This window comes from Escherichia sp. Marseille-Q3837 (assembly GCF_916618735.1).
Lineage (GTDB): Bacteria > Pseudomonadota > Gammaproteobacteria > Enterobacterales > Enterobacteriaceae > Escherichia > Escherichia ruysiae.
In genome coordinates this window covers 1,956,292-2,071,634 of record NZ_CAKAKC010000001.1, presented here as the reverse complement: position 1 = coordinate 2,071,634, position 115,343 = coordinate 1,956,292, and the positions used below count along the sequence as shown (strand labels likewise).

103 protein-coding genes and 7 tRNA genes (2 of these 110 only partly in view) are annotated in these 115,343 nt (G+C 51.8%); 45 read left to right on the top strand and 65 right to left on the bottom strand.

What is annotated here, in order from left to right:
- The 14 genes from nrdE to LG381_RS09605 form a co-directional block, all read left to right on the top strand.
- A protein-coding gene (gene nrdE, locus LG381_RS09670) for a class 1b ribonucleoside-diphosphate reductase subunit alpha (RefSeq protein ID WP_225762346.1) crosses the window boundary here: on the top strand, nucleotides 1-1,464 show its 3' portion. The gene continues 681 nt to the left of window position 1, outside the view; the window shows 1,464 of its 2,145 coding nt (coding positions 682-2,145); its start codon lies off the left edge, out of view; it ends in the stop codon at nucleotides 1,462-1,464.
- Nucleotides 1,465-1,473: 9 nt separating this feature from the next.
- Entirely contained in the window at nucleotides 1,474-2,433 is a 960-nt protein-coding gene (gene nrdF / locus LG381_RS09665; RefSeq protein ID WP_225762345.1) for a class 1b ribonucleoside-diphosphate reductase subunit beta, read from the top strand.
- A gap of 354 nt (nucleotides 2,434-2,787) precedes the next feature.
- Nucleotides 2,788-3,990, top strand: coding sequence for a glycine betaine/L-proline ABC transporter ATP-binding protein ProV (proV, locus tag LG381_RS09660; RefSeq protein WP_000985478.1), 1,203 nt, complete (start codon nucleotides 2,788-2,790; stop codon nucleotides 3,988-3,990).
- Nucleotides 3,983-5,047 (top strand): glycine betaine/L-proline ABC transporter permease ProW, encoded by a 1,065-nt coding sequence (gene proW / locus LG381_RS09655; protein WP_000774961.1) that lies wholly within the window; start codon nucleotides 3,983-3,985, stop codon nucleotides 5,045-5,047. The genes proV and proW overlap by 8 nt, the downstream gene beginning before the upstream one ends.
- A gap of 57 nt (nucleotides 5,048-5,104) precedes the next feature.
- The gene (gene proX, locus LG381_RS09650; RefSeq protein WP_001216525.1) at nucleotides 5,105-6,097 is read left to right on the top strand and encodes a glycine betaine/L-proline ABC transporter substrate-binding protein ProX; all 993 of its coding nucleotides are present in this window, start codon (nucleotides 5,105-5,107) and stop codon (nucleotides 6,095-6,097) included.
- Between the two features lie 188 nt (nucleotides 6,098-6,285).
- On the top strand, nucleotides 6,286-7,470 hold the full coding sequence (locus tag LG381_RS09645; protein WP_225762344.1) for an MFS transporter: 1,185 nt from the start codon (nucleotides 6,286-6,288) through the stop codon (nucleotides 7,468-7,470).
- 123 nt (nucleotides 7,471-7,593) lie between these two features.
- Nucleotides 7,594-8,331 (top strand): L-valine exporter subunit YgaZ, encoded by a 738-nt coding sequence (gene ygaZ / locus LG381_RS09640; RefSeq protein ID WP_000254578.1) that lies wholly within the window; start codon nucleotides 7,594-7,596, stop codon nucleotides 8,329-8,331.
- On the top strand, nucleotides 8,321-8,677 hold the full coding sequence (ygaH, locus tag LG381_RS09635) for an L-valine transporter subunit YgaH (protein ID WP_225762343.1): 357 nt from the start codon (nucleotides 8,321-8,323) through the stop codon (nucleotides 8,675-8,677). The genes ygaZ and ygaH overlap by 11 nt, the downstream gene beginning before the upstream one ends.
- Nucleotides 8,678-8,745: 68 nt before the next feature.
- On the top strand, nucleotides 8,746-9,276 hold the full coding sequence (gene emrR / locus LG381_RS09630; RefSeq protein ID WP_000378436.1) for a multidrug efflux transporter EmrAB transcriptional repressor EmrR: 531 nt from the start codon (nucleotides 8,746-8,748) through the stop codon (nucleotides 9,274-9,276).
- A gap of 126 nt (nucleotides 9,277-9,402) precedes the next feature.
- Complete coding sequence (emrA, locus tag LG381_RS09625; RefSeq protein WP_032226033.1) at nucleotides 9,403-10,575, top strand: multidrug efflux MFS transporter periplasmic adaptor subunit EmrA; 1,173 nt, start codon at nucleotides 9,403-9,405, stop codon at nucleotides 10,573-10,575.
- A 16-nt stretch (nucleotides 10,576-10,591) separates the two neighbouring features.
- Nucleotides 10,592-12,130 carry a multidrug efflux MFS transporter permease subunit EmrB gene (emrB, locus tag LG381_RS09620; protein ID WP_225762342.1) on the top strand — a complete coding sequence of 513 codons (1,539 nt, stop codon included), beginning with the start codon at nucleotides 10,592-10,594 and terminating at the stop codon, nucleotides 12,128-12,130.
- A 257-nt stretch (nucleotides 12,131-12,387) separates the two neighbouring features.
- Nucleotides 12,388-13,095 (top strand): RNA ligase family protein, encoded by a 708-nt coding sequence (locus LG381_RS09615; protein ID WP_225762341.1) that lies wholly within the window; start codon nucleotides 12,388-12,390, stop codon nucleotides 13,093-13,095.
- Nucleotides 13,092-14,204: an AAA family ATPase gene (locus LG381_RS09610; RefSeq protein ID WP_225762340.1), complete on the top strand. Its 1,113-nt coding sequence runs from the start codon at nucleotides 13,092-13,094 to the stop codon at nucleotides 14,202-14,204. The genes LG381_RS09615 and LG381_RS09610 overlap by 4 nt, the downstream gene beginning before the upstream one ends.
- Nucleotides 14,205-14,763: 559 nt before the next feature.
- Nucleotides 14,764-17,367, top strand: a complete 2,604-nt coding sequence (locus LG381_RS09605) for an autotransporter outer membrane beta-barrel domain-containing protein (protein ID WP_225762339.1) — start codon at nucleotides 14,764-14,766, stop codon at nucleotides 17,365-17,367.
- Nucleotides 17,368-17,485: 118 nt separating this feature from the next.
- Here LG381_RS09605 and luxS read toward each other — a convergent pair whose 3' ends face one another.
- The 17 genes from luxS to mltB form a co-directional block, all read right to left on the bottom strand.
- Entirely contained in the window at nucleotides 17,486-18,001 is a 516-nt protein-coding gene (gene luxS / locus LG381_RS09600) for an S-ribosylhomocysteine lyase (protein ID WP_032226039.1), read from the bottom strand.
- Between the two features lie 149 nt (nucleotides 18,002-18,150).
- A complete protein-coding gene (gene gshA, locus LG381_RS09595) occupies nucleotides 18,151-19,707 on the bottom strand; it encodes a glutamate--cysteine ligase (RefSeq protein ID WP_222680464.1) in 1,557 nt (518 codons plus the stop codon).
- A gap of 72 nt (nucleotides 19,708-19,779) precedes the next feature.
- The gene (locus tag LG381_RS09590) at nucleotides 19,780-20,208 is read right to left on the bottom strand and encodes a YqaA family protein (protein ID WP_000004484.1); all 429 of its coding nucleotides are present in this window, start codon (nucleotides 20,206-20,208) and stop codon (nucleotides 19,780-19,782) included.
- The gene (gene yqaB, locus LG381_RS09585; protein ID WP_225762338.1) at nucleotides 20,205-20,771 is read right to left on the bottom strand and encodes a fructose-1-phosphate/6-phosphogluconate phosphatase; all 567 of its coding nucleotides are present in this window, start codon (nucleotides 20,769-20,771) and stop codon (nucleotides 20,205-20,207) included. The genes LG381_RS09590 and yqaB overlap by 4 nt, the downstream gene beginning before the upstream one ends.
- Nucleotides 20,772-21,047: 276 nt before the next feature.
- Nucleotides 21,048-21,124, bottom strand: a tRNA-Arg gene (locus tag LG381_RS09580).
- Nucleotides 21,125-21,321: 197 nt separating this feature from the next.
- Nucleotides 21,322-21,398: transfer RNA gene (locus tag LG381_RS09575), tRNA-Arg, on the bottom strand.
- A 63-nt stretch (nucleotides 21,399-21,461) separates the two neighbouring features.
- Nucleotides 21,462-21,538: transfer RNA gene (locus LG381_RS09570), tRNA-Arg, on the bottom strand.
- A gap of 62 nt (nucleotides 21,539-21,600) precedes the next feature.
- Nucleotides 21,601-21,677: transfer RNA gene (locus LG381_RS09565), tRNA-Arg, on the bottom strand.
- A gap of 62 nt (nucleotides 21,678-21,739) precedes the next feature.
- Nucleotides 21,740-21,816, bottom strand: a tRNA-Arg gene (locus tag LG381_RS09560).
- 64 nt (nucleotides 21,817-21,880) lie between these two features.
- A tRNA-Arg gene (locus LG381_RS09555) sits at nucleotides 21,881-21,957 on the bottom strand.
- Nucleotides 21,958-21,960: 3 nt separating this feature from the next.
- Nucleotides 21,961-22,053: transfer RNA gene (locus LG381_RS09550), tRNA-Ser, on the bottom strand.
- A 315-nt stretch (nucleotides 22,054-22,368) separates the two neighbouring features.
- On the bottom strand, nucleotides 22,369-22,554 hold the full coding sequence (gene csrA, locus LG381_RS09545) for a carbon storage regulator CsrA (protein WP_000906486.1): 186 nt from the start codon (nucleotides 22,552-22,554) through the stop codon (nucleotides 22,369-22,371).
- 234 nt (nucleotides 22,555-22,788) lie between these two features.
- The gene (gene alaS, locus LG381_RS09540; protein WP_000047190.1) at nucleotides 22,789-25,419 is read right to left on the bottom strand and encodes an alanine--tRNA ligase; all 2,631 of its coding nucleotides are present in this window, start codon (nucleotides 25,417-25,419) and stop codon (nucleotides 22,789-22,791) included.
- A gap of 128 nt (nucleotides 25,420-25,547) precedes the next feature.
- A complete protein-coding gene (recX, locus tag LG381_RS09535; protein WP_000140508.1) occupies nucleotides 25,548-26,048 on the bottom strand; it encodes a recombination regulator RecX in 501 nt (166 codons plus the stop codon).
- Nucleotides 26,049-26,287: 239 nt separating this feature from the next.
- Complete coding sequence (gene recA, locus LG381_RS09530; RefSeq protein ID WP_000963143.1) at nucleotides 26,288-27,349, bottom strand: recombinase RecA; 1,062 nt, start codon at nucleotides 27,347-27,349, stop codon at nucleotides 26,288-26,290.
- A gap of 79 nt (nucleotides 27,350-27,428) precedes the next feature.
- On the bottom strand, nucleotides 27,429-27,926 hold the full coding sequence (gene pncC, locus LG381_RS09525) for a nicotinamide-nucleotide amidase (protein WP_225762337.1): 498 nt from the start codon (nucleotides 27,924-27,926) through the stop codon (nucleotides 27,429-27,431).
- A 144-nt stretch (nucleotides 27,927-28,070) separates the two neighbouring features.
- Nucleotides 28,071-29,156 (bottom strand): lytic murein transglycosylase B, encoded by a 1,086-nt coding sequence (gene mltB / locus LG381_RS09520; RefSeq protein WP_000240845.1) that lies wholly within the window; start codon nucleotides 29,154-29,156, stop codon nucleotides 28,071-28,073.
- A 255-nt stretch (nucleotides 29,157-29,411) separates the two neighbouring features.
- Here mltB and srlA point away from each other — a divergent pair, with 255 nt between their 5' ends.
- The 7 genes from srlA (at nucleotide 29,412) to gutQ (ending at nucleotide 34,360) form a co-directional block, all read left to right on the top strand.
- A complete protein-coding gene (gene srlA / locus LG381_RS09515; protein ID WP_000573313.1) occupies nucleotides 29,412-29,975 on the top strand; it encodes a PTS glucitol/sorbitol transporter subunit IIC in 564 nt (187 codons plus the stop codon).
- Nucleotides 29,972-30,931, top strand: a complete 960-nt coding sequence (srlE, locus tag LG381_RS09510) for a PTS glucitol/sorbitol transporter subunit IIB (RefSeq protein ID WP_000196924.1) — start codon at nucleotides 29,972-29,974, stop codon at nucleotides 30,929-30,931. The genes srlA and srlE overlap by 4 nt, the downstream gene beginning before the upstream one ends.
- A 10-nt stretch (nucleotides 30,932-30,941) precedes the next feature.
- Nucleotides 30,942-31,313, top strand: a complete 372-nt coding sequence (srlB, locus tag LG381_RS09505) for a PTS glucitol/sorbitol transporter subunit IIA (RefSeq protein ID WP_000216196.1) — start codon at nucleotides 30,942-30,944, stop codon at nucleotides 31,311-31,313.
- A 4-nt stretch (nucleotides 31,314-31,317) separates the two neighbouring features.
- On the top strand, nucleotides 31,318-32,097 hold the full coding sequence (gene srlD / locus LG381_RS09500) for a sorbitol-6-phosphate dehydrogenase (protein ID WP_032226046.1): 780 nt from the start codon (nucleotides 31,318-31,320) through the stop codon (nucleotides 32,095-32,097).
- Nucleotides 32,098-32,202: 105 nt separating this feature from the next.
- Complete coding sequence (gutM, locus tag LG381_RS09495) at nucleotides 32,203-32,562, top strand: transcriptional regulator GutM (protein WP_000252899.1); 360 nt, start codon at nucleotides 32,203-32,205, stop codon at nucleotides 32,560-32,562.
- A gap of 66 nt (nucleotides 32,563-32,628) precedes the next feature.
- The gene (srlR, locus tag LG381_RS09490; protein ID WP_000804555.1) at nucleotides 32,629-33,402 is read left to right on the top strand and encodes a glucitol operon DNA-binding transcriptional repressor SrlR; all 774 of its coding nucleotides are present in this window, start codon (nucleotides 32,629-32,631) and stop codon (nucleotides 33,400-33,402) included.
- Nucleotides 33,395-34,360, top strand: coding sequence for an arabinose-5-phosphate isomerase GutQ (gene gutQ / locus LG381_RS09485; RefSeq protein WP_225762336.1), 966 nt, complete (start codon nucleotides 33,395-33,397; stop codon nucleotides 34,358-34,360). Before srlR ends, gutQ begins: the two co-directional genes overlap by 8 nt.
- Here gutQ and norR read toward each other — a convergent pair.
- Nucleotides 34,357-35,871, bottom strand: coding sequence for a nitric oxide reductase transcriptional regulator NorR (gene norR / locus LG381_RS09480; protein ID WP_225762335.1), 1,515 nt, complete (start codon nucleotides 35,869-35,871; stop codon nucleotides 34,357-34,359). The genes gutQ and norR overlap by 4 nt on opposite strands.
- Before the next feature lie 186 nt (nucleotides 35,872-36,057).
- Here norR and norV point away from each other — a divergent pair, with 186 nt between their 5' ends.
- Together norV and norW are read left to right on the top strand one after the other, a co-directional pair.
- Nucleotides 36,058-37,497 (top strand): anaerobic nitric oxide reductase flavorubredoxin, encoded by a 1,440-nt coding sequence (gene norV, locus LG381_RS09475; protein ID WP_000029630.1) that lies wholly within the window; start codon nucleotides 36,058-36,060, stop codon nucleotides 37,495-37,497.
- Complete coding sequence (norW, locus tag LG381_RS09470) at nucleotides 37,494-38,627, top strand: NADH:flavorubredoxin reductase NorW (protein ID WP_225762334.1); 1,134 nt, start codon at nucleotides 37,494-37,496, stop codon at nucleotides 38,625-38,627. Before norV ends, norW begins: the two co-directional genes overlap by 4 nt.
- Before the next feature lie 79 nt (nucleotides 38,628-38,706).
- On the opposite strand, the gene hypF is transcribed toward norW, so the two are convergent.
- The 3 genes from hypF to ascG all read right to left on the bottom strand — a co-directional run bounded on the left by hypF (nucleotide 38,707) and on the right by ascG (nucleotide 42,786).
- On the bottom strand, nucleotides 38,707-40,947 hold the full coding sequence (hypF, locus tag LG381_RS09465; RefSeq protein WP_225762333.1) for a carbamoyltransferase HypF: 2,241 nt from the start codon (nucleotides 40,945-40,947) through the stop codon (nucleotides 38,707-38,709).
- Between the two features lie 152 nt (nucleotides 40,948-41,099).
- Complete coding sequence (hydN, locus tag LG381_RS09460) at nucleotides 41,100-41,627, bottom strand: electron transport protein HydN (protein WP_001078777.1); 528 nt, start codon at nucleotides 41,625-41,627, stop codon at nucleotides 41,100-41,102.
- Between the two features lie 148 nt (nucleotides 41,628-41,775).
- A complete protein-coding gene (gene ascG, locus LG381_RS09455; RefSeq protein WP_225762332.1) occupies nucleotides 41,776-42,786 on the bottom strand; it encodes a DNA-binding transcriptional regulator AscG in 1,011 nt (336 codons plus the stop codon).
- Nucleotides 42,787-43,045: 259 nt separating this feature from the next.
- Between ascG and ascF the strand changes: the two genes are divergently transcribed.
- Nucleotides 43,046-44,503: a PTS cellobiose/arbutin/salicin transporter subunit IIBC gene (gene ascF, locus LG381_RS09450; RefSeq protein WP_225762331.1), complete on the top strand. Its 1,458-nt coding sequence runs from the start codon at nucleotides 43,046-43,048 to the stop codon at nucleotides 44,501-44,503.
- Nucleotides 44,504-44,511: 8 nt separating this feature from the next.
- Nucleotides 44,512-45,936, top strand: a complete 1,425-nt coding sequence (ascB, locus tag LG381_RS09445) for a 6-phospho-beta-glucosidase AscB (RefSeq protein WP_225762330.1) — start codon at nucleotides 44,512-44,514, stop codon at nucleotides 45,934-45,936.
- Nucleotides 45,937-46,039: 103 nt separating this feature from the next.
- Here ascB and LG381_RS09440 read toward each other — a convergent pair whose 3' ends face one another.
- From LG381_RS09440 to hycA, 10 genes are all read right to left on the bottom strand, one after another.
- Nucleotides 46,040-46,795, bottom strand: a complete 756-nt coding sequence (locus tag LG381_RS09440; protein WP_222680457.1) for a hypothetical protein — start codon at nucleotides 46,793-46,795, stop codon at nucleotides 46,040-46,042.
- A 42-nt stretch (nucleotides 46,796-46,837) separates the two neighbouring features.
- On the bottom strand, nucleotides 46,838-47,308 hold the full coding sequence (gene hycI / locus LG381_RS09435) for a hydrogenase maturation peptidase HycI (protein WP_032226059.1): 471 nt from the start codon (nucleotides 47,306-47,308) through the stop codon (nucleotides 46,838-46,840).
- Nucleotides 47,301-47,711, bottom strand: coding sequence for a formate hydrogenlyase assembly protein HycH (gene hycH / locus LG381_RS09430; RefSeq protein WP_001291922.1), 411 nt, complete (start codon nucleotides 47,709-47,711; stop codon nucleotides 47,301-47,303). The genes hycI and hycH overlap by 8 nt, the downstream gene beginning before the upstream one ends.
- Nucleotides 47,708-48,475, bottom strand: coding sequence for a formate hydrogenlyase subunit HycG (gene hycG, locus LG381_RS09425; RefSeq protein ID WP_000067387.1), 768 nt, complete (start codon nucleotides 48,473-48,475; stop codon nucleotides 47,708-47,710). Before hycG ends, hycH begins: the two co-directional genes overlap by 4 nt.
- Complete coding sequence (gene hycF / locus LG381_RS09420; RefSeq protein WP_000493799.1) at nucleotides 48,475-49,017, bottom strand: formate hydrogenlyase subunit HycF; 543 nt, start codon at nucleotides 49,015-49,017, stop codon at nucleotides 48,475-48,477. The genes hycG and hycF overlap by 1 nt, the downstream gene beginning before the upstream one ends.
- A gap of 9 nt (nucleotides 49,018-49,026) precedes the next feature.
- Nucleotides 49,027-50,736 (bottom strand): formate hydrogenlyase subunit HycE, encoded by a 1,710-nt coding sequence (hycE, locus tag LG381_RS09415; protein WP_001288118.1) that lies wholly within the window; start codon nucleotides 50,734-50,736, stop codon nucleotides 49,027-49,029.
- A gap of 17 nt (nucleotides 50,737-50,753) precedes the next feature.
- Nucleotides 50,754-51,677: a formate hydrogenlyase subunit HycD gene (gene hycD / locus LG381_RS09410; RefSeq protein WP_000115224.1), complete on the bottom strand. Its 924-nt coding sequence runs from the start codon at nucleotides 51,675-51,677 to the stop codon at nucleotides 50,754-50,756.
- Nucleotides 51,678-51,679: 2 nt separating this feature from the next.
- Entirely contained in the window at nucleotides 51,680-53,506 is a 1,827-nt protein-coding gene (gene hycC / locus LG381_RS09405; RefSeq protein ID WP_225762329.1) for a formate hydrogenlyase subunit 3, read from the bottom strand.
- Nucleotides 53,503-54,114: a formate hydrogenlyase subunit HycB gene (hycB, locus tag LG381_RS09400; protein WP_001079186.1), complete on the bottom strand. Its 612-nt coding sequence runs from the start codon at nucleotides 54,112-54,114 to the stop codon at nucleotides 53,503-53,505. Before hycB ends, hycC begins: the two co-directional genes overlap by 4 nt.
- A 124-nt stretch (nucleotides 54,115-54,238) precedes the next feature.
- On the bottom strand, nucleotides 54,239-54,700 hold the full coding sequence (gene hycA / locus LG381_RS09395; RefSeq protein ID WP_000158052.1) for a formate hydrogenlyase regulator HycA: 462 nt from the start codon (nucleotides 54,698-54,700) through the stop codon (nucleotides 54,239-54,241).
- A 212-nt stretch (nucleotides 54,701-54,912) separates the two neighbouring features.
- Between hycA and hypA the strand changes: the two genes are divergently transcribed.
- From hypA to flhA, 6 genes are all read left to right on the top strand, one after another.
- Nucleotides 54,913-55,263: a hydrogenase maturation nickel metallochaperone HypA gene (hypA, locus tag LG381_RS09390; protein ID WP_001516945.1), complete on the top strand. Its 351-nt coding sequence runs from the start codon at nucleotides 54,913-54,915 to the stop codon at nucleotides 55,261-55,263.
- A gap of 3 nt (nucleotides 55,264-55,266) precedes the next feature.
- A complete protein-coding gene (gene hypB / locus LG381_RS09385; RefSeq protein ID WP_000337678.1) occupies nucleotides 55,267-56,139 on the top strand; it encodes a hydrogenase nickel incorporation protein HypB in 873 nt (290 codons plus the stop codon).
- A complete protein-coding gene (gene hypC, locus LG381_RS09380; RefSeq protein WP_000334881.1) occupies nucleotides 56,130-56,402 on the top strand; it encodes a hydrogenase 3 maturation protein HypC in 273 nt (90 codons plus the stop codon). Before hypB ends, hypC begins: the two co-directional genes overlap by 10 nt.
- Entirely contained in the window at nucleotides 56,402-57,523 is a 1,122-nt protein-coding gene (gene hypD, locus LG381_RS09375; protein WP_105289916.1) for a hydrogenase formation protein HypD, read from the top strand. Before hypC ends, hypD begins: the two co-directional genes overlap by 1 nt.
- Nucleotides 57,520-58,530 (top strand): hydrogenase maturation carbamoyl dehydratase HypE, encoded by a 1,011-nt coding sequence (gene hypE, locus LG381_RS09370; RefSeq protein ID WP_001059917.1) that lies wholly within the window; start codon nucleotides 57,520-57,522, stop codon nucleotides 58,528-58,530. Before hypD ends, hypE begins: the two co-directional genes overlap by 4 nt.
- Nucleotides 58,531-58,603: 73 nt before the next feature.
- Nucleotides 58,604-60,682, top strand: coding sequence for a formate hydrogenlyase transcriptional activator FlhA (gene flhA, locus LG381_RS09365; protein WP_024212650.1), 2,079 nt, complete (start codon nucleotides 58,604-58,606; stop codon nucleotides 60,680-60,682).
- Between the two features lie 38 nt (nucleotides 60,683-60,720).
- Here flhA and LG381_RS09360 read toward each other — a convergent pair whose 3' ends face one another.
- Nucleotides 60,721-61,074 carry a nitrous oxide-stimulated promoter family protein gene (locus tag LG381_RS09360; protein ID WP_000015504.1) on the bottom strand — a complete coding sequence of 118 codons (354 nt, stop codon included), beginning with the start codon at nucleotides 61,072-61,074 and terminating at the stop codon, nucleotides 60,721-60,723.
- A 285-nt stretch (nucleotides 61,075-61,359) separates the two neighbouring features.
- Here LG381_RS09360 and mutS point away from each other — a divergent pair, with 285 nt between their 5' ends.
- Nucleotides 61,360-63,921, top strand: a complete 2,562-nt coding sequence (mutS, locus tag LG381_RS09355; protein WP_225762328.1) for a DNA mismatch repair protein MutS — start codon at nucleotides 61,360-61,362, stop codon at nucleotides 63,919-63,921.
- A 105-nt stretch (nucleotides 63,922-64,026) separates the two neighbouring features.
- Nucleotides 64,027-64,683 (top strand): protein-serine/threonine phosphatase, encoded by a 657-nt coding sequence (pphB, locus tag LG381_RS09350; protein WP_225762327.1) that lies wholly within the window; start codon nucleotides 64,027-64,029, stop codon nucleotides 64,681-64,683.
- Between the two features lie 202 nt (nucleotides 64,684-64,885).
- Here pphB and rpoS read toward each other — a convergent pair whose 3' ends face one another.
- The 12 genes from rpoS to cysD form a co-directional block, all read right to left on the bottom strand.
- Entirely contained in the window at nucleotides 64,886-65,878 is a 993-nt protein-coding gene (gene rpoS, locus LG381_RS09345; protein WP_000081550.1) for an RNA polymerase sigma factor RpoS, read from the bottom strand.
- Between the two features lie 62 nt (nucleotides 65,879-65,940).
- The gene (gene nlpD / locus LG381_RS09340) at nucleotides 65,941-67,080 is read right to left on the bottom strand and encodes a murein hydrolase activator NlpD (protein ID WP_175118829.1); all 1,140 of its coding nucleotides are present in this window, start codon (nucleotides 67,078-67,080) and stop codon (nucleotides 65,941-65,943) included.
- Between the two features lie 140 nt (nucleotides 67,081-67,220).
- Nucleotides 67,221-67,847: a protein-L-isoaspartate O-methyltransferase gene (pcm, locus tag LG381_RS09335; RefSeq protein ID WP_000254703.1), complete on the bottom strand. Its 627-nt coding sequence runs from the start codon at nucleotides 67,845-67,847 to the stop codon at nucleotides 67,221-67,223.
- Nucleotides 67,841-68,602, bottom strand: coding sequence for a 5'/3'-nucleotidase SurE (surE, locus tag LG381_RS09330; protein WP_032226071.1), 762 nt, complete (start codon nucleotides 68,600-68,602; stop codon nucleotides 67,841-67,843). Before surE ends, pcm begins: the two co-directional genes overlap by 7 nt.
- Nucleotides 68,583-69,632: a tRNA pseudouridine(13) synthase TruD gene (gene truD / locus LG381_RS09325; protein WP_225762326.1), complete on the bottom strand. Its 1,050-nt coding sequence runs from the start codon at nucleotides 69,630-69,632 to the stop codon at nucleotides 68,583-68,585. Before truD ends, surE begins: the two co-directional genes overlap by 20 nt.
- Nucleotides 69,629-70,108, bottom strand: a complete 480-nt coding sequence (ispF, locus tag LG381_RS09320) for a 2-C-methyl-D-erythritol 2,4-cyclodiphosphate synthase (RefSeq protein WP_001219242.1) — start codon at nucleotides 70,106-70,108, stop codon at nucleotides 69,629-69,631. Before ispF ends, truD begins: the two co-directional genes overlap by 4 nt.
- Complete coding sequence (ispD, locus tag LG381_RS09315; RefSeq protein WP_225762325.1) at nucleotides 70,108-70,818, bottom strand: 2-C-methyl-D-erythritol 4-phosphate cytidylyltransferase; 711 nt, start codon at nucleotides 70,816-70,818, stop codon at nucleotides 70,108-70,110. The genes ispF and ispD overlap by 1 nt, the downstream gene beginning before the upstream one ends.
- An 18-nt stretch (nucleotides 70,819-70,836) precedes the next feature.
- Nucleotides 70,837-71,148, bottom strand: coding sequence for a cell division protein FtsB (gene ftsB / locus LG381_RS09310; protein WP_000517479.1), 312 nt, complete (start codon nucleotides 71,146-71,148; stop codon nucleotides 70,837-70,839).
- Between the two features lie 193 nt (nucleotides 71,149-71,341).
- Nucleotides 71,342-71,665, bottom strand: a complete 324-nt coding sequence (locus tag LG381_RS09305) for a DUF3561 family protein (protein ID WP_001246115.1) — start codon at nucleotides 71,663-71,665, stop codon at nucleotides 71,342-71,344.
- Nucleotides 71,666-71,714: 49 nt separating this feature from the next.
- Nucleotides 71,715-72,320, bottom strand: coding sequence for an adenylyl-sulfate kinase (cysC, locus tag LG381_RS09300; RefSeq protein WP_001173681.1), 606 nt, complete (start codon nucleotides 72,318-72,320; stop codon nucleotides 71,715-71,717).
- Entirely contained in the window at nucleotides 72,320-73,747 is a 1,428-nt protein-coding gene (gene cysN / locus LG381_RS09295) for a sulfate adenylyltransferase subunit CysN (RefSeq protein WP_001090350.1), read from the bottom strand. Before cysN ends, cysC begins: the two co-directional genes overlap by 1 nt.
- Nucleotide 73,748: 1 nt before the next feature.
- A complete protein-coding gene (cysD, locus tag LG381_RS09290) occupies nucleotides 73,749-74,657 on the bottom strand; it encodes a sulfate adenylyltransferase subunit CysD (RefSeq protein WP_000372392.1) in 909 nt (302 codons plus the stop codon).
- A 251-nt stretch (nucleotides 74,658-74,908) separates the two neighbouring features.
- Between cysD and iap the strand changes: the two genes are divergently transcribed.
- Nucleotides 74,909-75,946, top strand: coding sequence for an alkaline phosphatase isozyme conversion aminopeptidase (gene iap, locus LG381_RS09285; RefSeq protein ID WP_085461085.1), 1,038 nt, complete (start codon nucleotides 74,909-74,911; stop codon nucleotides 75,944-75,946).
- Between the two features lie 123 nt (nucleotides 75,947-76,069).
- Here the strand turns inward: iap and LG381_RS09280 are convergent, their stop codons facing one another.
- The 4 genes from LG381_RS09280 to cysJ all read right to left on the bottom strand — a co-directional run bounded on the left by LG381_RS09280 (nucleotide 76,070) and on the right by cysJ (nucleotide 80,806).
- Nucleotides 76,070-76,222, bottom strand: a complete 153-nt coding sequence (locus LG381_RS09280) for a Hok/Gef family protein (RefSeq protein WP_225762324.1) — start codon at nucleotides 76,220-76,222, stop codon at nucleotides 76,070-76,072.
- 264 nt (nucleotides 76,223-76,486) lie between these two features.
- On the bottom strand, nucleotides 76,487-77,221 hold the full coding sequence (gene cysH, locus LG381_RS09275) for a phosphoadenosine phosphosulfate reductase (RefSeq protein ID WP_032226081.1): 735 nt from the start codon (nucleotides 77,219-77,221) through the stop codon (nucleotides 76,487-76,489).
- Nucleotides 77,222-77,294: 73 nt separating this feature from the next.
- Nucleotides 77,295-79,007 carry an assimilatory sulfite reductase (NADPH) hemoprotein subunit gene (gene cysI / locus LG381_RS09270; protein ID WP_001290645.1) on the bottom strand — a complete coding sequence of 571 codons (1,713 nt, stop codon included), beginning with the start codon at nucleotides 79,005-79,007 and terminating at the stop codon, nucleotides 77,295-77,297.
- On the bottom strand, nucleotides 79,007-80,806 hold the full coding sequence (cysJ, locus tag LG381_RS09265) for an NADPH-dependent assimilatory sulfite reductase flavoprotein subunit (protein ID WP_225762323.1): 1,800 nt from the start codon (nucleotides 80,804-80,806) through the stop codon (nucleotides 79,007-79,009). Before cysJ ends, cysI begins: the two co-directional genes overlap by 1 nt.
- A 315-nt stretch (nucleotides 80,807-81,121) precedes the next feature.
- Between cysJ and queD the strand changes: the two genes are divergently transcribed.
- The 4 genes from queD to LG381_RS09245 all read left to right on the top strand — a co-directional run bounded on the left by queD (nucleotide 81,122) and on the right by LG381_RS09245 (nucleotide 83,679).
- A complete protein-coding gene (gene queD, locus LG381_RS09260; protein WP_016159619.1) occupies nucleotides 81,122-81,487 on the top strand; it encodes a 6-carboxytetrahydropterin synthase QueD in 366 nt (121 codons plus the stop codon).
- Nucleotides 81,488-81,564: 77 nt separating this feature from the next.
- Nucleotides 81,565-82,836: an FAD-dependent oxidoreductase gene (locus tag LG381_RS09255; RefSeq protein ID WP_225762322.1), complete on the top strand. Its 1,272-nt coding sequence runs from the start codon at nucleotides 81,565-81,567 to the stop codon at nucleotides 82,834-82,836.
- Entirely contained in the window at nucleotides 82,827-83,087 is a 261-nt protein-coding gene (locus tag LG381_RS09250; protein ID WP_225762321.1) for a ferredoxin family protein, read from the top strand. The genes LG381_RS09255 and LG381_RS09250 overlap by 10 nt, the downstream gene beginning before the upstream one ends.
- A 16-nt stretch (nucleotides 83,088-83,103) precedes the next feature.
- Nucleotides 83,104-83,679: a glycerol-3-phosphate responsive antiterminator gene (locus tag LG381_RS09245; protein WP_001130277.1), complete on the top strand. Its 576-nt coding sequence runs from the start codon at nucleotides 83,104-83,106 to the stop codon at nucleotides 83,677-83,679.
- Nucleotides 83,680-83,893: 214 nt separating this feature from the next.
- Here LG381_RS09245 and LG381_RS09240 read toward each other — a convergent pair whose 3' ends face one another.
- From LG381_RS09240 to LG381_RS09220, 5 genes are all read right to left on the bottom strand, one after another.
- Nucleotides 83,894-84,754: an electron transfer flavoprotein subunit alpha/FixB family protein gene (locus LG381_RS09240; RefSeq protein ID WP_225762320.1), complete on the bottom strand. Its 861-nt coding sequence runs from the start codon at nucleotides 84,752-84,754 to the stop codon at nucleotides 83,894-83,896.
- Nucleotides 84,751-85,530: an electron transfer flavoprotein subunit beta/FixA family protein gene (locus LG381_RS09235; RefSeq protein WP_225762319.1), complete on the bottom strand. Its 780-nt coding sequence runs from the start codon at nucleotides 85,528-85,530 to the stop codon at nucleotides 84,751-84,753. Before LG381_RS09235 ends, LG381_RS09240 begins: the two co-directional genes overlap by 4 nt.
- Nucleotides 85,508-86,845, bottom strand: a complete 1,338-nt coding sequence (locus LG381_RS09230; protein ID WP_001098115.1) for an MFS transporter — start codon at nucleotides 86,843-86,845, stop codon at nucleotides 85,508-85,510. Before LG381_RS09230 ends, LG381_RS09235 begins: the two co-directional genes overlap by 23 nt.
- A 93-nt stretch (nucleotides 86,846-86,938) precedes the next feature.
- Entirely contained in the window at nucleotides 86,939-88,393 is a 1,455-nt protein-coding gene (locus LG381_RS09225) for an FAD-binding oxidoreductase (protein WP_225762318.1), read from the bottom strand.
- A gap of 67 nt (nucleotides 88,394-88,460) precedes the next feature.
- The gene (locus LG381_RS09220; protein WP_000021316.1) at nucleotides 88,461-89,246 is read right to left on the bottom strand and encodes an SDR family oxidoreductase; all 786 of its coding nucleotides are present in this window, start codon (nucleotides 89,244-89,246) and stop codon (nucleotides 88,461-88,463) included.
- Between the two features lie 318 nt (nucleotides 89,247-89,564).
- Here LG381_RS09220 and LG381_RS09215 point away from each other — a divergent pair, with 318 nt between their 5' ends.
- Complete coding sequence (locus LG381_RS09215; protein ID WP_225762317.1) at nucleotides 89,565-90,842, top strand: nitrate/nitrite transporter; 1,278 nt, start codon at nucleotides 89,565-89,567, stop codon at nucleotides 90,840-90,842.
- A gap of 26 nt (nucleotides 90,843-90,868) precedes the next feature.
- Entirely contained in the window at nucleotides 90,869-92,347 is a 1,479-nt protein-coding gene (locus tag LG381_RS09210; RefSeq protein ID WP_225762316.1) for an FGGY-family carbohydrate kinase, read from the top strand.
- A 1,025-nt stretch (nucleotides 92,348-93,372) separates the two neighbouring features.
- Here LG381_RS09210 and queE read toward each other — a convergent pair.
- The 6 genes from queE to rlmD all read right to left on the bottom strand — a co-directional run bounded on the left by queE (nucleotide 93,373) and on the right by rlmD (nucleotide 101,899).
- On the bottom strand, nucleotides 93,373-94,044 hold the full coding sequence (gene queE / locus LG381_RS09205; protein ID WP_001199980.1) for a 7-carboxy-7-deazaguanine synthase QueE: 672 nt from the start codon (nucleotides 94,042-94,044) through the stop codon (nucleotides 93,373-93,375).
- A gap of 133 nt (nucleotides 94,045-94,177) precedes the next feature.
- A complete protein-coding gene (gene eno / locus LG381_RS09200) occupies nucleotides 94,178-95,476 on the bottom strand; it encodes a phosphopyruvate hydratase (protein ID WP_000036723.1) in 1,299 nt (432 codons plus the stop codon).
- An 87-nt stretch (nucleotides 95,477-95,563) separates the two neighbouring features.
- A complete protein-coding gene (gene pyrG, locus LG381_RS09195) occupies nucleotides 95,564-97,201 on the bottom strand; it encodes a glutamine hydrolyzing CTP synthase (RefSeq protein ID WP_000210857.1) in 1,638 nt (545 codons plus the stop codon).
- A gap of 227 nt (nucleotides 97,202-97,428) precedes the next feature.
- Nucleotides 97,429-98,220, bottom strand: a complete 792-nt coding sequence (gene mazG / locus LG381_RS09190) for a nucleoside triphosphate pyrophosphohydrolase (RefSeq protein WP_225762315.1) — start codon at nucleotides 98,218-98,220, stop codon at nucleotides 97,429-97,431.
- A gap of 95 nt (nucleotides 98,221-98,315) precedes the next feature.
- Nucleotides 98,316-100,550 (bottom strand): GTP diphosphokinase, encoded by a 2,235-nt coding sequence (gene relA / locus LG381_RS09185; RefSeq protein ID WP_225762314.1) that lies wholly within the window; start codon nucleotides 100,548-100,550, stop codon nucleotides 98,316-98,318.
- A gap of 47 nt (nucleotides 100,551-100,597) precedes the next feature.
- Complete coding sequence (gene rlmD, locus LG381_RS09180) at nucleotides 100,598-101,899, bottom strand: 23S rRNA (uracil(1939)-C(5))-methyltransferase RlmD (RefSeq protein WP_225762313.1); 1,302 nt, start codon at nucleotides 101,897-101,899, stop codon at nucleotides 100,598-100,600.
- Nucleotides 101,900-101,955: 56 nt separating this feature from the next.
- Here rlmD and barA point away from each other — a divergent pair, with 56 nt between their 5' ends.
- On the top strand, nucleotides 101,956-104,712 hold the full coding sequence (barA, locus tag LG381_RS09175) for a two-component sensor histidine kinase BarA (protein ID WP_225762312.1): 2,757 nt from the start codon (nucleotides 101,956-101,958) through the stop codon (nucleotides 104,710-104,712).
- A 234-nt stretch (nucleotides 104,713-104,946) separates the two neighbouring features.
- On the opposite strand, the gene gudD is transcribed toward barA, so the two are convergent.
- The 6 genes from gudD to syd form a co-directional block, all read right to left on the bottom strand.
- Nucleotides 104,947-106,287: a glucarate dehydratase gene (gene gudD / locus LG381_RS09170; protein WP_222680440.1), complete on the bottom strand. Its 1,341-nt coding sequence runs from the start codon at nucleotides 106,285-106,287 to the stop codon at nucleotides 104,947-104,949.
- A 95-nt stretch (nucleotides 106,288-106,382) separates the two neighbouring features.
- Nucleotides 106,383-107,735, bottom strand: a complete 1,353-nt coding sequence (gene gudP, locus LG381_RS09165) for a galactarate/glucarate/glycerate transporter GudP (protein ID WP_000097076.1) — start codon at nucleotides 107,733-107,735, stop codon at nucleotides 106,383-106,385.
- A 419-nt stretch (nucleotides 107,736-108,154) separates the two neighbouring features.
- Nucleotides 108,155-108,604, bottom strand: a complete 450-nt coding sequence (locus LG381_RS09160; protein WP_000807742.1) for a flavodoxin — start codon at nucleotides 108,602-108,604, stop codon at nucleotides 108,155-108,157.
- A gap of 17 nt (nucleotides 108,605-108,621) precedes the next feature.
- Entirely contained in the window at nucleotides 108,622-109,404 is a 783-nt protein-coding gene (gene truC / locus LG381_RS09155; RefSeq protein WP_000890001.1) for a tRNA pseudouridine(65) synthase TruC, read from the bottom strand.
- Nucleotides 109,404-109,733 carry a YqcC family protein gene (locus LG381_RS09150; protein ID WP_225762311.1) on the bottom strand — a complete coding sequence of 110 codons (330 nt, stop codon included), beginning with the start codon at nucleotides 109,731-109,733 and terminating at the stop codon, nucleotides 109,404-109,406. The genes truC and LG381_RS09150 overlap by 1 nt, the downstream gene beginning before the upstream one ends.
- Before the next feature lie 622 nt (nucleotides 109,734-110,355).
- A complete protein-coding gene (gene syd / locus LG381_RS09145; RefSeq protein WP_105289897.1) occupies nucleotides 110,356-110,901 on the bottom strand; it encodes a SecY-interacting protein in 546 nt (181 codons plus the stop codon).
- Nucleotides 110,902-110,967: 66 nt separating this feature from the next.
- Here syd and queF point away from each other — a divergent pair, with 66 nt between their 5' ends.
- From queF to sdaB, 4 genes are all read left to right on the top strand, one after another.
- Nucleotides 110,968-111,816, top strand: a complete 849-nt coding sequence (queF, locus tag LG381_RS09140; RefSeq protein ID WP_225762310.1) for an NADPH-dependent 7-cyano-7-deazaguanine reductase QueF — start codon at nucleotides 110,968-110,970, stop codon at nucleotides 111,814-111,816.
- A gap of 111 nt (nucleotides 111,817-111,927) precedes the next feature.
- Nucleotides 111,928-113,292, top strand: coding sequence for a nucleotide 5'-monophosphate nucleosidase PpnN (ppnN, locus tag LG381_RS09135; protein ID WP_000627995.1), 1,365 nt, complete (start codon nucleotides 111,928-111,930; stop codon nucleotides 113,290-113,292).
- 557 nt (nucleotides 113,293-113,849) lie between these two features.
- Nucleotides 113,850-115,139: an HAAAP family serine/threonine permease SdaC gene (sdaC, locus tag LG381_RS09130; RefSeq protein WP_000450473.1), complete on the top strand. Its 1,290-nt coding sequence runs from the start codon at nucleotides 113,850-113,852 to the stop codon at nucleotides 115,137-115,139.
- A gap of 57 nt (nucleotides 115,140-115,196) precedes the next feature.
- Nucleotides 115,197-115,343 carry the beginning of an L-serine ammonia-lyase II gene (gene sdaB / locus LG381_RS09125; protein WP_000626400.1) on the top strand. It continues 1,221 nt past the right edge of the window, so 147 of the gene's 1,368 nt are visible here — the first part of the coding sequence; its start codon is at nucleotides 115,197-115,199; its stop codon lies beyond the right edge, outside the window.

The following is a 115,343-nucleotide window of genomic DNA, read 5'->3' as shown; positions in this document are numbered from 1 at the left end:
TCTTCTGGCGTAATTCCGGTGATGAAAATGCTGGAAGACGCATTTTCCTATGCCAATCAGCTCGGCGCTCGTCAGGGGGCGGGTGCAGTCTATTTACATGCCCATCATCCTGATATTCTGCGTTTTCTCGACACAAAGCGGGAAAATGCCGACGAGAAAATCCGCATTAAAACGCTGTCGCTGGGCGTGGTGATCCCGGATATCACCTTCCATCTGGCGAAAAAGAATGCGCAGATGGCACTGTTTTCGCCCTATGACGTTGAGCGGGTTTACGGCAAGCCGTTTGCCGATATCGCCATCAGCGAACACTATGACGAACTGGTTGCCGATAAACGCATCCGCAAAAAATACATCAACGCGCGTGATTTCTTCCAGCGGCTGGCGGAGATCCAGTTTGAGTCCGGCTATCCGTACATCATGTATGAAGACACGGTAAACCGTGCTAACCCTATCGCCGGGCGCATAAATATGAGCAATCTTTGCTCAGAGATTTTGCAGGTAAACAGCGCCTCAGAGTATGACGAGAATCTCAACTATGCTCGCACAGGCCATGATATTTCCTGCAATTTAGGTTCGTTGAATATTGCCCACACCATGGATTCCCCCGACTTTGCCCGCACGGTAGAAACAGCCGTGCGCGGTCTGACGGCGGTGTCGGATATGAGTCATATCCGCAGCGTGCCGTCCATCGAAGCCGGAAATACCGCCTCGCACGCCATCGGGCTGGGGCAGATGAATTTACACGGTTATCTGGCGCGGGAAGGCATCGCCTATGGTTCACCGGAAGCTCTGGATTTCACCAATCTCTATTTCTATACCATCACCTGGCACGCGCTGCGCACCTCGATGTTGCTGGCGCGCGAACACGGTGAAACCTTCGCCGGGTTCAAACAGTCGCGCTATGCCAGCGGTGAATATTTTAGCCAATATCTGCAAGGTAACTGGCAGCCGAAAACGGCGAAAGTTGGCGAACTGTTTGCCCGTAGCGGTATTACGCTACCTACCCGTGAGATGTGGGCGCGACTGCGCGACGACGTGATGCGCTATGGCATCTACAACCAGAATCTCCAGGCGGTGCCACCAACCGGTTCCATCTCTTACATCAACCATGCCACGTCGAGTATTCATCCGATTGTGGCGAAAGTAGAGATCCGCAAAGAGGGTAAAACCGGGCGCGTTTACTACCCTGCCCCGTTTATGACTAATGAGAATCTGGCGCTGTATCAGGACGCTTACGAAATTGGCGCGGAAAAGATTATCGACACCTACGCCGAAGCGACACGCCATGTCGATCAGGGGCTGTCGCTGACGCTGTTTTTCCCAGATACCGCCACCACCCGCGATATCAACAAAGCGCAGATTTACGCCTGGCGTAAGGGTATCAAAACGCTCTATTACATTCGCCTGCGTCAGATGGCGCTGGAAGGTACTGAAATTGAAGGCTGCGTCTCCTGCGCGCTTTAAGGATTGCTTATGAAACTCTCACGTATCAGCGCCATCAACTGGAACAAGATTACTGACGATAAAGATCTGGAGGTGTGGAATCGCCTGACCAGTAATTTCTGGCTACCGGAAAAAGTGCCACTGTCGAACGATATCCCCGCCTGGCAGACATTAAGCGCCGTAGAGCAACAACTGACGATGCGTGTTTTTACTGGCCTGACGCTACTCGACACGCTACAAAATGTTATCGGCGCACCTTCGCTGATGCCCGATGCGATCACGCCCCATGAAGAGGCGGTATTATCAAATATCAGCTTTATGGAAGCGGTTCATGCCCGCTCTTACAGTTCGATTTTCTCGACGCTGTGCCAGAGAAAAGATGTCGATGCCGCCTACGCCTGGAGTGAAGAAAACGCGCCGTTGCAGCGAAAAGCACAGATTATTCAGCAACATTATCGCGGCGATAATCCGCTGAAAAAGAAAATCGCCAGTGTCTTTCTGGAATCATTTTTGTTCTACTCTGGCTTCTGGCTGCCGATGTATTTTTCCAGTCGCGGTAAGCTGACTAATACCGCCGACCTGATCCGTCTGATTATCCGCGATGAAGCAGTGCACGGTTATTACATCGGTTATAAATATCAGAAAAACCTGGAAAAAACCTCCCAGGCACAACGCGAAGAGTTAAAGAATTTTGCCTTCGATTTGTTGCTGGAACTCTACGACAACGAACTGCAATACACCGATGAGCTGTACGCCGAAACCTCGTGGGCTGACGATGTAAAAGCGTTTCTCTGCTACAACGCTAATAAAGCATTAATGAATCTGGGGTACGAACCGCTTTTCCCGGCAGAAATGGCGGAAGTGAATCCGGCAATCCTCGCCGCGCTTTCGCCGAATGCCGATGAAAATCACGATTTCTTTTCCGGTTCTGGCTCCTCTTATGTGGTAGGAAAAGCGGTCGAAACAGAAGACGAAGACTGGAATTTCTGACACGGTTATTTAAAAAATATCACCAACCTCAGCAGGGAAATAATTTTCATTAAATGGCTTTTTATCACACAGATATTTTGTGGTGATCTACACTGATACTCTGTTGCATTATTCGCCTGAAACTACAATATTCAGGCGTTTTTCCGCTATCTATAACAAAAAATATCAACTTTTCTCGATTTGCTCTCAGCCCTTATATCACGGGAAATTCCGGCAATTTGCTCACATCAATATTCATGCCACATTTGCCATCAGGGGTTGCCTCAGATTCTCAGTATGTTAGGGTAGAAAAAAGTGACTATTTCCATCGGGTAATATATCGACATAAACAAATAACAGGAATCTTTCTATTGCATGGCAATTAAATTAGAAATTAAAAATCTCTATAAAATATTTGGCGAGCATCCACAACGGGCTTTCAAATATATCGAAAAAGGACTTTCAAAAGAACAAATTCTGGAAAAAACAGGTCTATCGCTTGGCGTAAAAGACGCCAGTCTGGCCATTGAAGAAGGCGAGATATTTGTCATCATGGGATTATCCGGTTCGGGTAAATCCACAATGGTACGCCTTCTCAATCGCCTGATTGAACCCACCCGTGGACAAGTACTGATTGACGGTGTGGATATTGCCAAAATATCCGATGCCGAACTCCGTGAGGTGCGCAGAAAAAAGATTGCGATGGTCTTCCAGTCCTTTGCCTTAATGCCACATATGACCGTGCTGGACAATACTGCCTTCGGCATGGAATTAGCTGGAATTAACGCCGAAGAACGCCGGGAAAAAGCTATTGATGCACTGCGTCAGGTCGGGCTGGAAAATTATGCCCACAGTTACCCGGACGAACTTTCTGGCGGGATGCGCCAACGTGTCGGATTGGCTCGCGCATTAGCCATCAATCCGGATATTTTATTAATGGATGAAGCCTTCTCGGCGCTCGACCCACTAATTCGCACCGAGATGCAGGATGAGCTGGTAAAATTACAGGCGAAACATCAGCGCACCATTGTATTTATTTCCCACGATCTCGATGAAGCTATGCGTATTGGCGACAGAATTGCCATTATGCAAAATGGTGAAGTCGTTCAGGTCGGTACACCGGATGAAATTCTCAATAATCCGGCGAATGATTATGTCCGTACCTTCTTCCGTGGCGTCGATATTAGCCAGGTGTTCAGCGCAAAAGATATTGCCCGCCGCAGCCCTAATGGCTTAATTCGTAAAACACCCGGCTTCGGCCCGCGTTCGGCGCTGAAATTATTGCAGGATGAAGACCGCGAATATGGTTACGTCATCGAACGCGGTAATAAATTTGTCGGCGCAGTGTCTATCGATTCGTTAAAAGCAGCATTAACGCAGCAGCAAGGTCTTGATGCGGCGCTGATTGATGCGCCGTTAGCGGTCGATGCTCAGACACCTCTTAGCGAGTTGCTCTCTCATGTCGGACAGGCGCCCTGTGCGGTGCCAGTGGTCGACGAGGACCAACAGTATGTCGGCATCATTTCGAAAGGAATGCTGCTGCGCGCTTTAGATCGTGAGGGGGTAAACAATGGCTGATCAAAATAATCCGTGGGATACCACACCAGCGGCGGACAGCGCCGCACAATCCGCAGACGCCTGGGGTACACCGGCTGCTGCACCGACTGACGGCGGTGGCGCTGACTGGCTGTCCAGTACGCCTGCGCCAAACGTCGAGCATTTTAATATTCTCGATCCATTCCACAAGACGCTGATCCCACTCGACAGTTGGGTAACTGAAGGGATCGACTGGGTCGTTACCCATTTCCGTCCCGTCTTTCAGGGTGTGCGCGTTCCGGTGGATTATATTCTCAACGGTTTCCAGCAATTGCTACTGGGTATGCCTGCACCTGTGGCGATTATCGTTTTCGCTCTCATCGCCTGGCAGATTTCCGGCGTCGGTATGGGCGTTGCGACATTGGTTTCACTGATTGCTATCGGCGCGATTGGCGCATGGTCGCAAGCAATGGTCACCCTGGCGCTGGTATTAACCGCCCTGCTGTTCTGTATCGTCATCGGTTTGCCGCTGGGGATCTGGCTGGCGAGAAGTCCGCGAGCAGCGAAAATAATCCGTCCACTGCTTGATGCCATGCAGACCACGCCCGCGTTTGTTTATCTGGTGCCAATCGTCATGCTGTTTGGTATCGGTAACGTGCCGGGCGTGGTGGTGACGATCATCTTTGCTCTGCCGCCGATTATCCGTCTGACCATTCTGGGGATTAACCAGGTTCCGGCGGATCTGATTGAAGCCTCGCGCTCATTCGGTGCCAGCCCGCGCCAGATGCTGTTCAAAGTTCAGTTACCGCTGGCGATGCCGACCATTATGGCGGGCGTTAACCAGACGCTGATGCTGGCTCTTTCTATGGTGGTCATTGCCTCGATGATTGCTGTCGGCGGGCTTGGTCAGATGGTTCTGCGCGGTATCGGTCGTCTGGATATGGGGCTTGCCACCGTTGGCGGCGTCGGGATTGTGATCCTCGCCATTATCCTCGATCGCCTGACGCAGGCCGTTGGGCGCGACTCACGCAGTCGCGGCAACCGTCGCTGGTACACCACTGGCCCTGTTGGTCTGCTGACCCGCCCATTCATTAAGTAACTCTGCACTTGCCCGGTGACGCCGGGCATTATCACCCTGCCAAAAAAAGGAATAACAATGCGACATAGCGTACTTTTTGCGACAGCGTTTGCCACGCTTATCTCTACACAAACTTTTGCTGCCGATCTGCCGGGCAAAGGCATTACTGTTAATCCAGTTCAGAGCACCATCACTGAAGAAACCTTCCAGACGCTGCTGGTCAGTCGTGCGCTGGAGAAATTAGGTTATACCGTCAATAAACCCAGCGAAGTGGATTACAACGTTGGCTACACCTCGCTTGCTTCTGGCGATGCAACCTTCACCGCAGTGAACTGGACGCCACTCCATGACAACATGTACGAAGCTGCCGGTGGCGATAAGAAATTTTATCGTGAAGGGGTATTTGTTAACGGCGCGGCACAGGGTTACCTGATCGATAAGAAAACCGCCGACCAATACAAAATCACCAACATCGCACAACTGAAAGATCCGAAGATCGCCAAACTGTTCGATACCAACGGCGACGGTAAAGCGGATTTAACCGGCTGTAACCCAGGCTGGGGCTGCGAAGGTGCGATCAACCACCAGCTTGCCGCGTATGAACTGACCAACACCGTGACGCATAATCAGGGGAACTACGCAGCGATGATGGCCGACACCATCAGTCGCTACAAAGAGGGCAAACCGGTGTTTTACTACACCTGGACGCCGTACTGGGTGAGTAACGAACTGAAGCCGGGCAAAGATGTCGTCTGGTTGCAGGTGCCGTTCTCCGCACTGCCGGGTGATAAAAACGCCGATACCAAACTACCGAATGGCGCAAATTACGGCTTCCCGGTCAGCACCATGCATATCGTTGCCAACAAAGCCTGGGCTGAGAAAAACCCGGCGGCAGCGAAACTGTTTGCCATTATGCAGTTACCAGTGGCAGATATTAACGCCCAGAACGCCATTATGCATGACGGCAAAGCCTCAGAAGGCGATATTCAGGGTCACGTTGATGGCTGGATCAAAGCCCACCAGCAACAGTTCGATGGCTGGGTAAATGAGGCGCTGGCAGCGCAGAAGTAATTTTTATTCGGGCGGATAAGGCGTTTTTGCCGCATCCGCCATTCTGTACACAATGCCTGATGCGACGCTGACGCGTCTTATCATGCCTACAAACCACACCGCACATTTCAACAATCTATCTTTCACCCCACATTCATAAACATCCGCTATTATTGGTTTTCAGACTCATCATCACCTGATAAACAATAATGACGAAACCCAATCACGAGCTTAGCCCGGCGCTGATCGTGCTAATGTCGATCGCCACCGGTCTGGCGGTCGCCAGCAACTATTACGCTCAGCCATTGCTCGACACTATCGCGCGTAACTTTTCCCTTTCTGCCAGTTCAGCGGGCTTTATTGTCACCGCCGCGCAGCTAGGTTATGCCGCCGGTCTGCTATTTCTTGTTCCCCTCGGTGATATGTTTGAACGCCGCCGCCTGATTGTCTCGATGACCTTACTGGCAGCGGGCGGTATGTTGATTACCGCCAGCAGTCAGTCACTGGCGATGATGATCCTCGGTACGGCATTAACGGGTTTATTCTCGGTCGTGGCACAAATTCTGGTTCCGCTGGCGGCAACGCTGGCCTCGCCGGAAAAACGCGGCAAGGTGGTTGGCACAATTATGAGCGGCCTGCTACTGGGCATTTTGCTGGCGCGTACCGTTGCCGGGTTGCTGGCAAATCTCGGCGGCTGGCGCACCGTTTTCTGGGTCGCAGCAGTATTAATGGCGCTAATGGCGCTGGCGTTGTGGCGCGGCCTGCCGCAGATGAAATCTGAGACGCACCTCAACTACCCACAGTTGTTAGGTTCCGTTTTCAGCATGTTTATCAGCGATAAGATCCTGCGCACCCGCGCGGTGCTGGGCTGCCTGACCTTTGCTAACTTCAGCATTCTGTGGACATCAATGGCCTTTTTGCTTGCCGCGCCGCCTTTTAACTACAGCGATGGAACGATTGGTCTGTTTGGCCTTGCAGGAGCCGCTGGGGCGCTGGGCGCACGTCCGGCAGGTGGTTTTGCCGATAAGGGTCAATCGCACCTGACAACGACTTTCGGTTTGCTGCTGCTGTTGCTTTCATGGCTGGCGATCTGGTTTGGTCACACTTCCGTGCTGGCGCTGATTATCGGCATCCTGGTGCTGGATCTCACCGTACAGGGCGTGCATATCACCAATCAAACCGTGATTTATCGTATTCATCCTGATGCGCGTAATCGCCTGACCGCAGGCTATATGACCAGTTACTTTATTGGCGGTGCCGCCGGTTCACTGATTTCGGCCTCAGCCTGGCAACATGCCGGTTGGGCAGGCGTTTGCCTGGCTGGTGCGACGATTGCCCTGGTTAATCTGTTGGTCTGGTGGCGAGGTTTTCATCGTCAGGAAGCCGCTATTTAGACAATCAGCAACCGTTTTCGTGGCTTTACACTTATAAGGGTGTTAAGAAGCCCATCAGTCTGATAAGGTTAAGATATTCATTCAGTCCATTTATAATTTTAACAGTCGTTAAGCGTACACTCTATGGTAAGCCCTACTCCTCTGCCTGCTTCAGGTTCGGCGACCTTCATGGAAGGATGCAAAGACAGTTTACCGATTGTTATTAGTTATATTCCGGTGGCCTTTGCTTTCGGTCTGAATGCGACCCGTCTGGGATTTTCTCCTCTCGAAAGCGTTTTTTTCTCCTGCATCATTTATGCAGGCGCGAGTCAGTTCGTCATTACCACGATGCTGGCAGCCGGGAGTAGTTTGTGGGTCGCTGCGCTGACCGTCATGGCAATGGATGTTCGCCATATCCTGTATGGTCCATCGTTGCGTAGCCGCATTGTTCAGCGTTTGCAAAAATCGAAAACTGCATTGTGGGCGTTTGGCCTGACGGATGAAGTTTTTGCCGCAGCAACGGCAAAGCTGGTACGCAATAATCGCCGCTGGAGCGAGAACTGGATGATTGGCATTGCCTTCAGTTCATGGTCATCGTGGGTATTTGGTACGGTTATAGGGGCATTCTCTGGCAGCGGATTGCTGCAAGGTTATCCAGCCGTTGAAGCAGCATTAGGCTTTATGCTACCGGCGCTCTTTATGAGTTTTCTGCTCGCCTCTTTCCAGCGCAAACAATCCCTTTGCGTTACCGCAGCGTTAATCGGCGCCCTTGCGGGCGTAACGCTATTTTCTATTCCCGTCGCCATTCTGGCAGGCATTGTCTGTGGCTGCCTCACTGCGCTAATTCAGGCATTCTGGCAAGGAGCGCCCGATGAGCTATGAGGTTCTGCTGCTTGGGTTACTGGTTGGCGCGGTTAATTACTGCTTTCGCTATTTGCCGCTGCGCCTGCGTGTGGGTAATGCCCGCCCGACCAAACGTGGTGCGGTGGGTATTTTGCTCGACACCATTGGCATAGCCTCGATTTGTGCTCTGCTGGTTGTCTCTACCGCACCAGAAGTGATGCACGATACACGCCGTTTCGTGCCCACACTGGTTGGCTTCGCGGTACTGGGTGCCAGTTTCTATAAAACACGCAGCATTATCGTCCCTACACTGCTAAGTGCGCTGGCCTACGGGCTCGCCTGGAAAGTGATGCGATTATATAACCCACAAGAATCAATTTTCTAAAACAATACATTTACTTTATTTGTCACTGTCGTTACTATATCGGCTGAAATTAATGAGGTCATACCCAAATGGATAGTTCGTTTACGCCCATTGAACAAATGCTAAAATTTCGCGCCAGCCGCCACGAAGATTTTCCTTACCAGGAAATCCTTCTGACCCGTCTTTGTATGCATATGCAGAGCAAGCTGCTGGAGAACCGCAATAAAATGCTGAAGGCTCAGGGGATTAACGAGACGTTGTTTATGGCGTTGATTACGCTGGAGTCTCAGGAAAACCACAGTATTCAGCCTTCTGAATTAAGTTGTGCTCTTGGATCATCCCGTACCAATGCGACGCGTATTGCCGATGAACTGGAAAAACGCGGTTGGATCGAGCGTCGTGAAAGCGACAACGATCGCCGCTGCCTGCATCTGCAATTAACGGAAAAAGGTCACGAGTTTTTGCGCGAGGTTTTACCGCCGCAGCATAACTGCCTGCATCAACTCTGGTCCGCGCTCAGCACTAGCGAAAAAGATCAGCTCGAGCAAATCACCCGCAAGTTGCTCTCCCGTCTCGACCAGATGGAACAAGACGGCATGGTCCTCGAAGCGATGAGCTAACGCGTCATCTCGCTCAAAAATCCAGATTTATAAAAGAAAAACTGACCGGCCAGCATCGCAACGTGCTGGCCTTTTTGGCAAGCAGGTCGGCTCAGCCGATGAGTTAAGAAGATCGTGGAGAACAATATGAGCGCAAATGCGGAGACTCAAAACCCGCAGCAACCGGTAAAGAAGAGCGGCAAACGTAAGAGTCTGCTCCTCCTTCTCACCTTGCTCTTTATCATTATTGCCGTAGCGATAGGAATTTATTGGTTTTTGGTACTGCGTCATTTTGAAGAGACCGATGACGCATACGTGGCAGGGAATCAGATTCAAATTATGTCTCAGGTGTCTGGCAGCGTGACGAAAGTCTGGGCCGATAACACCGATTTTGTAAAAGAAGGCGATGTGCTGGTCACTCTCGACCCGACAGATGCTCGCCAGGCGTTTGAAAAAGCCAAAACTGCGCTGGCTTCCAGCGTTCGTCAAACCCACCAACTGATGATTAACAGCAAGCAGTTGCAGGCGAATATTGAGGTGCAGAAAATCGCCCTCGCTAAAGCACAGAGCGACTACAACCGCCGTGTGCCGCTGGGCAATGCCAACCTGATTGGTCGCGAAGAACTGCAACACGCCCGCGACGCCGTCACCAGCGCCCAGGCGCAACTGGATGTCGCCATTCAACAATACAATGCCAATCAGGCGATGATTCTGGGAACTAAACTGGAAGATCAGCCTGCCGTGCAACAGGCCGCTACTGAAGTACGTAACGCCTGGCTGGCGCTGGAACGTACCCGAATTGTCAGCCCAATGACCGGCTATGTCTCCCGCCGAGCCGTTCAGCCTGGTGCGCAAATTAGCCCAACGACGCCGCTGATGGCGGTCGTTCCGGCTACCAATATGTGGGTGGATGCCAACTTTAAAGAGACGCAGATTGCCAATATGCGCATCGGTCAGCCGGTCACCATCACCACTGATATTTACGGCGATGATGTGAAATACACCGGTAAAGTGGTCGGTCTGGATATGGGTACAGGTAGCGCGTTCTCGCTGCTTCCGGCGCAAAATGCCACCGGTAACTGGATCAAAGTCGTTCAGCGTCTGCCTGTTCGTATTGAACTGGACCAAAAACAGCTTGAGCAATACCCACTGCGTATCGGCTTGTCCACGCTGGTGAGCGTCAATACCACTAACCGTGACGGTCAGGTACTGGCAAACAAAGTACGTTCTACGCCGGTCGCGGTAAGTACCGCGCGTGAAATCAGCCTGGCACCTGTCAATAAACTGATCGACGATATCGTAAAAGCTAACGCTGGCTAATCCAGAGGTGCGTGTGATGCAACAGCAAAAACCGCTGGAAGGCGCGCAACTGGTCATTATGACGATTGCGCTGTCACTGGCGACATTCATGCAGGTGCTGGACTCCACCATTGCTAACGTGGCGATCCCCACTATCGCCGGGAATCTGGGCTCATCGCTCAGCCAGGGAACGTGGGTGATCACCTCCTTCGGGGTGGCAAACGCCATCTCGATCCCCCTTACCGGCTGGCTGGCAAAACGCGTCGGGGAAGTGAAGCTGTTCCTCTGGTCAACCATTGCCTTCGCCATTGCGTCGTGGGCGTGTGGTGTTTCCAGTAGTCTGAATATGCTGATCTTCTTCCGCGTGATTCAGGGGATTGTCGCCGGGCCGTTGATCCCACTTTCGCAAAGTCTGTTACTGAATAACTACCCGCCAGCTAAACGCTCGATCGCGCTGGCGTTGTGGTCGATGACGGTGATTGTCGCGCCAATTTGCGGCCCAATCCTCGGCGGTTATATCAGTGATAATTACCACTGGGGCTGGATATTCTTCATCAACGTGCCAATTGGCGTGGCGGTGGTGTTGATGACACTGCAAACCCTGCGCGGACGCGAAACCCGTACAGAAAGGCGGCGAATTGATGCCGTGGGGCTGGCGCTGCTGGTGATTGGTATCGGTAGCCTGCAAATTATGCTCGACCGGGGTAAAGAGCTGGACTGGTTCTCATCGCAAGAAATTATCATCCTCACCGTGGTGGCGGTGGTGGCTATCAGCTTCCTGATTGTCTGGGAGTTGACCGACGATAACCCGATAGTCGACCTGTCACTGTTTAAATCGCGCAACTTCACAATTGGCTGCTTGTGTATCAGCCTCGCCTACATGCTCTACTTCGGCGCAATTGTTCTGTTGCCGCAATTATTGCAGGAAGTCTACGGCTACACGGCAACCTGGGCAGGGCTGGCATCTGCGCCGGTAGGGATTATTCCGGTGATCCTGTCGCCAATTATCGGCCGTTTTGCGCATAAACTGGATATGCGTCGGCTGGTAACCTTCAGCTTTATTATGTATGCCGTTTGCTTTTACTGGCGTGCTTATACCTTTGAACCGGGTATGGATTTTGGTGCATCGGCCTGGCCGCAGTTTATCCAGGGCTTCGCGGTGGCCTGCTTCTTTATGCCGCTGACCACCATTACGCTCTCTGGTTTGCCGCCGGAACGACTGGCGGCGGCGTCGAGTCTCTCCAACTTTACGCGAACGCTGGCGGGGTCTATCGGTACGTCCATAACGACGACTATGTGGACCAACCGCGAGTCGATGCACCATGCGCAGTTGACCGAGTCGGTGAACCCGTATAACCCGAACGCCCAGGCGATGTACAGTCAACTGGAAGGGCTGGGGATGACGCAACAGCAGGCATCTGGCTGGATTGCCCAGCAAATCACCAATCAGGGGCTGATTATTTCCGCCAATGAGATCTTCTGGATGTCAGCCGGGATATTTCTCGTCCTGCTGGGGCTGGTGTGGTTTGCTAAACCGCCATTTGGCGCAGGTGGCGGCGGAGGCGGTGCGCACTAAGGTTGTCAAAGGGAGCTGCGGCTCCCTTTTTATTTGCTCATTCTGCAAACGGTTGTTTTATCCACTCATTCGGTGTATCTTTTCGCCGCCCCAAACTCTTCCATTCACCATTAACCGGTTCTGAGCATTCGCTCAGGTTGTTAATTCTCTTTTTCCTTCGCCCTTGCTTTTGCGGGTGATACTCACATTTTTCTTTTAACCCCCTAACTCGCACCCTCGCGGGCGTACATTTATTACACACAAAATAATGGATTATTATGAATACCCAACGGAAATACGGGAGAACCTGGCATTATCCTTTCTCCCCTGGCACCACCAGCGATGACCGCATTAACGCCGATTACTGGCAGGATTTACAGGCCATCACGCAATTGGTGCACACAGAAAAACTCGACGGCGAAAATAACTGCCTTAACCGCTACGGCGTGTTTGCCCGTTCCCATGCCGCGCCTACGCAGTCGGCATGGACTTATAAAATTCGCCAGCGTTGGCAACTGCTGAAAAACGATCTCGGCGACCTGGAGTTGTTTGGTGAAAATCTTTACGCCGTCCATTCCATTGAATACCGCGCCCTGGAGCAGGATTTTTATCTGTTTGCCGTTCGCTGCCAGGATATGTGGCTGAGCTGGGAAGAGGTGCAGTTTTACGCCGCCCTGTTTGATTTCCCCTGCGTACCCGAAATCTCCGGCCCGCAGCCGGGGAATGATGAAAAAAGCTGGCAACATGATTTTCTGGCGCTGACCTGTGAGCGCGGCGCGTTCGATCCCTGGGATACGCACACCGGGCAACCCTGTACGCTGGAAGGCATTGTCAGCCGAAATCGCGACGCATTTTCCGTTGCCGATTTTCCCCATAATGTATTCAAGTACGTGCGCAAAAATCATGTCAAAACCAGCGAACACTGGAAGCGCCACTGGCGTCGGGCGCGGATGACCCATGAGTTCGCTTATGGAGAACAGTCATGATTTGGCGACTTACCGACGATAAACGCTGGTCGACACTTCGCCAGCGTTTTAGCTGGGTTGAGGAGATGCATCACACGCCACAAGACCCGGAGCATCATGGCGAAGGTGACGTTGGCGTGCATACCGAAATGGTGCTTAACGCCCTCGTTACTCTGCCAGAATTCCAGCAACTCCCCGCTCAACAGCAGGAAGTTTTATGGGCGGCGGCGTTATTGCATGATGTTGAAAAGCGCAGCACTACCGTGCAGGAAAACGGGCGTATTCAGTCGCCTGGCCACGCTCGTCGGGGCGAACTGACGGCCCGACAAATTTTATGGCGCGATATCCCCACACCATTTGTGCTGCGCGAGCAAATCGTTGCACTGGTGCGTCTGCATGGGTTACCGCTATGGTTACTGGAACGTCCGGAACCGGAGCGTTTACTGCTCACTGCTGCGATGCGCGTCGACACGCGTCTGCTCGCCCTGCTTGCCCGTGCCGATCTGCTTGGTCGTCATTGCCCTGATAAGCAGTCAATGCTGGAACGCATCGATCTGTTCGAGCTGTTTTGCCATGAGCAACAATGCTGGGGAAAAGCGCGCCCATTCGTTTCTGATTCCGCACGCTGGCATTACCTGACCCATGAACAAAGTTCTCCCGATTTTGTTCCCTGGGAGGCTGAACATTTTGAAGTTACTTTGCTGTGTGGCTTACCGGGAATGGGCAAAGATCGCTATATCAGTGAACAGTGCCAGGGAATGGATGTTATCAGCCTTGATGACATGCGGCGGCGAATCAATGCCAGCCCGGACGACAAAACCGCCACCGGGCGTATTGTGCAACAGGCAAAAGAAGAGGCGCGCGTGCGACTTCGGCAAAAGAAGTCGTTTGTCTGGAATGCAACGAACATTACCCGCCAGCTGCGTAGCCAGCTTATCAGTCTGTTTACGGCTTACGGCGCACGAGTAAAAATCGTTTATCTGGAAGTGCCGTGGTCGCAATGGAAGCAGCAAAATGCCAGACGCGAGTATGCCGTTCCTGAAGCGGTGGTGATGCGGATGGCCTCAAGGCTGGAAGTTCCACAACCTGATGAAGCGCATAGCGTGGAATATCGGGTGACTGACAGGTAGAAAGCCGGAGAATTAAACACCTGCCCGATACGTTTATCGTATCGGGCAGATTTACATTGCCTGAGAAGAGAATACTTTTGCACTTTTCTTAATGAGGAAATATTTAATCTTATTGTTTACGTGCATATAACCCATGTCTGGAAACCAGACTTACATTATTTTTTGATAATAATCCTGGTGTTTTTTATATCTAAAAAGATGTGCAAACAATAAACATGCAATTAATCAGTTACTGTTACTAACCCCGCAAAATTCCGAAAAAACATCTTATTGATTTCCTTTGCTTTTTCTTTGCTCATTTTTTATGCCTTAAGACATTTAAAAATTTCCGCTAAGTAAAATTATGCACCTTATTTTCACCCTAATGCCTAAACCATCAAAACAAATTAATATCAAATTAATCACAAATTAAACTGATTTATAATTATTGGCCTCACACACTACCCTTCATTTACAGAACAGCAACCTGGTTCAGCGGCCTTAAAATCTAATTTTTTACGTAGTTACTGTGGATTCGCTATTTATCTTAAAATAAATCATAAGGATGAAAATTAACTTTATGAATATCAGACAGCATCCCTTGTCCACGCTGGCAATAGCTATTTCAACTGTGCTATCAATACCAATTTCTCAGGCATGGACACCACCAGCCACTATCAACAGCGATGTGACAATCAATAATAATGATGTCGTAACCTTATCTTCATCAGAAAATAACTCACCAGTATGGGACCAGTTTCGGTATCTTAATGTTGGAGCAACAAGTGCAGGAACGTTGAATATAGACGGGCGGGATCTGACTACTGCTAAAATCGTAATCGGTAATGCGACGTCAGGGACAATAAAATTAGAAAATAACACTCATCTGACGCTTAGTCATGCATCGCCTAATGAACGCGATATTTACCTGGGAACTAATGGCGGTTCAGGAACTTTAATGGTACTCAGCGGTAGTACTATCACCGATTTAAATGAATTCAGAATCGGTGAATTTAATTACCAGGCACAGGGGCAAGTCGTTATTGATGGTGAGGGATCATCCGTTGCCGCACGGTATGTGATGGTAGGCGATCAGGGGACGGGTAAACTCGAAATCACTCATGGCGGTCATCTTACAGCGTCAAAAGATATGATCATTGGCTTTAATGGAAATATGGAGAATTTTCAGGGAACGGGATACGGTGAAACGCTGGTTGATGGTGACAATTCTTCATTAGCCGTGAATGAGTTTATCTCCCTTGGGGGATTGGGCTCATTGCTGAACGAAGCAAAGGGTATTCTTACCGTGAGTAATAATGCCACGGTCAGCGCGAATCAATTTATCTGGCTTGGAATGGACGAAACCAGCACCGGTATTCTAAACATTGGTGGAGCGCAGGGAGAAGCCGAGCAAAAAGCGGGGGCAATTAAGACGCCGATTATCCATATGGGAAGCGAGGTCGGGGACAGTACTGCCCAGATTAATTTCAACCATTCCAGCGAAGATTTTATCCTGGCAGCAGATATCGTTGGCAAAGGCGAGGTTAACCAGGTAGGTTCCGGAGTCACGACGTTGGCTGGCGCAAATACCTATTCTGGCCAAACGAATATTAGTAAAGGCACCCTGCGCGCCGGTATCAACGATACCTTTAGTCCAAACTCCAGTTATGTCGTCTCCAGTGGAGGGAATATTGATTTAGCTGGTTTTTCACAAACCTTAAATGCGCTGGATTTGGCGGGTACGGCAACACTGTCGTCCTCAAAAAATGGCGACAAATTCACGCCTGCCACACTCACCATCAATGGCAATTACAGTGCTAATAACGGTTTGTTAGTTATGCGTACCGCACTCGGCGATGATAATTCTGCGACCGATAAATTAATTGTAAAAGGCAACACGTCTGGTCATACCCGTGTGAGTGTTCATAATGCCGGTGGTCAGGGCGCCGATACGCTTGAAGGTATCCGCATTGTTGAAATAACGGGGGCATCAGAGGGTACGTTTAGTAAAGAAGGCCGTATTGTTGCCGGAGCCTATGATTATAACGTGACGAAAAGTGACGATCAGAACTGGTACTTAACCAGTGAAACCCCACTTATACCACCTGTTGACCCTGTAATACCTGATTCACCAGAGCCACCTGATACACCGACACCGGCTTCTCCTTATACCCCCGTTTCACCAGAACCACTGCCAGAAAGAAAGCATCAGTATCGCCCGGAGATTAGTAGCTATCTGGCCAATATTCAGGCTGCAAATACGCTGTTTAATACCCGACTGCATGACCGTCTGGGGGAAACACAGTACACCGACCTGCTAACCGGCGAGCAGAAAGTGACCAGTCTGTGGTTACGTAACATTGGCGGACATAACCGCTTTAAGGATCGCTCAGATGAACTGAGCACTCAGAGCAACCGTTATGTTCTGCAACTTGGCGGCGATCTTGCGCAATGGAGCAGTAACGCACTCGATCGCTGGCATCTCGGCCTGATGGCTGGCTATGCCAACAGCAAGAGCCACACACATTCCAGCCTGACCGGCTACAACTCACGCGGGCAAATCGACGGCTACAGTGTGGGCATGTATGGCACCTGGTACGCTAACGAAGCAGATAAAACAGGGACTTATGTTGATAGCTGGTTGCTCTATAACTGGTTTGATAACACCGTCTCCGGCGAGTATCTGCCCAGTGAAAAATATCACTCTGACGGTATCACCGCCGCCATTGAAGCGGGTTATACCTTCCGTCTTGGTGAAAGCGCAGATGCCCGCACCAGCTACTGGTTGCAGCCTAAAATGCAACTGACGTGGATGGATGTGAAGGCAGACAATCATACTGAAGACAATGGCACTCTGGTTGAGGACAGCACCGAAGGCAACCTGCAAACGCGTCTGGGGGTGAAAGCGTACCTGCAGGGTCACAATGCTATTGATGATCATAAAGCGCGTTCCTTCCAGCCTTTCGTGGAAGCCAACTGGATTTATAACTCCCGCAATTACAGCGTGAAGATGGATGGCATCAGCGATGAAATCATCGGTACACGTAACATCGGTGAGCTAAAAGTTGGGGTGGAAGGTCAGCTTAATCCACGTCTGCAACTGTGGGGCAACGTCGCCCAGCAGTTGGGGGACAACGGTTACAGCGATACCCAGGGAATGCTGGGCATGAAATATCTCTTTTAATACCACTTTGCCGCCCGTCACGTACGGGTGGCGCGCTCCCCGCATCAACCTGATAAGCGTAGCACATCAGGCAAGCCGGACAGTGATATCACCGCCCGGCTTCTTCTTCTTAAACGGGCTAGATGTGCAGTTCCTGCAACTTCTCTTTCGGCAGCGCCAGTTCCTCATTGCTGTTGATACGCACGTCGCGCTCCAGAATGCTACGTGCAATATCCTGTGCTTCCTGCAACGAGTGCATCTGGAAAGTACCGCACTGGTAGACATTCAGTTCAGGGATCTGATTCTGATCCTTCACTTTCAGCACATCTTCCATTGCCGCCTTCCAGGCATCAGCAACACGCTGCTCATCTGGCGTACCAATCAGACTCATATAGAAACCGGTGCGGCAACCCATTGGCGAGATATCAATAATCTCAACGCCGTTACCGTTAAGATGGTTGCGCATAAAACCAGCAAACAGATGCTCCAGGGTATGGATACCTTTTTCTGGCATTACTTCTTTGTTCGGCACGCAGAAACGCAGATCGAACACGGTGATTGCGTCGCCATGCGGGGTGTTCATTGTTTTCGCCACCCGAACTGCAGGCGCTTCCATCCGGGTATGATCGACTGTGAAGCTATCTAACAACGGCATTTAGCCACCTCCGGTAATTTTTTTTAAAATATTCTGAACTCTTTGTTCCCAGGCGAGTCTGAGTATATGAAAGACGCGCATTTGTTATCATCATCCCTGAATTCAGAGATGAAATTTTGGCCACTCACGAGTGGCCTTTTTCTTTTCTATCAGCTGTGTTTTTCCAGCCACACCTTGAACGACTCGGTGTCTGCGGCTTCCATTTCCTGCTGACGGCGTTTAGACGCTTCGCGCTCGGCAATAAAATCGTCTTCACGCAGAATTTCCAGCGGCTCTTCACGCAACAAATTGCGATAAGCCTCACCAAACGCTTTCCCGGTTCCGCCAATACCAGTATCAATCATAGACCGTAAGATGCGGGCGGAGAAAGTCAGATCGGGATTATCAAAGCAGGCCACCAGTTCATCACACACTTTCTGGTATGCTTCGCCGCCGTTAATGCTGTCCAGCGTTTGCGCGACGCGTTTCAGATCCCGGAACAGATCTTTGCCCACCTGCGGCAACGGGAATTGCGCAGTTTCACAGCCAATTCCCAGTGTCAGCCCCGGCTTACGTCCTTCGAGGATCACCCGGTTCCAGTTGACGCGTGTACAGACAAGTTCACTACTGCTCATTTCCGGTGCATCAGCCAGCGCACACCAGACCATAAACAGGTCGAGGAATCGCACCTGCTGCTCATCAACACCAATCGGCGAGAATGGGTTGATATCCAGCGAACGCACTTCGATATATTCAATGCCACCGCGTAACAGCGCATCTGAAGGCGACTCGCCGCTGCGAGTAACGCGTTTCGGACGAATCGGCGCATACAGCTCGTTTTCAATCTGCAGCACGTTGCTGTTGATTTGCAGCCGCTTGCCGTCTTTCTCAAGACCAATCGTCGCGTACTCTTCCGACGGCGTTTTAATTGCCCGCTTCAGACCCGCTACATACTCGTAGAGATCATTAAAGGTAATACCAAGATTACTTTGCGATTTATTGGTATAGCCCAGATCGCTCAAACGTAGCGATGTTGCATACGGCAGGTAATACATGCCGCACTCGGTTTTCTCAAACGGCAGCGACGTCGGTTTACCTTGCAGGAAAGAAGAACAAATTGCCGGAGATGCGCCAAACAGGTACGGGATCACCCAACCGAAGCGATAGTAGTTACGAATAGCGCGGAAGTAGCCCGCAGAGATTTTCTCTTTGGCGTCAACGCCCGAGATATCACCACACTTCGCCTGCCAGAATGCCATTGGTAAAGAGAAGTTGTAGTGTACGCCGGAGATGGTTTGCATCAGCGCGCCATAGCGATTTTTCAGCCCTTCACGGTACAGCGTTTTAAAGCGCCCTGTATTGGACGTTCCATACTGCGCCAGTTCGATATCCTGACCTTCCGCGATGTAACATGGCATACTTAACGGCCACATCCGCTCATCGCCAATATTACGCGCGGTATAGCGATGCAAATCGCGCATAAAGGTCAACATATGCTCAATATCGCCATCGACCGGCGTAATGAACTCCAGCAACGCTTCGGCAAAATCGGTGGTGATCCATTTATGCGTCAGTGCGGAACCTAATGCTTCAGGATGACCGGTTGTTGCCAGAGTGCCATCTGGGTTAACACGCAAAGTTTCGCGCTCAAGACCACGCTGTATCCCCTTTAATGCCTGAGGATGTTTTTCCAGCCAGGCCAGCGCCTGTGATACGTCCGGGATCAAATTGACCTCCCGCCTGTCAAAATCGTTTTAATTAGCATAACTGTAATGGTGGCCATGTGTGCAGGCCTACAATTAGTGCCACCACATCATGCCCTGAACGGTGGCTGCTGCAACCGCAACATAGCGCAACGCTTTACCAAGGCACAAAAAAAAGATTACTGGTCCCCACGAGATGCGCATCCATCCCGCTAACAGACACAGTAAGTCGCCAATCACTGGCATCCAGCTTAATAAGAGTGTGACTGCGCCATAGCGTTTCAGCCAGCCAATGGCTTTTTCTTGCCAGCGCGATGTTTTGCGCAATGGAAAGAAACGCCCAAGGATAACGTTAGTTAACCCTCCAAGGCTATTACCCATTGTTGCTGTTAATACTAAAACCCAGGGATGACTCACCCCAGAAAGTAACATTGCGACCAGCACAACTTCCGAATTGCCGGGTAGTAGTGTAGCGCTGAGAAAACTACTGGCAAACAACGAGAAGAGCGACAGCGACTCACTCACAGCAAGCGAACATCCACGGCGTCCATGCCTGCGGCGCGAGCGGCCTGTATGCCAAAATCGGCATCTTCAAAGACAACGCACTGTGTTGGTTGCACGCCCATACGCTGCGCACACAGCAAAAACGTGTCTGGTGCAGGTTTATGGTGTTTGACGTGATCGGCAGCGACAACCGCGTCAAAATAACGACGTAATCCCAGATGCGTTAGCAGCGCCTCAGCGATGGCGCTTTCACTCCCCGTACCGACAGCCATTGGGCGACGACCGTGCCAGCTTTTCACCACTTCAACAAGAGGAAGCGGTTCGACGCTATCGAGCAACATGCTTCTTACGGTATCGGTTTTCTCGCGGGCTAATGCATGGGGATCGAGATCGGCCTGATTCAGCTCAATAATCGCCTGGGCTATACGCCAGGTGGGCGAGCCATTAAGCGCAATCATGGCCTGTACATCGTACTGAAGACCGTAGCGTCCTAATACTTCACGCCACGCTTTACGGTGCGTGGGTTCTGTATCCAGGATTGTGCCATCCATATCAAAAATTAAACCTGCATAACGCTCGTACATTGTCTTCTCGCAAGTCGAAAAATATGACGCTACTTTAGCGTAATTGCTTGATTTTGTCGCCGATGCGAAGGGGAAGATTATTCAGGATATGGATAAAATAGTTATTTAGAAATGAGATGTTTTTGGAGGAAATTGTTGGAGAAGATGGTGCATCCGGGAGGATGACTCACTGGCGTTCGCCCTTCGGGCCGTTGCTGGCGCAACGTTATCCTCCCTGGTGCATACATCAATATTGCAGACCATGAGGATCATCAATCGCGGATAATACGGAGAAGATGGTGCATCCGGGAGGATTCGAACCTCCGACCGCTCGGTTCGTAGCCGAGTACTCTATCCAGCTGAGCTACGGATGCATCGGGAAAATTTATTTTACTGCTGATATTGATATCGCTACGAAAACCATATCAAGTAAGGATGGTGCATCCGGGAGGATTACTCGCCTTGCGGCTCGCCCTTCGGGCCGTTGCTAAAGCAACGTTATCCTCCCTGGTGCCTGCGGTTAATACCGCTACCTCTTCGATACCTTCATTGCTGAAGATTTCGGAGAATATGGTGCATCCGGGAGGATTCGAACCTCCGACCGCTCGGTTCGTAGCCGAGTACTCTATCCAGCTGAGCTACGGATGCATCGGGAAAATTTATTTTACTGCTGATATTGATATCGCTACGAAAGCTATATCAAGTAAGAGATGGTGCATCCGGGAGGATTCGAACCTCCGACCGCTCGGTTCGTAGCCGAGTACTCTATCCAGCTGAGCTACGGATGCATCGGGAAAATTATTTTACTGCTGATATTGATATCGCTACGAAAGCTATATCAAGTAAGAGATGGTGCATCCGGGAGGATTCGAACCTCCGACCGCTCGGTTCGTAGCCGAGTACTCTATCCAGCTGAGCTACGGATGCATCGGGAAAATTATTTTACTGCTGATATTGATATCGCTACGAAAGCTATATCAAGTAAGAGATGGTGCATCCGGGAGGATTCGAACCTCCGACCGCTCGGTTCGTAGCCGAGTACTCTATCCAGCTGAGCTACGGATGCATCGGAAAACTTACTTTACTGCAGAATTTTTGATACCGCTACTAAAGCCATATCAAGCAAGAGATGGTGCATCCGGGAGGATTCGAACCTCCGACCGCTCGGTTCGTAGCCGAGTACTCTATCCAGCTGAGCTACGGATGCAAATGGCGGTGAGGCGGGGATTCGAACCCCGGATGCAGCTTTTGACCGCATACTCCCTTAGCAGGGGAGCGCCTTCAGCCTCTCGGCCACCTCACCACACGCCTCTTACGAGTGCTTCGAAGAACTTGTTTATCGCTCATCGTCGCTGCGTGGCGCACATATTACTTTCTGAGACTTATAAGTCAAACAATTTTTCCCACACTTTTATCGTTTGCACACTTCACGCTCAATTAGACTGTAAAAACGTCAAAAAGAGTGTTTTATCAACAGAAAAAATGGCCTATGACAGGCAGGAATGATGTTGAAAAATGGATGTTAACGTTGAATGAACGGGAGTAACGCGAAAAGAAATTGAAGTGAAGGAGAGATTTTGAGGGTGCGTCTCACCGTTAAAGATGAGACGCGGAAAGATTAGTAACTGGACTGCTGGGATTTTTCAGCCTGGATACGCTGGTAGATCTCTTCACGGTGAACAGAAACTTCCTTCGGGGCATTTACGCCAATACGTACCTGGTTGCCCTTTACCCCTAAAACTGTCACGGTGACCTCATCCCCAATCATGAGGGTCTCACCAACTCGACGAGTCAGAATCAGCATTCTTTGCTCCTTGAAAGATTAAAAGAGTCGGGTCTCTCTGTATCCCGGCATTATCCATCATATAACGCCAAAAAGTAAGCAATGACAAACACATTACATGTAAGCAGTCATGGCATTACATTCTGTTAAACCTAAGTTTAGCCGATATACACAACTTCAACCTGACTTTATCGTTGTCGATAGCGTTGATGCGAATGCCGTGGAGCAAGTCCACGGCATTGCCTGACGCTAATATTATTGCAATTTCGCGCTGACCCAGCCTTTCACACTGGCTAACGCTGCAGGTAAGGCCGCAGCATCCGTACCACCGGCTTGCGCCATGTCAGGACGTCCACCACCCTTGCCGCCCACCTGCTGAGCGACCATACCAATCAGTTCCCCTGCTTTCACACGATCTGTGACGTCCTTAGATACGCCTGCAATCAGAGAAACCTTACCTTCGGCTACCGTTGCCAGCACGATAATTGTCGACCCCAGCTGATTTTTTAAATCGTCAACCATGGTACGCAACATCTTCGGCTCAACACCGTTAAGCTCGCTAACCAACAGCTTAACACCATTAACATCAATTGCCTTACTGGAAAGATTTGCACTCTCCTGCGCGGCAGCCTGTTCTTTAAGCTGTTGTAGCTCTTTTTCCAACTGACGCGTACGTTCCAGTACTGAACGAACTTTATCAGCCAGATTATTGCTATCGCCTTTCAGCAGATGCGCAACTTCGCTTAAGCGATCGCTGTCTGCATGAACGGTGGCAATAGCACCTTCTCCGGTTACAGCTTCGATACGACGAACGCCCGCAGCAGTACCCGATTCAGAGATAATACGGAACAGACCGATATCACCGGTGCGGCTGGCGTGAGTACCGCCACACAGCTCTGTGGAGAAATCGCCCATGCTCAGTACACGTACACGTTCATCATACTTCTCGCCAAATAGCGCCATCGCGCCTTTCGCTTTCGCAGCCTCGAGATCCATGATGTTGGTTTCGATCGGCAAGTTACGACGAATCTGTGCGTTAACCAGATCCTCTACGGCACGAATTTCCTCTGGCTTCATCGCTTCATTATGTGAGAAGTCGAAACGCAGCACTTTGTCGTTAACCAGAGAACCTTTCTGCGATACATGAGTCCCCAGAATCTGGCGCAGCGCGGCGTGCATCAAGTGCGTTGCGGAGTGATTCAGACGAATACGAGCGCGACGAGCCTCATCAACATCAGCCTGCACCGCGTCGCCCACTGTCAGAGAACCCGCAGCAAGTTTACCGATGTGGCCAATCGCCTGGCCGTATTTCTGAGTATCTTCTACCGCAAAGGAGAAGTTTGCGCCTTTCAGTTCGCCTTTATCGCCAACCTGACCGCCAGATTCTGCATAGAATGGCGTTTGATCCAGCACAACTACCGCTTCCTGGCCTGCATTGATGGCATCAACCGCTTTACCATCAACAAACAGCGCGGTCACTTTGCCGTTCAGTTCCAGATGGTCATAGCCTTTAAATTCAGATGCACTGTCAACACGGATCATTGCGTTGTAATCGGCACCAAAGCCGCTGGCTTCGCGCGCACGACGACGCTGCTCTTCCATTGCTGCTTCAAAACCAGCTTCGTCAACTTTGATATTGCGCTCACGACAAACGTCAGCCGTCAGGTCAACCGGGAAGCCGTAGGTGTCGTACAGGCGGAAAGCTGTTTCGCCATCCAGCGTATCACCGGAAAGCTTCGCCAGCTCTTCGTCCAGCAGCGCCAGACCGCGTTCCAGAGTACGAGCAAACTGCTCTTCTTCAGTCTTCAGCACCTGCTCAACCTGCGCCTGCTGGCGTTTCAGGTCTTCACCCGCAGAGCCCATAACGTCGATCAGTGGCCCCACCAGCTTGTAGAAGAAGGTTTCTTTCGCGCCCAGCATATTGCCGTGACGCACCGCGCGACGAATGATACGACGCAGTACATAACCACGGTTTTCGTTGGACGGCATAACGCCATCAGCGATCAGGAACGCACAAGAACGAATGTGGTCAGCGATTACGCGCAGCGATTTGTTGCTTAGATCGGTCGCGCCAGTGACTTTCGCTACTGCCTGGATCAGCGTGCGGAACAGATCGATGTCATAGTTAGAGTTAACGTGTTGCAGCACCGCAGCAATACGCTCCAGCCCCATACCGGTATCTACAGACGGCTTCGGCAGCGGTTCCATCGTGCCATCTGCCTGGCGGTTGAACTGCATGAAGACGATGTTCCAGATCTCAATGTAGCGGTCGCCGTCTTCTTCCGGGCTTCCCGGAGGGCCACCCCAAATGTGGTCGCCGTGATCGTAGAAGATTTCGGTGCACGGGCCGCACGGACCAGTGTCACCCATCTGCCAGAAGTTGTCAGATGCGTATGGCGCACCTTTGTTATCGCCGATGCGAATAATACGTTCGCGCGGGATCCCTACTTCTTTTTCCCAGATTTCGTAGGCTTCGTCGTCGCTTTCATAGACGGTAACCCACAGACGCTCTTTCGGCAGGGCAAACCATTTTTCGCTGGTCAGCAGTTCCCATGCAAACTGAATGGCATCGTGTTTGAAATAGTCGCCGAAGCTGAAGTTGCCCAGCATCTCGAAGAAGGTATGGTGACGCGCGGTGTAACCGACGTTTTCCAGGTCGTTGTGTTTACCACCCGCACGCACGCAGCGTTGGGAGGTGGTAGCGCGGGAATAATTACGCTTGTCGAGCCCAAGGAACACATCCTTGAACTGGTTCATCCCGGCGTTGGTAAACAACAAAGTTGGGTCGTTATGGGGGACCAGGGAGCTGCTGGCAACTACCTGATGTCCCTTACTATGGAAAAAGTCGAGAAACGCCTGACGGATCTCAGCGGTGCTCTTGCTCATAATTATCCTGAAATCAAGCTAACGAAATATCGCCACCAGCAGCAGCAAGTTAATAACCGCTGGGCTGGTAACTGAAAAGTGGGAATAAGATAAGTTTTCTTGACTGGGAAGTAAAATACCGTATGCGTTCAGTCGGCAAAATTTCGCCAAATCTCCTGGATATCTTCCATCAGATAGCCACGATAGAGCAGAAAACGTTGGATCTTAACTTTTTCTGAAAAGACTGTTGGCAGTGGTTCGCCATATTTTCGCGTCGCCTGATCGCGCGCCAGTGCGCACCAGTCGATGTCACATTCACGCATCGCTTTTTCTGTCGCTTCGCGGGAAATACCTTTCTGATTCAGTTCCTGGCGAATACGCGCTGGTCCATAACCTTTGCGGCTACGGCTGGCGATAAAGCGCGCAACAAATCGGCTGTCATCGAGATAGCCATGTTCATGGCACCAGGCAATAACACGCTCGTAATCTTCCGCCGTGGCATCAATCTCTTCCGGGCCATTTTTGCCCATTATCGGTGCTGCGAGTTTACGTCGCAATTCTTGCTCACTGTGATCGCGTACCGCCAGAATGCGTACCGCGCGATCCAACAAGCGAGCATATGCCGGACGACGGGATGTTGATTCTGTCATGGCATATCCTTAAAACTTAAAAAGCAAAAGGGCCGCAGATGCGGCCCAGAGATTGCTAACAAATTAGCTCACTTATAAATGTAGACACGATCTTCCTCCTCGCCCTTCCAGTTAGCGGGCCAGAGTGAGAATCACTCTTCACGCCAGTGCTGGCCTGTTCCCCTCACCCTAACCCTCTCCCCAAAGGGGCGAGGGGACCGTCCGTGCACACATTATCTATTATCATCAATAACTAATGATTAAAAATCTTCGTTAGTTTCTGCTACGCCTTCGCTGTCATCTACAGAGAAATCCGGCGTTGAGTTCGGGTTGCTCAGCAGCAACTCACGTACTTTCTTCTCGATCTCTTTCGCGGTTTCCGGGTTGTCTTTCAGCCAGGCAGTCGCATTCGCTTTACCCTGACCGATCTTCTCACCTTTGTAGCTGTACCATGCACCCGCTTTCTCGATCAGCTTCTCTTTCACGCCCAGGTCAACCAGCTCGCCGTAGAAGTTAATACCTTCGCCGTAGAGGATCTGGAATTCAGCCTGTTTAAATGGTGCAGCGATTTTGTTCTTCACCACTTTCACGCGGGTTTCACTACCCACCACGTTTTCGCCCTCTTTCACCGCGCCGATACGACGGATGTCGAGACGAACAGAGGCGTAGAATTTCAGCGCGTTACCACCGGTAGTGGTTTCCGGGTTACCGAACATCACACCAATTTTCATACGGATCTGGTTGATGAAGATCAGCAGCGTGTTGGACTGCTTCAGGTTACCCGCCAGCTTACGCATCGCCTGGCTCATCATACGTGCCGCAAGGCCCATGTGAGAGTCGCCGATTTCGCCTTCGATTTCCGCTTTCGGCGTCAGTGCCGCAACGGAGTCAACAACGATAACGTCTACGGCGCCAGAACGCGCCAGGGCGTCACAGATTTCCAGTGCCTGCTCGCCGGTGTCCGGCTGGGAGCACAGCAGGTTGTCGATATCGACGCCCAGTTTACGTGCATAGATTGGGTCCAGTGCGTGTTCAGCATCGATAAACGCACAGGTTTTACCTTCACGCTGCGCTGCGGCGATCACCTGCAGCGTCAGCGTGGTTTTACCGGAAGATTCCGGTCCGTAGATTTCGACGATACGCCCCATCGGCAGACCACCTGCCCCAAGCGCGATATCCAGTGAAAGCGAACCGGTAGAGATGGTTTCCACATCCATAGAACGGTCTTCACCCAGGCGCATGATGGAGCCTTTACCAAATTGTTTCTCAATCTGGCCCAGTGCTGCCGCCAACGCTTTCTGTTTGTTTTCGTCGATAGCCATTTTTACTCCTGTCATGCCGGGTATTACCGGATAGTCAATATATTCTGTTGAAGCAATTATACTGTATGCTCATACAGTATCAAGTATTTTGTAGAAATTGTTGCCACAGCGTCTGCAAGGCATACGCCGTCGCCTGACGACGCACGGCTTCGCGGTCGCCACTGAAGCATTCCCGGCGGGTAACACCTTCGCCGCTGGCTGAGGCAAAAGCAAACCAGACGGTGCCAACAGGTTTCTCTTCGCTGCCGCCGTCTGGCCCAGCGATACCACTAATAGAAACGGCATAATCAGCACGAGCCGCTTTCAGGGCGCCAATTGCCATTTCCACCACGACGGGTTCACTCACCGCGCCATGCAGCGCCAGCGTCTCTTCTCGCACGCCGATCATTTGCGCTTTGGCTTCGTTACTGTAGGTGACAAATCCGCGTTCAAACCAGGCGGAACTACCGGCAATATCGGTAATCACTTTCGCTACCCAGCCGCCGGTACAAGACTCAGCGGTTGTTACGATTGCGCCACGGGCTTTCAGCGCCTGCCCTACCTGCTCGCTTAATTGCATCAGTTCACTGTCAGTCATCACAACCTCTGTCAGTCAGATATTTATGCCGGACAAGATAGCACTTTCGTCAGGAAGATGGTGTTGGCGTTGCAATTTTACGAGGAGGATTCAGAAAAAAGCTGATTAGCCAGAGGGAAGCTCACGCCCCCCTCTTGCAAAGAGTTACTGTACGCGCGCCAGCGCCACGGCTTGTCCTAACTGCCAGACCGCCATTGCGTAATGGGTGCTGTGGTTGTAACGGGTGATGGTGTAGAAGTTCGGCAAACCGTACCAGTACTGATACCCCGTCCCGACATCCAGACGCAGCAAGCTGGCCTGCTGATGATTGCCCAGTGGCTGCTGTGGCGTCAGCCCTGCCGCTGCAAGTTGTGAAATGCTGTACTTGGTTTTGAAGCCATTTGGCAAGCCCGGAGCCTGACCATTTGCCATTACAGCGACCTGATCGCCTTTCACCCAGCCATGCGCTTTGAAATAGTTCGCCACGCTGCCAATGGCATCAACCGGATCCCACAGGTTGATATGTCCGTCGCCGCTGAAATCCACGGCGTATTGTTTGTAAGACGACGGCATAAACTGACCGTAGCCCATTGCCCCGGCAAAGGAACCTTTCAGATTGAGCGGATCGTCCTGCTCATCGCGCGCCATCAGCAGGAAAGTTTCCAGCTCGCCAGAGAAATACTCCGCGCGGCGTGGGTAGTTAAATGACAGCGTCGCCAACGCATCGAGGATGCGGGTTTTACCCATCACGCGTCCCCAGCGGGTTTCGACGCCGATAATCCCGACAATAATTTCCGGCGGTACGCCATACACCTGCCACGCGCGATTCAGCGCATCTTCATACTGGTTCCAGAAAACCACGCCGTTCTGCACGTTATCCGGCGTAATAAATTTTTTGCGATAACGCAACCATGCGCCATTCGGGCCTGATGGCGGCTTCACTGATGTGGTTGGTGCCTGGTTATCCATCAGCCGCAGTACCGAATCCAGACGTTTCGCCTGAGAGAGGATTTCCTGCAACTGCTGACGATTGAAGCCGTGTTTGTTCACCATTTTGTCGATGAACTGCTGCGCATTCGGGTTGTTAGCGAAGTCACCGCCCATCTGCATCACATTGTGCTGCGGCTCAAGCAGGAAGCCGCCGGACGGCGTTCCGGTGGTCGTTTCAGTCTCAGTAGGTTTTGGCTTGCTGCTACAGGCGGCAAGCAACACAAAAAGGGGAAGTAATGTTACATAACGACGCTTGACCATGAGGAGTCCATTTAACAGATTCAACCAGGGGCAAGTATGGTAAAGCATCCCGCCCCGCACAAGGAAGCGGTAGTCACTGCCCAATACGGACTTTACATAACACAAATCACCTTCATCGCCATTCTCTTAACTAAACTTTCAAATTAAAATATTTATCTTTCATTTTGCGATCAAAATAACACTTTTAAATCTTTCAATCTGATTAGATTGTGTTGCCGTTTGGTAATAAAACAATAAATTTCAAAGGAGAGAACAATGATAGAAACCATTACTCATGGCGCAGAGTGGTTCATCGGGCTGTTCCAGAAAGGTGGAGAGGTGTTTACCGGGATGGTGACCGGCATTCTTCCGCTGTTGATAAGCCTGCTGGTAATCATGAACGCGCTGATTAATTTTATCGGGCAGCACCGCATTGAACGATTTGCTCAACGTTGCGCCGGCAATCCTGTTTCTCGTTACCTGCTATTACCGTGCATTGGCACGTTTGTCTTTTGTAACCCGATGACCTTAAGTCTGGGTCGTTTTATGCCGGAAAAGTTCAAACCCAGCTATTACGCGGCGGCCTCTTATAGCTGCCACTCAATGAACGGTCTCTTCCCTCATATCAACCCCGGCGAACTGTTTGTTTATCTGGGAATTGCCAGCGGTCTGACGACGCTGAATCTGCCACTTGGCCCACTGGCAGTGAGCTACCTGCTGGTTGGTCTGGTCACCAACTTCTTCCGTGGCTGGGTGACCGACCTGACCACCGCCATTTTTGAGAAAAAGATGGGCATTCAACTTGAACAGAAAGTTCACCTGGCAGGAGCGGCATCATGACGCGTATTCGGATCGAAAAAGGCAATGGTGGCTGGGGTGGCCCGCTTGAACTGGAAGCCACGCCAGGTAAAAAAATCGTCTATATCACCGCCGGAACCCGGCCTGCAATTGTCGACAAACTGGCACAGCTTACTGGCTGGCAGGCTATCGACGGCTTTAAAGAAGGTGAACCTGCGGAAGCGGAAATCGGCGTTGCGGTAATCGACTGCGGCGGCACACTGCGCTGCGGCATCTATCCAAAACGGCATATTCCCACCATTAATATCCACTCGACGGGCAAGTCCGGTCCGCTGGCGCAGTACATAGTGGAAGATATTTATGTCTCTGGCGTGAAAGAAGAAAACATCACTGTAGTGGGTGATGCAACACCGCAACCCTCTTCCGTTGGCCGTGACTATGATGCCAGCAAGAAAATCACCGAACAAAGCGATGGTTTACTGGCGAAGGTGGGAATGGGCATGGGGTCTGCCGTTGCCGTGTTGTTCCAGTCCGGGCGCGACACTATCGATACCGTATTAAAAACCATTCTGCCGTTTATGGCGTTCGTCTCGGCGCTCATCGGCATCATTATGGCTTCCGGCCTTGGTGACTGGATTGCTCACGGTCTTGCTCCGCTGGCGAGCCATCCACTGGGGCTGGTTATGCTGGCGCTCATCTGCTCCTTCCCGCTGCTTTCGCCTTTCCTTGGGCCTGGCGCCGTTATCGCGCAGGTTATCGGCGTATTGATTGGTGTGCAGATTGGTCTCGGCAATATTCCGCCGCATCTGGCTTTACCGGCGCTGTTTGCCATCAACGCGCAGGCGGCCTGCGACTTTATCCCGGTCGGTTTATCGCTGGCGGAAGCCCGTCAGGACACGGTTCGCGTCGGGGTTCCTTCTGTACTGGTGAGCCGCTTTTTGACCGGCGCACCGACTGTACTGATCGCCTGGTTTGTCTCCGGTTTTATCTATCAATAGAGGCTGAAACATGACCGTTATTTATCAGACCACCATCACCCGTATCGGCGCGAGCGCCACTGACGCCTTCAGCGACCAGATGCTCATCACCTTTCGTGAAGGCGCACCTGCGGATCTCGAAGAGTATTGCTTCATCCATTGCCACGGCGAATTGAAAGGTGAACTCCATCCCGGTTTGCAATTTTCTCTCGGCCAGCATCGTTATCCGGTGACCGCCGTTGGCAGCGTGGCGGAAGACAATCTTCGCGAACTGGGTCATGTCACCCTGCGCTTCGATGGTTTAAGCGAAGCGGAATTTCCGGGCACTGTCCATGTGGCAGGCCCTGTACCCGACGATATCGTACCGGGATCGGTTTTGAAGTTTGAATCTGTTAAGGAGTAAAAAAATGAATCAGGTTGCCGTTGTCATCGGTGGTGGGCAAACCCTGGGCGCGTTCCTGTGCCACGGTCTGGCTGGCGAGGGGTATCGCGTAGCGGTTGTCGATATTCAGAGCGACAAAGCCGCAAATGTGGCGCAAGAAATTAACGCCGAATATGGTGAGGGAACGGCGTACGGTTTTGGTGCTGACGCCACCAGCGAGCAGAGCGTTCTGGCGCTCTCTCGTGGGATAGATGAAATCTTTGGTCGCGTCGATTTACTGGTCTACAGCGCCGGAATTGCAAAAGCAGCGTTTATCAGCGATTTTCAGCTTGGCGATTTTGACCGCTCGCTACAGGTGAATCTGGTGGGTTATTTCCTGTGCGCGCGTGAATTTTCGCGTTTGATGATCCGCGACGGGATTCAGGGACGCATTATTCAGATCAACTCGAAATCCGGCAAAGTGGGCAGCAAACACAACTCTGGCTATAGCGCAGCGAAATTTGGTGGCGTCGGGCTGACTCAATCACTGGCGCTGGATCTGGCGGAGTACGGCATTACGGTGCATTCACTGATGCTCGGTAACCTGCTGAAATCGCCGATGTTCCAGTCACTGTTGCCACAATACGCGACCAAGCTGGGTATCAAACCGGATCAAGTCGAGCAGTATTACATCGATAAAGTACCGCTCAAACGCGGCTGCGATTATCAGGATGTGCTGAATATGCTGCTGTTCTACGCCAGTCCAAAGGCGTCGTACTGCACCGGACAGTCGATCAATGTCACCGGTGGTCAGGTGATGTTCTGATCAACAGCGGAGATCCGTTAAGGATCTCCGCGAGACTAATAGAATGCCTGATGCGCTACGCTTCTCAGGCCTACAGGACTTCCGCCACTACATTAAGGAGAAGTTATGGTATCCGCACTCATCACCGTCGCCGTTATCGCCTGGTGCGCGCAACTGGCCTTAGGCGGTTGGCAAATTTCTCGTTTTAATCGAGCCTTCGACGCGCTCTGCCAGCAAGGGCGCGTCGGTGTAGGCCGTTCCAGTGGGCGCTTTAAGCCACGGGTCGTGGTCGCCATCGCCCTGGACGATCAGCAGCGCGTCACCGACACCTTGTTTATGAAAGGACTGACCGTTTTCGCCCGACCACAAAAAATTCCCGCAATTAAGGGTATGTATTCTGGTGATTTGAGGCCCGATGTGATCTTTCCCCGTGATCCACTATCACAGAATGCTCTATCATTGGCACTTAAACTGAAACGTGGATAATTTCGTTGTGAATGTTACTTGCTTGCGAAGTTATCATTTTGAAACCTAAATCAGGTAATCACGCCCATGAAACCTCGTCAGCGTCAGGCCGCCATTCTGGAGTATCTGCAAAAGCAGGGTAAATGCTCGGTTGAAGAATTGGCGCAATACTTTGACACCACAGGCACCACCATTCGCAAAGATCTGGTTATTCTGGAACATGCAGGAACCGTCATCCGTACCTATGGCGGCGTGGTGTTAAATAAAGAGGAATCCGATCCGCCTATCGATCATAAAACGCTCATCAACACCCACAAGAAAGAGCTGATTGCGGAAGCCGCCGTCAGTTTTATTCATGATGGCGATTCGATCATTCTTGATGCTGGCAGTACCGTGTTGCAGATGGTTCCCATGCTCTCGCGCTTTAATAACATCACGGTGATGACCAACAGCCTGCATATCGTCAACGCGCTATCCGAACTGGATAACGAACAAACCATCCTGATGCCAGGCGGAACATTTCGCAAAAAATCGGCCTCATTTCACGGGCAACTGGCAGAGAATGCCTTCGAGCATTTCACCTTCGATAAATTATTTATGGGCACCGACGGCATCGATCTCAATGCGGGCGTAACCACGTTCAACGAGGTCTATACCGTCAGTAAGGCAATGTGCAATGCCGCGCGCGAAGTGATTTTGATGGCTGACTCATCGAAGTTTGGCCGTAAAAGCCCCAACGTAGTTTGCAGTCTTGAAAGCGTCGATAAGCTGATTACCGACGCAGGTATCGATCCGGCGTTTCGTCAGGCGCTGGAAGAGAAAGGGATCGACGTGATCATTACCGGAGAAAGCAATGAGTGAAGCACTACTAAACGCAGGGCGTCAGACGTTAACCCTGGAGTTGCAGGAAGCAAGCCGTTTACCGGAACGTCTGGGCGATGATTTTGTTCGCGCCGCCAATATCATCCTGCACTGCGAAGGCAAAGTGGTGGTTTCGGGAATTGGCAAATCGGGCCACATTGGCAAAAAGATCGCCGCAACGCTTGCCAGTACCGGCACACCGGCTTTTTTTGTCCATCCCGCAGAAGCACTGCACGGCGATCTGGGGATGATTGAAAGCCGCGATGTGATGCTGTTTATCTCTTACTCCGGTGGCGCGAAGGAACTGGATCTGATTATTCCGCGTCTGGAAGACAAATCTATCGCGCTGCTGGCGATGACCGGCAAACCGACGTCACCGCTGGGCCTGGCGGCAAAAGCGGTGCTGGATATTTCCGTCGAACGCGAAGCCTGCCCGATGCACCTTGCGCCGACCTCCAGCACTGTGAATACCCTGATGATGGGTGACGCACTGGCGATGGCAGTCATGCAGGCGCGCGGTTTTAATGAAGAAGATTTTGCCCGCTCCCACCCTGCCGGCGCGCTGGGCGCTCGCTTGCTGAATAAAGTACATCATCTGATGCGCCGTGATGACGCCATCCCGCAGGTGGCGTTAACCGCCAGCGTGATGGATGCAATGCTGGAACTCAGCCGCACCGGTCTGGGGCTGGTGGCAGTATGTGACGCTCAACAACAGGTACAAGGCGTCTTTACCGACGGTGATTTACGTCGCTGGCTGGTTGGCGGCGGCGCACTCACCACGCCGGTTAATGAAGCGATGACGGCAGGCGGCACCACATTACAGGCGCAAAGTCGCGCCATCGACGCTAAAGAGATCCTGATGAAGCGCAAAATCACCGCCGCACCGGTGGTGGATGAAAACGGCAAACTCACCGGCGCGATTAACCTGCAGGATTTCTATCAGGCCGGGATTATTTAATCCTTCAACCCCAGACGTTTCGCCAGCCGATGCAGGTTGGCGACGTCGGTTTCCAGCATCCGCGCGCAGGCGGCCCAGTTGTGATGATTTTGTGCCAGTACCTGGCGAATGGTTTCACGCTGGAACGCTTCTGTCGCTTCACGCAGGTTTTGCTTAACAACGGGCACCGCTGCCACTTCTGGCGGCGGCACCGTCACTTCTGGAAAAGCAAAATGTTGCGCCTCGAGAATCACTTCATCGCCGCTGCGGGTCGCTCTCGCCAGCACTACCGCCCGATGAATAGCATGTTCCAGTTCGCGCACGTTCCCCGGAAAACTGTAGTGTTGCAGTAAATTTCGCGCACTGGCGCTTAATACCACGCGGGAAAGCCCCAGCCGCAGGCGGCACTGCTCGCAGAAATACCCCGCCAGCAGAATGACGTCATCGCCCCGCTCACGCAGCGGCGGCACCGCAAGCGGAAACACGCTCAGGCGATGGAACAAATCGGCGCGGAATCGCCCTGCCAGCACCTCTTCACGCAAGTCGCGATTAGTCGCCGCCAGCACGCGCACATCGACCCGCAAACTGCGGTCATCGCCAACGCGCTGAATATCGCCATACTGCAACACCCGCAGCAGCTTGGCCTGCAATGCCAACGACAACTCGCCGATCTCATCCAGAAACAGCGTGCCGTTATCCGCCATTTCAAACTTCCCGCTGCGGTTACTGATAGCGCCAGTAAACGCCCCTTTCACATGCCCGAACAGTTCACTTTCCGCCACACTTTCCGGCAGTGCGGCACAGTTGAGATAGACCAGCGGATTCACCGCCCGTGGCGAGGCTTCATGAATCGCTTTCGCCACCAGCTCCTTACCGGTTCCCGTCTCACCGCTGATCAGGACGTTGAGATCGGACGCCGCCACAATCTCAATCTCTTTTTTCAATTGCGTCATGCCTGGGGACAAGCCAATCATCTGCGTCTGTTTCACCGCTTCAAACGGCGCGGCATCGCCCGGCAGCATATTCTGGCTTTCCAGTTGTTCAATCAGCAACGCATTACTTAACGCCCCAGCCGCCAGCGCAGCAATCAGCCGTAGCTCTTCATCGCTGAAAACATCGAACTGATCGGGCTGCATCCCGTCGAGCGTCAGTGCGCCGATCAGGTTTTGCCCGGCAAACAACGGCAGACCAACGCAGGCGTGAACCTTCAGTCTCTCCTGCCCGGGAATCAAACCGTCATAGGGATCGGGCAATTCGCTGTCTGCGGGAAAGCGCACCACGTCCCCAGCGCGGGCAATCGCTTCCAGCCGAGGATGCCCTTCCAGCGCAAAGCGTCTACCGAGTACATCCTTCGCCAGCCCGTCGATGGCAAGCGGAATAAACTGCCGCGAGTCGTAACGTAGCAACGCAGACGCATCGCACTCCAGCACCTGACGCAGCGTGGTGATCAGGCGCTGAAAACGATCCTGATGACCAATCCCACGCTGCAATTCGATGGCGATATTCGCCAGCACATCAACGGAAAAACTCATCTTTGCCTCACTGTCAATTTGACTATTGATATTGTCATATTGACCATTTTATTGATAGTCATTTTGACTACTCACTAATGAGCATAAATTAATTTATACATTAAAAACAATCAGATAAAAAACTGGCACGCAATCTGCAATTAACAAGGCATCTTTTTAGAACACGCTGAATAAATTGAGGTTGCTATGTCTATTGTGGTGAAAAATAACATTCATTGGGTGGGTCAACGTGACTGGGAAGTACGTGATTTTCACGGCACGGAATATAAAACGCTGCGCGGCAGCAGCTACAACAGCTACCTCATCCGCGAAGAAAAAAACGTGCTGATCGACACCGTCGACCATAAATTCAGCCGCGAATTTGTGCAGAACCTACGTAATGAAATCGATCTGGCGGATATCGATTACATCGTGATTAACCATGCAGAAGAGGACCACGCCGGGGCGCTGACTGAACTGATGGCGCAAATTCCCGATACGCCGATCTACTGTACAGCCAACGCTATCGACTCGATAAATGGTCATCACCATCATCCGGAGTGGAATTTTAATGTGGTGAAAACTGGCGACACGCTGGATATCGGCAACGGCAAACAGCTCATTTTTGTCGAAACGCCAATGCTGCACTGGCCGGACAGCATGATGACTTACCTGACTGGCGACGCGGTGCTGTTCAGTAACGATGCTTTCGGTCAGCACTACTGCGACGAGCATCTGTTCAACGATGAAGTGGATCAGACGGAGCTTTTCGAGCAGTGCCAGCGTTACTACGCCAATATCCTGACGCCGTTCAGCCGCCTGGTAACGCCGAAAATTACCGAGATCCTGGGCTTTAACTTACCAGTCGATATGATAGCGACCTCTCACGGCGTGGTATGGCGCGATAACCCGACGCAAATTGTCGAGCTGTACCTGAAATGGGCGGCGGATTATCAGGAAGACAGAATCACCATTTTCTACGACACCATGTCGAATAATACCCGCATGATGGCTGACGCTATCGCCCAAGGGATCGCGGAAACCGACCCGCGCGTAGCGGTGAAAATTTTCAACGTCGCCCGAAGCGATAAAAACGAAATCCTGACCAATGTCTTCCGCTCAAAAGGCGTGCTGGTCGGCACTTCGACGATGAATAACGTGATGATGCCGAAAATCGCCGGGCTGGTGGAGGAGATGACCGGATTACGCTTCCGTAACAAACGCGCCAGTGCTTTCGGCTCTCACGGCTGGAGCGGCGGTGCGGTGGATCGTCTTTCCACGCGCCTGCAGGATGCAGGTTTCGAAATGTCGCTTAGCCTGAAAGCCAAATGGCGACCGGATCAGGACGCTCTGGAGTTATGCCGTGAACACGGTCGTGAAATCGCCCGTCAATGGGCGCTTTCGCCGCTGCCGCAGAACACGGTGAATACGGTGGTTAAAGAAGAAACCTGTGCCACCACGACGGCTGACCTCGGCCCACGGATGCAATGCAGCGTCTGCCAGTGGATTTACGATCCGGCAAAAGGCGAGCCAATGCAGGACGTTGCGCCAGGAACGCCGTGGAGTGAAGTCCCGGATAACTTCCTGTGCCCGGAATGTTCACTCGGCAAAGACGTCTTTGACGAACTGGCATCGGAGGCAAAATGAGCAACGGCATTGTGATCATTGGTTCGGGCTTCGCCGCCCGCCAACTGGTGAAAAATATTCGCAAACAGGACGCCAGTATTCCATTAACCCTGATTGCCGCCGACAGCATGGATGAGTACAACAAACCTGACCTCAGCCATGTGATCAGTCAGGGGCAACGTGCCGACGACCTTACCCGCCAGACGGCAGGTGAATTTGCCGAGCAGTTTAATCTGCGCCTGTTTCCGCACACCTGGGTGACGGATATCGATGCCGAAGCCCATGTGGTGAAAAGTCAGAATAATCAGTGGCAATACGACAAGTTAGTGCTGGCAACCGGTGCCAGCGCCTTTGTCCCGCCAGTGCCCGGGCGTGAGTTAATGCTGACGTTAAATAGTCAGCAAGAGTATCGCGCCTGTGAAACGCAACTGCGGGATGCCCGACGCGTGTTGATTGTCGGCGGTGGTTTGATTGGTAGCGAACTGGCGATGGATTTTTGTCGTGCAGGCAAAGCGGTCACGCTAATCGACAACGCTGCCAGTATTCTGGCATCGTTAATGCCACCGGAAGTAAGCAGCCGCTTGCAGCATCGGTTGACGGAGATGGGCGTCCATCTGCTGTTGAAATCTCAGTTGCAGGGGCTGGAAAAAACGGATTCTGGCATTCGGGCAACGCTGGATCGCCAACGCAGCATCGAAGTAGATGCAGTAATTGCCGCCACCGGACTGCGCCCGGAAACCGCCCTGGCACGACGTGCCGGACTGACGATTAATCGCGGCGTTTGCGTCGATAGTTATCTGCAAACCAGTAATGCCGATATTTACGCGCTGGGCGATTGCGCAGAAATTAACGGTCAGGTACTGCCGTTCCTCCAGCCGATTCAACTTAGCGCGATGGTGCTGGCAAAAAATCTTCTCGGCAATAACACGCCGCTGAAACTACCGGCGATGCTGGTGAAAATCAAAACGCCGGAATTACCGCTGCATCTGGCAGGCGAAACCCAGCGTCAGGATTTACGCTGGCAGATTAATACCGAACGCCAGGGAATTGTGGCGCGCGGCGTTGACGATGCCGACCAGCTTCGCGCCTTTGTGGTCAGTGAGGATCGGATGAAAGAGGCGTTCGGATTGTTGAAAACGTTGCCGATGTAGGGATGATTTTCTCCCTCGCCCAAAGGGGCGAGGGGACTGTTCGTGCTCCTTTTAAGGTTCAGTTACGCCACATCCGCCACTATGCAGCATGCATGATGCGAGCCGCAGCAATAACCCCCTGCCCCAGAGACAACCCGCCATCACCTGCCGGTAAACTCTGTGGAAAGAGCAATGTGAAATCAGCGAGATAATGCGCCAGACGTGCACGCAGCAAACGGTTATGAATAACCCCGCCGCTAAATACCAGCGTAGTGATACCGCGCATCGTGGCCTGCTCACGCATCAACGATGCAAAACCCTGCGCCAGCGCATCATGAAACGCCCACGCACGTTCATTAACCGGTGCCTGCCAGTTCAGCCACTGCTGCCAGAAGGTGGCGAGATCCAGTTGATTATCTACCAACGGCATCGTTACCTGATGCTTCACGCCGTGGCACGAAGCTGCCAGCGCCTCCAGAGCACAAGCCGCTTCGCCTTCATAACTTAATGTGGCTGGCGCACAGTCCAGCGCCGCCGCTACGGCATCGAACAAACGCCCGCACGATGACGCCAGCGGCGCGTTAATTCCACGCTCAATGGCCCGCGCCAGCACGCTCCAGTTTTGCTGTTGCACACTTGCCGTTTCAGGGTAATTCTGCCACTGCGGCACAAAGCGCAGGCACTGCGCCAGCAGGTTACGCCACGGCTGCTTTGCAGCCAAATCGCCCCCCGGAAGCGCCACCGCAGGCAAGCCGCCCAGGTGCTCACATTCGCGATAGTTCACCCGCAGGCACTCGCCGCCCCACAAAGCGCCGTTCTCCCCCATACCGATACCGTCGAGCGTCAACGCAATGACATCACCGCCATCCAGCGGCCAGTGATGTTCTGCCAGACACGCCGCCGCATGGGCATGATGATGCAGCACCGTTTGCGTCGGCAGATTCATCTCACGCGCCCACTGGCTGGAGACATAGCCCGGATGCGCGTCATGTACAACGTATTGCGGGGTGAAATCGTAGATGTTTTGCATCAGGCGTAACGCTTCGCGCCACTGCATCTGAATGCCATCGTCACTTAAATCGCCCAGATGCTGACTCAACACCGCTTGCTCACCGCGCACCAGGCAGAAGGTATTTTTCAGATCCGCACCAAGACACAGCACAGGTGGAACATTTTTAAAGCCCGGAGGCAAAGCCAGCGCATCCGGCACATACCCCCGCGAACGGCGCAGCATTTCGCCGCTTTCGCGCACCACCGAATCATCCATCCGCTGCACGATGTCGCGGTTATGTATCAGGAATCCATCGGCAATGCCCTGCAAATCCTCCAGCGCCTGTTCGTTGCTGATAGCCGGTGGTTTACCGCTCTGGTTGCCGGAGGTCATCACCAGTGGGCATTGCAGTTCCTGTAACAGCAAATGTTGCAGCGGGTTAGCCGGGAGCATTACGCCCACTTCGTTAAGGCCAGGGGCGATATCGTCACAAAGTTCAGGAACGTATTTTTTATCCACCAGCACAATCGGCGCGGCGGGCGTGGTAAGCAACTGACGGGCAGCGTCTGGTAAACCTTCTGCCATTGGCAACATGACCGCCAGCGGTTTCGCCGGGCGATGTTTGCGCGCCCGCAGTGTCGCCACCGCGTTACTGTTACGTGCATCGCAGGCGAGATGAAATCCGCCAATCCCTTTGATGGCGACAATGTTGCCCATTTTTAACTGTGCGATAGCTGCCTGTAATGCCGCCTCTTGTTCCGCATGTTCACCATGACTTACCCATTCAAGATGCGGGCCACACTCCGGGCAGGCTACTGGCTGGGCGTGGAAGCGACGATCGAGCGGGTCACGATACTCTTTGTCACAGGCCGGACATAGCGGAAAAGCCGCCATCACGGTAAACGGGCGGTCGTAAGGCATCGCGCGAATAATGGTGAAACGTGGGCCGCAGTGGGTACAGTTGATAAACGGATAACGATAACGCCGCTCGCCTGGGGTATTCATTTCGGCAAGGCAAGCAGGGCAAGTGGCAGCATCCGGGACAATTTGCGTATTCATGACACCGCCCGCGCTCTGGCGGATAGTGAACTCAGTGGGCAGTTGTGGCCAGATGTACGGCTCACGCTCGACGCTATCAATACGCGCCAGCGGCGGGCAATGCTGATGCAATTGAACAAGAAACGTTTCCGGGTCTTCCAGCAACCGGACTTCCACGCCATCGCCGTCATTACAGACATCGCCGTGAAGATTTAATTGCTGTGCCAGCTGCCAGACAAACGGACGAAAACCGACGCCCTGCACTTTGCCACGAATACGCAGTTGGACACCGCAAGATGTGTTTTTTGCCATTGAGTTATTCCCGCCATCATGAATTGCGTAACCCGCCCAGCCGGACACGAGCGCGTCGCATCCGGCAGTCACAGGTCGGCGATACCGCCCGCTCCGTATTCTACGAATATTTCCGGGAATTCCTTTGATGCCAGAACAGTTCTGTAAGATTTTTAGAACATCAGCGCCGTGCGACGGCGTTTTTCTGCGCTCAGTTGTTCAAGTTTATTACGATCGACACAAATCAGCGCATGGGTCGGGCAAGCCGCCATACACGCCGGGCCGTCTTCACGATGGTTACAGAGGTCGCATTTATTGGCTTCGGCTTTGTCAGCCCGTACATTCAGCCCTGCGCCGCTGTTGCGAATCACCGGACGCACCACCACTTCCATCGCACCATACGGACAAGCCACAACGCAGGTTTTGCAACCAATGCAACGTTCCTGCATCACATGAACAAACCCTTTATCACGGCTGATAGCACCATTCGGGCAGACGTTAGCGCACGGTGCATCTTCACACTGACGGCAGACTGTTGCCGTGGAAATGTTCACACCTTTAATGACATGGATTCGCGGTAAAAAAGTTTCCGGGGTCAGCGATGCACAGTCCTGATTCTCCTGATGAGAAACCACGCACGCCACTTCACAGGTACGGCAACCAATACATTTACTCGCGTCAGCAATGATGAAACGGTTCATCAAATTCTCCAGCAATGACAGTTAATGCGCCGATACATTCACAAATCATGCCAGTTTTTAATTTACTGTTATTTAAAGAAATTAAATTCTGTAATGCAGGAAAAACGATGTCATCGACACTAGTGACGATGACATGTGATGACAATGTTTATCGCGAAAGAGCAATGAGGGAGTCGCGGCGGATCAGTTTTCCGCTGAAGGTTTTCGGCGGTGAGAAATCCCCGCCATCGAGCATAAAAATCAGCCGTCCAATAATTTCCTGAATCATCTCAGTTACCGGAATTTTTACGCTGGAGAGCGCCGGAACGGTGTAGGGGGCAATAGCGATATCATCGAATCCGATAACTGACACCTGCTCTGGCACCGCTACGCCGCGCTCGTGTAACGCTTTCATCGCACCTATCGCCATATCGTCGTTACTGGCAACTAACGCGCTAAATTTAGCCCCACGTGCGAGCAACGTTTCTACCCCTTCGGCCCCGCTGGCGGGCGTCCATTTACCGTTAGCGATAAGTTTTTCATTGAGAGCAATACCATGCTGCGACAGCGCGTCTTTATACCCGGCAAGACGTTCAACGCTGGTGGGGGAATCCATCGAGCCGGTAAGGAAAGCAATCTCCTGATGTCCGGCGTTTATCAACTCTGCCACGGCGTTAAAGCTGGTCTGTTTATGATCGCACCAGACGCTATGGCTGCTATTTTTGCGCAGGCGGCGATTAAGCACCATTATCGGCTGACTGTGTGCATCAATAATGTCATCAATCTCATCCACGCTTAAAAAACGCGGGTAAATCATAATGGCGTCGCAGCGCAGATCCAGCAGATACTGAATCGCCTGGCGCTCTTCTTCGGCGCTATGTTTACCATCAGCCAGCAACAGTTGGCGCCCTTTCTCTTCCGCCATCCGCGCGGCATGAAACAGTAATTCACTAAAATAAATGCCGTGGTAAAGCGTGTTGGTCACTACCAGCCCCAGCGTCTGAGTACTCTTCGCCGACAGATTGCGCGCCAGCAAATTTGGGCGGTAACCGCTCTCTTCTACCGCCTGAAACACGCGATCTTTCGTCTCCTGGCTGACGTAGCCATTACCTGAAAGCACGCGGGAAACGGTCGCTTTTGAAACCCCGGCGCGCTTCGCCACTTCCAGCATTGTCGTCATTGTTTTCATCCCTTTACACGCAGTCATCGCAGTTTACTGCACCGTTTGCTGATTGTCCTTGCGCAATCAGCGGGAAAAATATTCAGGTGACCGGTTTCACAAATATAAAAAATGAACAATTAACTCTCTTGCTTATTAAATGACAACTATTCATGATTTTATGAAACCGGTTTCTTATTTCCGTTTCAGCATCGGCATTTTCCCGTCACGTCGACTGATAACAACTACCTCTACCCTACTGATAACAGGATAAAATCCGATGGCCAAAAATTATGCGGCGCTGGCGCGCTCGGTGATAGCGGCACTGGGCGGCGTTGATAACATCTCGGCGGTCACGCACTGTATGACGCGTTTGCGCTTTGTTATTAAAGATGATGCGCTTATCGACAGCCCGACGTTGAAAACCATCTCCGGCGTACTCGGCGTGGTACGTAGTGACAACCAGTGTCAGGTGATTATCGGCAATACCGTTTCACAAGCCTTTCAGGAAGTCGTCAGCCTGCTGCCGGGAGATATGCAACCCGTCCTGCCCGTGGGTAAACCCAAACTCACGCTACGTCGCATTGGTGCAGGGATCCTTGATGCGCTGATCGGCACTATGTCACCGCTGATCCCGGCGATTATCGGCGGATCGATGGTCAAACTGCTGGCGATGATCCTCGAGATGAGCGGTGTGCTGACAAAAGGATCGCCGACCTTAACCATCCTGAATGTGATTGGTGACGGTGCTTTCTTCTTCCTGCCGCTGATGGTCGCGGCTTCTGCCGCCATCAAATTTAAAACCAATATGTCGCTGGCGATTGCCATCGCGGGTGTACTGGTACATCCGAGTTTCATTGAGCTGATGGCGAAAGCGGCTCAGGGTGAACATGTTGAATTTGCCCTGATTCCGGTCACGGCGGTGAAATACACCTACACGGTGATCCCGGCGCTGGTGATGACCTGGTGCCTGTCATATATCGAACGCTGGGTGGACAGCATTACACCGGCAGTGACGAAAAACTTCCTCAAGCCGATGCTGATTGTGTTGATTGCCGCACCGCTGGCAATCCTGCTGATTGGCCCGATTGGTATCTGGATCGGTAGCGCCATTTCGGCGCTGGTTTACACCATTCATGGTTATCTGGGCTGGCTTTCAGTCGCCATTATGGGCGCGCTGTGGCCGCTGCTGGTAATGACCGGGATGCACCGCGTCTTTACACCAACCATCATTCAGACCATTGCCGAAACCGGAAAAGAAGGGATGGTCATGCCGTCAGAAATCGGCGCTAACCTGTCGCTGGGTGGTTCATCGCTGGCGGTGGCGTGGAAAACGAAAAATCCGGAACTGCGCCAGACGGCACTGGCTGCGGCGGCATCAGCCATTATGGCGGGGATTTCCGAACCGGCGTTATACGGCGTGGCGATCCGCCTGAAACGTCCGCTTATCGCCAGTCTTATCAGCGGTTTTATTTGCGGTGCGGTTGCCGGTATGGCGGGGCTTGCCAGCCACTCAATGGCAGCGCCGGGGCTATTTACCAGCGTGCAGTTCTTCGATCCGGCGAATCCAATGAGCATCGTCTGGGTGTTCGCGGTCATGGCGCTGGCGGTGGTGCTGTCGTTTATCCTCACACTGTTGCTCGGCTTTGAGGATATTCCTGTGGAGGAAGCGGCTGCCGAGGCGCGAAAGCATCAGAGCGTACAACCGACCGTCGCCAAAGAAGTAAGTCTTAATTGAGGATGAAAATGTCTGTATTTCCAGAAGGTTTTTTATGGGGCGGCGCGCTTGCCGCCAACCAGTCTGAAGGTGCGTACCGTGAAGGTGGCAAAGGGCTGACCACGGTCGATATGATCCCACACGGCGATCATCGAATGGCGGTGAAACTGGGGCTGGAAAAACGTTTTCAGTTGCGCGATGACGAGTTTTACCCCAGCCATGAGGCGACGGATTTTTATCATCGGTATAAAGAAGATATCGCCCTGATGGCAGAGATGGGATTCAAGGTTTTCCGTACCTCGATTGCCTGGAGCCGCCTCTTCCCGCAGGGCGATGAACTGACGCCCAACCAGCAGGGCATTGCCTTTTACCGCGCGGTATTTGAAGAGTGTAAAAAGTACGGTATCGAACCGCTGGTCACGTTGTGCCACTTCGATGTGCCGATGCATCTGGTCACCGAATATGGCTCCTGGCGTAACCGCAAGCTGGTGGAGTTTTTCAGCCGCTACGCCAGAACCTGCTTTGAAGCATTTGATGGTCTGGTGAAATACTGGCTAACCTTCAATGAAATCAACATTATGTTGCATAGCCCGTTCTCCGGCGCGGGTCTGGTGTTTGAAGAAGGGGAAAATCAGGATCAGGTGAAATATCAGGCTGCGCATCACCAGCTGGTTGCCAGTGCGTTAGCCACCAAAATCGCCCATGAGGTTAACCCGCAAAATCAGGTGGGCTGTATGCTGGCTGGCGGTAACTTCTACCCTTACAGCTGCAAGCCGGAAGATGTCTGGGCGGCGCTGGAGAAAGACCGGGAAAACCTGTTTTTTATCGATGTGCAGGCGCGGGGCGCGTATCCGGCTTACTCTGCCCGCGTATTCCGCGAAAAAGGGGTAACCATAGATAAAGCGCCTGGCGATGATGAGATCCTGAAAAACACCGTCGATTTTGTCTCTTTCAGCTATTACGCCTCGCGCTGTGCCTCGGCGGAGATGAACGCCAACAACAGCAGTGCGGCGAACGTGGTGAAATCGCTGCGTAACCCGTATCTACAGGTGAGCGACTGGGGCTGGGGTATTGATCCGCTCGGTCTGCGCATCACCATGAACATGATGTACGACCGTTATCAGAAGCCGCTGTTTCTGGTGGAAAACGGCCTCGGCGCAAAAGATGAATTTGCTGCCAATGGTGAGATTAACGATGACTATCGCATCAGCTATTTGCGCGAACATATCCGCGCAATGGGCGAAGCGATTGCAGACGGCATTCCGCTGATGGGCTACACCACCTGGGGCTGTATTGATTTAGTTTCCGCCTCTACGGGTGAAATGAGCAAACGCTACGGTTTTGTCTTTGTTGACCGTGACGACGCAGGCAACGGTACGCTGACGCGCACGCGTAAGAAATCGTTCTGGTGGTATAAAAAAGTGATTGCCAGTAATGGGGAAGATTTAGAGTAAGTAACCGTGTCGGATGCGGCGTGAACGCCTTATCCGGCCTACATGTCGCACGAACTTTGTAGGCTCGATAAGCGCAGCGCATCGGGCAATTTAGCGTTTGCCATCAGTTCTGATTCACCCCATCAAGCATATCCCCCGTTATCAAACAACGCTGCGTCAGCGCCAAATCTTCCGTTTGCGGGTCGCGTCCAGCGATGGGTTTGAGAACGAGTTTACGGTTGGGAGTATAAGTAAAACGCGTGAGTGCGGGATAGCTTAACTTGCCAAACCAGCCATGAACACGCTGCCATTTGGCCTCTTTTACCTGATACAAACTGGTTAGCCAGTAACCGGAATCAAACTGCATATCCAGCAGCTGCGTGTGACCATTGCCTTGCAAATCCAGCAAATCATCAACGCCAGTTTTGCTTACGGTGTAGAATCCCCAGGGTTCAAAGACACAGGGACGACCTTCGCGTGTGAACGTCAACAGGATTAAATGTGCATAAGGAGCCAGACCATTACCGGCACTGGGTAACCAGATAACCAGATCCTGAATGCCGTTACGATCAAGATCGGCGCGATAGAGTTGCCCTTTGCCCGCTATGTTTGCCAGCATACCCACAGGCACTGTCCAGGATTTACCGGCGCGATCTTTTGCGGTTAATTGCCAGTCATCCTCTTCATTTGGCATCTTCTCAAGCGTTACGCCAGCAACGCCCACTTTTCTAAAATGCCAGTTTTGATCGGTAAAATAAGGCATGGTCAGGAGAGGTTTCAGCGCCCACTTTTGTGCGTATTCGCTGTCACTCATCGGCAGATATTCGGTAAAGCTGGTGGCCTGCGCAGGAAGCACTAAGCTCAATAAAAAAGCGCACATCCCTGTCCTGATTTTCAATTCCCTGAATTCCTTAATGAAGAACTACTCTTCTTCCACCGCTAACTGCGCGAACCCGCCGTTCCCTTCCCAGCCTTCCAGCCGTTGATAAACGGTTTCCACCGCATCTTTAATCGGCTGGGTCATCGGGTAGTAAAAGCCGACGATATCCGGCTGGATGCCGAGGAAAATCACTTCGCCAGTGTCTTCTTTTAACTGGTCGATAAGGTAATTCAACGGCATGTTATGGGTAGTCATCATAAACATCTCGGCGATGTCATCCGGGTCGATGATGCGGATCTCGCCGGGGTTTAGCCCCATATCCGTGGCGTCGACAATCAGTAACCGCGTAGGGCGCAGTTCACGGATGGCGACAATGTCATTTTCCGGTGCGCTACCGCCGTCAATCACCACCCAGTTACCTTTCGGCGCGGCGGCGCACTTTTCCGCCAGCAGCGGGCCTGCGCCATCATCGCCCATCATGCTATTACCAACACAGAGTAAAACGTCAGTCACGCAGTCTCCTCACCATCAAATAGATGGCGTTTTCCTGATGAATATCATGCAGCATACTTAACAGCATTGTACTCCATTCCTTCTGCTGCGAAGTTTGCGTTGCCCGGGCTTTATCGAATGCGTTGGCCAGCATCGGCACATGGTTAATGTCGATGACGATCTCGCCATATTTCGGCACGCCTTCCATTTTGCGGCGGGCTTCGCTGCCCGCCTCCAGAGTGGCAATCCATGCCAGATATTCATCCCACGGGCAGGTGAGCGCCGCTTCCAGACAATCGATAACCCCAAGGTGGTGACCAATCGCCAGGCTGTAATAGACCACCTGCTGCGCCTCGGCGGGCGTGGCATCGTTCTCATCAATAAATTTACGGCTCAGTTGACTGAACACCACCTTTTCACTCATCGGATACGCGCCTCTTCAACAACATGATTCAGATGGCTGACAATCTCGTTCAGACGCGGATCGTTTTCCGCTTCCAGCCAGCGAGCAACCTGCTCTTCGCCCTGCCCTAATTGCGTAAGGAAGTCATCGGCAATCTGGCGACCGTAGCGGTAACCCGCCAGGCGACGCGCTTCGCGATCCACTTTCACGCGCAGCGGCTGCACCATATCCGGATGCAGAATCTCTGCCGGTTGCTCATCCAGTTCGCCTGGCTCACGGGCATGGATTTTCTGCTCCAGCAGGCCGAGCGCCATTGCAAAGCCGTACAGCGTGGCGGCAGGCGTTGGCGGGCAACCAGGGATGTAAACATCCACCGGGACGATTTTATCCGTACCGCCCCACACGCAGTAGAGATCGTGGAAAATGCCACCGCTGTTGCCGCAGGCACCGTAAGAGATACAGATTTTAGGGTCCGGCGCGGACTGCCACGCACGTAGCGCAGGGGATCGCATTGCACGGGTGACCGCGCCGGTAAACAGTAAAATATCCGCATGACGCGGGGATGGAACAACTTTAATACCGAAGCGTTCTGCATCGAACAGCGGCGAAAGCGTGGCGAAAATTTCAATTTCGCAGCCGTTGCAGCCACCGCAGTCCACGCGGTAAACGTAGGCAGAACGTTTGATTTTTTTCAGTAACGACGCCTTCATGCTGGCGATGGATTCATCCACCGTCATCGGAACCGGAATGCCGTTGGCGTCACGGGGGCCTAATAAATTGCTCATCAGATGGCCTCTTTCATATGGCGAGTCAGTTCAATACGGTCGGACGGCACCAGGCATTTCTGGCGCTTACATTCCGGGCAAGTCTCAAAGCTTTCGCGGTGGTTTTCCGCGCGGCTGTCACCGTTGTGCTTAAGCAGCGCAATGGCGTAGTCAATCTCTTTCTGGACGGCGAAAGGACGATTGCAGACGCGGCAGTTGCACAGCGCGAAGCGGGACTGTTGCAGGAAGTCTTCTTTCTTCCATACCGCCAGTTCGTACTCTTGCGACAGTTTGATTGCCGCCGTCGGGCAGACTTCTTCACAGCGTCCACAGAAGATGCAGCGCCCAAGATTGAACTGCCACGCCAGCTCACCGGTGGCGAGGTCAGTTTCAACCGTTAAGGCGTTTGACGGGCAGGCATTGACGCAGGCCGCGCAGCCAATGCACTGCTGCGGGTTCTGCTCTGGCTTACCACGGAAGTTTTTATCAACCGCAATCGGCTCCAGCGGATAAGACGAGGTCGCCGTGCCGGTTTTGATGACTTTTTTGATAAAGGTAAACATGGCGATTCCTTATTTCAGCGGCGAGTTTTTACGCTCAATGCTGTAACGCTCGAGTTCTTTGTACGGCACCACTTTGCTCTTCTTCTTACGCACATCGACCACGGTCATGCGGTCGGTACAGGAGTAGCAAGGGTCGAGGCTACCGATAATCAGCGGCGCATCAGAAACGGTGTTGCCGCGCAACATGTAGCGCAGGGTCGGCCAGTTCGCGTAGGTCGCGGCACGACAGCGCCAGCGGTACAGCTTCTGGTTGTCGCCGGTCATGCTCCAGTGGATATCATCGCCACGTGGCGCTTCGGCAAAGCCCAGCGCAAAACGGTGCGGAATGTAGGTGAATCCTTCCACCGCCAGCGGGCCGCCTGGCAGATTGTCCAGGCCGTAGTCGATCATATTGAGCGAGGTAAAGACTTCGTTGATACGCACTTTCAGACGCGAAATAACGTCGCAGCCCTGCTCGCTGTGAACTTCCATCGGCAGCAGGCCATAACCGACAAACGGGTGATCAGCACGGGTATCACGAGCGTGGCCGCTGGCGCGCACCATCGGGCCAACGTTACTGAAATCGCGGGCGATTTCCGGATCCAGACGACCAATGCCGACGGTGCGCTGTTCCATATTTGGCGTACTCAGCAGCACATCCACCAGCTCCTGTACTTCACGACGCATTTGCTGCGCCAGTTGACGGGTCTGGATCATGTCATCTTTCAGCAGATCGCGACGAATCCCGCCGATCAGGTTCAGACCGTAAGTTTTACGCGCCCCGGTGAGGATCTCCGCCATTTTCATGGAAGATTCGCGCACGCGGAAGAACTGCATAAAGCCGGAGTCAAAGCCGGTAAAGTGACAGGCGAGGCCGAGGTTGAGCAGATGCGAGTGCAGGCGTTCCACCTCCAGCAGAATGGCGCGGATCATCTGCGCGCGTTCTGGCACCTGAATACCCATCGCGTTTTCCACCGACGTGGTGTAGGCGGTGCTGTGGGCAAAGCCGCAGATCCCGCAAACACGATCCGACAGGAAGGTCACTTCGTTGTAACCCATACGGGTTTCCGCCAGTTTTTCCATGCCGCGATGGACGTAGAACAGGCGGTAGTCGGCGTCGATAATGTTTTCGCCGTCAACGAACAGGCGGAAGTGACCCGGTTCATCGGAGGTAACGTGCAGTGGGCCAATCGGCACCACGTTGTTTTTCTTATCACCCAGTTCGTTGATGAACTCGTAGGTTTCTGCATCGGTGGTTGGTGCCGGACGTTGACGATAATCCATGCTGTCTTTACGCAACGGGTAGAGTTCATCCGGCCAGTCATCCGGCAGCACCAGACGGCGTTCATCCGGCAGACCAACCGGAATCAAACCGTACATATCGCGCACTTCACGCTCGCCCCAGACCGCCGCCGGAACGCGCGGCGTCACGGACGGATATTCCGGTTTGTTGGCGTCAACTTCGACGCGCACGGTTATCCAGCACTTCGTGCCCTTCTCCATCGACAGCACATAGTAAACGGCATAATGACCATTCAGTTTGCGTTCATCGTTACCAAACAGTACCGACAGCCAGCCACCCTGTTTGTAGTAGAGAAACTCCACCACTTCCGGCAGATAGTTCACCTTTACGGTCACGGTCAGCTGATCTTTGGTCTGCCAGGCGTGATCCAGCACGACGCCCGGAAATGCCTCATTCAGCGCGGCGAGATAATGTTGACCTAATTTTTCTTCAGACATGCTCATACTCTCTTTAATCACGCCGCCAGCAAGGAGACGAACGCTAAAAATGCAAAGCCAAACCCAGCCCAGGTAATGCGCGGAGTAATATCAAGACGCAGACGGGCCATGCTATTTTCGAACAGCGCGATAACCAGTACGCCGACCACCAGTTTGACGATGGCAATCACCAGCGCCAGCAGCAGCCCACCAGCGGTGAAGGTTTCCATTTGTCCCCACGGAATAAACACCCCGACGAACATCTGCAACACCACCAGCTGTTTCAGGCTGATACCCCATTTCATTACGCCAAAGCCGCTGCCGCTGTATTCAGAGAGTGGGCCTTCCTGCAACTCCTGCTCGGCTTCCGCCAGGTCGAACGGCAGTTTGCCCATTTCGATAAAAGTGGCGAACGCACAGGCACAAAGCGCCAGCACCAGCGGGATGCTCTGGCTCAGAGGCCAGTGATAAACGGTGTCGGTGATGTTGCTGATGTTGGTGGAACCGGCAACCTGTGCGGCAACCCACAGACCAAGCAGCAGCATCGGTTCGACCAGCACACCGAGCATCGCTTCACGGCTCGCGCCGATAGCGGTAAACGGGCTACCGGTATCCAGACCGGAAATGGCAAAGAAGAAACGCGCGATGGCGAAGAGATACAGTAAGGTGATCAAATCGCCCAGTTGCGGCAGCGGAGAACCGACGGTCACCACCGGCAGCGCGGTAGCGATAGTCAGCATGACGCCCACCATCACATACGGCGTCAGGCGGAACACCCAGCCGGAGGCATCCGGGCCAACACTCTGACGCCCCAGCAGTTTGATAATGTCGCGATATTCCTGCAATACGCCCGGCCCGCGACGGTTATGCAGACGGGCGCGCGCCACGCGGGTTATACCGGAGAGCAGCGGCGCAACGGCAAATAACACCAGCGCCTGAATTAACGGATATAAAACACTCATTCTCAGGCTCCTCGTGAAACAATAATCACCACCAGCACCGCCAGTTCAACCAGCGCCATCCGGCGGAACAGCAATGCACTACCTTCGCACTGCCAGCCCGGCACCAGCGACACCGGATTCAGCCATTTGCGCAGTTTCAGCACCGGCGCAAACGCCTGTTTAACCGGCATGGCAAAACCGTGAGCGGTAATCACCATTGATTTTTCGTGGTCGTAGCCGCACACCCAGGCTGCGCCACGGGAACGTGACGGCAGACGGTCGCCTTTGCAAATCGCCATAATGATGAATGGCAGCAGCGGGCAGGCAATCAGCAGCAACGTGATCATTGGTTGAGAAACGGTGGTGTTAGCAGGCTCCAGCGGCAGAGGTACAGCTGCTGACAGCATCGGCAGCAGCCACGGCGCAGCAACACCGCCAATCACGCAGCAAATCGCCAGTGCCACTACGCTTACGCTCATCAGGAGCGGCGCACAGGTGGCGTTTTCGGCTTCTTTGGTACGCGGCGCGCCAAGGAACGTAACGCCATAGACTTTCGCCATACACATCACCGCCAGCGCACCGGTAATTGCCAGCCCCACGGCGAGCAGCGGCCCCAGCAGACGGGCAACGAACGTTCCGCTATTGCTCAGTTTGAAGAAGGATTGATAGATAACCCATTCACCGGCAAAACCGTTCAACGGCGGCAGCGCAGCCATTGCCATCAGCCCGACTAACATGGCGATGGAGATAACCGGCATTTTCTTGCCAATGCCGCCGAGTTTTTCGATATCGCGATGACCAGTACGGAACCAGACGCTACCCGCCCCAAGGAACAGTACGCTTTTGAACAGGCTATGATTAAGCAGATGGTACAGGCCACCGACCAGGCCAAGAGCAATCAGCGTCGGTTGTTCGAGCGCGATACCCGTTACGCCAGCCCCCAGCCCCAGCAGGATGATGCCGATATTTTCCAGTGTGTGGTAAGCCAGCAGACGCTGGATGTTGTGCTCCATCAGCGCATACAAACCACCGACGAACGCGGTGATCATGCCGAGCACCAGCAGCGCAATTCCCCACCACAGCGGCGCGTTACCGCCCAGCAGAGACAGGGTTAAAATGCCCAGCAGGCCGATTTTCATTACCACCGTGGAAAACAGCGCGGCAGCAGGCGCAGAAGCGTTAGCATGAGCCTGCGGCACCCAGCCGTGCAGCGGGATAATCCCGGCCAGCAGGCCAAAGCCAATCACGCCGAGCAGCCAGATATCGGAACCGAGCGGCAGCTGTTGCACGCGCATATCCAGCAGGCGCAGATCCAGCGTGCCGTAACGTTGCCAGACCAGCCAGCAGGCAATCGCCAGCAGCAGAGTGCCAAGACGCCCCAGCGCAAACCACAGTTTGCCCTCTTTGCTGTTGCTGGTGAGAAACACCGCGCACAGAGCCATGATTTCGGCCATTACCACGAACATGCCCAGATTGCTGGCAATGACGGCGCACACGGCGGCAACCATCAGCATATTGATCTGCAAACCGTTGCATTTCACCTGCGCGTGGCGATGCCAGTCAATGTTGTAGAGGCTGACAAACAGGCCGCACAGGCCGAGGGTTATCAACCAAATCGCGTTAAGCGGAGAGATTTGCACATCGTAGCTTACCAGTGACAGCGTACCGCTCACGCCGACCGCCCCCGTCAGCACGGTGAAACCTGCTGCTGCTGTGTACACGCTACCAACCGCGCCGCCAATCCCGGCTATCCAGCCACTCAGCGCCTTATGAAAAGAAAAGAGAAATGCCAGAACAGCGGCGGCAACAAACCACGCCACGCCGCTGTTGATCAGGGAAATTGCGCTCATTTAGCCTCTCCACTTTGAGCCTGCTGAAACAAGGTGAGATCGCCAAAGTCCGTATTAAAAGTCAGCTCACGCTTACGTTTGCTGACGCGGGCGATATCGGTGTTATCCACCAGATGCAGAGCTTTGGTTGGGCACATCCGCACGCAAGCTGGACCTTGTTCATCAAAGCTACAAAGATCACATTTGACGGCGATCGCGCGAATGCCCGGCACCCAGTCAAGCAATGTGCTGACACGCGCCGGAGCAGGCGGTGCCGGTGGCGCTTTCGGGGTATTGGCATTTGCCGGAATATCCAGCGGACGGCTGCCGGAAAATTCAATTGCGCCAAACGGGCAGGCGATGCCGCAAAGTTTGCAGCTTACGCACAGACTTTCATTCAACTGCACGGCACCATCAACGCGGGTGATGGCATTAACTGGGCAGACCACCGCACAGGGCGCATCTTCACAGTGGTGACAGAGCTGCGGTGCAGATTCTTTTTCATTTAGCATCACTCGCAGGCGCGGCATGGATTGCAGGCCGTGCTGGCGATGCGTCTCTGAACAGGCGGCCTCACAGGTGTGGCAGCCGATACAGAGCGTGGAGTCAGCAATTACAAAACGATTCACCAGGCATTCCTCAGGTGATTGTCATTTTTGACGAAAACATGCCGATGAAATGTCATTTTCGACACTCATCGACACGCCCATCCCCAAACAGGCATGACGCCTGCAAAACGGGCAAAGCCTCAGCTCATGCTGCCGAGCTTTGTCCCTCTACCAGTTGGCTTAAATTCACCGGGGTATTGTTTTCAATGGCGGTGTATAAGCTGTCGTAAACGCCGGCGATTTTTTCGAGATAGTGTTCCAGCACTTGTTCGCGATTACGGATGTTGACCTTGCCATCAATCATGCCGTCACTGCTCAACTGAGCCAGTGCAATCCGCTGTTTGTCTTCGCCATCTTTCGTTTCGACGTAATACTCGATGGTATGGCTGTTAAAGCCATCCGCCAGGGTGACGTAAATGCGAAAATGTTCAAAAAGAACGAAACAGAGTTCTTTATCTGGCGCGCAGCTCATCGCGTGATGCAAACGCGCTTTTGATAACGTGATCCCCTGAACCAGCGAATTGCAATAGATATGCCACTGGTCCTGTAGGCGACGATGCCGCTGTGCGATGTAATCGGCTTTCTCGCTTATTTCCCAAATAGTCATTGTCAGGTTACCCGTTTAACAGAGATGCCTGCCCTTAAGCATTTTCTGTGCCAATTTTTAATTCATTGATATTTAGGTGATTTTTATGATTCCGCTGAATTTCGACGCCGTGTCGACGTGTCATTTCGACATCATCGACATTATTCACCGCAGGGATAGTCAACACTGGCACAATTATTGCTTATAGCTGGCAATAGTTAATGGGAGGCGATATGCACGAAATAACCCTCTGCCAACGGGCACTGGAATTGATTGAACAACAGGCCGCAAAGCACGGTGCAAAACGCGTAACTGGGGTCTGGCTCAAAATTGGCGCATTTTCTTGTGTCGAAACCAGCTCTCTTGCCTTTTGTTTTGATCTGGTTTGCCGTGGCAGCGTGGCGGAAGGTTGTAAACTGCACCTCGAAGAACAAGAGGCCGAATGCTGGTGTGAAACATGCCAACAGTATGTGACGCTACTGACCCAGCGCGTCCGCCGCTGCCCACAGTGTCATGGCGACATGCTGCGCATTGTGGCAGACGACGGTTTACAGATTCGGCGGATAGAAATAGACCAGGAGTGAGCGATGTGTACAACATGCGGTTGCGGTGAAGGCAACCTGTATATCGAGGGTGATGAACATAACCCTCATTCCGCGTTTCGTAGCGCGCCTTTTGCCCCGGCTGCACGCCCGAAGATGAAAATCACCGGCATTAAAGCGCCTGAATTTACCCCCAGCCAGACCGAAGAGGGCGACCTGCATTACGGTCATGGCGAAGCAGGCACACACGCGCCGGGCATGAGCCAGCGCCGGATGCTGGAAGTCGAAATTGACGTGCTGGACAAAAATAATCGCCTGGCTGAACGTAACCGCGCGCGTTTTGCTGCCCGTAATCAACTGGTGCTCAACCTGGTATCCAGCCCCGGTTCCGGTAAAACCACGCTGCTGACGGAAACCTTAATGCGCCTGAAAGACAGCGTTCCGTGCGCGGTGATTGAAGGCGACCAGCAAACCGTGAACGATGCCGCACGTATTCGCGCTACCGGCACGCCAGCGATTCAGGTGAACACCGGTAAAGGTTGCCATCTTGACGCACAGATGATCGCCGACGCCGCGCCGCGTCTGCCACTGGACGATAACGGTATTCTGTTTATCGAAAACGTCGGCAACCTCGTATGCCCGGCCAGCTTCGATCTGGGTGAAAAACATAAAGTTGCGGTGCTTTCCGTTACCGAAGGCGAAGACAAACCGCTGAAATATCCGCATATGTTTGCCGCCGCCTCGCTGATGCTGCTCAACAAAGTTGACCTGCTGCCGTATCTCAATTTCGACGTTGAGAAATGCATCGCCTGCGCCCGCGAAGTCAATCCAGAAATTGAAATCATCCTCATTTCCGCCACCAGCGGCGAAGGGATGGACCAGTGGCTGAACTGGCTGGAGACACAGCGATGTGCATAGGCGTTCCCGGCCAGATTCGCACCATTGACGGCAACCAGGCGAAAGTCGACGTCTGCGGCATTCAGCGCGATGTCGATTTAACGTTAGTCGGCAGCTGCGATGAAAACGGTCAGCCGCGCGTGGGCCAGTGGGTACTGGTTCACGTTGGCTTTGCCATGAGCGTAATTAATGAAGCCGAAGCGCGCGACACCCTCGACGCATTACAAAATATGTTTGACGTTGAGCCGGATGTCGGCGCGCTGTTGTATGGCGAGGAAAAATAATGCGTTTTGTTGATGAATATCGCGCGCCGGAACAGGTGATGCAGTTAATTGAGCATCTGCGCGAACGTGCTTCACATCTCTCTTACACCGCCGAACGTCCTCTGCGAATTATGGAAGTGTGCGGCGGTCATACCCACGCCATTTTTAAATTCGGCCTTGACCAGTTGCTGCCGGAAAACGTTGAGTTTATCCACGGTCCGGGCTGCCCGGTGTGTGTACTGCCGATGGGCAGAATCGACACCTGCGTGGAGATTGCCAGCCATCCGGAAGTGATTTTCTGTACCTTTGGCGACGCCATGCGCGTACCTGGAAAACAGGGGTCACTGTTGCAGGCAAAAGCGCGCGGTGCCGATGTGCGCATCGTTTACTCGCCAATGGATGCGTTGAAACTGGCGCAGGAGAACCCAACCCGCAAAGTGGTGTTCTTCGGCTTAGGGTTTGAAACCACCATGCCGACCACCGCCATCACCCTGCAACAGGCAAAAGCCCACGATGTGCAGAACTTTTACTTCTTCTGCCAGCACATTACGCTTATCCCCACGCTGCGCAGTTTGCTGGAACAACCGGACAATGGCATTGATGCGTTCCTCGCGCCGGGCCACGTCAGTATGGTTATCGGCACCGATGCCTATAATTTTATCGCCAGCGATTTTAATCGTCCGCTGGTGGTCGCTGGTTTCGAACCACTTGATCTACTACAAGGCGTGGTGATGCTGGTAGAGCAGAAAATAGCGGCCCACAGCAAAGTAGAGAATCAGTACCGGCGAGTGGTGCCAGATGCGGGTAATTTGCTGGCGCAACAGGCGATAGCCGACGTGTTCTGCGTCAACGGCGACAGCGAATGGCGTGGCCTTGGGGTGATCGAATCCTCAGGCGTGCATCTGACGCCGGATTATCAGCGATTTGACGCTGAAGCGCATTTCCGCCCGGCACCGCAGCAGGTTTGCGATGACCCACGCGCGCGCTGTGGCGAAGTATTGACGGGCAAATGTAAGCCGCATCAATGCCCGCTGTTTGGTAACACCTGTAATCCTCAAACCGCATTCGGCGCGCTGATGGTCTCCTCTGAAGGAGCGTGCGCCGCGTGGTATCAGTATCGTCAGCAGGAGAGTGAAGCGTGAATAATATCCAACTCGCCCACGGCAGCGGCGGCCAGGCGATGCAGCAATTAATCAACAGCCTGTTTATGGAAGCCTTTGCGAATCCGTGGCTGGCAGAGCAGGAAGATCAGGCGCGTCTTGACCTGGCACAACTGGTGGCGGAAGGCGACCGTCTGGCCTTTTCCACCGACAGTTACGTCATTGACCCGCTGTTCTTTCCTGGTGGCAATATTGGCAAGCTGGCGATTTGCGGCACGGCGAATGACGTGGCGGTCAGCGGCGCAATTCCACGCTATCTCTCCTGTGGATTTATCCTTGAAGAAGGATTGCCGATGGAGACGCTGAAAGCCGTGGTCACCAGCATGGCTGAAACTGCCCGTGCGGCTGGCATTGCTATTGTCACCGGCGATACCAAAGTGGTGCAGCGTGGGGCGGCAGATAAACTGTTTATCAACACCGCAGGCATGGGCGCGATCCCGGCAAATATTCACTGGGGTGCACAAACCCTGACCGCCGGCGATGTATTGCTGGTTAGCGGTACGCTCGGCGACCACGGTGCGACTATCCTTAACTTGCGCGAACAATTGGGGCTGGATGGCGAACTGGTCAGCGACTGCGCGGTGCTGACGCCGCTGATTCAGACGCTGCGAGACATTCCCGGCGTGAAGGCGCTGCGCGATGCCACCCGTGGTGGGGTGAATGCGGTGGTTCATGAGTTTGCGGCAGCCTGCGGTTGCGGCATTGAACTTTCAGAAGCTGCGCTACCGGTTAAACCTGCCGTGCGCGGCGTTTGTGAGCTGCTGGGGCTGGACGCCCTCAACTTTGCCAACGAAGGTAAGCTGGTGATTGCCGTAGAGCGTAACGCGGCTGAGCAAGTGTTGGCGGCGCTGCATTCCCATCCACTAGGACAGGATGCGGCGTTAATTGGCGAAGTGGTGGAACGTAAAGGTGTTCGTCTCGCAGGGCTTTATGGTGTGAAACGAACTCTCGATCTACCTCACGCCGAACCGCTGCCTCGTATATGCTAATAAAAACCTAAAGCTCCTATAATTTGTCATTTACCTTTTGCACCGCTTAGCGGTGCTTTCCTGGAAGAACAACATGTCGTATACACCGATGAGTGATCTCGGGCAACAAGGGTTGTTCGACATCACTCGGACACTATTGCAGCAGCCCGATCTGGCCTCGCTGTGTGAGGCTCTTTCGCAACTGGTAAAGCGTTCTGCGCTCGCCGACAACGCGGCGATTGTGTTGTGGCAAGCGCAGACTCAACGTGCGACTTATTACGCGTCGCGTGACAAAGAACCCCCTATAAAATACGAAGACGAAACCGTTCTGGCACATGGGCCGGTGCGCAGCATTTTGTCACGTCCTGATACGCTGCATTGCAGCTACGAAGAATTTTGTGAAACCTGGCCACAACTGGCCACAAGCGGGCTATACCCTAAATTTGGTCACTATTGCCTGATGCCACAGGCAGCGGAAGGACATATTTTTGGCGGCTGTGAATTTATTCGTTATGACGATCGCCCGTGGAGCGAAAAAGAGTTCAATCGCCTGCAAACCTTTACGCAGATTGTTTCTGTTGTCACCGAGCAAATTCAGAGTCGCATCATCAACAATGTCGACTACGAACTGTTATGTCGGGAACGGGATAACTTCCGCATTCTGGTTGCCATCACCAATGCGGTACTCTCCCGCCTGGACATGGACGAACTGGTCAGCGAAGTGGCGAAAGAGATCCACTACTACTTCGACATTGACGATATCAGCATCGTCTTACGCAGCCACCGCAAAAACAAACTCAACGTCTACTCCACTCACTATCTCGATAAACAGCATCCCACTCACGAACAGAGTGAAGTTGATGAGGCCGGAACCCTCACCGAGCGCGTATTTAAAAGCAAAGAGATGCTGCTGATTAATCTCCACGAGCGGGATGATTTAGCCCCCTACGAACGCATGTTGTTCGATACCTGGGGCAACCAGATCCAGACGCTGTGCCTGCTGCCGTTGATGTCTGGCAATACCATGCTGGGCGTGCTGAAACTGGCACAGTGCGAAGAGAAAACATTTACCACCACCAACCTGAGTTTGCTGCGCCAGATTGCCGAACGAGTGGCAATCGCCGTGGATAATGCCCTCGCCTACCAGGAAATCCACCGTCTGAAAGAGCGGCTGGTTGATGAAAACCTTGCCCTGACGGAACAACTCAACAAAGTGGATAGTGAATTTGGCGAGATTATTGGTCGCAGCGAAGCCATGTACAGCGTGCTTAAACAAGTTGAAATGGTGGCGCAAAGCGACAGTACCGTTCTGATCCTCGGTGAAACTGGCACGGGTAAAGAGCTGATTGCCCGCGCAATCCATAATCTCAGTGGGCGTAATAATCGTCGCATGGTGAAAATGAACTGCGCCGCCATGCCTGCCGGATTACTGGAAAGCGATCTGTTTGGTCATGAACGTGGTGCCTTTACCGGTGCCAGCGCCCAGCGCATCGGTCGTTTTGAACTGGCGGATAAAAGTTCGCTGTTCCTCGATGAAGTGGGCGATATGCCACTGGAGTTACAGCCAAAGTTGCTGCGCGTATTGCAGGAGCAGGAGTTTGAACGCCTCGGCAGCAACAAAATCATTCAGACAGACGTGCGTTTAATCGCCGCAACTAATCGCGATCTGAAAAAAATGGTCGCCGACCGCGAGTTCCGTAGCGATCTCTATTACCGCCTGAACGTCTTCCCGATCCACCTGCCGCCGTTACGCGAGCGCCCGGAAGATATTCCGCTGCTGGCGAAAGCCTTTACCTTCAAAATTGCCCGCCGACTGGGGCGCAATATCGACAGCATTCCTGCCGAGACACTGCGCATATTGAGCAACATGGAATGGCCGGGTAACGTGCGCGAACTGGAAAATGTTATTGAGCGTGCGGTACTGCTGACTCGCGGTAATGTTCTACAACTCTCTTTACCCGATATCTCACTGCCAGAACCCGAAACGCCGCCTGCTGCAACGGTCGTCGCTCAGGAAGGCGAAGATGAATATCAACTGATTGTTCGCGTATTAAAAGAGACGAACGGCGTAGTCGCGGGTCCGAAAGGCGCTGCGCAACGTCTGGGGTTAAAACGCACCACCCTGCTGTCACGGATGAAGCGGCTGGGAATTGATAAAGCGGCGTTGGTTTAATCGTCTGGAGTGCCGGACAGGAAGATCTATCCGGCACGCTATTCACGTGGTTTCTTCGGGCGATACTTTTCCGGCAATTCCGGCACCGGACGCTTATCATCAATCAGATGACGCACGGTTAAGATCGGATGACGCCACAGCATTCGCGGCCCCGCCCAACGCATAATCTGTTTCATCTCCTCACGCTTTGCTGGCTGATAACAGTGAACCGGACACTGCTTACAGGCTGGTTTCTCTTCGCCGAACACACATTTATCCAGCCGCTTTTGCGCGTAAGCAAACAGCGCATCGTAATGCCCCGGCTCCGCTGACGCCTGCGGGCATTGCGCTTGATAAAGATCGATCATTCTTTTAATCGTCAGTTTTTCACGAGAGATACGCTTACCGGACATGCTGCCTCCACACTCTTAAGGTGCATTTATATTACAACTTAAATGTAAAGGGGACTATGGCTCTGAAGGAGAAGGTTTCTTCAACCAGACAATGTTGCGCCCCTTTTCCACAGCCAACAAGCAAACGCTGCAAAGCAGCATTTTTCCCGGAACCGACATCAAGAACTCACCTTTCGTGTCTTCCCCTGAAATGATTAACTCCGGTATCATGTGCGCCTTATGTGATTACAACGAAAATAAAAACCATCACACTACATTTAACATCAGGGAACCGGATCTAACTCCATGAGTGTAATAGAAAATTTCGACGCCCATACTCCGATGATGCAGCAGTACCTCAAGCTGAAAGCCCAGCATCCTGAGATCCTGCTGTTCTACCGGATGGGTGACTTTTACGAGCTGTTTTATGACGACGCAAAACGAGCATCGCAGCTGCTGGATATTTCACTGACTAAACGCGGCGCATCTGCGGGCGAGCCGATCCCGATGGCGGGTATTCCCTACCATGCAGTGGAAAACTATCTCGCCAAACTGGTGAATCAAGGTGAGTCGGTTGCGATTTGTGAACAAATCGGCGATCCGGCTACCAGCAAAGGGCCGGTTGAGCGCAAAGTTGTCCGTATCGTCACGCCGGGCACGATCAGCGATGAAGCCCTGCTACAGGAGCGTCAGGACAATCTGCTGGCAGCTATCTGGCAGGACAGCAAAGGTTTCGGTTATGCGACGCTGGATATCAGCTCCGGCCGTTTTCGCCTGAGCGAACCGGCTGACCGCGAAACGATGGCGGCAGAGCTGCAACGCACCAATCCGGCGGAACTGTTGTATGCAGAAGATTTCGCCGAGATGTCGTTGATTGAAGGTCGTCGCGGCCTGCGTCGTCGCCCGCTGTGGGAGTTTGAAATCGACACCGCGCGCCAGCAGTTGAACCTGCAATTTGGCACCCGCGATCTGGTCGGTTTTGGCGTCGAGAACGCGCCTCGTGGGCTTTGTGCTGCCGGTTGTCTGTTACAGTATGCGAAAGATACCCAACGCACGACCCTGCCGCATATTCGCTCTATCACTATGGAACGTGAGCAGGACAGCATCATTATGGATGCTGCGACGCGTCGTAACCTGGAAATTACCCAGAATCTGGCGGGCGGCGCGGAAAATACATTGGCTTCCGTGCTCGATTGCACCGTCACGCCGATGGGTAGCCGTATGCTGAAACGCTGGCTGCATATGCCGGTGCGCGACACCCGTGTGTTGCTTGAGCGTCAGCAAACTATTGGCGCATTGCAGGATTTCACCACCGAGTTACAGCCGGTACTCCGGCAGGTCGGCGATCTGGAGCGTATTCTGGCACGCCTGGCGTTGCGTACCGCTCGCCCGCGCGACCTTGCTCGTATGCGTCATGCCTTCCAGCAACTGCCGGAACTGCGTGCACAGCTAGAAAATGTCGATAGTGCACCAGTACAGGCGCTGCGTGAAAAAATGGGCGAATTTGCCGAACTGCGCGACCTGCTGGAGCGAGCAATCATCGACACGCCACCGGTGCTGGTGCGCGACGGTGGCGTCATCGCTCCAGGCTATAACGAAGAGCTGGATGAGTGGCGTGCGCTGGCTGACGGTGCGACCGATTATCTGGAGCGTCTGGAAATCCGCGAACGTGAACGTACCGGTCTGGACACTCTGAAAGTCGGCTTTAATGCGGTGCACGGCTACTACATTCAAATCAGCCGTGGGCAAAGTCATCTGGCGCCAATTAACTATATGCGCCGCCAGACACTGAAAAACGCCGAACGTTACATTATTCCGGAGCTGAAAGAGTACGAAGACAAGGTACTGACTTCAAAAGGTAAAGCACTGACGCTGGAAAAACAGCTTTATGAAGAGTTGTTCGACCTGCTACTGCCGCATCTGGAAGCGTTACAACAGAGTGCGAGCGCGCTGGCAGAACTGGACGTGCTGGTAAATCTGGCAGAACGCGCATATACCCTGAACTACACCTGCCCGACCTTTATCGATAAACCCGGCATTCGTATTACCGAAGGTCGCCATCCGGTGGTTGAACAGGTGCTGAATGAGCCGTTTATCGCTAACCCGCTGAACCTGTCACCGCAGCGACGGATGTTGATCATCACCGGTCCGAACATGGGCGGTAAAAGTACCTATATGCGCCAGACCGCGTTGATTGCGCTGATGGCGTATATTGGCAGTTACGTACCGGCACAAAAAGTCGAGATTGGGCCGATCGATCGCATCTTCACCCGTGTTGGCGCAGCGGATGATCTGGCTTCCGGACGTTCAACCTTTATGGTGGAGATGACCGAAACCGCTAATATTCTGCATAACGCCACCGAGTACAGTCTGGTATTGATGGATGAGATTGGGCGCGGAACGTCGACTTACGATGGCCTGTCGCTGGCGTGGGCATGTGCCGAAAATCTGGCGAATAAAATTAAAGCGTTGACGCTGTTTGCTACCCATTACTTCGAGCTGACTCAACTGCCGGAGAAAATGGAAGGCGTCGCCAACGTGCATCTCGATGCGCTGGAGCACGGAGACACTATCGCCTTTATGCACAGCGTACAGGACGGCGCGGCGAGTAAGAGCTACGGTCTGGCGGTTGCTGCGCTGGCAGGTGTACCGAAAGAGGTGATCAAACGTGCGCGACAGAAACTGCGTGAGCTGGAAAGCATTTCGCCGAATGCTGCCGCTACACAGGTAGATGGTACGCAAATGTCGCTACTTTCTGTGCCGGAAGAAACCTCGCCAGCGATCGAAGCACTGGAAAACCTCGATCCAGATTCACTGACTCCGCGTCAGGCGCTGGAGTGGATTTATCGCTTGAAGAGTCTGGTGTAAAAATAATTCCCGATAGCCTTTTACTATCGGGAATATTAACGACAACTGACGAATCTAATAAAAATACCCTGTATAATAGTAGAGATTATTTTACAGGGTAAAATCATGCCATCAACACGCTATCAAAAAATTGATACTCATCACTATCGCCATATATGGGCTGTTGGTGATATTCATGGTGACTATCAATTATTACAATCCCGTTTGCATGAATTATATTTTTGTCACGAAACAGACTTACTTATTTCCACAGGCGATAATATTGATCGTGGGTCGGAGAGTCTTAATGTGCTACGCCTGTTAAATCAGCCCTGGTTTACCTCCGTGAAAGGTAACCATGAAGCGATGGCACTTGATGCATTCGCGACTGGTGATGGCAATATGTGGTTAGCCAGCGGCGGTGACTGGTTCTTTGATTTAAATGATTCAGAGAAAAAAGAAGCAATAGATCTGTTACTGAGATTTCATCATCTCCCGCATATTATCGAATTGAGTAACGATTTTATAAAATATGTCATCACACATGCAGATTATCCGGGTAATGAATATCACTTTGGCAAAGAAATCGCGGAAAGCAAATTACTCTGGCCTGTTGATCGCGTGCAGAAGTCGCTTAATGGCGAGTTACAAAAAATAAACGGTGCTGATTATTTTATATTTGGACATATGATGTTTGATAACATTCAGACATTCGCTAACCAGATTTATATTGATACCGGATCGCCGAAAAGCGGACGGTTATCGTTTTATAAAATTAAATAATTAATCCAGTCAGGATAAGGATCATCTCTGGTTCAGATCCGCTATTGCCAATATCGGTCATGAATTTCTTCATAAAGACATCGGGTTTCGCACACCAGTTTACTGTCAGAAGTCGGCGTCACCATCAACGCTATTCAGGACGGATCATACAAAAGAAAAAGGCCAGCCTCACTTGAGACTGGCCTTTCTGACAGATGCTTGCTTATTCGCGGAACAGCGCCTCGATATTCAGCCCCTGAGTCTGCAAAATCTCACGCAGACGGCGCAGGCCTTCAACCTGAATCTGGCGAACACGTTCACGAGTGAGGCCAATTTCACGACCTACATCTTCCAGTGTTGCCGCTTCGTACCCCAGCAAACCGAATCGACGTGCCAGCACTTCACGCTGTTTGGCGTTCAGCTCGAACAGCCATTTGACGATGCTCTGCTTCATATCGTCATCTTGCGTGGTGTCTTCCGGACCGTTCTCTTTTTCATCGGCCAGAATGTCCAGCAACGCTTTTTCGGAATCACCGCCCAGAGGGGTGTCTACCGAGGTAATGCGCTCGTTAAGACGAAGCATACGGCTGACGTCATCAACTGGCTTATCCAGTTGCTCTGCGATCTCTTCCGCACTCGGTTCGTGGTCCAGTTTATGGGACAACTCACGTGCGGTTCGCAGGTAAACGTTCAGCTCCTTTACGATGTGAATCGGCAAACGAATAGTACGGGTTTGGTTCATAATCGCCCGTTCGATCGTCTGGCGAATCCACCAGGTTGCGTATGTTGAGAAGCGGAAACCACGTTCCGGGTCAAACTTCTCAACCGCGCGGATAAGCCCCAGGTTGCCCTCTTCGATAAGATCCAGCAAAGCCAGACCACGATTGCCATAACGGCGGGCAATTTTTACCACCAGACGTAAGTTACTCTCAATCATCCGGCGGCGGGAGGCAACATCTCCACGCAGTGCGCGACGCGCAAAATAAACTTCTTCTTCGGCCGTTAACAGTGGCGAATAACCAATCTCACCAAGGTAAAGCTGAGTCGCGTCCAACACACGCTGTGTGGCACCCTGCGATAACAGTTCCTCTTCGGCCAAATCGTTATCACTGGGTTCCTCTTCTACTAAGGCCTTTTCGTCAAAAACCTCAACTCCGTTCTCATCAAATTCCGCATCTTCATTTAAATCATGAACTTTCAGCGTATTCTGACTCATAAGGTGGCTCCTACCCGTGATCCCTTGACGGAACGCTCAAGCAACAGCCTGGTTCCGCCGAATTATCGCTGCGGCAAATAACGCAGCGGGTTTACGGATTTCCCCTTGTAACGAATTTCAAAATGCAAGCGTGTTGAACTGGTTCCGGTGCTACCCATGGTTGCTATTTTTTGCCCCGCCTTCACTTCTTGTTGTTCCCGGACCAGCATTGTGTCGTTATGGGCGTAGGCACTCAGGTAATCATCATTATGTTTGATGATAATCAGATTACCGTAACCGCGCAGCGCATTACCGGCATAAACAACGCGGCCATCTGCGGTCGCGGTAATTGCCTGTCCTTTGCTACCTGCGATATCAATCCCCTTATTGCCCCCCTCAGAAGCGCCAAAGGTTTCAATCACTTTGCCCTCAGTTGGCCAGCGCCAGGTGGAGATAGGCGTGCTGGTTGATGTACTGCTGACAGTCGGCTCGGTTGTGCTTGCTGTTGGCACCGTTACAGGCGCTGTGACCGTGGTCGCAGTTGGCTTGTTGTTCGGCAACATTTTGTTAGCACTCTGTTCACCCGAAGACTCAGAATACGTAATTGTCGGTTGCGACGCAACAGCAACGGTGGAATTTTGTGCAGGCTTGATCACAACTCCTTGCTCTGCTGCATCCGCCTGGGTAATGGCATTTCCGCCAGTAATCGGCGTACCGGAGGCGTTGCCAACCTGCAAGGTCTGACCGACGTTCAACGCGTATGGTGCCTGAATATTATTGCGCTGAGCGAGGTCACGGAAATCGTTGCCGGTGATCCAGGCGATATAGAAAAGTGTGTCGCCTTTTTTCACGGTATAGGTACTGCCGCTATAACTGCCTTTCGGAATATTCCCGTACTGGCGGTTGTAGACGATACGCCCATTTTCCATTTGCACCGGTTGCTGAGCGACAGGCTGTACCGGTTGGATTTGTGGTTGTTGTGTAGACTGAATTTGTGGCTGCTGTACCGGCTGAATTTGCGGTTGCTGCGTTGTAGACGTCGTCCCCATTTTCGGCGGTGGCGTAATCAACATACCTGAATTGGTATTTGCCGGCGCATTGCCATTAACGGAACTAACTGGTGCCGGTGGATTCGATGTGTCAGAACAGCCAGCCAGCCATAGCGAAACCAGTGACAAAGCCGCAATACGGCGAACGGTGAATTTTGGGCTTCCCGCGCTCATTTATCCCCCAGGAAAAAATTGATTAATAACCAGTGACATAATTACCGTGCAAGGCACCCTACTGAACACTGGAAAAGATGTTCACGATACGCTGACTTGCTGCAAAATAACCAGGAAAATTCCGGGTATTTCCTCGCAATTCAAGCCAGCTCCCCCTTCACTAAGGGGACAAAGCGCACGGCCTCTACGGTATCGATAATAAATTCGCCCCCACGACGACGCACCCGTTTCAAATACTGGTGCTCTTCCCCGACCGGCAAGACGAGAATCCCGCCTTCATCCAGTTGCGTCATTAGCGCAGTAGGAATTTCGGGCGGTGCCGCCGTTACAATGATAGCGTCAAACGGCGCACGTGCTTGCCAACCTTGCCATCCATCGCCGTGACGGGTTGAAACATTATGTAAATCAAGATTTTTCAGGCGACGTCGCGCCTGCCACTGCAAGCCTTTAATCCGTTCGACCGAACATACATGCTGGACAAGATGCGCCAGGATTGCCGTTTGATATCCCGAACCAGTGCCGATTTCCAGCACCCGCGACTGCGGCGTCAGTTCAAGTAATTCGGTCATTCGCGCCACCATATATGGCTGCGAAATTGTCTGCCCCTGACCTATCGGCAACGCGATATTATCCCAGGCCTTTTGTTCAAACGCTTCATCAATGAATTTTTCACGCGGCACGGCGGCGAGTGCATTCAGCACCTGCTCATCCTGAATACCTTGCGCACGTAATTGATCCAGAAGTGCTTGTACGCGTCTGCTTACCATTGCGTGCCAACTCCCACGCTGTTTAACCAGTCTGAAACCACATCTTGCGCGCTATGCGCAGTTAAATCCACATGCAGCGGCGTGATGGAGACATAGCCCTCATCTACCGCAGCAAAATCGGTCCCCGGACCGGCATCACATTTACCGCCCGGTGGGCCAATCCAGTACAGCGTATTGCCGCGCGGATCTTGCTGCGGGATCACCTGATCTGCCGGATGTCGTGTACCGCAGCGAGTGACACGGATACCTTTAATCTGCTCCAGTGGTAAATCCGGTACGTTAATATTGAGAATACGCCCGGTACGCAGCGGCTCTTTACACAGTGCGCGCAAAATGGAACACGTTACCGCCGCAGCAGTGTCATAATGTTTATGTCCATCAAGCGAGACAGCCAGCGCCGGAAAACCTAAATGACGGCCTTCCATCGCGGCGGCTACCGTACCGGAATAGATAACATCATCCCCCAGATTGGGGCCGGCGTTAATGCCCGAAACCACAATATCCGGACGTGGACGCATTAGTGCGTTCACGCCAAGATAGACGCAGTCGGTCGGGGTTCCCATTTGCACAGCGATATCACCATTTTCAAAGGTAAACGTTCGCAGGGAGGATTCCAGCGTCAGGGAATTTGAAGCGCCGCTGCGGTTACGATCGGGGGCAACCACCTGAACGTCAGCAAACTCACGCAAGGCTTTCGCCAGCGTTTGTATACCGGGTGCATGTACCCCGTCATCATTACTCAGCAATATGCGCATAATCACCTGTTGTGTTGATAAGTTCCCTGACAACGCTGGTCGCAAAACTTCCCGCCGGAAGCCAGAAACGGATTTCTACGGTGACGTCATCCCACCAGTTCCAGCTTAATTGTTGCGGATATAACAGCATCGCTCTGCGCGCGGCTTCAACTTTTTCGCGCAGCAGCAAAACTTGTAATTCAGTTTCGTCGGCTATCGCCGCTTGTTCGAATGCCAGCGCCTCACGTTGGGTTCCCCACTCGCCGCTACCGGGCAAAGCTGCGGTAATCATCAGCTCTTTATCGTTGACGCGACGCTGTAATTCCGCCAGTTCTTCGTGAGTTGCAACAAACCAACTGCCGCGCCCGGCTAATTGTAGCGCATCGCCGTCAACAACTTGATTAACTTCTGCTTTTTTGAGGCGCTCAGCAACAATCTGATTAAACAACGCACTACGTGCTGCCGACAACCAAAAGCTGCGTTTATTGCGATCGCGTACCGGAGTATTGGTTTGCGCCCAGCGCAGCGCGCCCTGCAAGTTACTACCGCCAATACCGAAACGCTGCGCGCCAAAGTAGTTCGGTACACCTTTTACGCAAATATCGATCAGACGTTGTTCAACGTCATCGCGATTGCTCACTTCGCGTAGTACCAGGGTAAAGGCGTTGCCTTTCAGCGCCCCTAAACGCAGTTTACGCTTGTGGCGCGCATACTCCAGCACCTGACAACCTTCCAGTTGAAACGCGCTCAGATCGGGCATCTCTTTGCCCGGAACGCGAGCGCATAACCACTGTTCCGTCACTGCATGTTTGTCTTTCTGCCCGGCGAAGCTGACTTCACGCGCATGAATTTTCAGGAATTTCGCCAGCGCGTCAGCCACAAAACGGGTATTGCAGCCGTTTTTAAGAATGCGCACCAGAATATGCTCACCTTCACCATCAGGCTCAAAGCCCAAATCTTCCACCACCACAAAGTCTTCCGGATTGGCTTTCAGCAGCCCGGTGCCTTGCGGTTTACCGTGGAGGTAAGTGAGATTATCAAACTCAATCATTTTGTTGCCTTAATGAGTAGCGCCACCGCTTCACAGGCAATCCCTTCCCCACGTCCGGTAAATCCAAGTTTTTCCGTAGTAGTGGCTTTCACGTTAACATCATCCATATGGCAGCCGAGATCTTCGGCAATAAACACGCGCATTTGTGGAATGTGCGGCAGCATTTTCGGTGCCTGAGCGATGATAGTGACATCGACGTTGCCGAGGGTATACCCCTTCGCCTGAATGCGTCGCCAGGCTTCACGCAGCAGCTCGCGGCTGTCTGCTCCTTTAAATGCCGGATCGGTATCCGGAAACAGTTTGCCGATATCCCCCAGCGCCGCTGCACCAAGCAATGCATCGGTCAACGCATGGAGCGCCACGTCGCCATCAGAATGCGCCAGCAGCCCTTTTTCGTAAGGGATGCGCACACCACCAATGATAATTGGGCCTTCGCCGCCAAAGGCGTGTACGTCAAATCCGTGTCCAATTCGCATTATGTATTCTCCTGATGGATGGTTCGGGTGAGGTAAAATTCGGCAAGCGCCAAATCTTCCGGGCGCGTGACTTTAATGTTATCCGCACGGCCTTCGACCAGCTGCGGATGAAAACCGCAGTATTCCAGCGCCGAGGCTTCATCGGTAATGGTAGCGCCTTCATTTAATGCACGCGTCAGGCAGTCATATAACAGCTCACGAGGGAAAAATTGCGGCGTCAACGCGTGCCATAGGCCGTTGCGATCAACAGTATGAGCAATGGCATTTTTGCCCGGTTCGGCACGTTTCATGGTATCACGCACCGGCGCAGCGAGAATGCCCCCCGTGCGACTGGTTTCGCTCAACGCCAACAGACGCGCAAGGTCATCCTGATGCAGGCAAGGGCGAGCGGCGTCATGCACCAACACCCACTGCGCGTCGCCAGCGGCTTTCAGACCTGCCAGCACGGAATTAGCACGCTCTTCACCACCGTCAACAACGGTGATCTGCGGATGATTTGCCAGAGGAAGTTGTGCAAAACGACTATCGCCAGGGCTTATAGCAATGACGACACGTGTCACCCGGGGATGCGCCAGCAGCGCATGTACCGAGTGTTCAAGAATGGTTTGATTACCGATTGAGAGATATTGCTTAGGACATTCCGTTTGCATTCGGCGGCCAAATCCGGCCGCCGGAACCACGGCGCAAACATCCAAATGAGTGGTTGCCATGTTAATTCCTGGGCTGATTTATCGATTGTTTTGCCCCGCAGACTGTGCGCGTTTCGACGCGTCAGGCACCAGACGATAGAAAGTTTCGCCCGGCCTGGTCATGCTGAGTTCATTACGCGCTCGTTCTTCGAGCGCCTCCTGACCGCCATTGAGATCGTCAATTTCGGCAAAAAGCTGATCGTTTCGCGCTTTAAGTTTCGCGTTTGTAGCTTGCTGTGCCGCCACATCATTATTGACGCGGGTATAGTCATGTATACCGTTCTTACCGAACCACAGCGAATACTGTAGCCAGACCAGAATAGCCAGCAACAGCAGCGTTAGTTTACCCATCCTGCCCCCTGAAAAACGGCATCTTCATCCCATACATCCGAAGACGACTCTACATCCTCTGTTGGGGATACCGCGACAACGCGGGCAAATGTACCACATTTGTCCATTGTTACGTATACCCAGGGCGTGCGGAACATAATCTCATTATTGGTTACGGTTTGAATTATGAACAGAGTAGACGGGAAAGAACAAATTAGCCCAACAACCACATAAACAGTGCACCAAACATAATACCTACAGTCACCAGGGTAAAAACAATACTGTAGCGTAGCTTTCCGTCCATCAATGAATGCAGCGCAATACCCACCACCACCGCGACGGGCATCAGCGCCAGAAAGAAAGGCCAGGTATAGATAAAAAAGAACAGCGTGTTAGAGCCATAAATCAACATCGGTATCGCCAGCGCACAAAGCCAGGAGACAAAACCGACCACGGCGCCTGGCAGCGACCATGTGGTTTCTTCATCCTCAGTAAGGCTTTCGCTATTTGTTAGTGTAATGTTATGGCTATTACGCATATCTGATCCTGTTACTTTGACGAACCGGGCATGGAAACCCGGTGGTGTCTCAGGATCTGATAATATCGTTCTGTCTCAGTAGATCTAATAATTGCTGAACCAAATTTGTTACTAATTGTTCACCATTGAGATGAATTTCTGCCGATTCAGGCGCTTCGTAAACCGAATCAATTCCGGTAAAGTTGCGCAGTTCACCGGCACGCGCTTTCTTATATAAGCCTTTTGGATCGCGAGCTTCGCAAATCGCCAGCGGCGTATCGACAAACACTTCGATAAATCGCCCTTCTCCTACACGTTCACGAACCATCTGGCGTTCGGCGCGGTGTGGTGAAATAAACGCAGTCAGCACCACCAGTCCGGCTTCAACCATTAAATTCGCCACTTCACCGACGCGGCGGATATTTTCTTTACGATCGGCATCGCTAAAACCGAGATCGCTGCATAAACCGTGGCGAACGTTGTCGCCGTCCAGCAAATACGTACTGACACCAAGTTTATGTAACGCCTCCTCCAGCGCCCCGGCGACCGTTGATTTACCGGAACCGGAGAGACCGGTAAACCACAGCACAACACCACGATGACCGTGGTGTTGCTCGCGTTGTTGCACAGTGACCGGATGGCTATGCCAGACGACGTTTTCGTCATGCAGCGCCATTATTTATCTCCCAGCAAATCGCGCGCGCCCCAGTGAGGGAAATGGCGGCGCACTAACGCATTCAGTTCCAGCTCGAACGCGCTAAATTCCGACGGCGCAACGGCGGCCTCGTTTTTCGGCTCATGCACCATACCGGCACCAACAGTCACGTTGCTCAGGCGATCGATAAAAATCAGCCCACCGGTAACAGGGTTTTGCTGATAGCGATCTAACACCAACGGCTCGTCAAAGGTGAGATCAACCTGACCAATGCCATTGAGCGGTAAATTTTCAACTTCATGTTGGTTAAGGTTATTAATATCAACCTGATAGCGAATGCCATCAACACGAGCACGCGTCTTCTTACCGGCAATTTTGATGTCGTAACTCTGCCCTGGGGAAAGCGGCTGTTCCGCCATCCATACCACATCCACCGACGCGCTCTGCACTGCCGGTAATGCTTCGTCTGCCGCCAGCAGCAGATCGCCACGGCTGATGTCGATCTCATCCGTCAGCACCAGAGTGATCGCCTCTCCGGCAAAGGCTTCTTCGCGATCGCCATCAAAAGTGACGATCCGCGCAATGTTTGACTCCACTCCCGAAGGCAACACTTTGACTCGTTGCCCGACTTCCACACGACCGGATGCCAGCGTTCCGGCGTAGCCACGAAAATCAAGATTCGGGCGGTTAACGTACTGCACCGGGAAGCGCATTGGCTGGGCATCCACCACTCGCTGGATCTCTACGGTTTCGAGCATTTCGAGCAATGTCGAACCGCTGTACCACGGCATACTTTCACTTTGCGAAGCCACGTTATCGCCTTCCAGCGCGGAGAGTGGCACAAAGCGGATATCCAGATTGCCCGGTAATTGTTCCGCAAAAGTCAGGTAGTCTTCACGAATGCGGGTGAACGTCTCTTCGCTGTAATCCACCAGATCCATTTTGTTGATCGCCACGACCAGATGTTTGATCCCCAACAGCGTGGAGATAAAACTGTGGCGACGGGTTTGATCGAGCACGCCTTTTCGGGCGTCGATCAGCAAGATCGCCAGCTCACATGTCGATGCGCCGGTCGCCATATTGCGGGTGTACTGCTCGTGCCCTGGGGTGTCGGCGATAATAAATTTACGCTTCTCGGTGGAGAAATAGCGATATGCCACATCGATAGTGATGCCCTGTTCGCGCTCGGCTTGCAGACCATCCACCAGCAATGCCAGATCCAGTTTTTCGCCCTGAGTGCCGTGACGTTTACTGTCGTTATGCAGTGATGAGAGCTGATCTTCGTAGATTTGGCGGGTATCGTGCAGCAAACGACCAATCAGGGTACTTTTGCCGTCATCAACGCTGCCACAGGTCAGAAAACGCAGCAGGCTTTTATGTTGTTGCGCGATCATCCAGGCTTCGACGCCGCCTTCATTGGCGATTTGTTGTGCAAGTGCGGTGTTCATCTTAAAAATACCCCTGACGTTTTTTCAGCTCCATAGATCCTGCCTGGTCGCGGTCAATCACGCGGCCCTGACGTTCACTGGTGGTGGAAACCAGCATTTCTTCGATGATCTCCGGCAGTGTTTGCGCATTTGACTCCACCGCACCGGTCAGCGGCCAGCAGCCCAGCGTGCGGAAACGCACCATCCGTTTTTTAATCACTTCGCCGGGTTGCAGGTCGATACGGTTGTCATCAATCATCATCAACATACCGTCACGTTCCAGAACCGGACGCTCAGCAGCGAGATACAGCGGAACAATGTCGATATTTTCCAGCCAGATGTATTGCCAGATATCCTGCTCAGTCCAGTTAGAGAGCGGAAAGACGCGGATACTTTCACCTTTGTTAATTTGTCCGTTGTAGTTATGCCACAGCTCCGGACGCTGATTTTTCGGATCCCAGCGATGAAAGCGGTCACGGAAAGAGTAGATACGCTCTTTAGCACGGGATTTTTCTTCGTCACGGCGTGCACCACCAAAGGCGGCATCAAAACCGTATTTGTTCAGCGCCTGTTTCAGGCCTTCAGTTTTCATGATGTCGGTATGTTTGGCGCTGCCGTGCACGAATGGATTAATCCCCATCGCCACGCCTTCTGGATTTTTATGTACCAACAGTTCGCAGCCGTAGGCTTTAGCTGTGCGATCGCGGAACTCATACATCTCGCGGAATTTCCAGCCAGTATCAACATGCAGCAATGGGAAAGGCAGCGTACCTGGATAAAACGCCTTGCGCGCCAGATGCAGCATGACGCTGGAATCTTTACCGATAGAGTAGAGCATCACCGGATTTGAAAATTCTGCCGCCACCTCGCGAATAATGTGGATACTTTCCGCCTCCAGTTGCCGCAGGTGAGTAAGTCGTTTTTGATCCATAACCGTTCCTTTACAATACCGCTATTTTCTTGCCATCAGATGTTTCGACTATAGGGAGCGTAAGAGAACGAATGAAATTACCAATTAGAATGAGTAGTTCCTTAACGGAATAACGATTTGGCAAAGCTAATATCAAAAAGTGCTTAAGGCTCCGGATTTCGGGCATTTAGGAAGATTTGAAATTGTTTTAGCGCAGCGGCAGTTTCATACTATGGTGGTAAAAAAATTTGCATGGTATTTAAGGACTCACTATGTTTTCCGCATTGCGCCACCGTACCGCTGCCCTGGCGCTCGGCGTATGCTTTATTCTCCCCGTACACGCCTCGTCACCTAAACCTGGCGATTTTGCTAATACCCAGGCACGACATATTGCCACTTTCTTTCCGGGACGCATGACCGGAACCCCCGCAGAAATGTTATCTGCCGATTATATTCAGCAACAGTTTCAGCAAATGGGTTATCGCAGTGATATTCGGACATTTAATAGCCGATATATTTATACCGCCCGCGATAATCGCAAAAACTGGCATAACGTGACGGGAAGTACGGTGATTGCCGCTCATGAAGGCAAAGCGCCGCAGCAGATCATTATTATGGCGCATCTGGATACCTACGCCCCGCAGAGCGATGCTGACGCCGATGCCAATCTCGGCGGGCTGACGTTACAAGGAATGGATGATAACGCCGCAGGTTTAGGTGTCATGCTGGAACTGGCAGAACGCCTGAAAAATACGCCTACCGAGTATGGTATTCGATTTGTGGCGACCAGTGGCGAAGAGGAAGGGAAATTAGGCGCTGAGAATTTACTCAAGCGGATGAGTGACACCGAAAAGAAAAATACGCTGCTGGTGATTAATCTCGATAACTTAATTGTTGGCGATAAATTGTATTTCAACAGCGGTGTAAAAACCCCTGAAGCAGTAAGGAAATTAACGCGCGACAGGGCACTGGCAATTGCGCGTAGTCACGGAATTGCCGCAACGACCAATCCGGGTTTGAATAAAAATTATCCGAAAGGCACTGGGTGTTGTAATGACGCCGAGGTTTTCGACAAAGCCGGTATTGCCGTACTTTCGGTAGAAGCAACAAACTGGAATCTGGGAAATAAAGATGGTTATCAGCAACGCGCAAAAACAGCCGCATTCCCTGAGGGAACTAGCTGGCATGATGTAAGACTGGATAATCAACAGCATATTGATAAGGCACTTCCTGGAAGAATAGAACGCCGCTGCCGTGATGTAATGCGGATAATGCTACCGCTAGTGAAAGAGCTGGCGAAGGCGTCTTGATGGGTTTTAACTGATTATTCCCGTGCCTGCAGGAAATCAACGCCACCTGAAACAGAGTAAAAAAAGGGTGCAGGAGACCAAACCATCACAATTCAATACGCGGGGTTTACCCCCGCGTGGTGGCTACTTCTTCGATTCGTAAGCGAGAACTGCCTTAAACTCCATACCACGTTCTCTGATACTCAACTCACACAACGAGTCGCCTACCATCAGCGTGAATCCCAATATTGTAAAACACAGCACTATGATTGCCACAAGGGCATATTTTGTCAGCATGTCTTGCCTCCCTGCAAAGAAGAGACTAACATCCGAATTGCTTAGGTTCGAACGCTGGCCTCAGGTTGATAGAAATATCGCCTGGGGCTTTTGTCCATCTGGAACCTCGCGAATGCTTAACGCCAGACAGCCTCAAGCACCCGACACCATTCTATACCTGTTGATTCTCCCTGCGACGTTCACGTTTAAATGCCGGAATGCTGCTCGCAAAATAAAAACGCCCCCATCATTTCTGACAGAGGCGTTTAATTTATCCGGCGATATTTACCCTTCGTGTAACCCACATTCCCTTTTTAAGCCAAAGAAACGCGTTTCTTCTTCCGCCATGCCGGGTTCCCATTTACGGGTTGTATGGGTATCGCCCACCGATAAATATCCTTCGTCCCATAATGGGTGATATTTAAGACCGTGTTTTTGCAGGTACTGATAAATAGTTCGGTTATCCCAGTCGATAATCGGCAGGACTTTAAATACACCACGCTGGATAGCCAGCACTGGCAAATTAGCGCGACTGCCGGATTGTTCGCGGCGCAGGCCAGCAAACCAGGTTTGCGCGTTAAGTTCTTTCAGCGCCCGGTTCATGGGTTCGACTTTATTGATGTCATTGTACTTTTCAATGCCTTCAACACCTTGCTCCCACAGTTTACCGTAGCGCGCTTCCTGCCAGGCGGCGCTTTCTTTTGCCCTGTAGACCTTCAGATTTAGTTTGAGTTTGTCCGTTAACTCGTCAATAAAGCGGTAGGTTTCCGGGAACAGATAACCGGTATCGGTGAGGATCACCGGAATATCCGGGCGAATCAGGTTCACCAGATGCAGGCTAACCGCCGCCTGAATACCGAAGCTGGAAGAAAGTACATATTCACCGGGCAGATTATCCAGCGCCCAGGCAACGCGGCTTTCAGCGTCCAGTTTTTCCAGTTGGGCATTAGTTTCCGCCAGCGCCAGAATGCGCTCTACCTTCGGTAGTTCGTTCAGGGCGTTTAGATCGAGTCTGGACATAGATACCTCACTGTTTGCCTTGCCTGATGCGACGCTCACGCGTCTTATCAGGCCTACAATATCCCGCTGATGGTTAATCCCACAAATCGCGTGCCGGATCGAGCACCGGGCGAATGATGCCCGCACGCACCGTAAAGTCGCCGAAGCCTTCACCCGCTTCACGCTCTTTCGCCCAGCGCCCTATCAGTTCATCAAGCGACGCCAGGATTTCCGGCTCGGTGATGTTTTCTTTATACATCCGAGGGATACGTGTCCCAATGCGGTTGCCGCCAAGATGCAGGTTGTAGCGACCCGGCGCTTTACCCACCAGGCCCACTTCCGCCAGCATCGCGCGACCACAACCGTTCGGGCAGCCTGTTACACGCATCACGATATGCTCATCGCTGACACCATGTTTCGCCATTAAATTATCGATGTTGTCGATAAAAGACGGCAGGAAACGCTCCGCTTCCGCCATTGCCAGCGGGCAAGTCGGGAATGACACGCAGGCCATCGAGTTTTCACGCTGCGGCGTGACGACATTCATTAACCCGCTCTCTTTGGCGATCTTCTCGATCTTCGCTTTCTCGCTTTCCGGCACACCGGCGATGATCAGATTCTGGTTCGCCGTAATGCGGAAATCGCCTTTGTGGATCTTCGCGATCTCCAGCAAGCCGGTTTTCAACGGACGCCCCGGATAATCAAGGATGCGACCATTTTCGATAAACAGCGTCAGGTGCCAGTTATCATCAATGCCTTTAACCCAGCCAATGCGATCGCCGCGTCCAGTGAACTCATACGGACGGATCGGTTCGAACTTGATCCCCGCGCGACGTTCCACTTCCGCTTTAAACGTCTCAACACCCACACGTTCCAGCGTGTATTTGGTTTTGGCATTTTTACGATCGGTTCGATTACCCCAGTCACGCTGAGTCGTCACGACGGCTTCCGCCACCGCCAGCGTATGCTCTAGCGGCAGATAACCAAACTCGCTCGCGGTGCGGGCGTAGGTTTTTTTGTTACCGTGTTCGATAGACAGCCCACCGCCCACCAGCAGATTGAAGCCTACCAGCTTGCCGTTCTCCGCTATTGCCACAAAGTTCATGTCATTGGCGTGCAGATCGATGTCGTTCTGCGGCGGGATCACTACCGTCGTTTTAAACTTACGCGGTAAATAGGTCTGACCGAGGATCGGTTCTTCATCAGTGGTAGCGACTTTCTCCTGATCGAGCCAAATCTCCGCATATGCACGAGTACGTGGCAGCAGGTGCTCAGAAATTTTCTTCGCCCATTCATACGCTTCCGCGTGCAGCTGCGATTCAAACGGGTTCGAGGTGCAAAGCACGTTACGGTTCATGTCGTTGGCGGTTGCCAGCGCATCAAGCCCGACCGAGTGCAGCATCTGGTGTGCCGGCTTGACGTTCTTTTTCAGAATGCCGTGGAACTGGAACGTCTGGCGGTTGGTCAGACGAATGCTGCCGTAAATCGTGTTGTCTTCAGCAAATTTATCAATCGCCTGCCATTGTCTGGTGGTGATCACTCCACCAGGCAGACGGCAGCGCAGCATCATCGCGTGACGTGGTTCCAGCTTCTGCTCGGCACGCTCAGCGCGGATATCGCGGTCATCCTGCTGATACATACCGTGGAAACGGATCAGCAGAAAGTTGTCGCCTTTAAAGCCGCCGGTCAGGCCGTCGTTTAAATCTTCAGCAATCGTGCCGCGCAGATAGTTGCTCTCAAGCTTCATGCGCTCCGCGTCTGCCAGTTTACCTTCGACCACTAAAGGCCCTGGATGTTTTTCGCTCATTAGTAGACATCTCGCTGATAACGGCGCTCAACGCGCAGCTCACTTAAAAATTCATCCGCCGCTTCGGTGTCCATGCCACCAAATTCGGCAATCACTTCCAGAAGTGCCTGTTCAACGTCTTTCGCCATGCGATTGGCGTCGCCGCAGACATAAATGTGGGCACCGTCATTGATCCAGCGCCACAGCTCTGCGCCCTGTTCGCGCAGTTTGTCTTGTACGTAAATTTTTTCTTTTTGATCGCGCGACCAGGCGAGATCGATACGCGTCAGCACGCCTTCTTTGACGTAACGCTGCCATTCCACCTGATAGAGGAAATCTTCCGTAAAGTGCGGATTACCAAAGAACAGCCAGTTTTTACCCGGCGCTTCGTCGGCGGCACGCTGCTGCATAAAGGCGCGGAACGGCGCGATGCCCGTACCGGGGCCAATCATAATCACCGGCGTTTCCGGATTAGCAGGCAAACGGAAGTTGTCGTTATGTTCGATAAACACCCGAACTTCGCCCTCTTCTTCCACGCGATCGGCGAGGAAGCTGGAGGCACCACCCGCACGGGCGCGACCTTCCACGTCATAACGCACAACGCCGACGGTGATGTGCACTTCGCTCTCGACTTCCGCCTGCGATGAGGCGATGGAATATAAGCGCGGCGTCAACGGGCGCAAAATACCGATGAATGCATCAGCGTCCAGTTGTGCCGGAGAGAAACGCAACATATCGACAATTGGCGTGGTTGCCGCGTAATGCTGCAACTTCGCTTTATCGCCCACCAGCGGCAGCAGCGTTTCACTGCGCGTTAAAGTGGCGTAGTTCTCAACAATATTCGCGGTGTTGACGGTCAGTTCAAAATGCCACTGTAAGGCTTCTGCCAGCGGTAGCGTTTTGCCATCAACAGTGACAGGCTCATCGCCTTTCAACCACAGCAGTTCAACAATCTCTTTTACCAGTGCCGGATCGTTCTGATACCAGACGCCCAGCGCGTCGCCCGGCTGATAGTGCAGGCCTGAATCACCTAAATCGATCTCGATATGGCGAACGTCTTTTTCAGAATTGCGTCCGGTAATTTTCTGGTTAACCGAAAGGCTCGCCACCAGCGGCGCTTCTTTGCTATACGGGCTGGTGTGAATTTCATTTACCGCGCCAGTAGCGACAGATTGCGAAGGTGCCACAACAGGCGCGCGGGACTTCAGAACATCAACCACGCGGGCGCGCCATTCGCTGGCGGCTGCCTGATATTCGACATCAGCATCAACACGGTCGAGCAGGCGCTCACCGCCCAGTTCCGCCAGCTTGCTGTCAAAATCTTTACCGGACTGGCAGAAAAACTCATAAGAGGTGTCACCAAGGCTAAACACGGCAAAAGCGGTATTTTCCAGCTTCGGCGCTTTTTTGGAGAACAGGAACTTATGCAGCGCGACGGCTTCTTCCGGCGGTTCCCCTTCCCCTTGTGTTGAAGTCACCACAATGAGCAGTTTTTCACTGGCGATTTGTTTGAATTTATAGTCGCCTGCGTTCACCAACTTAACGTTCAGTTTTGCCGCTAATAAGTCGTCACGTAACGCTTCAGCGACCCGGCGAGCATTACCTGTTTGCGAAGCGGAGATGATGGTGATACCCGGCATTTCTGCGCCAGGCGCAGGTGTAGCTGCAAGTGTACCTGGCTGCTGGTTAAGTATTCCCCAGAAATAGCCGGATACCCACGCAAGCTGGGTAGGTGTCAAATCAGTAGTGGCTGCCTGGAGGCGAGCCAGTTGCTCCGGGTTCAGCGGAAGCAAAGCGGAAGGTGGGGCCTGTGTCGTCATTCGTCGTTATGTTCCAGTAAGCAAAGCTGTTTCTGCGCCCTGTCTGCGCCCATAAAACAAAAGAGAAGGTAAGGTTAACGGGGCGAACGGTGTGGATTAAAGACGGGATAGCGATAACTAATAACCAAATCGACTAACCTGTTTTAGCAATAGTCTTTAACAACAAAATAGATTTATTAACCCAATGAAAATTAAATAAATATCGACCATCATTAAGATAATTAGGCTATTTTGCGCAACAAACCCATTTTAGATAATGCGAAAAAACAGGCTTTCCGGTACTCTACGCCCGTTTTGTCGTCCTGTAGAGAAATTATGATGTCCACCACGTTATTTAAAGATTTCACCTTCGAAGCCGCTCACCGCTTGCCACACGTCCCACAAGGGCATAAATGTGGTCGCCTTCACGGGCACTCTTTTATGGTGCGCCTGGAAATTACCGGGGAAGTCGATCCGCATACGGGCTGGATTATCGATTTCGCTGAACTGAAAGCGGCATTTAAACCAACCTATGATCGCCTCGATCACTATTATCTCAATGATATTCCTGGCCTGGAAAACCCGACCAGCGAGGTTTTAGCAAAATGGATTTGGGATCAGGTTAAACCGGTTGTTCCGTTGTTAAGTGCGGTTATGGTGAAAGAAACCTGCACCGCAGGTTGCATCTATCGCGGCGAATGATAAGAGTGTGTCGGCGGTCAATTTCGCTTAAGTAACGCTATGTTAGGGTGTTGCGCTCTGGATATATGGGGCACGACATGGAAGACGACTGCGACATTATTATTATCGGTGCCGGCATTGCGGGCACCGCTTGTGCGTTACGCTGCGCGCGAGCGGGCTTATCCGTTCTGTTACTGGAACGCGCTGAAATCCCTGGCAGCAAAAATCTTTCCGGCGGACGGCTATATACCCATGCACTCGCGGAACTCCTCCCCCAATTTAACCTGACCGCGCCCCTTGAGCGACGCATCACTCACGAAAGCCTTTCTCTGCTAACGCCGGATGGCGCAACGACATTTTCCAGCTTACAGCCTGGCGGTGAATCCTGGAGTGTCTTACGCGCTCGCTTCGATCCGTGGCTGGTTGCCGAAGCCGAAAAAGAAGGTGTCGAGTGCATCCCTGGCGCAACGGTGGATGCACTACATATAGAAAACGGCAGAGTATGTGGCGTTATTTGTGGTGACGATATTATCCGCGCTCGTTATGTGGTGCTGGCGGAAGGTGCCAATAGCGTACTGGCAGAACGTCATGGGTTAGTTACCCGCCCTGCTAGCGAAGCGATGGCGTTGGGAATCAAAGAAGTTCTGTCGCTTGAAAGATCCATTATCGAAGAACGTTTTCATCTGGAGAATAACGAAGGTGCGGCGCTATTGTTTAGCGGCGAAATCTGTGATGACTTGCCCGGCGGCGCCTTTCTTTATACCAATCAACAAACGCTTTCAGTTGGGATTGTTTGCCCGCTCTCTTCCCTTGCACAAAGCTGTGTTCCAGCAAGCGAGCTGTTAGCTCGTTTTAAAACACATCCGGCAGTGCGCCCGCTTATCAAAAACACGGAATCGCTGGAGTATGGCGCGCATCTCGTGCCAGAAGGTGGCCTGCACAGTATGCCGATGCAATACGCTGGTAACGGCTGGTTGCTGGTGGGCGATGCATTACGCAGTTGCGTCAATACTGGAATTTCAGTGCGCGGCATGGACATGGCGCTGACTGGTGCGCAGGCAGCAGCGCAAACGCTGATTAGCGCCTGCCAGCACCGCGAGCCGCAAAATCTTTTTCCGCTTTATCATCACAACGTAGAACGTAGCCTGCTGTGGGATGTTCTACAACGTTATCAGCATGTTCCGGCGCTTTTACACCGCCCTGGCTGGTATCGGAAATGGCCAGCGTTAATGCAGGATATTTCCCGTGATTTATGGGATCAGGGTGATAAACCTGTTCCACTGCTGCGCCAGTTATTCTGGCGTCATTTACGTCGTCACGGCTTGTGGCATCTGGCAGGCGATGTTATCAGGAGTCTGCGATGTCTGTAGCCCGTAATCTCTGGCGCGCGGCTGATGCGCCGCATATTGTTCCGTCTGATTCCGTTGAGCGCCAGACGGCAGAACGGTTGATTAACGCCTGCCCGGCAGGTCTTTTTTCGCTCACGCCGGAAGGTGATTTGCGCGTTGATTATCGCGGCTGCCTGGAGTGTGGCACCTGCCGTTTGCTGTGCGACGAATCAACACTACAACAGTGGCGCTATCCGCCTTCCGGATTCGGCATCACCTACCGTTTTGGATAAATAATAAGGATAATTTATGCCCCTCTTACACCTGCTCCGCCAGAATCCGGTGATTGCTGCCGTTAAAGATAATGCCAGTCTGCAACTGGCCATTGATTCTGAATGCCAGTTTATTTCCGTGTTGTACGGCAATATCTGCACCATCAGTCAAATCGTCAAAAAGATTAAAAACGCCGGGAAATATGCCTTTATTCATGTCGATTTGCTGGAAGGAGCGTCAAATAAAGAGGTCGTCATTCAGTTTCTGAAACTGGTGACCGAGGCGGATGGAATTATCAGCACCAAAGCATCGATGCTAAAAGCGGCAAGAGCGGAAGGTTTTTTCTGTATTCATCGTCTGTTTATTGTTGATTCAATTTCGTTTCACAATATTGATAAGCAAGTTGCGCAATCGAATCCGGATTGTATTGAGATCCTGCCAGGCTGTATGCCCAAAGTGCTGGGCTGGGTGACGGAAAAAATCCGCCAACCGCTGATTGCTGGCGGGCTGGTGTGCGATGAAGAAGATGCGCGCAATGCAATTGACGCCGGTGTGGTGGCGCTTTCGACCACCAATACCAGCGTCTGGACGTTAGCGAAAAAATTGCTTTAACGGGATTATCGTAACGGAATTTGTGTGGTTTATAGGCCACATCCGGCATTCAGCGCCTGATGCGACGCTAACGCGTCTTATCAGGCCTACGGGAACCACCAATGTAGGTCGGATAAGGCGTTTGCGCCGCATCCGACAAGCGATGCCTGATGCGACGCTAACGCGTCTTATCAGGCCTACAAGTCCCTGCCCCAGAACCGCATCCGGCTGTACGTTATTGGCACTCTGCGCGAATATTTGTCACCAGCGCCTCCAGTACCGCTTTCCAGTCATCTACCACGCCAACATCTGCCTGTGAAAATACCGCCGCGCTGGCGTCATGATTCACAGCCACCACAAACTGGCTATTACGCACGCCTGCCATTAACGCTGCCGCGCCGGACGCCCCGGCAACAATGCAAATCTCTGGCGCCAGCAAATGCCCGGAAATTCCAATCACTTTTTCCGCATCAAAACCACCGTTCATCACTCGCGCCCGACTGTAGCCCACTTCGGCGCCCAGCTTTTCAGCCAGCATAGCGATTTCATGGCTATCAGCCTCGCCACCCTGCCCCACCACCAGCACCCGTCTGGCTTCTACTAATGGGTCACGGGTAGTATTTTTCAGGTTTTCGATGCTAACAAACCAGTCTGGAAGTGCGCCGGGGACAATGTTTAGTTGCTGCATACCGGATGGCAGCATAGCGTTTTTCGCTGCTCCAGCCTGGCGCGCCAGAGAAAGACATAGCGGACGTTTTTCTGTTTGCAGCGTCGCCGTCAGCGCATTTCCCCAGTGGGATTTGCGCACGCTTACGGTTGGAATATCTAACAAAGTTACCTGGCAGATACTGGCGCCCTGTAAACGCCAGGCCAGCCGGGTAGCCAGTTCATCGCCAAACGCGCCCGACGGAAAGAGAACAACTTCCGCAGGCGTTCGCTGCCACTGTTCCACCAGCGCATCCAGCACTTGTTCCGCCACTACGGGCTGAGGTTCAATTCGCCAGTGCGTCAGTGTACAACCGCTGAAATCCTGTTCTGCCAGCCAGCCTGCCATTGCGGAATGATCCTGATTGATTGTCACGATGGCGATATTCATGGCTGCATCCTCTGGCACAAATAATCCCGCCACAGTATTTGTGCTTTTTCTTTAGCTGTTTGCCCATTAACCAGCGTCGCACCGCGCCGTTGCTCCGGTCTTTCCAGTTGCAGGCACTGTATCGCTGGCGCTTCTGCGACAAGAGTTTCGCGGGTAATCTCCGCTTTCCCCGCCGCCATACGCTGGCGCATCCCCGGTACAGGCAAGGCCACTTCGCCACACTGACGCACGGCAATCACCGCAGGTAAGCGGACACGGCAACAACGCAGCCCGTTTTCAGTACGCTGTTCGAGAGTGATAAACGGCGCGTCGAGAGTAAAACGCTCCACCTGCGTGAAACAGGGCCAGGCCAGTATTTCCGCCAGCAAAAACGGCGTTTGCCCGTTCTGACCTTCGCTGCTTTGGCAGCCGGTAATAATCAAATCCATCGGATTCAGGCGCTGCCATTCGGCAATATGGCGAGCGACAAATTCCGGGGCAAAACGCAGTATTGCCGTCGTCTCCAGTAATACAGCTTCCTCAAACCCAAGAGCAGTGAGATAGCGCAGCCAGTGCAACGCCCGTTCATCGCCCATGCTCAACGCGGTTAAAGTCATCGGCGTGCCACTTTTTCTCTGCGCCAACAGTAGCGCGGCAGCGGCCTGTTCATCAGCGCCGAGTAAACTTCGCAGCAACGAAACATCCGGCCCACTATGCCCCTGAGCCGCCGCCTGCCACTCTTTTTCCGCTAACATTCCGGCATCCGGTTCAGCTTTAAACGCTAACAGAATGTTCATTTGCACCTCCAACATTTCCCGCCGCCACCAGCGGGAGTGCTTTGGTTTCTGGCGCCCAAAGCCAGGTCACGATAAAACCAATCAATAACACTGCCGCCAGGAGCAATAAGGTGACCTGCATTCCCCACTGCGCCAGAATCCACGGCAGCAGGCCGGTACTTACCGCCGCGCCAAGTCGGCTCATGGCGGTGGCAAAACCAACGCCCAACGAGCGAATGTCAGTAGGAAAACTTTCCGCAGGCAAAATGCCCACCAGGTTACTGACTGCCGAAATGGTGGTACTGAAGAGGACAAAAAGCAGCAACGTTAGCGAACTGCCAGAAGGCAAACAGGCCATCACCATCAACGTGACCGCCAGCAGCAGAAAACTGCCAAGTAAAAATTTTCGATGTGCCAGCAGGTGGGTCAGGAATAAACCTAATATCGCGCCAACAATTAACAACGCATTGAGCATCAAGCTGGCAGTCAGCGCATCTTCCAGACCAATAGTCTGGGCGATAGTCGGCAGCCAGGTGTAAATCACAAACCACGGGATCACGAGGCAGACAAAGAACACGCTGTTAAACACCGTGCGTCGCCAGTAGCGCGAAGAGAACAAAGTTCTGATGTGTTTATGGGTCGCCGTTGCGACTTCATCGCCCAGTAAAACATGGGAACCAAAATAGCGATGTACGATAGCGTGAGCTTCTGCAAAACGTCCCTGACGCAGCAACCAGCGCGGCGATTCCGGCGTTCCCCAGCGTAAAAGCGTAATCAGCAAGGCTGGCAACGCCGCAGAAGCCAGCAGCCAGCGCCAGGCTTCCGGGCTTTCGCTAATAAAGTGATGTCCGGCAAGACTTGCCAGCACGTAGCCCACCGTCCATACCACGCTGAACGCCCCCAGCAAAATACCGCGATGGCGGCGCGGGGAAAATTCTGCCAGCAACGTGTGGCCTACTGAATAGTCGCCTCCCAGACCAATGCCGATCAAAATGCGCAGCCCAATAAGATGCTCTGGCGTAGTGGCAAAATATTGTAAAAACGAAGCGAGCGTAATCAGCAAGAAGCTGAAAGTGAAGATTTTTTGCCGGCCAATATGGTCGGAGATCCAGCCCAGAACCAGGCTGCCGATAAACAGGCCAAGCAGCGCCGAGCCGCCGATCATTCCCGCCATAAACGGCGTCAGTTGCATGACAGGCGTAAGCTGAATGATGGCGTAACCAATGACGCCAAGAACATAACCGTCGGTCAGGTGCGCGCCGAAAGTGAGCGCAGCAATTCGACAGTGAAAACGGTTAAGTGGTAAATCATCCATTCGCACCGGTGAAGTGTTCATCTTTACCCCTTCATTGTCCGGTAATAAGAACGGCTTCCCGGTTGAGAAGCCGAAAAGGCAACGACCCGTCATCGCGGGACGCTGCCTGGAATATTATTTTTCAATCGGATAGATAGTACCCGTATTCATAATGCCGTTAGGATCGAACTGCTTTTTCAGTCCTTCCAGCAATGCCCACGCGCTGCCGTGTTCCAGTTTGCTCCAGTGAACGCGATGTTTACCGATACCGTGGTGGTGCACCATCGAACCACCGAGGCGAATGGTTTCTTCGCAGATAATTTTGTTGAGCGGATTATGGTACTTGTCGATTTCCTCTTCCGGCTTACAGTCAACAACGTTGTAGTCGTAAACGAAGTACATGTTGGTGCCGTTCTGGTAGCTGTGAGAGGAGTGACCGCCCAGCATGGTGATGTCGTCGGCGTGTGGGAACTCGGTACGAATACGGTTGATGACGCTTTCGTAAATTTCGTGAATGCAGCTCCAGCAGCCGGACACTTCGGTGGTAAAGCCCATGTTGCCAGTTTTGAGGATCTGCACACGTTCGGCAGCCACTTTATCCGGTCCCCAGTTCAGGTGATTAAACCAGGTTTCGATCAGCTTGCTGTCCACGCTCCGGCATTGCGGGTAGCGGGCAACGATTTCCGCAATCCCTTCGCCTGTGGCCTGTGCGATGCGCGGATTGCCTTCAGCCATAAAGATCAGCACACATTTTCCGTCGGCAAAATGCGTGAAGTGCTGCGTACCATCTTCAGCGTCATACAAACGAGCAATCGACGGGCGATACCCTTCCACCATGATTTCGCGCAGGATGTCGAAGCCGGTTTTCATGTCTTCCAGGATATAGCCGTAGAAGAGGTTGTTTTCTGGCGTGAATTTGAAGATTTTCACTGTCACTTCAGTGATATAGAACAATGCGCCTTCGTTGCCGATGATGATGTGACGAATGTCCGGGCCAGCCGCGCGGCGTGGCACGTTTTTAATGCGTGTCACGGTGCCATCTGCCAGTACCGCTTCCAGACCAACGACCATATCCTCAATAGCGCCGTAGAGTGTGGAGAACTGTCCGATACTGCGAGTCGCCACCAGGCCGCCCATCTGTGCCAGCGGTTTTGACTGCGGAGAATGCCCCGTGGTGTAGCCTTTTTCACGCAACGCGTTTTCCAGCACTTCCAGCGGAACGCCACATTGCGCCGTCGCCTGCATATTCTCAATATCAATATTAATGATTTGATTCATGGCGGAGCCATCGAGCACCACCGAGTTTTCCACTACGGTTTCCAGTCCACCTTCGGTGGCGGAAGCGCCGGTACGCGGCACACCGTTAATTTTGTGCGCATTCATAAAATTCAGCACACGGGATACTTGTTCTGTGGAACCGAGTTTTACGACCGCTGCCGGAATAGGCAAAGTATAAATACCATGAATATCCGGAAATTTACGAAAACGGTCAATGCTATTTTTCTTTAATACAGTTTCATCGGTAATAACGCGATCTGCACCAACAATTTCCTTTAGCTGGTCGACAATCGCTGCGCGAGATAAAGACATAATAATTCCTTCCTGATAATAAAAATGGAATAGTCATTAATAAAAAAACAGAAACCACCGTTATGGATTAGCGCACTAAATAACCGCCATCAACAACCAGCAAATGACCATTAACATAGTTTGAAGCCGGACTTGCGAGGAATATTGCTGCCCCCATTAAATCCTGAGTATCACCCCAACGGTTTGCCGGAATATGGTCAAGAACACGCTGATTAGTTTCTGGATTACTGCGTGTCGCCAGCGTAATATCTGTTGCATAATAGCCAGGGGCAATACCATTTACCTGAATATTATATTGACCTAGTTCATCACAATAAGCTTTGGTGAATCCGGCAAGGGCGTGTTTAGTGGCAGAATATGCTGGAGACCATTGCCCGCCCAGGTAAGAAAACAATGAACAGATATTAATGATTTTACCGCTTTTTTGCGGGATCATAATTTTTGCCGCTTCGTAACTCAGCTCAAAAGCGGCTGTCAGGTTCACATCAATCATCGGGTCCCAGTCAGCACGACCGAAGTCCAGCACCTTATTCAGCTTACAAATACCTGCGTTATTGACCAGAATATCGACGGTGCCAAAACGCTCACAACAGGCGGCGATGATCTTCTGTGGCGCGCCTTCTGCGGTGATATCCACCTGCATAAAATCAACTTCAACGCCCTGTTTTTCAATAATTTCCTTCGTTTCGCCATTATCTTTGACGAAGCTTGGAATAAAGATATTTGCACCTGCTTTTGCCAGTGCCATCGCAAATGCCTGGCCTAACCCGCTATTCCCACCGGTAACAATTGCCGTTTTACCTTTCAGGGAGAAAAAATCCATTGAGAACGCATTGAGAGATTCGATTGACATAGTTAGCTCCAATTTCCGTAAGGCAAAAAAAAAGAAAGGTAACTTCCCCCGCGAGAGGGAAGTTACCTTTCTCATTATCTCTGGTAACTGGGAATAATTTTTAGCATAAGGACATAATCGCTTATGTGATCATAATCACAGTGTGCTATTTGTATTGTCAAATGTTTTTAAAAAGTAGAATCGTGATTACTCTCACACAACACCTCTGCTTTCCATGTTATTTCTTATCGCAATTACTAGAGACCTGAGAAAAGTAATCCTCCTGAAAGGGCGGCTTACTTTTCTCTTTTTTTTGTCTATTACAAATGGGAATACGATATGCAACACAACTCATATCGCCGTTGGATAACCCTCGCGATAATCAGTTTTAGCGGCGGCGTTAGTTTCGATCTGGCTTATTTACGTTATATTTACCAAATTCCCATGGCGAAATTTATGGGATTCAGCAATACCGAGATAGGTTTAATAATGAGTACCTTTGGTATTGCGGCTATTATTCTTTATGCCCCCAGCGGCGTTATTGCCGATAAATTTTCACACCGCAAAATGATTACTTCCGCGATGATCATTACCGGATTATTAGGCCTGATAATGGCAACATATCCACCATTATGGGTAATGCTTTGTATCCAGGTCGCGTTTGCGATAACGACGATTTTAATGCTGTGGTCGGTATCGATAAAAGCCGCCTCATTGCTTGGCGATCATAGCGAGCAAGGGAAGATCATGGGCTGGATGGAAGGGCTGCGCGGCGTCGGCGTAATGTCGCTGGCGGTGTTTACCATGTGGGTCTTTTCCCGCTTCGCACCGGATGACAGTGCCAGCCTGAAAACGGTCATTATCATCTACAGTGTGGTTTACATTCTGCTGGGCATCTTGTGCTGGTTTTTTGTTAGTGATAACAATAGCCTGCGTAGTACCAATAACGAAGAAAAACAGTCATTCCAGCTTAGCGACATCCTGGCCGTTTTGCGCATCAGCACAACCTGGTATTGCAGCATGGTGATTTTTGGCATCTTCACCATCTACGCCATTCTGAGTTACTCCACCAACTATCTGACCGAAATGTATGGCATGTCGCTGGTGGCGGCGAGCTACATGGGGATTGTGATCAATAAAATCTTCCGCGCGCTGTGCGGCCCGCTTGGCGGCATTATCACCACCTACAGCAAAGTGAAATCTCCTACCCGCGTGATCCAAATCCTTTCCGTAATCGGTTTGCTGGCGCTGACTGCCCTGCTCGTCACCAACTCTAACCCGCAATCGGTCGCGATGGGGATTGGCCTGATTTTACTGCTGGGATTCACCTGCTACGCCTCACGTGGGTTGTACTGGGCCTGCCCCGGTGAAGCGAGAACACCGTCTTACATTATGGGCACCACGGTGGGTATTTGTTCAGTGATTGGATTCCTGCCGGATGTCTTCGTTTACCCAATTATCGGTCACTGGCAAGACACTCTGCCCGCAGCAGAAGCCTACCGCAATATGTGGCTGATGGGCATGGCGGCGCTCGGCATGGTGATCGTCTTTACCTTTTTGCTGTTCCAAAAAATTCGTACTGCTGATAGCGCCCCCGCAATGGCTAACAGCAAGTAAGCCAGAAAAATTACAGGAGAAAAATCATGTCGAAAAAATACATCATAGGGATTGATGGCGGAAGTCAGAGCACAAAAGTGGTGATGTACGATCTGGAAGGTAACGTGGTTTGCGAAGGCAAAGGCTTATTACAGCCGATGCACACGCCGGATGCCGATACCGCAGAACATCCTGACGATGATTTATGGGCATCATTATGTTTTGCCGGTCACGATTTGATGAGCCAGTTTGCCGGAAATAAAGAAGATATTGTTGGCATTGGTCTGGGATCAATCCGTTGCTGCCGTGCGTTATTGAAAGCCGATGGTACGCCAGCCGCGCCGTTGATTAGCTGGCAGGATGCACGCGTAACGCGTCCCTACGAACACACTAATCCTGATGTGGCGTATGTCACCTCTTTTTCGGGTTATTTGACGCACCGTTTAACGGGCGAGTTTAAAGACAATATCGCCAACTACTTTGGTCAATGGCCGGTGGATTATAAAACCTGGGCATGGGGCGAAGATGCCGCAGTGATGGAGAAGTTTAATATCCCTCGCCAAATGCTGTTTGATGTGCAAATGCCGGGCACCGTGCTTGGGCATATAACACCACAAGCTGGACTGGCGACACATTTCCCGGCCGGGCTGCCGGTGGTGTGTACCACCAGTGATAAACCGGTAGAAGCACTAGGTGCCGGGTTACTGGACGATGAAACGGCAGTGATTTCATTAGGCACCTACATCGCGTTGATGATGAACGGCAAAGCACTGCCGAAAGATCCGGTAGCGTACTGGCCGATTATGTCTTCTATTCCGCAAACGTTGCTGTATGAAGGTTACGGTATTCGCAAAGGTATGTGGACAGTGAGCTGGCTACGCGACATGTTGGGCGAGTCGTTAATTCAGGATGCCAAAGCGCAGAATCTGTCGCCGGAGGATTTGCTCAACAAAAAGGCGTCTTGCGTACCACCGGGTTGTAACGGACTGATGACGGTGCTGGACTGGCTGACCAACCCGTGGGAACCGTATAAACGCGGGATTATGATCGGCTTTGATTCCAGCATGGACTACGCATGGATATATCGTTCGATTCTGGAAAGCGTGGCGCTGACGCTGAAGAATAATTACGACAATATGTGTAATGAAATGAATCACTTTGCCAAACATGTGATCATTACTGGCGGCGGTTCGAACAGCGATCTGTTTATGCAAATTTTTGCCGACGTGTTCAACCTTCCGGCACGGCGTAACGCCATTAACGGCTGTGCAAGTTTGGGAGCAGCAATCAATACGGCGGTAGGTCTGGGTCTGTATCCGGATTACGCAACGGCAGTCGACAAAATGGTTCGCGTGAAAGATATCTTTATGCCTGTTGAGTGCAATGCCAAACGCTACGACGCGATGAATAAAGGCATTTTCAAAGACCTAACCAAACACACTGATGTGATTTTGAAAAAATCGTATGAAGTGATGCATGGTGAGCTGGGAAGTGCGGATTCGATCCAGAGCTGGTCGAATGCGTAAGTAAGGAAGACCGGGCGGGAAACTGCCCGGGCTGAACCCTACTGAAAGGTTTATCCCCGCTGACGCGGGGAACATAAGTTCGGCAACTTAAAAAATGAGAACAAGTCCGGTTTATCCCTGTTTTTACAAGGAATATTAACTGCAATCGATATCCTTAGAATAAAGAACAACGCGAATCGTACTTTATCAATTCTCACTTAAAGTATGAACTGGATATCTTTATCCATAAGAACTATTCATCAATAGTGCATAAAATGGGTTATGCAAAATCACTAATTAACCTCAAAAAACAACCGCAAATTATACTGATTCATTACTTAATCAATGAACAATAAGTTCAAAAATCAAACTCTTCTTTACTTTTATTCTGAAAAACTAATTAATAGCCAGATATATTGCTGAAAATGAAACAAGATAGTAGAAGGTTTTAATGGTTTAAGTAATTATACAAATGCCACTTTAATTAAAATTGAGTTTTTTGTGTTGATAAGTGTGAAATCCTCGGGGGTAGAGAGTTATTTTGAACTACCTAGATATGTTATTTATTGCTGATACAGGGAACGAAAAATAATATGGGAAATAGAGGACGGGTGATACGGTTTATCCCCGCTGGCGCGGGGAACTCTTCACACATCCCGGAGCGATTGTGCTCGACCCCGGTTTATCCCCGCTGACGCAGGGAACTCTCTAAACATAACCTATTATTAATTAATGATTTTTTAAGCCAGTCACAATCTACCAACTTTACAGGATCACACAAACAACACATCTACTATGTTAAAGAGCACTTAATCCATTGATTGAAAAGGTAAATATTTAAAATAAATCTATAAAAACTAAAATCTGCCAAACTTCACCGCAATAATTTTCACTCCAGCGAAAAATTAACGCCACAGAATTTGTAGAGAATGGCAATGATTAGTCCAGGATGGGCAAAATGGAGGTTTTTCAGAGGCGACAAAGAATATAAATGAGTGGAATTCTTTTACAGGTTCCACCCATTTATAACGCTTATAAATGTTTAGTCAGGCAATATTCAAATATTTATGCGTTTGCATCGACAAACGCCAGTTCCGCGCAATGCAGGTATCGATACATAAACGCGTGGCATCTTCTTTCTGACTAATCGGCTGAAGGGCAATGACTCGCGGTTTATCATCGGTCAGCGTCGCCAACAATTCATCCAGTGCTTCAATATCCCGTACGCGTCCAACCGGATGTTTAATTTCATTAGCTCGTTCCAGCGCCTGAGACAACACTTCATAGCCGCCGCGCATGTTCAGCTTTGGCGACACGGTAACCCAGGTATTCGGTGTGCAACGCACTTCATGAGTGCCGCTGGTTTCGATCTGGCAGCTAAAACCGTTCTTTTCTAGCAGGTCAGTCAATGGCAGCAAATCATGAATGCAAGGTTCACCACCAGTAATCACCACGTGACGCGCGGTATACCCCTGACGACTAATGACCGCTAACAAATCTTCGCTGCTCGCAGCCCCCCACTTATCACTCTCTTTGGTTTTCGCCAAAATGCTAAAAAGAGAAACTTCCCGATCCTCAAGTTTTTCCCATGTGTGTTTGGTATCACACCAGGCACAGCCGACCGGGCATCCCTGTAAACGAATAAAAATGGCGGGGACGCCGGTAAAGTAACCCTCACCTTGCAGGGTCTGGAACATCTCGTTAATCGGGTACTGCATAGCATTCTCTGTAAAGTGGATAATTGTTAATTATTGCAGATTTCCCCCGCCCGGTCATGCGCAGCGGCTGTGCTATAAATGGACGTAAAAAAACCCGCCGAAGCGGGTTTTTTATTAAGATGCTAAGTCAGACTTATGCCTGGCCTTTGATCTCTTTACGACCGTTGTACGGTGCTTTTTCGCCCAGAGCTTCTTCAATACGAATCAGCTGGTTGTATTTAGCAACACGGTCAGAACGGCTCATAGAACCGGTTTTGATCTGGCCTGCAGCAGTACCAACAGCCAGGTCAGCGATGGTAGCGTCTTCAGTTTCACCAGAACGGTGAGAGATAACTGCAGTGTAGCCAGCGTCTTTCGCCATCTTGATTGCAGCCAGAGTTTCGGTCAGAGAACCGATCTGGTTGAATTTGATCAGGATGGAGTTAGCGATGCCTTTTTCGATACCTTCTTTCAGGATCTTGGTGTTGGTTACGAACAGGTCGTCACCAACCAGCTGGATTTTGTCGCCCAGAACTTTGGTCTGGTATGCGAAACCGTCCCAGTCAGATTCGTCCAGACCGTCTTCGATAGAAACGATCGGGTACTGTTTGGTCAGTTCTTCCAGGAAGTGAGTAAATTCTTCAGAGGTGAACGCTTTGTTGCCTTCGCCAGCCAGAACGTATTTACCGTCTTTGTAGAATTCAGACGCTGCGCAGTCCATCGCCAGAGTGATGTCTTTGCCCAGTTCATAACCAGCAGCTTTAACAGCTTCAGCGATAACAGCCAGAGCTTCAGCGTTGGAACCCAGGTTCGGCGCATAGCCACCTTCGTCACCAACAGCAGTGTTCATGCCTTTCGCTTTCAGAACTTTTGCCAGGTGATGGAAAACTTCAGAACCCATGCGGATGGCTTCTTTCACAGTTTTCGCGCCAACCGGCTGAATCATGAATTCCTGGATATCAACGTTGTTGTCAGCGTGCTCACCACCGTTGATGATGTTCATCATCGGAACCGGCATAGAGTATTTGCCCGGAGTGCCGTTCAGTTCAGCGATGTGCTCGTACAGCGGCATACCTTTAGCAGCTGCAGCAGCTTTGGCGTTAGCCAGAGATACAGCCAGGATTGCGTTCGCGCCGAATTTGGATTTGTTTTCGGTGCCGTCCAGGTCGATCATGATCTTGTCAATGCCAGCCTGATCTTTAGCATCTTTGCCAATCAGCGCCTGAGCGATCGGGCCGTTTACCGCAGCAACAGCTTTGGTTACGCCTTTGCCCAGGAAACGGGATTTGTCGCCATCGCGCAGTTCCAGTGCTTCACGGGAACCAGTAGAAGCACCTGACGGAGCAGCTGCCATACCGACGAAACCACCCTCCAGGTGTACTTCGGCTTCAACAGTCGGGTTACCACGGGAGTCGATGATTTCACGACCGATGATTTTTACGATTTTGGACATTAGGGTTTCCTCAAGTCACTAGTTAAACTAAAACTCCAGACAAACAACGCGTACCCTGGGTACGCGTTGCCGTTCTAACTTTTTTACTTACTTCGCCTGACGTTTCTGGAACTCGCTGGCGGCTTTCACAAAGCCGGCAAACAGCGGGTGGCCATCACGTGGAGTAGAAGTAAACTCCGGATGGAACTGACAAGCCACGAACCACGGGTGATTCGGAACTTCGATGATCTCGACCAACTGATCATCCCCGGAACGGCCCGCAACGCGCAGACCTGCATCTTCAATCTGTTTCAACAGCATGTTGTTGACTTCGTAACGGTGACGATGACGCTCAACAATTGTCGGCGCATTGTACAGCTGGCGAACCAGGCTATCGTCAACCAACTGGCACTGCTGTGCGCCGAGACGCATGGTGCCACCGAGATCGCTCTTCTCGCTACGAACTTCAACGTTGCCGTTTTCATCACGCCACTCGGTAATCAGCGCCACAACCGGGTACTTACAGTCTGGCACAAATTCCGTAGAGTTGGCGTTCTCCATGTTGGCAACATGTCGAGCGTAATCAATTAACGCCACCTGCATACCCAGGCAAATGCCCAGATAAGGAATATTGTTCTCACGCGCAAAGCGTGCGGTAGTAATCATGCCTTCTACGCCACGATAGCCGAAACCGCCAGGTACGAGGATCGCGTCCAGACCTTTAAGGATTTCAACACCGCGCGTTTCAACATCTTGTGAATCGATCAGTTTGATGTTGACGCTGACACGATTCTTCAGCCCACCGTGTTTCAGTGCTTCAATCACGGATTTGTAAGCGTCTGGCAGTTCGATGTACTTACCGACCATACCGATGGTGACTTCACTCACCGGATTCGCTTCTTCAAAGATAACCTGTTCCCATTCGGACAGATCCGCTTCCGGGCAGTTCAAGCTGAATCGTTTACAAATATAATCGTCCAGCCCCTGAGATTTCAACAGGCCCGGAATTTTATAGATGGAATCGACGTCTTTCAGAGAAATAACCGCTTTTTCCGGAACATTACAGAACAATGCAATCTTCGCACGTTCGTTTGCCGGTACGGCGCGATCTGAACGACAAATCAGGATATCAGGCTGGATACCGATAGAGAGCAGCTCTTTTACAGAGTGCTGAGTCGGTTTAGTTTTGACTTCACCAGACGCTGCCATGTACGGCACCAGCGTCAGGTGCATAAACAGAGTATGTTCGCGGCCAATTTCAACAGCCAACTGGCGAATCGCTTCGAGGAACGGCAGAGATTCAATATCACCTACAGTACCGCCGATTTCGACCAGAACCACGTCGTGGCCTTCGCCACCGGCAAGAACGCGTTCTTTGATAGCGTTAGTAATGTGCGGGATAACCTGTACGGTTGCGCCGAGATAGTCGCCACGGCGTTCTTTACGCAGAACGTCAGAGTAGATACGACCCGTGGTGAAGTTGTTACGGCGGCTCATTTTGGTACGAATGAAACGCTCGTAGTGCCCCAGGTCCAGGTCGGTTTCAGCGCCGTCTTCAGTAACGAACACTTCCCCGTGTTGGATTGGGCTCATAGTACCTGGATCGACGTTGATGTACGGATCCAGTTTCATGATGGTCACATTGAGGCCACGGGCTTCAAGAATGGCTGCGAGGGAGGCTGCGGCAATGCCTTTACCCAGAGAGGATACGACCCCGCCGGTCACAAAAATATAGTTCGTTGTCATGCTGAACCTGAGAAGTTAGGTTGAAAAGACGATGGAATAACCAGGACGGGAAAGCAGTATACCCGAACATGACCTGTGCCACAAACTTTCATTATCCCTCCTCTTCGCCAGCGCACTATTGAAATCAGGAGTGAGAAAATAGCCCCTTTGGGGTAAATGTTTTTGACGCAAATCAATCGCTTGTCATTTAAAAAATGACACAAATCGCGCTTGACCGCGTAATTCCCTTAGAGATCAATTTCCTGCCGTTTTACCTGTTGCCAGACTTCTTCCATTGTTTCGAGGTCAACACCTGTCATTTCCAGTCCACGCGCGGCAACAATACGCTCCACTTCGCGAAAACGACGCTCGAATTTTTCGTTTGCTTTTTGCAATGCAATTTCCGCTTTTGTCCCTAAATGGCGAGCCAGGTTGACCGTAGCAAACAGCAGGTCACCCATTTCTTCCTCCAGTTTAGCCTGGTCGACAACAGCCTGCCGCGCCTCGTACATCACCTCGTCGATCTCTTCGTAGACTTTATCGACCACGGGGCCAAGTGTTGTCCAGTCGAAGCCAACGTTGGCGCAGCGTTTCTGGATTTTTTGCGCACGCATTAAGGCCGGTAAACTACGAGGAATATCGTCCAGCGCCGAATGCAGCGCTTTCTGTGCGCGTTCTTCAGTTTTTATTTGCTCCCAACGGGCAAGCACTTCACTGCTGTTTTCGGCAGAACTGTCGGCAAAAACATGTGGATGGCGACGCTCTAATTTATCGCTAATCGCAGCGCAAATATCATTAAAGTCAAAGCGCCCTTCTTCCTGGGCCATTTGCGCGTAAAACACCACCTGGAACAGCAGATCGCCGAGTTCACCGCGCAGATCGTCAAAATCTTCGCGGGCAATGGCATCCAGCACTTCGTAGGTTTCTTCAAGGGTATAAGGTGCAATAGAGGCGAATGTCTGCTCTTTATCCCACGGGCAGCCGTTATCCGGGTCGCGAAGACGCTGCATAATAGTGAGCAAACGGTCGATTTGATTCATTGGAATGTCCTGAAAATTGCGGGTCTGTCAGGTGTAATACCTTCGAGTAAAAGATATCGCTGGATACGGCTGACGCCATATCCAGCTATGTAAGATTAATTCCCGTGCAACCGACGCGCGTCGATAACGTCCGGCACCTGATTGAGCTTACCCAGCACGCGCCCCAGCACCTGCAGGTTATAAATCTCAATGGTCATGTCGATGGTCGCCAGTTGCTGTTTGGTGTCGCTACGGCTGGCAACGCCAAGCACGTTCACTTTCTCATTGGCGAGAATGGTCGTGATATCACGTAACAACCCACTACGATCATTAGCCACCACGCGGACCACCAGCGAATATCCGGCGGAGTAGCTCTCGCCCCATACCGCATCAACAATACGTTCTGGCGCATGAGAGCGCAGTTCCGCCAGTTGTTCGCAATCGGCGCGGTGTACTGAAATACCACGTCCCTGGGTAATAAAGCCGACAATCTCATCCCCAGGAATCGGCTGGCAGCAGCGCGCGATGTGGTGCATCAGGTTGCCGACACCTTCTACCACCACGCGACCGTTATCTTTACTGCGGTTTTGCGGCGTATAGCTTTTTTGCTGAAGCTGCTTCAGCGCGGCGGCGTCCTGCTCTTCGGCACTCGGCTTATTAAATTGCGATTGCAGGAAGTTCACCATCTGATTGAGACGGATATCCCCGCCGCCAATCGCCGCCAGCAACTCATCAACATCATTGAAGTTGTAACGCGGCAGCAGGTGTTTTTCTGCTTCTTTTAGGCTGATCCCCAGATGTTCCAGCTCGTCGTCAAGGATTTGCCGCCCAGCCAGAATGTTTTTGTCACGATCCTGTTTACGGAACCAGGCGTGAATTTTCGAACGCCCACGGCTGGTTGTGACGTAACCGAGGTTTGGGTTTAACCAGTCACGGCTGGGGTTCGGCTGTTTCTGGGTGATAATTTCGATCTGGTCGCCCATCTGCAACTGGTAGGTGAACGGCACGATGCGCCCGCCAATTTTTGCCCCGATGCAGCGGTGTCCGACATCACTGTGGATGTGGTAAGCGAAGTCCAGCGGCGTTGATCCCGCAGGTAAATCAACCACATCACCTTTCGGCGTAAAGACGTACACCCGGTCGTCAAAGACCTGGCTGCGTACTTCGTCGAGCATTTCGCCGGAATCGGCCATCTCTTCCTGCCACGCAATCAGTTTACGCAGCCAGGCAATCCGGTCTTCATGTCCCGAACGTGCGCCGCCAGCAGCCGCGCCTTCTTTGTATTTCCAGTGCGCAGCAACGCCCAGTTCTGCATCTTCATGCATCTGTTTGGTGCGGATTTGGATCTCAACGGTTTTACCGCCCGGCCCCAGCACCACGGTGTGAATAGACTGATAACCGTTCGGTTTCGGGTTCGCGACGTAATCGTCGAACTCATCCGGCAGATGGCGATAGTGAGTGTGCACTATCCCCAACGCGGCGTAGCAGTCCTGTAAACGCTCGGCGACAATACGTACTGCACGCACATCAAACAGCTCATCAAAGGCGAGATTCTTTTTCTGCATTTTGCGCCAGATGCTGTAGATGTGTTTCGGACGACCATACACTTCAGCTTTAACGCCTTCAGCTTTCATCTCAGCGCGCAGATGACCGACAAACTCTTCGATGTAGTGTTCGCGGTCGAGGCGGCGTTCATGCAGCAGTTTTGCAATGCGTTTGTATTCGGTCGGGTGGAGATAACGGAAGCAGTAATCTTCCAGCTCCCATTTCAGTTGCCCGATCCCGAGACGGTTCGCCAGCGGCGCGTAGATATTGGTGCACTCTTTTGCCGCCAGTACGCGTTCATCTTCCGGCGCGTCTTTTACTTCGCGCAGATGAGCAATACGCTCTGCCAGTTTGATGACCACGCAGCGAAAATCATCGACCATCGCCAATAACATCCGGCGAACGTTATCGACCTGTTCAGAGGAAACAGAATCGGTGTGCGTCGCTTTCAGCTGGCGGATCGCCGCCATATCACGCACACCGTGAATGAGATTCACGACCGACTTACCGACGCTCTCACGCAGCACATCTTCGCTGACTACGTTGGCATCCGCCAGAGGGAACAGCAGCGCCGCCCGCAGCGTGTCAATGTCCATACTTAATGTCGAGAGGATCTCCACCATCTCAACACCACGCCACAATAGCAGACTGGCATCCGGATGCCCCTGCGTCTGCTGCAGACAATACGCCCAGGTTTCGGCTAAGCACTCACACGACTTCTGGCTGGTAATACCCAGACTTGCGATCCATTTTTGCGGATCAAATTCACCAGCCTTATTGATATGTGCACTTCTTACCGCAACCATCGTCCTCTCCTTTAGGGACCAGACCTGCCGAAATCAGCAAATCGTAACTATTTTACGCGCGAGAAAAGTACCATCGATTCCAGATGTCCCGTGTGTGGGAACATATCCAGCATCGCCAGCCGCGCAATGGTATATCCTGCTTTTAATAACGCTTCGCTATCCCGAGCCAGCGTTGCAGGGTTACAGGATACATAAACTATACGAATGGGTTCCAGTTTTATAATTTGTTGCATAACACCTGCGGCACCTGCTCGCGCTGGGTCCAGCAACACTTTATCGAAGCCGCTTTTCGCCCACGGCTGCTTTGTGACATCTTCTTCAAGATTTTCGTGATAAAACGTCACATTTTGTAAGCCATTAAGGCGCGCATTCTGCTGGCCTTTTTCCACCAGTGCCGGAACACCTTCTACGCCCACCACGTTTGCCGCACGAGTGGCTAACGGCAGCGTAAAATTGCCCATGCCGCAGAACAGATCCAGCACGCGCTCGTCAGGTTGCACATCCAGCCACTCCAGCGCGCGCGCCACCATTTTCTGATTCACGCCCGCGTTGACCTGAATAAAATCACGCGGGCTAAAAGTTAAGCGCAACCCGTTTGAGTCATACCAGGGCATCTCACCAGAGACCGTTTCGAGTATCTCACTATCGGGGGCGAGATACAGATCCAGGCCTTCAGAATGCGAAAAGCGTTCCAGTTTTTCGCGATCAGCCGAACTTAGCGGTGCGGTATGGCGCAAAATCATCAGCGTGCCGCTGGTTGCCTGCACCAGTTCAACATGCCCAAGGTGGCGCATTCCCTGTAAGCTCGTCAGACATGCTCTGACTTTGGGCAGCAATGCTTCAAGTTGGGGCACTAAAACAGGGCATTGTTTAACATCGACAATGTCACTGGAACCCGCTTTGCGAAATCCCATCTGGAGTTGTTGTGTTTTAGGTTGATAGTTCAGACTTAAACGCGCACGACGCCGATAGCCCCAGGGGACGTCGGCGATCACTTCAGAGACGTCGTGTTTCATTAACCGGGCGAGCGCCGCACTTTTGCTTCGCTGCTGTAAATCCACGCTGGCGTGTTGTTGCTGACAGCCACCGCATACGCCAAAATGAGGGCAGCGTGGCGTTTCGCGTTCCGGACTGTCACTTAACCGCCGTACGACTTTAGCACGGGCATACTGTTTTTTATCTTCAGTAACAGTCACTTCCGCGTTTTCCTGCGGCAATAATCCGGGGATAAATAACGTTTTGCCGTTATGTCGCGCCACGCCCTGACCAAAAGAGTCGAGGTCGTTGACTGAAACGGTTATGATCTGACGCGTCGTCGTGCGTCGTTTTGCAGAGTAGAATTGCGCCATTGGCGAGACTTTCTCAATTTAACAGTGTGACCTTAATTGTCCCATAACGGAACTCCATGACCAACTACAGCCTGCGCGCACGCATGATGATTCTGATCCTGGCACCGACCGTCCTTATTGGTTTATTGCTGAGTATCTTTTTCGTCGTACACCGCTATAACGACTTGCAGCGTCAACTGGAAGATGCCGGTGCCAGCATTATTGAGCCACTTGCCGTTTCTACCGAATATGGCATGAGCCTGCAAAATCGCGAATCTATCGGTCAGTTAATAAGCGTACTGCATCGTCGCCATTCCGATATTGTTCGCGCGATTTCGGTTTATGATGAAAATAACCGACTCTTTGTCACCTCCAATTTTCATCTTGATCCTTCATCAATGCAGCTCGGCAGCAACGTGCCGTTTCCTCGCCAGCTCACTGTCACACGTGACGGCGACATTATGATCCTGCGCACACCGATTATTTCTGAGAGTTATTCCCCCGACGAATCGCCCAGTAGTGATGCCAAAAATAGCCAGAATATGCTGGGATATATTGCGCTTGAGCTGGATCTTAAATCGGTTCGCTTGCAGCAATATAAAGAGATCTTTATTTCCAGTGTGATGATGCTGTTTTGTATCGGTATTGCGCTTATTTTTGGCTGGCGCTTAATGCGCGATGTAACCGGTCCAATTCGTAACATGGTGAATACCGTCGACCGCATCCGTCGTGGGCAACTCGACAGCCGGGTGGAAGGATTTATGCTCGGCGAGCTGGATATGCTGAAAAACGGTATCAACTCGATGGCAATGTCGCTGGCAGCTTATCACGAAGAGATGCAGCACAATATCGACCAGGCGACGTCCGATCTGCGGGAAACGCTGGAGCAAATGGAAATTCAGAACGTTGAGTTGGATTTGGCGAAAAAGCGCGCCCAGGAAGCGGCACGTATTAAATCCGAGTTTCTGGCAAATATGTCACATGAGCTGCGTACACCGCTGAATGGTGTTATTGGCTTTACCCGCCTGACGCTGAAAACAGAATTAACGCCAACACAGCGCGATCACCTGAATACCATTGAACGTTCGGCAAATAATTTGCTGGCAATTATTAATGATGTTCTCGACTTCTCGAAACTGGAAGCGGGCAAGCTGATTCTGGAAAGTATTCCGTTCCCATTGCGTAGCACGCTGGATGAAGTCGTTACCCTGCTGGCACATTCTTCTCACGATAAAGGGCTGGAATTAACGCTCAATATTAAAAGCGACGTGCCCGATAACGTTATTGGTGACCCACTGCGTTTACAACAAATCATCACTAACCTGGTGGGGAATGCGATTAAATTCACCGAGAATGGCAACATTGATATTCTGGTAGAAAAACGTGCGCTGAGTAATACCAAAGTGCAGATTGAAGTGCAGATTCGTGATACCGGTATTGGTATTCCTGAACGCGATCAATCGCGCTTATTCCAGGCCTTCCGACAGGCTGATGCCAGTATTTCCCGCCGTCATGGTGGCACCGGGCTGGGGCTGGTGATCACACAGAAACTGGTTAATGAAATGGGCGGCGATATTTCGTTCCATAGCCAGCCGAATCGCGGTTCTACCTTCTGGTTCCACATTAATCTCGATCTGAACCCGAATATTATTATCGAAGGGCCATCTACCCAGTGCCTCGCCGGTAAGCGTCTTGCCTATGTCGAACCGAACTCCGCAGCAGCACAATGTACGCTGGATATTTTAAGTGAAACGCCGCTGGAAGTGGTTTATAGCCCAACGTTCTCCGCGCTGCCTCCCGCACATTACGACATGATGTTGTTAGGGATTGCAGTGACCTTCCGCGAGCCGCTGACGATACAACATGAGCGGTTGGCGCAAGCGGTGTCAATGACCGATTTCCTGATGCTGGCGCTTCCTTGTCATGCACAGGTCAATGCAGAAAAACTCAAGCAAGATGGTATCGGCGCGTGTCTACTGAAACCGTTAACGCCTACGCGCCTGTTGCCAGCACTGACGGAATTTTGTCATCACAAACAAAACACACTTTTGCCTGTTACCGATGAAAGTAAGCTGGCAATGACAGTCATGGCGGTTGATGACAACCCCGCTAACCTGAAAATTATTGGCGCGCTGCTGGAAGATATGGTGCAACATGTGGAGCTTTGCGATAGCGGGCATCAGGCCGTTGAACGAGCAAAACAGATGCCGTTCGATTTGATCTTAATGGATATTCAAATGCCAGACATGGACGGCATTCGGGCATGCGAACTCATCCACCAGCTCCCACATCAGCAGCAAACGCCGGTTATCGCGGTAACGGCACATGCGATGGCAGGGCAAAAAGAGAAACTGCTTGGCGCGGGGATGAGCGATTATCTGGCAAAACCGATTGAAGAAGAGCGATTGCATAATTTGCTGTTGCGCTACAAGCCTGGCAGCGGTATTTCCTCTCGCGTCGTAACACCAGAAGTGAACGAAATTGTGGTGAACCAGAATGCAACCCTCGACTGGCAACTGGCACTACGCCAGGCAGCAGGAAAAACCGATTTAGCGCGCGATATGCTGCAAATGTTGCTCGATTTCCTGCCAGAAGTTCGCAACAAAGTTGAGGAACAACTGGTTGGAGAAAACCCGGAAGGCCTGGTTGATTTGATTCATAAACTGCATGGCAGTTGCGGCTATAGCGGTGTGCCGCGTATGAAGAATCTCAGCCAGCTGATTGAACAACAGCTACGCAGCGGTACTAAAGAAGAAGATTTGGAGCCAGAGCTTCTGGAATTGCTGGACGAGATGGATAATGTGGCGCGAGAAGCCAGCAAAATTCTTGGGTAATAAATATTTTATCGAGTAAAAACCGGCTTCTTATGAAGTCGGTTTTTGATTGAGGGCAAAGTGCCTGTGTTTATGCCGGATGCGGCGTTAACGCCTTATCCGGCCTACAAAACCAATTAAATTCAATGAATTAAAAAATCATGTAGGCCTGATAAGCGCAGCGCATCAGGCAATTTTTGCGTTTGACATCAGTCTCAAACCGGCTCCAGACAGAGCCGGTTTTGGTTTTCTGTCTTAACGCACCATGCACGGACGCTTGTTATCGAACGTCCAGCCAGGAATCAGGTACTGCATTCCCATCGCATCATCACGCGCGCCAAGCCCGTGTTTCTGATACAGCTCATGGGCTTTCATCACTTGATCCATATCGATTTCTACACCCAGCCCCGGTTTTTCTGGCACCTGAACCAGACCGCCTTTGATCTCGAACGGTTCTTTGGTCAGGCGCTGATTACCTTCCTGCCAAATCCAGTGCGTATCAATAGCAGTAATTTTACCCGGTGCAGCAGCGGCAACATGGGTAAACATCGCCAGGGAAATATCGAAGTGGTTGTTAGAGTGTGAACCCCAGGTCAGGCCAAATTCATGGCACATTTGCGCCACACGCACTGAACCTTGCATCGTCCAGAAATGCGGGTCAGCCAGCGGGATATCAACGGATTGTAACGAGAGCGTATGGCCCATTTGCCGCCAGTCGGTGGCTATCATATTGGTTGCAGTCGGCAGGCCAGTTGCGCGACGGAACTCTGCCATCACTTCACGCCCAGAGAAACCTTGCTCCGCACCACACGGATCTTCTGCATAAGCCAGAGAACCTTTCAGGTATTTACCAATTTTAATCGCTTCGTTCAGCGACCAGGCACCGTTAGGATCGAGCGTAATACGCGCCTGCGGGAAGCGTTTCGCCAGCGCCACAATAGACTCGGCTTCTTCTTCTCCGGCCAGTACACCGCCCTTCAGTTTGAAATCATTAAAGCCATATTTTTCATATGCTGCTTCCGCCAGGCGCACCACAGCATCCGGCGTCATCGCTTCTTCGTGACGCAGGCGATACCAGTCGCATGAGTCATCCGGCTGGCTTTGATACGGCAGCGGTGTAGCGTTGCGATTGCCGACAAAGAACAGATAACCGAGCATTTCGACTTCGCTACGCTGTTGACCATCGCCCAGCAACGACGCCACGTTAACCCCCAGATGCTGCCCCAGCAGATCCAGCATTGCCGCTTCAATTCCAGTCACCACATGAATCGTGGTACGCAGGTCAAAAGTCTGCAAACCACGCCCGCCAGCATCACGATCGGCAAACGTGTTACGCACCAGCGTCAGAACGTTTTTGTACTCGCCCAGCGTTTTACCCACCAACAGCGGAATCGCATCTTCCAGCGTTTTACGGATTTTCTCGCCGCCGGGAATTTCCCCTACGCCAGTGTGACCAGAATTATCTTTGATAATCACAATATTACGCGTGAAGAACGGTGCGTGTGCACCACTCAGATTCATCAGCATGCTGTCATGACCCGCCACCGGGATGACCTGCATTTCAGTAACAACAGGCGTCGTAAATTGAGAACTCATGTTTATGTCCTTATTCAGAATCAATGACGGCCGAAAACGGGACGTTTACGGTCAGAAATTCAGGAGCCGGGATGTTTGAAATCGGGGTTATCATCTTATTTTCCCGCGACAGGTTTCAGCTCGATACGCTTGATATCGCCCACCAGCACCAGGTAGCTCAGTACCGCGATTAAGGCATGAACCCCAACATAAATCAGCGCCCCATTAAACGAGCCAGTCGTGCCAACGATATAACCAATTGCGATTGGCGTGACGATGCCAGAAATGTTACCGAACATGTTGAACAGGCCACCGGAAAGACCGCTGATCTCTTTTGGCGCGGTATCTGCCATTACGGCCCAACCCAGCGCCCCGATGCCCTTACCGAAGAAGGCCAGCGCCATAAAGCCGATGATCATCCACTCAACGTTGACGTAGTTACAGAACACCATCACCATCGACAGCAGCATTCCCATCACGATCGGCGTTTTACGCGCAATGTTCAGCGAACCCGTGCGACGCATCAGCCAGTCAGAAATAATCCCACCCAGCACGCCGCCGATAAAACCGCAAACCGCCGGAACAGAAGCCACAAAGCCCGCTTTCAGAATTGACATCCCACGCGCCTGCACCAGATAAACCGGGAACCAGGTGATAAAGAAGTAAGTCATGGCGTTGATACAATACTGACCGATATAAACGCCGATCATCATCCGCGAACCTAGCAACTGTTTGATCTGCCCCCACTTCACGCTGAACGGCACTTTAACTTTGGTGTTTTGCTGATCCATATTGATCAGCGCCCCGCCCGCAGCAATGTAGTCCAGCTCTTTCTGATTTACGCCCGGATGTTGATTTGGCTCGTGGATGACTTTCAACCAGATAAAGCTGATGACAATGCCCAGACCGCCCATAAAGAAGAAAACGTGTGACCAGCCCACTTCATGAGTCAGCCAGCCCATAATCGGCGCGAAGATAACCGTTGCGAAGTATTGTGCGGAGTTAAAAATCGACACCGCCGTTCCCCTTTCCTGCGCAGGAAACCAGGCCGCTACAATGCGACTGTTGCCGGGGAAAGAGGGCGCTTCAGCAAGCCCGACCAGGAAGCGCAGCGTAAACAGGGCAACGATAATGCCGAATCCACTAAAGATATCGACGAAGCCTTGCAGCAAGGTAAACATCGACCAGATAAAGATCGACCAGAAGTAGACGCGTTTTGAACCAAAGCGATCCAACAACCAGCCACCTGGGATCTGCCCTATTACATAAGCCCATGAGAAAGCAGAGAACACATAACCCATTCCCACGGGATCAAGGCCGATATCTTTGGCCATTTCTGAACCGGCGATAGAGAGCGTAGCGCGGTCGCCGTAGTTGAAGGATGTGACGATAAACAACATCACCACTATCCAGTAACGAGCATTCGTGCGTTTTTCAACACTGCTCGCAGCCTGACTTAAAGAACTCATTGTTGCACTCCTGAAAATTCGCGTTAGCCACGCTCACTCTGGACTGCAATACCGCCAGGAAATCAGAGGTGACGTAGGGTGTTTTTTGCCGTTTTTATAGGTCGTTCGCCGAATGCGGCGCGTGTTTATATCTGGCAATAGCAGTATAAAAAGCGCGCCATAGCGGCTCACCGTGCAACAACACAACATTAATGCGTTCAATGAGGCCCGATTTTGGCATTAGCCCTGGACGGTGGAATCAACTTCACGGAAATGAAAACAAGAACAAGAAAGGAAGGGTTATAACGGAGAAATAAAGAAGAGTATGAAATGGATCGCTTGACTCCAGGCAAACGCCAGTAAAAAACCGTCACATTTGCAAGTTTTTACTGGCATTTGCCTGAAAGGATTCGATTCAGTTTGCTTAAAACGGCAATTTGTCAGGACAACAGCGTGCCCCAATGTTCGACCCACGGGTTTGATTCCGTTTCCGGTTCCGGGTTCTCACTGGCGTCAATCAGCAGCATTTCCCCTATCCGCTGCGCACTCTGTTCCTGCAACAAGGCATCGAACTGTTTGCCGCCGTTGCAGAAATTCACATAGCTACTGTCGCCGAGCGCAATTACGCCATAACGAAGATTCGGCTGAAAACCGAGGCTATCTTTGATTCCCTGAAAAAGCGGCACAATGCTGTCAGGCAGGTCGCCTTGCCCGGTCGTGGACGTAACCACCAGAACGAACTTGTCCTGATAGAGCAGCCAGTCGCTTAATTCTGGATCTTCAAACACCGTGGCTTTGTGCCCCTGCGCAGTCAGAATTGCTTCCGCTTCCTCCGCCACTAACAGTGAATTTCCGTACATGGTGCCCACAAAAATACCAATTTCCGCCATACCGTTTTCTCCCTGGATTAGGAACTTATCTCACCATCCTGACCTGATGGCGCACTGAACTCAACCCTTTCATTTTCAGGAAGCAGACCACGCCAGCCAAATTGTGATAACGCCTGCATCCAGGTGTCGTCCAGACCCGCGTGAATAGTCAGCGGTTCGCCGGTGAACGGATGCGTCAATGATAACTGGCTGGCATGTAGCATTAACCGCTGGAGGCCAAAATGTTCAGCCCCACTGCGATTCTGGCGTAAATCGCCATGTTTGCTGTCGCCAATAATTGGATGACGCAAATGGGCGAGATGGCGTCGGAGCTGATGTTTGCGTCCGGTTTTCGGCTCCAGTTCCACCAGGCCGTAGCGCGTGGTCGGATAACGTCCGGTTGCGACTGGCATTTCTACCGTCGCCAGACCGCGATAATGCGTTACCGCTGGCTGTGGCCCTTTATCTTCACGGGCAAATTTATCAGCGATTTTGTCCAGTTCTTCCACCAGTGGATAATCCAGCACCGCTTCTTCCATTAGCCAGCCACGAACTATCGCATGGTAACGTTTCTGGATTTGATGCTGTTCAAACTGTTGTGCCAGCAGCCGTCCAGCTTCGCTGGACAGTCCCATCAGCAATACGCCGGAAGTAGGTCTGTCCAGGCGATGCGCGGTAAACACGTGCTGGCCTATCTGGTCACGCACGGTTTGCATGACCACCACTTTCTCATCGCGATCCAGCCAGCTACGGTGGACCAGCCAGCCGGACGGTTTATTTACCGCAACCAGCCATTCATCCTGGTAGAGTATTTCCAGCATCAGTTTGCGTCATCCGCAAAAAGGGCATCCAGCTTTTCCAGTTCCGCCAGAATAAGCGTGCGTTGCGGGTGATCCGTCGCCAGCGCCATTTCATAGTACGGCGCCACGGCAAATGCCCCCGGTAATGGCTGGTTGTTATCTAATAAATCGTGCATTCGTGGGATAAGCACCCACTGCAACCACTCCAGTGGTTCCATGGTGTCCATAAAGAACGGTTGGGTACTGTTGAATTGATGCGGCTGGGGCTCATCGTTTCGCCAGTGCTGATGTTCACGCAGTAACAATTCAAGCGCCTGCAACTGAAGACGAACACGGTCATGAGTGGTCATAAAGCAACCTCAATAAGAAAAAACTGCCGCGAAGGATAGCAGGAATAAAAAAAGGGAGCACTGTATTCACAGTGCTCCCGGTTCGTTTCGCAGCAATCCAGCTACTTTTGTTGCTCCCTGCTCATCCTTGACAACTTTTCCTCTGGTCTTGCGACCAATTGTTCATCCTGAACTATTGCTTCCTGCTCACACCACCCCGATGTGATACTTCATCCTGAAGTGTCCCTGGCCTTCCTGACCCACCGAATCATCCTGACCGGTTCTCATTCTCCATCCTGGAGGTGTCCTTTAACGCATCCAGCGTTTTCCTCTTCGCTTCATCCAGAAGCCTTTCCCTGAAACACCGTCCTGGCGTGTCCTTCAGAAGTGTCATCATCCTGATGTTCACTTCGTTGTCTGACTCCCTGTCGACGAAGATAGAATCGTCTTTTTCGCTGAGTCTTACAAGGCGCTTACAGACAAAGCCTTAAGGATAATTTCATATGAAAGTTAAGAAATTTCATATAATCTATTGATTATAAATAAAAATATCGATTCTTATCTGTTTGAGTATTCGCTTATTTCCTGGCGATCTCCTACAGGGTCTGTAAGAGATCTCTCACAACCAGACGGGGTATTTGGATTACAGAAGAGGCTTAAGTTGGTTAAGGAATTCCGCAAGATTTGAGGCTAAATGCGTCCGTTTACGCGTTCCCAGCGTCTCTTTGCACACTTCACCAGAGAGATTACATACCGAGATGACCTCTAACTCTTCTTCCAGTGTTGCGATAAATAGCGTGGGCGGCAGTTTTAACCGTTTCTGAGTCACCAGATGACCAATCAGATTTTCCTGCACCCGGCGGAAGTCGTCTTCGCTCCAGGTTTGCAGTAATGTCAGTTTGATATCGCCAAACTGCGCATGCATATCCCCGGCAAACTGGGTTGTATAGAAGGTATGAATTGTGGGTTGTATCACAATATCAAACGCCCGTTCAACCGCGTTTACATTTTGTTCACCGGTAAACGGCTGGGGTTGCCAGTATACGGCGTCATCGGTGGTTGAAATAATGCATGGTGAAGGCACGCCATACAGCTCCTCACTTAACGGCCAGCTTTTATGCTCTTCATGCCACGCATCGCAGTAGCGTGCAGTAAAATCTTTCAGGGCTTGTGCGGTCAAATCGTCCACTAATTTCTCTCTTCACTTAAACCAGATACACTGTCGTTTAGTTTATCTGGTTTATGACGGTGAAACATGTCTTCTTATACAAACCATCAGGCACTTGCGGGCCTGACTCTCGGAAAATCAACCGATTACCGGGATACCTATGACGCCAGCCTGCTGCAAGGCGTTCCGCGTAGTCTGAATCGCGATCCTCTGGGCCTGAAAGCGGATAACCTGCCTTTTCACGGCGCGGATATCTGGACGCTGTATGAGCTTTCCTGGCTGAATGCCAAAGGTTTGCCACAGGTCGCTGTCGGTCATGTTGAACTTGATTACACCAGCGTAAATCTGATTGAGTCGAAGAGTTTTAAGCTCTATCTCAATAGCTTTAACCAGACGCGTTTTAATAACTGGGAGGAGGTGCGCCAGACGCTGGAGCGCGATTTAAGCACCTGTGCCCAGGGTAAGGTTAGCGTGGCCTTATATCGTCTTGATGAACTGGAAGGCCAGCCGGTGGGACATTTCAATGGCACCTGCATTGATGAACAGGATATCACTATCGATAACTATGAATTTACCACTGACTATCTTGAGAATGCCGCCAGCGGTGAAAAAGTGGTGGAAGAGACGCTAGTCAGCCATTTGCTGAAGTCAAACTGTCTGATCACCCATCAGCCAGACTGGGGGTCAATCCAAATTCAGTACCGTGGACACAAAATTGACAGGGAAAAACTGCTGCGCTATCTGGTTTCTTTCCGTCATCACAACGAGTTCCATGAGCAATGCGTAGAGCGTATTTTTAATGACCTGCTACGCTTCTGCCAGCCAGAGAAATTAAGCGTCTATGCGCGTTATACCCGTCGTGGCGGCCTGGACATTAACCCCTGGCGTAGCAATAGCGACTTTGTCCCATCGACGACCCGACTGGTACGACAATAAATTTTTTCTCATTTTTGCGTACTGGATTCACGCATAGAGTTGTGAAAGGCCATCATGCAGGGCTATTGTAATCAAAGGGAATGACGATATTCGTCCCATAAGGAGTTTTTCTTGATTACACATATTAGCCCGCTTGGCTCCATGGATATGTTGTCGCAGCTGGAAGTGGATATGCTTAAACGCACCGCCAGCAGCGACCTCTATCAACTCTTTCGCAACTGTTCACTTGCTGTTCTGAACTCCGGTAGTTTGACCGATAACAGCAAAGAATTGCTGTCTCGTTTTGAAAATTTCGATATTAACGTCCTGCGCCGTGAACGCGGCGTAAAGCTGGAACTGATTAATCCCCCGGAAGAGGCTTTTGTCGATGGGCGAATTATTCGCGCTTTGCAGGCCAACTTGTTCGCGGTTCTGCGTGACATTCTCTTCGTTTACGGGCAAATCCATAACACCGTTCGTTTTCCCAACCTGAATCTCGACAACTCCGTCCACATCACTAACCTGGTCTTTTCCATCTTGCGTAACGCTCGCGCACTGCATGTCGGCGAAGCGCCAAATATGGTTGTGTGCTGGGGCGGTCACTCAATCAACGAAAACGAGTATTTATATGCCCGTCGCGTCGGAAATCAGCTGGGTCTGCGTGAGTTAAATATCTGCACCGGTTGTGGTCCAGGAGCGATGGAAGCGCCGATGAAAGGCGCAGCAGTGGGTCACGCTCAGCAGCGTTACAAAGACAGCCGTTTTATTGGTATGACAGAGCCGTCGATTATCGCTGCTGAACCGCCTAACCCGCTGGTCAACGAATTGATCATCATGCCGGATATCGAAAAACGTCTGGAAGCGTTTGTGCGTATCGCTCACGGCATCATTATCTTCCCTGGCGGTGTGGGTACGGCAGAAGAGTTGCTCTATTTGCTGGGAATTTTGATGAATCCGGCAAATAAAGATCAGGTCTTACCGCTGATCCTTACCGGTCCGAAAGAGAGCGCCGATTACTTCCGAGTACTGGACGAGTTTGTCGTGCATACGCTGGGAGAAAACGCGCGCCGCCATTACCGCATCATCATTGATGACGCTGCTGAAGTCGCTCGTCAGATGAAAAAATCGATGCCGCTGGTGAAAGAAAATCGCCGTGACACCGGTGATGCTTACAGCTTTAACTGGTCAATGCGCATTGCGCCAGATCTGCAAATGCCGTTTGAGCCGTCTCACGAGAACATGGCTAATCTGAAACTGTACCCGGATCAACCCGTTGAAGTGCTGGCTGCTGACCTGCGTCGTGCGTTCTCCGGTATTGTGGCGGGTAACGTAAAAGAAGTCGGTATTCGCGCCATTGAAGAGTTTGGGCCTTATAAAATCAACGGCGATAAAGAGATAATGCGTCGTATGGACGACCTGCTTCAGGGTTTTGTCGCCCAGCACCGTATGAAGTTGCCTGGCTCAGCCTACATCCCTTGCTACGAAATCTGCACGTAATCTCCCCTCCCCCGGTAACGTTTGTTGCCGGGTTTTTCTCTTATTTGGTCACTCACTCACCAATCCATTTCATTTGTTATCTGAATGTTTCAACGCATCATAAGACACTTAATATCACCAATATTAATATGTCATACAATTTATATTGCCACGCAAACGTTTACCTGCTTTCATAAACCGCATTTTATTACTGTGAAAAAGAAATTCTTATCATGATTAACTAAAAGTATTGATTTTTTCAGTTCAACCTACATATATTGCGCGCCCCGGAAGAAACCAGATATCGTTTAGTGGGAAAATATTGCCCTTAAATTCTCTTTTACTTTTGATTTACAGAGTAAAGAGTTGGGATTATCTATCTTCTAAGTGGATTATTGTATTTGAGATCAAGATCACTGATAGATGCATAACTTGTGTGTATCTTTCCGCCCTCAAATTATTACGGCGGAAAATGATTAAGCCATCGCCGATAGACAGATTTCATTTTTACGGCCAGGCACCTTCCCGGGCTGAACTGGCTAAAAGCTGAATTATTTGCATTCCTCCAGGAGAAATAGATGGAAACGACTCAAACCAGCACGATTGCGTCGAAAGACTCTCGCAGTGCCTGGCGCAAGACAGACACCATGTGGATGCTGGGCCTCTACGGCACGGCAATCGGCGCGGGTGTACTGTTCCTGCCAATCAACGCCGGTGTTGGCGGTATGATCCCGCTGATCATCATGGCCATCCTTGCGTTCCCGATGACGTTTTTTGCTCACCGTGGCCTGACTCGCTTCGTACTGTCTGGTAAAAACCCAGGCGAAGACATCACTGAGGTAGTAGAAGAACACTTTGGTATTGGTGCAGGTAAACTGATTACTCTGCTGTACTTCTTCGCTATCTACCCGATCCTGCTGGTTTATAGCGTGGCAATCACCAACACGGTTGAAAGCTTCATGTCTCACCAGCTGGGTATGACGCCGCCGCCGCGTGCGATTCTGTCCCTGATCCTGATCGTGGGTATGATGACCATCGTTCGCTTCGGTGAGCAGATGATCGTTAAGGCGATGAGTATTCTGGTATTCCCGTTTGTTGGCGTACTGATGCTGCTGGCTCTGTACCTGATCCCGCAGTGGAACGGCGCAGCTCTGGAAACGCTGTCTCTGGACACTGCATCTGCAACCGGAAACGGTCTGTGGATGACCCTGTGGCTGGCGATTCCGGTAATGGTATTCTCGTTCAACCACTCTCCGATCATCTCTTCTTTCGCCGTTGCGAAGCGTGAAGAGTACGGCGATATGGCAGAACAGAAATGCTCGAAGATCCTGGCATTCGCTCACATCATGATGGTGCTGACCGTAATGTTCTTCGTCTTCAGCTGCGTACTGAGCCTGACTCCGGCAGACCTGGCTGCGGCTAAAGAGCAGAACATCTCGATTCTGTCTTACCTGGCGAACCACTTTAACGCGCCGATCATCGCGTGGATGGCTCCGATTATCGCGATTATCGCTATCACCAAATCCTTCCTCGGCCACTACCTGGGTGCGCGTGAAGGCTTCAACGGTATGGTGATCAAATCTCTGCGTGGTAAAGGTAAGTCTATCGAAATCAACAAGCTGAACCGTATCACTGCACTGTTCATGCTGGTAACGACCTGGATTGTTGCTACGCTGAACCCAAGCATCCTGGGGATGATTGAAACCCTGGGCGGTCCAATCATCGCGATGATCCTGTTCCTGATGCCGATGTACGCAATCCAGAAAGTACCGGCAATGCGTAAGTACAGCGGTCACATCAGCAACGTATTCGTTGTCGTGATGGGTCTGATTGCTATCTCCGCAATTTTCTACTCTCTGTTCAGCTAAATCCTTTCGCGCCGCTTTCGGGCGGCGCTTCCTCCGTTTTAACCCGATGAATTTCCTATGATTAGCGTATTCGATATTTTCAAAATCGGCATTGGTCCTTCCAGTTCCCATACCGTTGGACCAATGAAAGCGGGTAAACAATTTACCGACGATCTGATTGCCCGTAACCTGCTTAAAGACGTGACCCGCGTGGTGGTTGATGTC

Excerpts from the sequence above, each read along its gene's own strand:
- iap (WP_085461085.1), top strand. The coding sequence starts at position 74,909 with ATGTTTTCCGCATTGCGCCACCGTACCGCTGCCCTGGCGCTCGGCGTA.
- queE (WP_001199980.1), bottom strand. The coding sequence starts at position 94,044 with ATGCAGTACCCGATTAACGAGATGTTCCAGACCCTGCAAGGTGAGGGT.
- LG381_RS09160 (WP_000807742.1), bottom strand. The coding sequence starts at position 108,604 with ATGGCGGAAATTGGTATTTTTGTGGGCACCATGTACGGAAATTCACTG.
- hypA (WP_001516945.1), top strand. The coding sequence starts at position 54,913 with ATGCACGAAATAACCCTCTGCCAACGGGCACTGGAATTGATTGAACAA.
- ascB (WP_225762330.1), top strand. The coding sequence starts at position 44,512 with ATGTCTGTATTTCCAGAAGGTTTTTTATGGGGCGGCGCGCTTGCCGCC.
- LG381_RS09610 (WP_225762340.1), top strand. The coding sequence starts at position 13,092 with ATGATTTGGCGACTTACCGACGATAAACGCTGGTCGACACTTCGCCAG.
- emrB (WP_225762342.1), top strand. The coding sequence starts at position 10,592 with ATGCAACAGCAAAAACCGCTGGAAGGCGCGCAACTGGTCATTATGACG.
- flhA (WP_024212650.1), top strand. The coding sequence starts at position 58,604 with ATGTCGTATACACCGATGAGTGATCTCGGGCAACAAGGGTTGTTCGAC.
- LG381_RS09250 (WP_225762321.1), top strand. The coding sequence starts at position 82,827 with ATGTCTGTAGCCCGTAATCTCTGGCGCGCGGCTGATGCGCCGCATATT.
- mutS (WP_225762328.1), top strand. The coding sequence starts at position 61,360 with ATGAGTGTAATAGAAAATTTCGACGCCCATACTCCGATGATGCAGCAG.
- cysJ (WP_225762323.1), bottom strand. The coding sequence starts at position 80,806 with ATGACGACACAGGCCCCACCTTCCGCTTTGCTTCCGCTGAACCCGGAG.
- eno (WP_000036723.1), bottom strand. The coding sequence starts at position 95,476 with ATGTCCAAAATCGTAAAAATCATCGGTCGTGAAATCATCGACTCCCGT.
- pphB (WP_225762327.1), top strand. The coding sequence starts at position 64,027 with ATGCCATCAACACGCTATCAAAAAATTGATACTCATCACTATCGCCAT.
- emrR (WP_000378436.1), top strand. The coding sequence starts at position 8,746 with ATGGATAGTTCGTTTACGCCCATTGAACAAATGCTAAAATTTCGCGCC.
- queD (WP_016159619.1), top strand. The coding sequence starts at position 81,122 with ATGATGTCCACCACGTTATTTAAAGATTTCACCTTCGAAGCCGCTCAC.
- pncC (WP_225762337.1), bottom strand. The coding sequence starts at position 27,926 with ATGACTGACAGTGAACTGATGCAATTAAGCGAGCAGGTAGGGCAGGCG.
- LG381_RS09360 (WP_000015504.1), bottom strand. The coding sequence starts at position 61,074 with ATGTCCGGTAAGCGTATCTCTCGTGAAAAACTGACGATTAAAAGAATG.
- recX (WP_000140508.1), bottom strand. The coding sequence starts at position 26,048 with ATGACAGAATCAACATCCCGTCGTCCGGCATATGCTCGCTTGTTGGAT.
- surE (WP_032226071.1), bottom strand. The coding sequence starts at position 68,602 with ATGCGCATATTGCTGAGTAATGATGACGGGGTACATGCACCCGGTATA.
- ftsB (WP_000517479.1), bottom strand. The coding sequence starts at position 71,148 with ATGGGTAAACTAACGCTGCTGTTGCTGGCTATTCTGGTCTGGCTACAG.
- LG381_RS09230 (WP_001098115.1), bottom strand. The coding sequence starts at position 86,845 with ATGAACACTTCACCGGTGCGAATGGATGATTTACCACTTAACCGTTTT.
- LG381_RS09215 (WP_225762317.1), top strand. The coding sequence starts at position 89,565 with ATGCAACACAACTCATATCGCCGTTGGATAACCCTCGCGATAATCAGT.
- emrA (WP_032226033.1), top strand. The coding sequence starts at position 9,403 with ATGAGCGCAAATGCGGAGACTCAAAACCCGCAGCAACCGGTAAAGAAG.
- hycH (WP_001291922.1), bottom strand. The coding sequence starts at position 47,711 with ATGAGTGAAAAGGTGGTGTTCAGTCAACTGAGCCGTAAATTTATTGAT.
- srlA (WP_000573313.1), top strand. The coding sequence starts at position 29,412 with ATGATAGAAACCATTACTCATGGCGCAGAGTGGTTCATCGGGCTGTTC.
- gudP (WP_000097076.1), bottom strand. The coding sequence starts at position 107,735 with ATGAGTTCTTTAAGTCAGGCTGCGAGCAGTGTTGAAAAACGCACGAAT.
- ispD (WP_225762325.1), bottom strand. The coding sequence starts at position 70,818 with ATGGCAACCACTCATTTGGATGTTTGCGCCGTGGTTCCGGCGGCCGGA.
- ascG (WP_225762332.1), bottom strand. The coding sequence starts at position 42,786 with ATGACGACAATGCTGGAAGTGGCGAAGCGCGCCGGGGTTTCAAAAGCG.
- luxS (WP_032226039.1), bottom strand. The coding sequence starts at position 18,001 with ATGCCGTTGTTAGATAGCTTCACAGTCGATCATACCCGGATGGAAGCG.
- proX (WP_001216525.1), top strand. The coding sequence starts at position 5,105 with ATGCGACATAGCGTACTTTTTGCGACAGCGTTTGCCACGCTTATCTCT.
- hycE (WP_001288118.1), bottom strand. The coding sequence starts at position 50,736 with ATGTCTGAAGAAAAATTAGGTCAACATTATCTCGCCGCGCTGAATGAG.
- alaS (WP_000047190.1), bottom strand. The coding sequence starts at position 25,419 with ATGAGCAAGAGCACCGCTGAGATCCGTCAGGCGTTTCTCGACTTTTTC.
- pcm (WP_000254703.1), bottom strand. The coding sequence starts at position 67,847 with ATGGTAAGCAGACGCGTACAAGCACTTCTGGATCAATTACGTGCGCAA.
- hypB (WP_000337678.1), top strand. The coding sequence starts at position 55,267 with ATGTGTACAACATGCGGTTGCGGTGAAGGCAACCTGTATATCGAGGGT.
- LG381_RS09615 (WP_225762341.1), top strand. The coding sequence starts at position 12,388 with ATGAATACCCAACGGAAATACGGGAGAACCTGGCATTATCCTTTCTCC.
- hydN (WP_001078777.1), bottom strand. The coding sequence starts at position 41,627 with ATGAACCGTTTCATCATTGCTGACGCGAGTAAATGTATTGGTTGCCGT.
- rlmD (WP_225762313.1), bottom strand. The coding sequence starts at position 101,899 with ATGGCGCAATTCTACTCTGCAAAACGACGCACGACGACGCGTCAGATC.
- hycG (WP_000067387.1), bottom strand. The coding sequence starts at position 48,475 with ATGAGCAATTTATTAGGCCCCCGTGACGCCAACGGCATTCCGGTTCCG.
- srlE (WP_000196924.1), top strand. The coding sequence starts at position 29,972 with ATGACGCGTATTCGGATCGAAAAAGGCAATGGTGGCTGGGGTGGCCCG.
- cysH (WP_032226081.1), bottom strand. The coding sequence starts at position 77,221 with ATGTCCAGACTCGATCTAAACGCCCTGAACGAACTACCGAAGGTAGAG.
- LG381_RS09235 (WP_225762319.1), bottom strand. The coding sequence starts at position 85,530 with ATGAACATTCTGTTAGCGTTTAAAGCTGAACCGGATGCCGGAATGTTA.
- hypD (WP_105289916.1), top strand. The coding sequence starts at position 56,402 with ATGCGTTTTGTTGATGAATATCGCGCGCCGGAACAGGTGATGCAGTTA.
- LG381_RS09255 (WP_225762322.1), top strand. The coding sequence starts at position 81,565 with ATGGAAGACGACTGCGACATTATTATTATCGGTGCCGGCATTGCGGGC.
- pyrG (WP_000210857.1), bottom strand. The coding sequence starts at position 97,201 with ATGACAACGAACTATATTTTTGTGACCGGCGGGGTCGTATCCTCTCTG.
- LG381_RS09280 (WP_225762324.1), bottom strand. The coding sequence starts at position 76,222 with ATGCTGACAAAATATGCCCTTGTGGCAATCATAGTGCTGTGTTTTACA.
- hypF (WP_225762333.1), bottom strand. The coding sequence starts at position 40,947 with ATGGCAAAAAACACATCTTGCGGTGTCCAACTGCGTATTCGTGGCAAA.
- hypC (WP_000334881.1), top strand. The coding sequence starts at position 56,130 with ATGTGCATAGGCGTTCCCGGCCAGATTCGCACCATTGACGGCAACCAG.
- sdaC (WP_000450473.1), top strand. The coding sequence starts at position 113,850 with ATGGAAACGACTCAAACCAGCACGATTGCGTCGAAAGACTCTCGCAGT.
- norR (WP_225762335.1), bottom strand. The coding sequence starts at position 35,871 with ATGAGTTTTTCCGTTGATGTGCTGGCGAATATCGCCATCGAATTGCAG.
- srlB (WP_000216196.1), top strand. The coding sequence starts at position 30,942 with ATGACCGTTATTTATCAGACCACCATCACCCGTATCGGCGCGAGCGCC.
- norV (WP_000029630.1), top strand. The coding sequence starts at position 36,058 with ATGTCTATTGTGGTGAAAAATAACATTCATTGGGTGGGTCAACGTGAC.
- csrA (WP_000906486.1), bottom strand. The coding sequence starts at position 22,554 with ATGCTGATTCTGACTCGTCGAGTTGGTGAGACCCTCATGATTGGGGAT.
- LG381_RS09210 (WP_225762316.1), top strand. The coding sequence starts at position 90,869 with ATGTCGAAAAAATACATCATAGGGATTGATGGCGGAAGTCAGAGCACA.
- norW (WP_225762334.1), top strand. The coding sequence starts at position 37,494 with ATGAGCAACGGCATTGTGATCATTGGTTCGGGCTTCGCCGCCCGCCAA.
- gudD (WP_222680440.1), bottom strand. The coding sequence starts at position 106,287 with ATGAGTTCTCAATTTACGACGCCTGTTGTTACTGAAATGCAGGTCATC.
- mazG (WP_225762315.1), bottom strand. The coding sequence starts at position 98,220 with ATGAATCAAATCGACCGTTTGCTCACTATTATGCAGCGTCTTCGCGAC.
- rpoS (WP_000081550.1), bottom strand. The coding sequence starts at position 65,878 with ATGAGTCAGAATACGCTGAAAGTTCATGATTTAAATGAAGATGCGGAA.
- srlR (WP_000804555.1), top strand. The coding sequence starts at position 32,629 with ATGAAACCTCGTCAGCGTCAGGCCGCCATTCTGGAGTATCTGCAAAAG.
- nrdF (WP_225762345.1), top strand. The coding sequence starts at position 1,474 with ATGAAACTCTCACGTATCAGCGCCATCAACTGGAACAAGATTACTGAC.
- hycC (WP_225762329.1), bottom strand. The coding sequence starts at position 53,506 with ATGAGCGCAATTTCCCTGATCAACAGCGGCGTGGCGTGGTTTGTTGCC.
- recA (WP_000963143.1), bottom strand. The coding sequence starts at position 27,349 with ATGGCTATCGACGAAAACAAACAGAAAGCGTTGGCGGCAGCACTGGGC.
- LG381_RS09245 (WP_001130277.1), top strand. The coding sequence starts at position 83,104 with ATGCCCCTCTTACACCTGCTCCGCCAGAATCCGGTGATTGCTGCCGTT.
- ygaH (WP_225762343.1), top strand. The coding sequence starts at position 8,321 with ATGAGCTATGAGGTTCTGCTGCTTGGGTTACTGGTTGGCGCGGTTAAT.
- LG381_RS09305 (WP_001246115.1), bottom strand. The coding sequence starts at position 71,665 with ATGCGTAATAGCCATAACATTACACTAACAAATAGCGAAAGCCTTACT.
- cysD (WP_000372392.1), bottom strand. The coding sequence starts at position 74,657 with ATGGATCAAAAACGACTTACTCACCTGCGGCAACTGGAGGCGGAAAGT.
- queF (WP_225762310.1), top strand. The coding sequence starts at position 110,968 with ATGTCTTCTTATACAAACCATCAGGCACTTGCGGGCCTGACTCTCGGA.
- hycD (WP_000115224.1), bottom strand. The coding sequence starts at position 51,677 with ATGAGTGTTTTATATCCGTTAATTCAGGCGCTGGTGTTATTTGCCGTT.
- hycF (WP_000493799.1), bottom strand. The coding sequence starts at position 49,017 with ATGTTTACCTTTATCAAAAAAGTCATCAAAACCGGCACGGCGACCTCG.
- LG381_RS09225 (WP_225762318.1), bottom strand. The coding sequence starts at position 88,393 with ATGTCTTTATCTCGCGCAGCGATTGTCGACCAGCTAAAGGAAATTGTT.
- mltB (WP_000240845.1), bottom strand. The coding sequence starts at position 29,156 with ATGGTCAAGCGTCGTTATGTAACATTACTTCCCCTTTTTGTGTTGCTT.
- srlD (WP_032226046.1), top strand. The coding sequence starts at position 31,318 with ATGAATCAGGTTGCCGTTGTCATCGGTGGTGGGCAAACCCTGGGCGCG.
- ispF (WP_001219242.1), bottom strand. The coding sequence starts at position 70,108 with ATGCGAATTGGACACGGATTTGACGTACACGCCTTTGGCGGCGAAGGC.
- cysC (WP_001173681.1), bottom strand. The coding sequence starts at position 72,320 with ATGGCGCTGCATGACGAAAACGTCGTCTGGCATAGCCATCCGGTCACT.
- hycA (WP_000158052.1), bottom strand. The coding sequence starts at position 54,700 with ATGACTATTTGGGAAATAAGCGAGAAAGCCGATTACATCGCACAGCGG.
- proW (WP_000774961.1), top strand. The coding sequence starts at position 3,983 with ATGGCTGATCAAAATAATCCGTGGGATACCACACCAGCGGCGGACAGC.
- cysI (WP_001290645.1), bottom strand. The coding sequence starts at position 79,007 with ATGAGCGAAAAACATCCAGGGCCTTTAGTGGTCGAAGGTAAACTGGCA.
- nlpD (WP_175118829.1), bottom strand. The coding sequence starts at position 67,080 with ATGAGCGCGGGAAGCCCAAAATTCACCGTTCGCCGTATTGCGGCTTTG.
- gutM (WP_000252899.1), top strand. The coding sequence starts at position 32,203 with ATGGTATCCGCACTCATCACCGTCGCCGTTATCGCCTGGTGCGCGCAA.
- ygaZ (WP_000254578.1), top strand. The coding sequence starts at position 7,594 with ATGGTAAGCCCTACTCCTCTGCCTGCTTCAGGTTCGGCGACCTTCATG.
- gutQ (WP_225762336.1), top strand. The coding sequence starts at position 33,395 with ATGAGTGAAGCACTACTAAACGCAGGGCGTCAGACGTTAACCCTGGAG.
- truC (WP_000890001.1), bottom strand. The coding sequence starts at position 109,404 with ATGCTGGAAATACTCTACCAGGATGAATGGCTGGTTGCGGTAAATAAA.
- relA (WP_225762314.1), bottom strand. The coding sequence starts at position 100,550 with ATGGTTGCGGTAAGAAGTGCACATATCAATAAGGCTGGTGAATTTGAT.
- proV (WP_000985478.1), top strand. The coding sequence starts at position 2,788 with ATGGCAATTAAATTAGAAATTAAAAATCTCTATAAAATATTTGGCGAG.
- LG381_RS09240 (WP_225762320.1), bottom strand. The coding sequence starts at position 84,754 with ATGAATATCGCCATCGTGACAATCAATCAGGATCATTCCGCAATGGCA.
- yqaB (WP_225762338.1), bottom strand. The coding sequence starts at position 20,771 with ATGTACGAGCGTTATGCAGGTTTAATTTTTGATATGGATGGCACAATC.
- truD (WP_225762326.1), bottom strand. The coding sequence starts at position 69,632 with ATGATTGAGTTTGATAATCTCACTTACCTCCACGGTAAACCGCAAGGC.
- LG381_RS09150 (WP_225762311.1), bottom strand. The coding sequence starts at position 109,733 with ATGACCACTCATGACCGTGTTCGTCTTCAGTTGCAGGCGCTTGAATTG.
- LG381_RS09440 (WP_222680457.1), bottom strand. The coding sequence starts at position 46,795 with ATGTGCGCTTTTTTATTGAGCTTAGTGCTTCCTGCGCAGGCCACCAGC.
- LG381_RS09605 (WP_225762339.1), top strand. The coding sequence starts at position 14,764 with ATGAATATCAGACAGCATCCCTTGTCCACGCTGGCAATAGCTATTTCA.
- LG381_RS09220 (WP_000021316.1), bottom strand. The coding sequence starts at position 89,246 with ATGTCAATCGAATCTCTCAATGCGTTCTCAATGGATTTTTTCTCCCTG.
- barA (WP_225762312.1), top strand. The coding sequence starts at position 101,956 with ATGACCAACTACAGCCTGCGCGCACGCATGATGATTCTGATCCTGGCA.
- ascF (WP_225762331.1), top strand. The coding sequence starts at position 43,046 with ATGGCCAAAAATTATGCGGCGCTGGCGCGCTCGGTGATAGCGGCACTG.
- cysN (WP_001090350.1), bottom strand. The coding sequence starts at position 73,747 with ATGAACACCGCACTTGCACAACAAATCGCCAATGAAGGCGGCGTCGAA.
- LG381_RS09645 (WP_225762344.1), top strand. The coding sequence starts at position 6,286 with ATGACGAAACCCAATCACGAGCTTAGCCCGGCGCTGATCGTGCTAATG.